Origin of the sequence: Streptomyces sp. SirexAA-E, from assembly GCF_000177195.2 — a bacterium.
Lineage (GTDB): Bacteria > Actinomycetota > Actinomycetes > Streptomycetales > Streptomycetaceae > Streptomyces > Streptomyces flavovirens.
The window spans coordinates 3,438,142-3,551,367 of sequence record NC_015953.1 but is presented as its reverse complement, the minus strand read 5'-3'; the positions used below and the strand labels follow the sequence as shown (position 1 = coordinate 3,551,367).

The window sequence follows — 113,226 nt, the reverse complement described above, 5'->3', positions numbered from 1 at the left end:
GGGGCTGCCGATCTCGGGTCCAGATGCCATGGGGGTGCTCCTCGGATTTCCGTACGGGAACGGGGACGGGACTCGTACAGTGAACGCCATCGGCGACACGGCGTTCCGTGCGACCCATCCGTGGACTGTCCGGCTCCGAACAGGGAACAGAAGGGGCGGGGCGCCGGACCGCGCACCCGGAACGGGAGGTCTGAGTGCGCCAGCGTCCGCCGTCGGCAGCGGTTCTCGTCCTGCACGGCGGCTACGAGACGGGCATGGCACCGCCCCCGCCCGGGATCATGAATCTGCCCGCGCTGCGGATGCTGCCGTTCCTCCGCGTGGTGTCCAGGGCGGTGGTGGCGGGCGACGCCCCGGTCCTGGTCCGCCGCGTCCGCTACACGCACCGCGGCTGGAACGGCACCCGGCAGGACCCGCTGCACGACACGGTCCGGGCGCTGGACCGGCTGCGGAGCGAGGCGGGGGACATCCCGGTGGTCCTGCTCGGCCACTCGATGGGGGCACGCGCCGCGCTCCACGCCGCCGGTCATCCACTGGTCGGCGCGGTGGTGGGACTCGCCCCGTGGTGTCCGCCCGGCGACCCGGTGACGCAGCTCGCGGGACGCGACGTCGTGCTGCTGCACAGCACCCGGGACCGGGTGACCAGCCCGCTCGCCTCCCAGTCCTTCACCGTCCGGGCCCGCAGGGCCGGTGCCCGCACCTGCCTGGTGACGATCCCGGGGAGCGACCACGCGATGCTGCGGCGCGCGTCGGCCTGGCACCACCTGACGCGCACGCTCGTGCCGGGACTGCTCGGCCTGGCACCGGTACCGGACCGGGTCGACGCCGCGTTCGGTCTGCCCCCGGGGGCACCGGCGTCCGAGGGCACGGCGTCCCTGGCCGAGGTGGACACCCGGGGCGAGCGCGGACGTGACGCCGGGACGCGGGCGGACGAGGCCCCCGGGCGGCGGACCGGCGGCGGCACGCGGGGATGCGGGGCGGGACGGCGCGGCAGACGATGAGGGGCGGGAAGGCGGGCGGCCTGGGACCCGTCCGCGCCCCCGCCGCCCGACGCGTCCGGACCCCAGGAGGCTCCGTTGCAGGCCGAACAGCCCGCCGACCCGCCCCCGCCCTTCGACGTGGCGAAGGCGGCCGCGCTGATGCGGGACAGCCCGGCGGGCATGGCCGTGTTCGACACGGAGCTGCGCTACCTCTACGTGAATCCGGCGCTCGAACGGCTCAACGGGATCCCCGCAGCCGCCCACCTGGGGAAGGCCGTCGCCGAGGTGCTGCCCGGCGTGGACGCGGCCGAGGAGGTCATGCGGGCGGTCCTGGCCGACGGGAAACCACGCGAGGCCATGTCCAGCGGCCGTACCTGGGCGAGCGTCCCCGAGGGGGAGCGCTTCTGGCAGGGGGCGTACCACCGTTTGGAGGAGGACGGGGAGGTGCGCGGACTGGTCGGCGTCGTCCTGGAGATCAGCGTCGCCCACCACCAGCAGAGGGAGCTCGAACAGGCGCGGAGCTACCTGTCGCTGCTCGACACCGCGTCCGCCACCATCGGTACGACGCTGGACATGGACACCACCTGCCGGGAGCTCGTGGACTTCGTCGTGCCCGCGCTCGCCGACGTCGCCGTGGTCGAGGTCTTCCCGCCGGAGGTGGGCCACGCCGTCCGCAGACCGCCCGAGGGGGTGGTGCGGCTGCGCCGGGCGGCGATGGCCCTGGGCCCGGGGCTGCGGGACACCGTCAGCCCGTTCGGGGCCGCGGGCGAGTACATCGACTACCAGCAGGACGCCGCCGTGCAGCGCTGCCTGGCCACGAACCGGCCGGTGATCGAGAACCTCTACAGCGACGAGCAGCTCGACCGCTCCGCGCCCACCCGCGGCCGGGTGGCGGGCTACCGGGCCGTCGGACTGCACTCCGCCGTCATCGTGCCGCTCACCGCCCGCGGACGCCCGCTGGGGGTCCTGGCCCTCGCGCGGACCGGCGACTCACCCGTCTTCACCGAGGGCGGCGACGTCGTCATCGCCAGGGAACTGGCGGGCCGGGCCGCCGTCGACCTCGACCACGCCCGCCGCTACGCCCACGAGCACACCATCGCGCGGGAGCTCCAGCGCTCGCTGCTCTCCGAGCCGCGGGGCCCGCACCCGCACGTCCAGGTCGCGAGCCGCTACCGTCCCGCCGACGAGGGGGCGTTGGTGGGCGGTGACTGGTTCGACGTCATCCCGCTTCGCGACGGCCGCCACCTCAAGGCGATGGGCGACGTGATGGGCCACGGGGTCGAGGCGGCCGTCGCGATGAGCCACTACCGGTCGATCCTGCGGGCCGTGGCCGAGGACGACATGGAGCCGCACCGCATCCTGCAACGACTCGACGACGCCGTGGTGCGCTCCGGCGTCGACCGCGCGGCGACCTGTCTGCTCGCGGTGGTCGACCGGTACGGCGGCATCTGCCGGCTGGCCAGCGCCGGACACCTGCCGCCGGTCTTCCTCGACCCGGGCGCCCCGCGCGCCCGGGTGGCCGCCCACATGCCCGTCGGGCCGCCCCTGGGATCCGGCTTCGGCGGCTACGAGACGACGGACGTGCCGTGCGGGCCGGGCACCGTGCTGTTCATGTACACCGACGGCCTGGTGGAGCGGCGCGGGGAGGACATCGACGTGTCGGTGGGGCGGCTGGCGAGCCTCACGCTCCCCGCGAGCGGACGGCTGGAGGACCTGCTGGACGAGGTCCTGGACCGGTTCGCCGAGAACGCGGAGGACGACATCGCGGTCCTCGCGTCGAGGGTCCACGAGGGCGCCTCCTTCAGCCACCACGGCTGACGGCGGCCCGGCCGGGAGCGGCGGGGCCGTTGTCGGTGGCGGGTGAGAGCATCGGTGCCATGGAACCTCTGCTCCTCACCGACATCGAGGCGGCCGTCCGCAGCAGTTGGGACGCGGACACCACCACGCCCGAGTACCGGTCGCGGTGGAATCCGGACAACCCCGCCCGGGACCAGTGCGGCGTCACCGCCCTGGTGGTCCACGACCTGCTGGGCGGCGAGCTGATACGCGGCGAGGTGCTGGTGGACGGTGAGCGCGTCGATCACCACTGGTGGAACCGCCTGGGCATGGGTGTCGAGATCGACCTGACCCGCGAGCAGTTCGGGGCCCACGAGCACGTCGTGGGCGGGGTGGTGATCGAGCGTCCGGCGGAGATCGTGCGCCTGCGCGCGGAGTACGAGCTGCTGCGCGCCCGGGTGCTGGAGCGGCTGCGCGGACGCATACGGGCACGGGGAGCGGTCGGCGCGGGCTGAGCCGCCCCGTCCCGCAGAGGCTCCCCGCCGCGTCGGCGGCCCGGCTTCCCCGCGCCCTCCCGCCGCGCGGTCAGCCGAGTTCGAGACTGGTGATGCCGAAGACGCCCGCCCGGTCGAACTCCGGGACGGGCCCGGTGTACATCCGCGCCGTGTCGAACGACGGTGTCAGGCCCAGCTGTTCGGCGAGACGGACGGCGGACGGGTTGACGTCCGGCACGTCGATCGCGACGGGCACGTCCGGGGCGCCGGCCGCGAGCGCGCTCACCAGCGCGGCGGCCACCTCCGGGGAATCGGCGTGCAGCGGTCCGATGCGGGAGGCCTCGCGGCAGGCGCGCAGCACGGCGAACCCGGCGAGTTCGCCGTCCCGCAACGCGGCCAGCGCCGTGCGGCCGGGCGCGGTGATCCAGGGAGCCAGGAAGCTGTCCCGGGCCTCGGGGAAGAAGCGCCGGTCGTAGGCGGCGAGCCGGACGAAGGGCAGGGTCCGGGCATCGGTGAGGGTGACCCCGGCGGGCGGAGCGATGCCGGCGGGCGCGACCCCCTCGTACCGGGCGTTCCCCCAGGCCGTACGGAAGCCGGACCTGCGGTAGTTGTCCTGCTGCGCGGGTACGCCGTCGAGTCCGACGGTGCGCCCGGCCAGCCGCGCCGTCCCCGCGTGCCAGGTCCGCAGTCCGTACCCCCTGCCCCGCAGGGACGGCCGGGTCAGGTAGAAGCCGAGGAACCCGAAGGAGTCCCCGTAGCGCACCACGGAGACGGAGGTCACCGGCTCGCCGTCGAGGCGGCCGACGAGGAAGCCGCACGGGTCGGCGGTGAAGAACGCCTGCCCGTCGGTGAGCCCGGGATTCCAGCCCTCCTCATGGGCCCAGTCCCCCAGCATGGTGATGTCGTCGGCGCTCGCGGTGGAGATCTCGAAGTTCGGCACGGGACAGCACTACCCCGCGCGGCATCCGTTCATGAGATCGGTGACGTGCGTGAGTTCAGGGACGTTCACCAGGTCAGGACGTCACCAGGTCAGGACGTTCACGAGGTCATCAGTGGCCGGGCTGGGCGGAGCGTCCGCGCAGCCGGCGCAGCACGATCAGGGCCGAGGTGACCAGCGGCAGCAGCCCGGCCACGGTGTTGGCGGCGGTGAGTTTGTCCTGTGTGCCCTTGGCCCGGCGCATCTGCTTGACCGTGCGGACGATGGCGAGCGCGCTGCCACCCAGATTCAGAGCCAGGCCGACCTTTGAGTTCTTCGGTGTCTTGGGCATCTGTCGTACCTCCGGTACGTGCATGTGCCTGCGGGACCCCTCGCTCCACGAAACCGGGTTCCGGGTGGGTGCGCAATCGGGGGACCTGCCGACGGCCGCGCATGAATGTAGCCCTTCACGACGGGGGATGCGCGAAGGGCTACGCGTGCAGTATGGCCCTTCGGCAGGTCGGGCGACAACTGACCGACCGGTCAGCTGTGTTGGGCGCGCAGGGACCGGCCTCCGCGACGGGACGGCCGGGGTGGTCGCGGCCACCCGTGGCGGAGGCGGCGTTTTCCCGCTACCGGAATGCCGCAGACGTGATCTTCCTTTTCCGGGGGTGGCGTCTGCGGGCGCGACTCCGGGGTGATATGGTTTTCGGCTCGGATCTTCGGAAATCGTGCTACTCTTCATCGGAGTTGCAGTTGTGGTTCCCAAGACTTCAGGTGCGCCGATCCTTTTTCACTCGGGTGGGTGCGCTTTTGTATTTCCGGTCCCTGCCGGTCGGGGTAATCATGTGCGGCGACGTAGGGCTCGCACAGTGCGGACCCACGGGCAACGCCCCGAAGGAGAAAAATATGGCAACCGGAACCGTGAAGTGGTTCAACTCGGAAAAGGGTTTCGGCTTCATCGAGCAGGAGGGTGGCGGCGCCGACGTCTTCGCCCACTACTCGAACATCCTCGCCCAGGGCTTCCGCGAGCTGCAGGAAGGCCAGAAGGTGAACTTCGACGTCACGCAGGGTCAGAAGGGCCCGCAGGCGGAGAACATCACCCCCGCCTGATCACATCGGGCGTATGACACGGCTGGGGCCCGCACCTTCGGGTTGCGGGTCCCGGCCCGTTTTTCCGCCCGCCCGGCCGAGGGCCGCGCCGTGTCCACCACGGCGCGTCCGGCGGGGCGGGCTCTGCCATTCGTATGCGTTTATTTCACCGGCCCGTATCCGGCGATTCCCGGCGCCGCGCACCGTGTACCGGTGCGGCCGCCCGGAAGGAATCCCTCGGCACGTGCCATTCGAGGGAAGGTTCTCTGTGAACCGGGATCGCACAGTCCGCACGAACGACCGCTCCACCCGGACGGGGTCCGGTGGATCACCCGCCGGCCGCGTGTCCGGTACCGGACGCGGCACGCCCACCGGAACGGCCGAATTCACCGTTCCGGAATCCGTCGTCCCGGCGCTGCCCGCCGTGGAGGCGTTCGCGGATCTGGATCTGCCCGCGCCGCTGCTGGCGACCCTCGGCGCGGAGGGGGTGACGGAGCCGTTCCCGATCCAGGCGGCGACCCTGCCCAACGCGCTCGTGGGCCGTGACGTGCTGGGCCGCGGGCGCACCGGCTCCGGAAAGACGCTGGCCTTCGGTCTCGCCCTGCTGGCCCGGACCGCCGGACGGCGCGCCGACGCCCGCCGACCGCTGGCCCTGGTCCTCGTCCCCACCCGGGAGCTGGCCCAGCAGGTCACCGACGCGCTCGCCCCGTACGCGCGGTCCCTGAAGCTGCGGACGGCCACGGTCGTCGGCGGTATGTCCATCGGCCGGCAGGCGAGCGCCCTGCGCGCCGGAGCCGACGTGGTCGTCGCCACCCCGGGCCGCCTGGCGGACCTCGTCGGCCGAGGCGACTGCCGGCTCGACCGGGTCGCCGTCACCGTCCTCGACGAGGCGGACCAGATGGCCGACCTGGGCTTCCTGCCCCAGGTCACCGAACTGCTCGACCTGGTGCGCCCCGACGGCCAGCGGATGCTGTTCTCGGCCACCCTGGACCGTGAGGTGGACCAGCTGGTCCGCCGCTACCTGCACGACCCGGTGGTCCACTCCGTCGACCCGGCGGCCGGCACGGTGACGACGATGGAGCACCACGTGCTCCACGTCCAGGGAGCCGACAAGTACGCCACGACCACCGAGATCGCGGCACGCGACGGCCGGGTGATCATGTTCCTGGACACCAAGCACGCCGTGGACCGGCTCACCGCCCATCTGCGCGGCAGCGGTGTCCGGGCGGCCGCGCTGCACGGCGGGAAGTCGCAGCCGCAGCGCACCCGCACCCTGGACCGGTTCCGGACCGGCGACCTCACGGTGCTGGTCGCCACGAACGTCGCCGCCCGGGGCATCCACGTCGACGACCTCGACCTCGTCGTCAACGTCGATCCGCCGACCGACCCCAAGGACTACCTGCACCGCGCCGGCCGTACCGCACGTGCCGGGGAGTCCGGGAAGGTCGTCACGCTCGTGCTGCCCGACCAGCGCCGCGAGCTGACCCGGCTGATGACGGAGGCCGGTGTCCGGCCGCAGGTCACCCAGGTCCGCTCCGGCGAGGCCGAACTGAGCCGCATCACGGGGGCGCGCACCCCCTCGGGCGTCCCCCTGGCGGGCGCCGCGCCGTCGACCGAGCGGTCGGCGAAGGGCAGCGCTCCCGGGCCCCAGCGCCGACGCGGCAGCAAGCCCCCGCAGGGTCGCCGCTCCAACGCCGGCACGGCGACCGCCGCGGCCCGCGCCGCGGCCGCCCAGCGCCGGGCGAACCGGGCGGCCTGACAGGCGGGGCAGCTCCTGGGGTCTCGCGGCCCGATCAGGTCCGGAAGGCCGACCGGAAGGCCGACCGGGCCGCCGACCGGGCCACCACCGCCGACCGGCCCGCCTCAGGACGGTTCCTGGGGCTGGCCCCACCGCAGGCGGCGGGGCCGCCGCATGGGCAACGGACACGGCCCCGACCACCCTTGTCCCATGACTACTTGCACCCGAAGACGCGCCGCACTGACGCTGTCCCTGGCCATCGCCGCATCGGCCCTCACCGCGGTGTCCTTCGCCCCGGCGGCGGGCGCCGCCGGGGCCCCCGCCCTCGCCTGGAAAGCCTGTGAACAACCCGGTGGACCCGCCGGCCAGGAGTGCGCGGAGCTGCCCGTACCGCTCGACTACCGGGACCCGGGCGGCCCCCGGCTGACGCTCGCCGTCACCCGCCTCAGGGCCCAGGGCCCGGCACCCCGTCGCGGGACGCTGGTGGCCCTCCCCGGCGGCCCCGGCGGATCGGGCGTGCAGCGCGTCACGGGACGCGGAGAGGCGCTCCGCGAGGAGACGCGGGGCCGGTACGACATCGTCGGCTTCGATCCGCGCGGCGTCGGCTCGAGCAGCAGGGCCGGGTGCGGGCTGGCCGAGGAGGACCGCCATCTGATCGCCCTGCGGTCGTGGCCGGCCCCGGACGGCGGCATCGAGGAGAACGTCGCCCGCTCCCGACGGATCGCCGAGGCGTGCGCCCGCAACGGGGGCCCGGTGCTGCGGAGCTTCACCTCCGAGAACCAGGTCCGCGACATGGACCTCCTGCGCCGTGCCCTGGGCGAGAAGAAGCTGTCGGCCTGGGGCACGTCGTACGGGTCGTACGTGGCGGCCCTCTACGCCCAGCACCACCCCGACCGCACCGACCGGTTCGTCATGGACAGCACCGCGGACCCCGATCCGGACCGGCTGGAGCACGGCTGGCTGGCCGACATGGCGCGGGGCGCGGACGACCGCTTCCCGGACTTCGCCTCCTGGGCCGCCGACCCGCCGGCCGCCTACCGGCACCTGCGGCTCGCCGAACACGCCGAGGACGTACGGAAGGTGGTCACCGACCTCGCCGCGCGGCTGGACCGGGAACCGCGCCGGACCGTGGGCTCGGACATCCCGCTGACCGGCAACGCCCTGCGCCAGGCACTCCAGACGGCCCTCAACGACGACGGCGCCTTCCCGGACTTCGCCGCCCTGGTCAAGGAGGCCGCGGACCCCGAGGGGCGTCCCGTGCTGCCGCCCGAGCTCTCAGGGCCGCTGCCGGACGCCGACGCCTCCCTGCTGGTGGCGGTGATCTGCAACGACGTGCGCTGGCCGCGTCAGGTCGGCGGGTACCGCCGCGCGGTGGCCGCCGACCGCGCCGCGCATCCGCTCACCGCGGGCATGCCGGCGAACATCACGCCCTGCGCGTTCTGGAAGGACCCCGCCGGGAAGCCCATCCGGATCACCGGCGACGGCGCGTCCCGGATCCTGATGATCCAGAACCTGCGCGACCCCTCGACCCCGTACTCCAGCGGCTTGGAGATGCGCCGCTCCCTCGGGGACACGGCGCGGATGGTCACGGTCGACCGCGGCGGGCACGGCGCCTACGTCCCGGGCCGCGGCGCCTGCGGTGACCGGACCGTCACGGCCTACCTCAACGACGGCCGGCGGCCCGCGCGCGACACGTACTGCGCCGACTGACGGACACCGTCCCGCAGGCCGTCTCAGGGCCGCAGGACCACCTTGCCGACCGTCCGGCGCGCCAGCAGGTCCTCATGCGCGCGCCGGGCCTCGGCCAGTGGGTAACCGGGCCCGGTCACGGGCTTCAGGCGCCCCGCGGCGACCAGCCCGAAGAGCTCACCGAGGGGGCCGCTGACCCCGCCCGGCGCCGCCAGGGCGGGACGCAGCCAGAAGCCGACCACCGAGGCGGGCACACGGCCCAGCCGGGCGGGGTCGACGGGGGTGAAGCCGGTCCGGGCGGCGTTGCCGTACGTCACGAGCCGGCCGAAGGGCGCCAGCGAGTCCAGTGCCCGGTCGAAGAGCTCGCCGCCGACCGCGTCCAGGACGACGTCCGCCTTCTCGGCCAGCGGGTAGTGGGCCACCGCGTCCGCGCCGAGGTCCAGGGCGAGCCGTCCCTTGGCCGGGGTGGACACCTGGGCGAGCACCCGGCCCGCCCCGAACTCCCGCGCCAGCTGCACGGCGAGGCTGCCCACACCGCCCGCCGCGGAGTGCACGACGACCGTCTCGCCGTCGCGCAGCCGTGCGGCGGTGCGCAGCAGGTGCCACGCCGTCAGCCCCTGCATCAGCAGGGCGAGGGCCTCGGCGGCACCGAGACCTTCGGGGACGTCCACCAGCCCGGACTCCTTGGCGGCCACCTGCTCCGCGTAACCGTGCGAGACCCGGGCCAGCACCCGGCGGCCGTCGGGCGTACGGCCCACGACCTCGCTGCCCGGGACGTACGGCAACGCGGAGGCGTCCAGGTAGGAACCGTCCACCTGGTGGGTGTCCGCGAAGTTCACCCCGGCGGCCTCCACGGTGAGCAGCACCTCGCCGTCCCCCGCGGTGGGCGTGGGGAGTTCGACGGGCCGGAGCACTTCGGGACCGCCGAAGCGGTCGAACTGGATGGCGAGCATGCCGCACGGTACCGCGACCCGCACCGGGGGAGCCCGGGGCCGTGCCTCTGTACGGCGCAAGCGTGTACGGGCCATTTTCCGGAAGACGCAAGAAACAATCCATCCGGTTTGTTAGAGTGGTGACTCTGAGTGTCCATCCGGTGTGACGAAATGGGCGGACACCTCTGTAGTCCTCTTATTCCCGTACTCACCGGAGCGGCAGTATGGCCAAGCAGGACCGCGCGGTACGCACCCGGCAGGAGCTGATCCGGTCGGCCGCCACCGCCTTCGACCGGAGCGGCTACGCCCTCTCCTCCCTCACCGAGATCAGCCGTGGCGCGGGGGTCAGCAGCGGCGCACTGCACTTCCACTTCAGCAGCAAGCAGGCGCTGGGTTCCGCCGTCGAGGAGTCCGCTGCGCAGTCGCTCGGGGACATCATCGCCCTGCCGCCCCGCGAACACCCCGCGCCACTGCGTCACTTGGTGGACACCTCGCACGTCCTGGCCCGGCGGCTCGACGAGGACGTGGTGCTGCGGGCCGGCTTCGGCCTCGCCGCGGACGCCACATGGATGGGGGACGTCACGCTGTGGCGGACCTGGCGCAGCTGGGTCCGCACGACGCTGACCCGGGCCCGCCACGAGGCCGCCCTGTCGCCCGACGTCCCGATCGAGGACGCCGTGTCCGCCGTCACCGCGGCGGTGGTCGGGGCGCAGGCGCTCGGCCGGTTCGACGTCGAGTGGTCACCGGAGTACGCGCTCACCCAGTTCTGGAATCTCATGCTCCCGCGCATATCGGCCATGGCCCCGGCCGAATAACGCTGCGAGACTGCGCGCATGAGTGATCTCCTCAACGGCAAAGTCGTCCTCATCACCGGGGCGAGCAGTGGTATCGGCGCGGCGGCGGCACGCGTGTTCACGCAGGAAGGCGCGCGGGTGGTGCTGGCCGCGCGGCGGGAGGACCGACTGGCCGCACTGGTCGGCGAATTGAAGGACAAGGGAGCCGAGGCGGCGTACGTCGTGTGCGACGTCACGGTGGCCGAGGACGCCGCCCGGGCGGTGGACTTCGCGGTCAGCGCCTACGGGCGCCTCGACGGGGCGTTCAACAACGCGGGCCTGGGCGGCGACCGGACTCCGCTGCACCTCATGGGGGACGACGTCTACGACGCCGTCATGGACACCAACGTGCGGGGCGTCTGGAACTGCATACGCCCGGAGATAGCCGCCATGCTCGCGGGCGGCGGCGGTTCCATCGTGAACAACAGCAGTGTGGGAGGCCTGGTGGCCATACCGGCGGCCGCGGCCTACATCGCGGCCAAGCACGCGGTCATCGGCCTCACCCGGGCCGCCGCCGACGAGTACGCGAAGCAGGGCATACGGGTCAACTCGGTCGCTCCCGGGACAACGCGCAGCGAAATCACGGCGGACTGGTTCGGGCGGAACCCCGGTCTGGAGGAGATGGTCAACGGCATGACCCCGCAGGGCCGCACGGCCGACCCCGTCGAGGTCGCGGCCGCCGCCGCCTGGCTGATCAGCGACCGTTGCCCGTTCCTCACGGGTACGGTCCTGCCGGTGGACGGCGGCTTCGTCAATCAGTGATCCGGCACCGCGTGCCTGCCGGTGGGTGAACCGCTCAACCGGCCCCGGAACACCGGAACACCGTCCTGCGTCCCCGTGACCAGTACCGTGGTCCGGCCGGGGCCGGGGGCCGCCTCGGCCGTGATCCAGCAGGGGCGGTCGAACTCGACGTATCGCTCGAAGCTGCTGGCGAAGGCCGTCAACTCGAAGGGGGAGGGATGCAGGAAGGCGTTGGCCGCCTGATGCGCCGCCTCCATCAGGACGAGTCCGGGGACGTGGTCCACCGGGTGGTCGTAGAGCAGGACGTTGCGCACGTCGTTGCGCAACCGCCAGCGGTGAGCCGTGTCTCCGGGCGCCAGGACCACGTCGTGACCGGTGGCGCGGCCGACCGTGCCGGGATCGACCGGTGCGGGCAGCTCCCAGGTGTTCCAGCCGGCCGTCGGGTGTTCACCGCGGAGCCGACGGTAGGCGGCGGGCGACACCCATCCGAAGTCGCAGTCCGCCCGCGCCACCATGGCCTCGCCCTGGAAGATGCGGATGTCCATGGCGAGCGAACTGACGGAACGCCCGCGTCTCTTCGGCTCCGCGAGCGTGATCTCGACGGTGAGCAGAGACGGTTCTGCACCGGAGACGCGCAGGCCCGGGGCCACGGTGAAGTCGAAGGCGTGCAGCAGCGTCTGGTGCGTGAGCGGCACCCCGTACTCGGCGTGCGCGATCACCAGGCCGGTCTGGCGGACGGTCTGGGTCAGTATCCGGGGGTCGTAGGGCAGGGCCCCGTCGGAGGCCGGCCAGCGGACGGTGAGCGAGAACACGCCATCTTCGCGGCGGCTCCAGCCGGTGACGAGGACCGACGAGTCACGGCTGAGGTGGGCGTATTCCTTGGGGACGACGGCACCGCCCCTCGCGTCGGCGTGTGGGGCGGGCGGGAAAACAGGAACCTCGGACACAGTCCCCCCGGACGTGACACAGACCGATAGACAGGGCGCTGGTAGGATACCGGTTCACCGGTATTTTTTGAAGCGCACAACCACGATCAAGGGGAGCGCAGGTTTGGCAAGGCAGCAACGGGCGATCCGGACACGCAGAATCTTCCTGGAGGCCGCCGCCGAGGTTTTCGACGAACACGGGTACGACGCCGCCACCATCGCCGCGATCCTGGAGCGGGCCGGTCTGACCCGGGGTGCGCTGTACTTCCACTTCACCTCCAAGGAGGAACTGGCGCGCGGGGTGCTCGAGGAGGCGGTGACCTCGGACGGGGTCCTCCCGCAGGCCTTGAAACTGCAGGAGTGGGTGGACATAGCGCTGATGCTGGCCTACCGCCTGCCCCGCGAGCCGATGCTCAGCGCCTCGATACGCCTCTCCGTCGACCCGCGGGCGCGCTCCCTGTTCGGCACCCGGTGGCCCGACTGGATCTCCCTCGGCGCGACGCTCCTCGTCGAGGCCAAGGAGCGGGGTGAGCTCCTCCCGCACGTGGACCCCATCGCGACGTCCCGGCTCCTCGTCGGGGCCTGGACAGGGGTACAGCTGGTGACGGAGTCGATGGCCGAGCCGCCGGAGCTGGTGACCGAGATCTCCGCCCTCTTCGAACTCATCCTTCCCACGGCGGTGGTCCCCGGGGTGCTGGCCCGGCTGGACACCTCGCCGCACCGGCCCGAGCGCATCATGGAGGAGAACCGCGTGGCCACCGCCTCCTGACCGCGGAGGGCCCCGCCGGGACCGCCCGTCCCTTCACCCGATCGGCGGGCGCACCCCTGCGAAGGTGCTGGTCAGCGGTCAGGGTGGCCCTATGTGGCTTCGCCGAACAGCCCTGGCCGCCGCGGTCGTGCCGCTGGCACTCCTGGTGTTCCGGGACGCGCCGGTACAGGTCCTCGGGCCCGACCAGGCCGCCGTGCGGCCGGAGACGGTGGGCGGCGCACCGCGGCCCGCGATCGTCAGCCGGGCCCAGTGGCACGCGGACGAGGACCTGGTCAAGGAGCACGCCACCTACACGGGCGCGGTGAACGCGGTCTTCGTGCACCACACCGGCCACCCCAACGACTACGACTGCGCCGATGTCCCCAGGATGCTCCGGGCCATGGAGGAGGACCACGTCCGGGGCGAGGGCTGGGACGACATCGGGTACAACTTCGTGGTCGACCGCTGCGGGACCATCTACGAGGGCCGGGCCGGCGGCATCGGACGTTCCGTGCGAGGCGCCCACACCACGGGGTTCAACGCCCACAGCGTCGGTGTCGCGGCGATCGGGGACTTCGCCCCCGGGGTGCCCGTGCCCCAGGCGCTCATCGACGGGATCGCGAAGGTGGGGGCCTGGAAGCTCCGGCAGGGCATCGACCCGCGGGGCACCGTGCGGATGGTGTCGACGAACGACGACAGCCTGTACGAGCGCGGCCAGGCGGTCCACCTCCATGTGGTGTCCGGTCACCGCGACACGTTCGAGACCAACTGCCCCGGCGATGCCCTGTACGCCCGACTCCCCGCGATACGCGAGGAGATGGCGAAGCTCCGGGTTCCCCGGAAGTAGCGGTTCCCGGTCATTCGGCGGCGCCCCTCCGCCCTTTCCACCGGTCTGCGGACATCTTTCGGACGAGCGCGCTCCGAGGCGCCCACCCGAGTGAAAGAGCCCACTGCGGACGCGTCAAAGCCACATAAAAACCATATCGGCGGCTTATCTGTTCGTGCCCTAGCACACCTTTCGGAGCACAGCGGAGGAATACCGTCATGCCGGCATCACCCCTCGCCAAGCAGCCCGTCGAAGCCGTGTTCGCTCTTCTGCTCGTCCTCCTGAGCGTGCTGGGCCTGGCCGGCCGCAGCGTCGCCGCCACCCCCGCCCAGGCAGCGCCCGCCCAGGCGGCCCCGGCCCGCGCCGCCCTCGTCCACACCGTCACCGCGGGCACCGACTGGGACCGCATCGCCCAGTGCGAGAGCGGCGGACGCTGGGACATCAACACCGGAAACGGCTACCACGGCGGGCTCCAGTTCGCACCCTCGACCTGGCAGGCCTACGGCGGCAAGCAGTACGCCCCCCGCGCCGACCTGGCGACCCGCTCGCAGCAGATCGCCGTCGGTGAACGCGTCGCCCGCTCGCAGGGCATGGGAGCCTGGCCGAACTGCGGACGGCTCGGAGCCGGCGGCACGTCGAACTCCGGCAGCGGCACCCAGGCGGCCCCCGGCAAGCAGTCCGGCGGCGGCGTGAACGGCACCAGCGGCTCGGCCGGCTCCGTCAGCCCGGCGAGCGGTTCCGCGAGCAGCGCGTCCGGCAGCCGCGCCGACGACTCCTCGGACCACGCCACGACCACCCGCTCGCACGACCTCGTCGGCAAGGAGACCCACGTCGTCGAGCCGGGCGACTGCCTGTCCGTGATCGCCGAGCGCGCCGAGGTCCCCGGTGGCACCGACGCCCTGTACGAGCTGAACCGCGCCCTGCTGGACAAGGGCCCGGACCTCATCTACCCCGGTCAGCGTCTCCGCCTGATCGCCTGACCCCGCCCTCGGCCGCCGGGGCCGTACTGCTGACGCTTGGTTCCGGCCATGTTTTTCACCGCGGCCCCATGATGGGGCGCACAGCAACTCTCCGACTTTTCACCCCGGGGGTCCGCTCATGGCAGCCGCAGCATCCCCGGTACCGGGCCTGCGATCCGTACGCGCCGTCGTCTTCGACACCGACGGAGTGATCACCGACTCCGCCCCGATGCACGCGACGGCCTGGAAGAAGGCGTTCGACGCCTGCCTGGCCACACACCCGGACCAGCGCCCCTTCGACGAGACGGACGACTACCGGCGCCACGTGGACGGCCTGCCCCGGCAGGACGGCGCCGAGGCCTTCCTCGCCTCCCGCGGCATCGACCTCCCCCCGGGCAGCCCGGACGACCCGCCGGGAACGGACACGGTCCACGCGGTCACCGCACGCAAGGAAGAGGAGTTCACCCGGATCCTGCACGCCCGTCCGGTCGCCGTATGGCCGGGCACGGTCCGCCTCCTGCACGCACTGCGCGACGAAAGGATGCCCCGCGCGGCGGCCTCCTCGTCCCGGCACGCGACCGAACTGCTCGACGGCGCGGGCCTGCTGGACCTGTTCGACGCCGTGGTCGACGGAAACGAGTCGCACCGGCTGGGACTGCCGGGGAAGCCCGACCCCGCCCTCTTCACCGAGGCGGCCAGGCGGCTGGGCACACCCCCCGGGGACACCGCCGTCGTGGAGGACGCGCTCGCCGGTGTGGAGGCGGGACGCCGGGGCGGCTTCGGCCTGGTGGTGGGCGTGGACCGGACCCAGGGGAGCGGCAGCGCCGACGATCTGCTCCGGCACGGTGCGGACGTCGTCGTGAGCGACCCGGGTGACCTGCTGTCCGGCGGGGAGGACGACTGATGGGACGTCCGGCGTGGATCTGGGCGTACGAGGGCTACGACCCGGAGCAGGAGCGTCTGCGGGAGGCGCTGTGCACGCTGGGCAACGGCTACTTCGCGACCCGGGGCGCCGCGCCCGAGACGCACGCGGCCGAGACGCACTATCCCGGCACCTATGTCGCGGGCTGCTACAACCGGCTGGTCTCCTCCGTCCAGGGCAGGGACGTGGAGAACGAGGACATGGTCAACCTGCCGAACTGGCTGCCGCTGCGCTACCGCCTGCGGCCCGCGAAGGCGCCACCCGGCCCCTGGCTGCACCCGGACCACCCCTACCTCGTCGAGCACCGGCAGTGGCTCGATCTGCGTGGCGGCACCCTGAGCCGCCGCTCCGTCTACGAGGACGACCTGGGCCGGCGGCTCACCGTGGAGCAGGACCGGCTGGTGCACATGGGCGATCCCCATCTCGCGGCGCTGCACACGGTGTTCACCGCCGAGGGCTGGGAGGGCGAGCTGGAGGTGGTGGCCGCCATCGACGGCGACGTACGCAACCGCGGGGTCGCCCGCTACCGGGAGCTGGCCGACCGCCATCTGACCGGGTGGGAGACCGGCACGGAGCACGGCTCCACCGTGTGGCTGCGGTGCCGCACCGTGGAGTCGGACATCCAGGTCGCGCTGGCCGCCAGGACCGTGGCGGCCTGCGGTCCGGGATCGGACGGCGGGGAGCATCCGGCCGAGCCCGAACAGCAGCCCAGGGCGGTCCAGCAGAACCTGCTGCTCCCGCTGGGCCCCGGGTCCCCGGCCGTCGTCGACAAGACCGTCGCGCTGTACACCTCCCGCGACCCGGCCATCGGCAGCCCGCTGCGGGCAGCGGTCCTGGCGGTCGGCCGGGCCCCGGCGTACCCGGCGCTGCTGGCCTCGCACCACCGGGCCTGGGCCGACCTGTGGCAGCAGGCCCGGCTGGAGGTGCCGGGCGAGCCGGGACGCATCCTTCGGCTGCACCTGTTCCATGTGTTGCAGACACTCTCCCCGCACACGGCGGAACTCGACGTCGGGGTCCCGGCCAGGGGACTGCACGGTGAGGCGTACCGGGGGCACGTGTTCTGGGACGAGCTGTTCGTCCTGCCCTTCCTGAACCTCCATCTCCCGGAGGTGTCAAGGGGGTTGCTCGACTACCGGCACCGCCGGCTGCCCGCGGCCTGCCGGGCGGCGCGTGCGGCCGGCCGGGCGGGGGCGATGTTCCCGTGGCAGAGCGCCGACGAGGGCCGCGAGGAGACGCAGCAGGTCCACCTCAACCCCCGCTCGGGCCGCTGGCTGCCGGACCACTCCCACCTCCAGCACCATGTGGGCTCGGCCGTCGCCTACAACGTGTGGCAGTACTGCCAGGCCACCGGCGACACCGACTACCTGTACGGCAACGGCGCGGAGACGCTGCTCCAGGTCGCCCGCTTCTGGGCCGACCGCGCCGAGTGGGACGAATCGCTCGGCCGGTACCGCATCCGGGGGGTGGTCGGGCCCGACGAGTACCACGACGGCTACCCGGGGGCCGAGAGGCCGGGCCTCGACGACAACACGTACACCAACGTGACGGCGGCCTGGGTGCTCTCGCGGGCCGGAGAGCTCTGCCGCGACCTGCCCGGCAGCCGGTGCGGCCAGCTGTTCGAGCAGATCGGGCTGGACCCCGGCGAGCTGTCCCGCTGGGACGACATCGCGCACCGGCTGTACGTGCCCTGGCACCGGGGCGTCGTCAGCCAGTTCGCGGGCTACGGGGAACTGGCCGAGCTCGACTGGGCCGGCTACCGGGCCCGGTACGGGGACATCCGGCGGCTGGACCGGATCCTGGAGGCGGAGGGCGACACCGTCAACCGCTACCAGGCGTCCAAACAGGCCGACGTGCTGATGCTCGGCTACCTCTTCTCCCCCCGGGAGCTCGCGGCCCTCTTCCGGGGCCTGGGCCACGAACTGGACGACGCCACCTGGCACTCCACGGTCGACTACTACGCGGCGCGCACGAGCCACGGCTCCACCCTCAGCTCGCTCGTCCACGCCTGGGTGCTGGCCCGGGTGAACCGGGACGACGCCTGGACGTACGCCGAGGAGGCGCTGACCGGCGACGTCGCGGACGTCCAGGGCGGCACGACGGAGGAGGGCATCCACCTCGGCGCGATGGCCGGCACCCTCGACCTCGTGCAGCGCGGGCTGACCGGTCTGGACACCCGGGACGACGCCCTGTGGCTCAGCCCCGCGTCGCTGCCGCAGCTGTCGAAGTTCCGGGTGCGCCTCCGCTTCAGGCGGCACTGGGACGTCGACCTCCGGCTGCGGGCCGAGCAGCTCAGGATCGCGGTGCCGGACTCCGGCCGTCCGGGCGTCCGGGTCAGGCTGGACGGGCACACCTACGTCGTCGAACCCGGCACCTCCCGGTGGCTGGACCTGCCCCAGGGCGCCTGAGCGGTCGGACGCCGCGCGTCTCAGGAGGGCCTGGAGGCCACCAGCACGCCGATCTTGTCGATGCGGTGCTCCGGGTTGTCGTTGCCGTCGCGCCAGTGGTTCCCGGCCGCGTCGTCCTCCGGAGTGGCGCAGGTCGACACGGTGATCATGGCCCGTGTCGGCTTCTCGCCCGGGGAGCCCGGCACCTTGGCCCGCTGCTCGGCGAGGGACCGCTCGGAGCGGAAGGACGTCGTCCGGGTCTCGGTGATCCGGTACTCGTGGACCGTCCCGTCCGCCGTGACGAAGACGGAGTCGCCCTCGTCCAGCGAGGGCAGGTCCCGCAGCACGCCGCCGGCCTTGATCCGGTGGGCGGTCACCAGGTAGTTGCCCTTCTCGCCCGGGCCGACGCCGCCCCGCTCGCCGTACGGGCTCGCGGCCACCCCCCGGTCCTGGATGCGGGTGCCCGCGCGGTCGTCCGTCGTCCCCTCGTACGGGACGACGCGCAGGTCGCTGATGCCGATCGCCGGGACGGCCATGGTCGCGGTCCCGGTCCGTGGATCGGCGCGGTCGGCGGGGGCGGACGCCGCCGTGGCGGCGACCGCGGGAGGTGGTTCCGGTCCGGCGGTCGCTGCCGCCGGACCGGCTGCCGCCAGCAGGAGGACGGCCGCGGCCGCGAACGTCCGCGGAAGGTTGCTCGGTCCGTGACGTGAGTGCATGGCAGGATCCGGATCCGTAGCCGGTGGGGAAGGGGCTGGCGCCCCGGTGCGGCCGTGGTGCGCGCCGCCTCCTTCCCCAGTACACCACCGGCCTCCCGTCATCCGCTCGTGGTGGGCGCTTCGAGCAGCTGGCGCACCTCCTCGGCGGTGGTCTCCGTGAGCGCCTCCCCGACGTACAGCCACCGGGTGATGCCGACCGACTCCAGGAACGCCAGGTCGTGGCCGGCGATCACCAGCGCGCCCTCGTAGGCCTCCAGCGCGCTCGTCAGCTGCCGGACGCCGGCCAGGTCCAGGTTGTTCGTCGGCTCGTCCAGCAGCAGCAGCTGGGGCGCCGGTTCGGCGAGCATCATCGCGGCGAGCGCGGCCCGGAAACGCTCACCGCCGGACAGGGTCCCCGCGAGCTGCTCGGCCCGCGCCCCCTTGAACAGGAAGCGGGCGAGCTGGGCGCGGATGTGGTTGTCGGTGACCCCGGGTGCCGTACGGGAGACGTTCGCCGCGACGCTCAGGTCCTCGTCCAGCACGTCCAGCCGCTGCGGCAGGAACCGCAGCGGCACGAAGGCCCTCGCCTCGCCCGCCTCCGGCTCCAGCTCACCGGTGACGGTGCGCAGCAGCGTCGTCTTGCCGGCGCCGTTGCGGCCGATCAACGCGATGCGTTCGGGACCCCGCACGTGGAGGGCGCCGTCGCGCAGCGCACCGAAGCGGGGCCGCAGCCCCTCCAGGGTGAGGACCGTACGGCCCGCGGGGACGGCCGTGTGGGGGAGCCGCACGCGGATCTCGGCGTCGTCGCGGACGGCGTCGGACGCCTCGTCCAGCCGCTCCCGCGCTTCCTGGAGGCGGTCCTCGTGCAGCCCCTTGAGCTTGCCCGCCGCCTCCTGGGACGACCGCTTGTGCGCGCCCGCGACGATTCTCGGGGCGCGGTTCTGGGCGTCCATCTTCTTGTTGTGCCGCTGCCGCCGGGCGACCTTGACCTGGGCCTCCTCCAACTCGCGCTTCTGCCGGCGCACGTCCGACTCGGCGGCCCGCAGCATGCGACCGGCGGCTTCCTGCTGGGTGGCCAGCGCCTCCTCGTACGCCGAGTAGCCACCGCCGTACCAGCTGACCGAGCCGGAGCGCAGTTCGGCGATACGGTCGACACGTTCCAGCAGGTCACGGTCGTGGCTGACCACGAGGAGGATGCCGGAACGCCAGGAGTCGACGGCCTCGTAGAGCCTGCGGCGCGCGAAGACGTCGAGGTTGTTGGTCGGCTCGTCGAGCAGCAGGACGTCGGGGCGTTCCAGCAGCAGCGCGGCCAGCCGCAGCAGCACGGTCTCCCCGCCGGACAGCTGCCCGACGGTGCGGTCCAGGCCGATGTCGCCGAGACCGAGCGAGCCCAGCGTCGCCAGGGCCCGTTCCTCGACGTCCCAGTCGTCGCCGATCGTCTCGAAGTGCTCATCGGCGACGTCACCGGACTCGATGGCGCGCAGCGCCGTCCGCCGCCCGGCGATACCGAGGGCGTCCTCGACGCGGAGCCCGGTGTCGAGGGTCAGGTTCTGCGGCAGATGGGCGAGGCGGCCGCCGACGGTCACCGAGCCCTCCGTCGGCCGCAGACTGCCGGCCAGCAGACGCATCAGGGTGGACTTCCCGGAACCGTTGGTGCCGACGAGGCCGGTCCGGCCGCGGCCGACGGTGAGCGACAGCCCGTCGAAGACCTCCGTGCCGTCCGGCCACCGGAAGGACATCGCGGAGCAGGTGAGGGAGGCGGCGGGAGCCAGGGGCTGGGACATGGTGATCCTCGCAGTCGTAAGCGTGTGAACAGGGGCTTCGTATGCGAGCACCACGCGGCGACCAGGCCAGGCACGAAAGGGGGTGATGTCCGGTCCCGGGAAGGCCGGGGACGGCAGGGCACCGAGGTCGCATCCACGCGGGGGCCACGGCGCGGCAGGAAAGCCGACGGCAGCGTGACGGGTGACGGCGAAGGCCGTACCGCGCGATGATCGCGAACCTCAGATGCGCAACGTCCACCTCTATCGGAGACGACAGGACCTCAAGACTGTAGCGCAGCCGCCAGGCCGATGCGGGGACGGAGCCGGTCCCGGCCCGGGTGCCGGGGCCGGCGGGGTGGTGGTCGCCGTCCACGCCGCACAGGACGCGGAGTCCGGGGGCGGGACGGCGAGCGGCGGGGGAAGGACTCAGTCGGAACCGGGGTTCTCTCCGCCCGCGGCTCGCCGGTACTCGGCGTTGATGCGCTGGGCCTCCTCCAACTGGTCCTCGAGGATGATGATGCGGCAGGCCGCGTCGATCGGGGTGCCCTGGTCGACGAGCTCCCGGGCGCGGGCCGCGATCCGCAGCTGATATCGCGAGTAGCGGCGGTGGCCGCCCTCGGAGCGGAGCGGGGTGATGAGGCGGGCCTCCCCGAGCGCGCGGAGGAAGCCGGCCGTGGTGCCGAGCATCTCGACGGCCCTGCCCATCGTGTAGGCGGGGTAGTCGTCGTCTTCGAGCCGGCCGCCGAGCGGACTGTCCGCTGTCATCTGCACCTCTTCGTGGGAACGCGTTTCGGGGCCCTCGTCGCCGTACGGCACCAGGGCCCCGAAAGGAATACAACACCATGCGCCGGTGCCGGTGGCGGGCCGACGTCCCGACGGGCGGTCCGGAGCCGTCACGGGGCGGGTGCGGACGGGACGCCGCCGACGCGACCGGGGAGGCCGGGCGGCCGACGGATAGAATCGGCTTTCATGTCACAGCCTGACGAACTGCTCGTCGACGTCGCCGCCATGGTGGAGTCCGGGCAAAGCACTCAGATGTCCCTGACCGTCGTCACCGGCGGTGCCGTCATCACCGGCCGTCTGGCCCCCGAAGCCGTCTGGCGGCAGCGGGTGTCGGAGGTGCTCAAGGACTCGTCCCACCTGGGCGAGTTCGCCGGTGCCTTCACGGCCGACGGCCCCAAGGACGGTCCGCCCACACATCTGCACTTCCACGTCGCACGCATCCTGCAGGGCACCGTAGGGATCCCGGAGACGGGCGGGATGTACCGCGTCTCGATCGAGGACGTCGGTGCCTGGACCGTGGGCGACTTCAGCTACCACTGACCTGCCGAGACCTGTCCGTGAAAGAGCGCTGAGCCGCCGCCGCACCGTGGTGGACGGCACACGACGAGGGCCCGACCGGTGGTCGGGCCCTCGTCGTGTGCCGGATACCGGCTCGCGCCGGACGGGTTCAGGAGGACACGGGGGTCCCGAGCACCGCGGACGCCCGCTCCAGCGGACTGAGAGCGCGCACCGGCGCCGCCACGGGAACGGTGTGGCAGGTGAAGCCGAGGTGCGCCATGGCCCGCACGACCTCACCGGAGGTGAAGTCCCGGCGGTCCTGACGGGTGATGACCTCGCCCACCTGCTTGGCGGGGTACTGACGGCGTCCGATCGTCACGGACTCACCGGTGATCGGCTCGGGCTTGACGGCCCTCATCGACTCCAGCACGCCGCTCTTGGTCAGGTCGAACGGGAAGCGGGCGATGACACAGCGCATGATGCCTCACAGGGGGTAGAGGAGGGGCGTGGCCGGGAGACCGCGGATCAGCCGGCCACGGCGAGGACGTCCTGGCCGTGCCCGAGTCCGTCGGTGACGGTCAGGACGCCGAACGGGGCGCGGTGCTCCCGGCTCCCGGTCCAGGCCACCGTGGTGGCCGGCACGGTGGCGCCGGTGAGGTCGCGCAGGCGGGTCCGGTCCGTGTAGGCGGAGCCCGCCCGGACCGCCGAGAGCTGGGCCCGTGTGACGCGGCCGGTGCACTGCCCGTCCCCGTCACACACGAGCAGGTACCCGACGCGGGCCCCCGCCATCACGGAGAGGGCCACCTCGACGGTCATGTCGTCCCACACCTCCGGTACGGCGGTGTCCACGCTCCTCGGGGAAGCGGGGCGGGACTGCGTCTGAACCAGGGTCACAAGGAGCCTCCTGCGAGATGGGCCGGTTTCCGGTCGACGGCGAAGGACTCAGGCCGCCGAGTCGTACGCGGGCCGCCGCTGGGCCGTACGCCGGGCGGACTGCGCGGGGCGGCCGCGCCGGGCCCGCGAGGCGCCGCCGCGCTGGGGGCGCTCGGTCACCGGTGCCGCGATCACGACCGGGACGCCCGAAGGCGCCTGCGCGCCGGTGATGCGGCTCAGTTCGGCCTCGCCGGAGCGGACCTGGGTGACCTGCGGACGGATACCGGCGTCCGACATCAGCCGGGTCATGGAACGCCGCTGGTCGGGGGTGACCAGGGTGACCACGCTGCCGGACTCCCCGGCACGGGCGGTACGGCCGCCTCGGTGCAGGTAGTCCTTGTGGTCGGTCGGCGGGTCGACGTTGACGACGAGGTCGAGGTTGTCGACGTGGATGCCCCGGGCGGCGACGTTCGTGGCGACCAGCACCGTGACGTGCCCGGACTTGAACTGGGCCAGGGTGCGGGTGCGCTGCGGCTGCGACTTCCCGCCGTGCAGGGCGGCGGCCCGGACACCGCTGTTGAGCAGGTCCCGGGTCAGCCGGTCCACGGCGTGCTTGGTGTCCAGGAACATGATCACCCGGCCCTCGCGGGCGGCGATCTCCGTGGTGGTGGCCTGCTTGTCCGCGCCGTGCACGTGCAGGACGTGGTGCTCCATCGTCGTGACCGTCGCGGACGACGGGTCGACGGAGTGCACGACCGGGTCGGTCAGGTAGCGGCGCACCAGCAGGTCGACGTTGCGGTCCAGGGTCGCCGAGAACAGCATGCGCTGGCCCCCCGGGCTCACCTGGTCCAGCAGCGCCGTGACCTGCGGCATGAAGCCCATGTCGGCCATCTGGTCGGCCTCGTCGAGGACGGTGATGTCCACCTGGTCCAGCCGGCAGTCACCACGGTCGATGAGGTCCTTGAGCCGTCCGGGGGTGGCGACGACGATCTCGGAACCGCCCCGCAGGGCGCTCGCCTGCCGGCCGATCGACATACCGCCGACGACTGCGGCCAGCCGCAGCCTGACGGAGCGGGCGTACGGCGTGAGCGCGTCGGTGACCTGCTGGGCCAGCTCGCGGGTGGGGACGAGGACCAGGGCCAGCGGCTGACGGGGCTCGGCGCGCCGTCCGGCGGTCCGGGCCAGCAGGGCGAGGCCGAAGGCCAGCGTCTTTCCGGAGCCGGTGCGCCCGCGGCCCAGCACGTCACGGCCCACGAGGGTGTTGGGCAGGGTCGCGGCCTGGATCGGGAACGGGACGCTCATGCCCTCGGCCCCGAGCGCCGCGAGAAGCGGCTCCGGCAGGCCGAGGTCGGCGAACGCCTCGACGGCGGGCAGCGCCGGGGTGACCGTCTTCGGGAGCGCGAACTCACCCTGCACCGAGGAGGGACGACGGCCGCCGCCCGACCGGGAGGAGCCGGCGTAGCCGCCGCCACGGGGGCGGGAGGGGCGGTCGTCCGAGCGGGGGGTGCGGGTCGTGCGTGTGCTGCGGTTCGTACGTGTGCGGTTCATGCGGAACCTTCCTCGACGAGGCACGTATCAAGGTATTCCCGCAGCGAATGAGCAGCACGGCGAATCGCGAGAACGAGCCGGAACGAAAAGTGAAAACAGAAGCGAAAGCGTGGGCGGAGACGGATTCGGCCGGCTGAGAAAACAGCGGGCCGGTCTCCGGAATTCCCGGAACTCCCCGGGCGTGGCCTCGGTTCCGGAGTGACATCTCGTACGGAACACGGGGAGCTGGGGGCCGGGCGGTGGGTCCGCCACGGCTGGAAATACGCGGGCGGTACGAGGGAGAAACCGTACGCCCGAACGAAACGAGCTGGGGCCCGCACCCAAGGTGCGGGCCCCAGCTCGTGCTGCGCGTCAGATCAGGCGGGAACGATGTTCTCGGCCGTCGGGCCCTTCTGGCCCTGCGCGATGTCGAAGTTCACCTTCTGGCCTTCCTGCAGCTCGCGGAAGCCCTGGGCGGCGATGTTCGAGTAGTGGGCGAACACGTCAGCGCCGCCACCGTCCTGCTCGATGAAGCCGAAACCCTTTTCAGCGTTGAACCACTTCACGGTGCCAGATGCCATGTCAAATCTCCTTCGGGGCTGTGCCCGGAATCCACACTGTGCGAACTCCGTGTCGCGTGATGATTGCCCCGACCGGTAGATGACCGGAAATACAGAAATGCTTCCTGGTGGTGGTGACCACCGTGGAAGCACTTGGAGTTTTTTGGGAACCACAACTGCAACTGACTTCGACAGTACCACGGTGAGATCGCCGGTGTGGGGTACGGAATTCCGGCCGTACGCGCTGCCGGAGATATGTTCGCCGCGCCTCGTTCTTATTTCTCATGCGGCCGGCACAGGTATGTATTCGCCCCGGGCGGAGTGTTTCTGTGGAGGCGCCGTCCGTGCCCGTGCGGGGGCTGGCCCGCGCCGTCGGAGCGGTCGTGCGGCGGGGCCGGCCGCGCCGTCGGCGGAGGACCGGCGAAAATCGTCCGTCCCGTTCTTCTCCGGCGCGCCTCCGGGTGCCTCCGGGCCTTCTCCGGCGTGCCTCCGGGTGCCTCCGGGCGCGTCGACGTGTCCGGTGCCCGGGGAACTATAGGCCCCCGGTGGTCGCTCCCCGCCCGATCGGGTGTCGCGGGCCCCACCTGGGAGTTCCAGAATTCCTTCGGCGGTCCGTTGCGCACAGGGTTGTCAGGTACACGATTCGCTCCTACAGTCCGTCTCGAACCGAGTTATGGGAGCGCTCCCATCGGTCGGCCCGTGGACGGCGCGTCCCCAGCTCCACCCGCCACCTCCCCACGACGGCCGGGCTCCCGCACTCGGCACCGCTACGCAACGCCTCCGACGATCCTCGACGACCCCCCTCGCACCACCCTCGGAAAAGGAGACTCCCTCCATGGCTAGACGCAGCAGACTCATCTCCCTGGCAGCGGTGCTGGCCACCCTGCTCGGGGCGCTCGGCCTCACCGCACTCTGGCCGGGCAAGGCGGAGGCGCACGGTGTCGCGATGACCCCCGGATCGCGTACCTATCTGTGCCAGCTCGACGCCCTGTCCGGCACCGGCGCGCTGAACCCCACGAACCCGGCCTGCCGGGACGCGCTGAGCCAGAGCGGCGCGAACGCGCTGTACAACTGGTTCGCCGTGCTCGACTCCAACGCGGGCGGCCGCGGCGCGGGATATGTGCCGGACGGCAGCCTGTGCAGTGCCGGTGACCGCTCCCCGTACGACTTCTCCGCCTACAACGCCGCCCGCGCCGACTGGCCCCGGACACATCTGACCTCCGGTGCGACGCTCAAGGTGCAGTACAGCAACTGGGCCGCCCACCCCGGTGACTTCCGGGTCTACCTGACCAAGCCGGGCTGGGCACCCACGTCCGAACTCGCTTGGGACGACCTTCAGTTGGTACAGACCGTAAGCAACCCGCCGCAGCAGGGCGGGGCGGGCACCAACGGCGGGCACTACTACTGGGACCTGGCGCTGCCGTCGGGCCGTTCCGGTGACGCGCTGATGTTCATCCAGTGGGTGCGTTCGGACAGTCAGGAGAACTTCTTCTCCTGCTCGGACATCGTCTTCGACGGCGGCAACGGCGAGGTGACGGGAATCGGCGGCACGGGCACCCCCACCCCCACTCCGACCCCGACTCCGACCCCGACCCCGACGGACCCGGAGCACTCCGGTTCCTGCATGGCCGTCTACAACGTCGTCAGCTCCTGGGCCGGTGGCTTCCAGGCCTCCGTCGAGGTGATGAACCACGGTACGGAACCGCGCAACGGCTGGGCCGTGCAGTGGAAGCCCGGTTCCGGGACGCAGATCAACAGCGTGTGGAACGGCTCCCTCTCCACCGGGTCCGACGGCACCGTGACGGTGCGCGACGTGGACCACAACCGTGTCATCGCCCCGGACGGCAGTGTGACCTTCGGGTTCACCGCCACCTCCACGGGCAACGACTACCCCGCCGGGACGATCGGGTGTGTGACGTCCTAGGGCTTGTTTCGAAAGTAGCGCCGTCCGCCCGGAGGGCGGGGCCGGCGGCGTCTGGTGCGTGCGATCGCAAGGCGGAGGGTCGCCCCGATACTGGATGTATCGGGGCGATACCGGCAACGCAGCGAGCGTGCGTGCCAGGCGTCGCCGGACAGGCGGGACTTTTGAAACAAGCCCTAGTGGTCCGGCCGTAGCCTCCGCTCCGGCTGCGGTCCCGTGCTCCGGCCGTGTTCCGCGCACGGCCGGAGCACGGGTGCGGACGCCGTCGGCCGCCCCGGCCCGGGGTGACGGCCGGGGCGGTACGGCCCCTCGGGCTCGTCGGGCGACACGTGCCGCAGCGGCCCGCCGGTCCCGGGTCGTCGTGGCAGGATCTCGGCGGCCGGGCGGATCACCGGACCGGATCGAGAACACGGCGCGTGGGGGACAGATGTCGCTTCCGGACCCGGGAAGGGAAGCCGACGCCTCGGCCGCCATCGGCTTCGACCTCGGCGTGTGCGTCCAGGAGCCCATCCACCTCCTGGGCAGGATCCAGTCCCACGGCACCCTCCTCGCGGTGGAGGCCGACACCGGGACCGTGGACACCGCGGCCCTGAACACCGGGTCCCTGCTGGGGATCGCGCCCCACGAACTGGTCGGCGGGCCCGTCACCCGGGTGCTGTCCCCGGAGCACTGGGCCGAGGCGCTGGAGGTGGGCGCCCAGCACGAGGCGGCGAGCCTGGTCCTGCCCGTCTTCGTCGATGTGGCGGGCACCCGCAGGATGTTCGACGTGACGGCGCACCGGCAGGGCCACCTGATGGTCCTGGAGTACGAGCCGCGCACCGTCGCGGCACCGGACTTCGCCCGCTACTACCAGGGCGTCCGCCGGGCCCTGGCACGGCTCCGGTCGTCGGCGACGGCGGCAGACTGCTGTCAGGCGGCCACCGGGGAGGTCCGGGCGCTGACCGGCTTCGACCGGGTGGTCGCCTACCGCTTCGACGGCGAGAACGGCCCGGGCGAGGTCGTCGCGGAGGACCTCTCCGACGACCGCGAGTCCTGGCTGGGGCTCTGGTTCCCCGCAAGCGACATCCCACCCCAGGCGCGGCGGCTCTACCGCGACAACTGGATCCGGGCGATCGCCGACGTGGACGACGCCGGCGTGGGCCTGCACCCGCGGCGCCGCGGGGACTCGGACGTGCCGCTGGACCTGTCGAACTCCGTGCTGCGCACCGTGTCCGGCTTCCATCTGGAGTACCTGCGGAACATCGGGGTGAGGTCGTCCATGTCGGTGAGCGTCCTCCGGGAGGGCGAGCTGTGGGGGCTGATCGCCTGCCACGGCGACGCCCCCGTCACCCTCACCCCGGAACTGCGGGCGGCGTGCGAGTTCTTCGGCGTCGCCTTCTCCCTCCAGCTCGCGGTCATCGAGGAACGGGAGCAGGCCGAGGCGCTCACCGCGTCCCGTGAGCGGCTGGCCCGGATCGTCTCCCGGGCCACGCCCGACCTGGAGGGATCGCTGCTGGCAGGCGACGACGCCCTCAGGGAGCTGCTGGAATCCGACGGCGTGGCGCTCTGCCGCGGCGGCCGAAGCTCCGTCAGCGGGTCGGACGTCCCGGCCGCACTGCTGGAAGCCCTCCAGGAGCGTGCGGCCGAGCTGGCCCCGGGCACGGTCTGGAGCACGGACCGTCTCTCCGAGGAACCGGACCGCCCCGGGGGAGACGACACGGCGGAGCACGGTCCGGCGGGGGTCCTGATGGTGACGCTGAGCCGCTCGGGCGACTTCCTCGCCTGGTTCCGTGGCGCCCGTCCCACCGCCCGCCGCTGGGCCACCGATCCGTCCCGGCCCGTCCAGGTCGGCCCGCGCGGCGAACGGCTCACCCCGCGCGGCTCGGAGGCGGTGTTCCGCGCGGTGGTCCACGGCCAGAGCCTGCCCTGGACACCGACCGACCGCGCCGCCGCCCAGGAACTCTGGCGCACGCTGACCGGGATCGTGCTCCGCCACGAAGCCGAACTGGCGGCGCTGAACGAGCAGTTGCGTATCGCCAATGCCGACCTGGACTCGTTCGCCCATGTGGCGGCCCACGACCTCAAGGAGCCGCTGCGCGGCATCTCCAACGCCGCGACCTTCGTCATCGAGGACGCCGCGGCCGACCTCGACGAGACGACCGTCCGCCGGATGCACACCATGCGGCGACTGGCCGGCCGCATGGACGACCTGCTCAACTCGCTGCTGCACTTCGCCAGGCTGGGCCGCGGCGGCCTGCGCCGCGCCCGGGTCCCTCTGGGCCGGGTGCTGGACTCCGCCCTGGAGGTCGCCGGGGAACGGCTGGCCGAGGCCCGCGTACAGGTGATCGCACCCGACCTGCCCGAGGTGTACGCCGACGAGAACCGGCTCTACGAGGTGCTGGTCAACCTCCTGGTGAACGCGGCCAAGTACGCCGCGGACGAGGGCGACCGCTGGGTCGAGGTGCTGGTGGACACCCTCCGTCCCCCGTCGGGCGGGGCCCCGGAGCAGACCGTCGTGGTCCGCGACAACGGCATCGGCATTCCGGCCGACCGCCAGGACGAGGCTTTCGAGCTGTTCCACCGGCTGCACGGACAGGGCGAGCGCGGAGGCGGTACCGGTGTGGGTCTGGCCGTCGTCAAACGGATCGTCGAACGCCACGGCGGTGAACTGTGGCTGGAGAGCGCACCGGACCGCGGCACCGCCTTCTTCTTCACCTTGGGTCAGGGCCAGGACCAGGACCAGGGGAATGGGCAGGGCCAGGGTCAGGAAGGCGGCTGACCGTCGTCCCCGTCCTCAGCCTTTCGCTGCCAGTAGTCCACGGCCCCCTTCAGCACCGTGCGGAAGAGGTCGAAGTTGACCGGCTTGTAGATGTAGCTGTCGGCGCCCGCCGCGTAGGTGGCGTCGACCTCGGTCGGCTCGGTGGACGACGTGAAGACGACGACGGCCACCTCGTCCAGCTCCGGCCGGCTGCGGATCGCCCGGAGCACCGCGGACCCGCTGAGACCGGGCATGCTCAGATCCAGCAGCACGAGCCCCGGCCGCCGGGCGGTCTCCGTCAACCGCTCGACGACCCCGGTCCCCCGGTCGGTGAACTCCAGCGTCAGATGCGGATGCGTACGGCTCAGGGCCCGCTGAATGGCCTCGGCGTCCTCCGCCGAGTCCTCGATCACCCAGACGAGATCGTGATCGATCCTCGGCTCCCCGGCGGCCCCGCTCACGCCGCCACCTCCGCCTGGGCGACGAGTACGGCGATGTCGTCGGCACCCGCGGCCCGGAACCGCACCACGGCCCGCGCCAGCCGTCCGGCGAACCCGTCGGGCCCACCGGCGCCCTGCCGCGCCACCGCGGTCCGCAGACCGGACTCGAAGAACGTTCCGTCGGCCGCTCTCGCCTCGGTCACCCCGTCGGTGAACAGCACCAGCGCGTCACCCGGCGCGACCCGCACCGCGTCAGATCCGTACTCGATGGTGTCCAGCACCCCCAGAAGGTCCCCGTGGGCCGTGAGCTCCTCCACGGTGCCGTCCGCGCGCCGCAGCAGCGGAGCCGGATGCCCGGCGCTCCAGTAACGCAGGTGGAATCCCGCCCCGCCGGGGACGAGTACCGCCAGGAGCGCGGTCACGAAGCGGGACGTCCCCTCCCTGACCAGCGCCTGGTTCAGGCGTCCCAGCGCCTGTTCGGGCGTGCTGCCGTCCTCGATCAGGGTGCGCAGGGTGTGGCGGGCCAGCCCGGTGAGCGCGGCGGCCTCCGCCCCCCGGCCGCAGACGTCACCGATGAGCAGCGTCACGCCGCCCCGCGCCGTCGGCACGGCGTCGTAGAAGTCACCGCCCACGTCGAGCGAGACGTCGCCCACCTCGTAGGCCGAACTGAGCGTGAGCCCGGGAACGCGCGGCAGTTCCCTCGGGAGCAGGTGCCGCTGGAGGGACACCACGTGGCGGCGACGCTGTTCGTACAGGGTGCTGGTGTCGACGGCCAGCGCGGCGCGGGCGGCGAGGTCCGCGAGGAACCGTGAGGCGTCCTCGGCCATGTCCACCCGGTGGTAGAGAAACGTCAGCGTCCCCAGCGTCCGGCCCCGGGCCATGAGCGGATTCACGCTGAGGGCGCGGACGGCACGCCCCGCGCCGGACGACGCCGGTCCGAAGGGGCCGCCCACCAGTTCCTCGCCCTTCAGCACCGCTCCCTGACCGCCGTCGACGACCCGCTCCAGCACGTCTGTCAGCCAGGGGTCCCCGTCCGCGACCTCGCCCAGCCACTGCTGCTCGCCCGCGTCCATGTGGGCGAAGGCCACCGGTGTCAGCCCGTGGGGCCGACGCAGGTGCAGGACGCACCCCTCGGCGACCGCGGGGACGGCGGTCCGGGCCACCCGCCGCACGGTCTTCTCGACGTCGAGGCTCGAATCCATCTGCAACGACGCCTCGGCGAGGAAGGCGTCGCTCACCTGGCGCATCTCGTTCTGGCGCCGCGCCATGATGCGTCTGTCGGAGACCACGGTGACCTCGGCCACCTGTTTCAACCGGGTCCGCAGCGTCCCGTCGATCGCGGACACGTCTGCCGTGCCGACCATGAACGACGCCCGGCCGCCTTGGCCCAGGGGCACGGTGCACGCGGCCACACCGCGCACACCGGCGGCCGCCAGGAACCGGACATGCGGCAGGTCGCCGTCGAGCTCCGGCATCTCGTGCACCGTGACAGCGGGGTCACCGTCGGGACCGCTGTCGGTACCGCCGGCATGAGCACCGTGACGAGCGCCGGGTGCGGTGGGCTCTCCGTACTCCCGTTCGAGCTCCACGTAGGACGGTGTCGGCTCCGAACGGGTGACCCCACGCAGGTAGTGCAGCAGCCCACCGCTCCATCGGGTGCCCACGACGGCCAGCACGCCGGGCATGCGGAGCAGCATGTCGTAGAGGAGATCGGCCAGCCCCGTGACGTCCTGCGTCCTGTCGGCGACGCTCCACAGCTCGTGCAGGCGGCCGGACCACCAGCCGTCGTCCGCCGGACGGGAGGCATTCCCCTCGTGCTGCTCCACCGCTGTTCCGCCGTTCCGTAGTACCTCCGCCGGCCCCGGCCCGTCACGGAAACGCTATGTCACGCCATGGCGGAGCGCCCCCAGGCGCGGTTCCTCCGGAGGCGCGGACGGACCGCGGACGGACCGCGGACGGACCGCGCCGCGCGGGCCGGGCCGTTCGCCGTCAGCCGGTGCCCTCCGTCCCCCGCGCCGGGTCGTCGGCGGAGGTCGGTGCCGGCGTTGCCTGGAGGTGACGGTGGACTCCCGCTCGCGTGGGCACGAACCGGTGCGAACGGATGCCGTGGAGGGGGACGAATGCGGGAGACGTCGTGACTCCGGCGTCAGGAGGGCCCCGTGGCCGGTGTTTCTCGCTTCCTGACGGGTCGCGTCACCTGTTTCGCCACGCACGACGGCAACCCCGCCACACCGTCGGCCGCCTGGCGCCGGTAGACGCTGGGCGGCACTCCCACCAGCTCCGTGAACCGGGTGCTGAACGTGCCCAGCGACGAGCAGCCGACCGTGAAGCAGACGTCGGTGACGCTGAGGTCGCCTCGGCGCAGCAGCGCCATCGCGCGCTCGATGCGGCGCGTCATGAGATAGGAGTACGGCGACTCGCCGTAAGCCAGCCGGAACTGGCGGCTGAGGTGCCCGGCCGACATGTTCGCGCCACGGGCGAGTGCCTCGACGTCCAGCGGCTGCCGGTACTCCCGGTCGATCCGGTCGCGGACACGGCGCAGCCGCGCGAGATCGCTCAGGCGCTGCGCCGCGGTCAGTGCGCTCATCCACGCAGGATGGCACATGGGGGAACTCCCTTCATCGGCGTCCGGGCACGCGGCACGGCGGCGGGGGTCGACCTCCGCTGCCAGGGCCTGCGGCCACGTGGGGCCGGGAGCCGAGCGGGATACCGGGAGCGGGGAACCGGAGCCGGGAGCCGGCGTCGGGGATCACGACCGGACCGTCCCCCGGGCCCGCGACCGGACCGGCCTCCCCGGCGTTCAGCGGAGCTCTTGGATGCGGATCAGGTTGCCCGCAGGATCACGGAAGGCGCAGTCACGGACGCCGTACGGCTGCTCCGTCGGCTCCTGGACGACCTCCGCGTCCTTGGACTGCACCTCTTCGAAGGTGGCGTCGAGGTCATGGGTGGCCAACAGGATCCAGCCGTAGGTTCCCTTGGCCATCATCTCGGCGATGGTGCGGCGCTCGTCGTCGGTGATCCCCGGGTCGGCGGCCGGCGGGGCCAGCAGGATGGAGGTGTCGGGCCGGCCGACGGGCCCGACCGTGATCCAGCGCATCGCGCCCTTCCCGACATCACTGCGGACCTCGAAGCCGAGGATGTCCCGGTAGAAGGACACGGAGGCGTCCGGGTCGTCATGGGGGAGGGCGGTCGTGTGAATGCTGATGTCCATGGCCGTCACGCTAACCGCGGCCCAGCGCTCGGGCTTCTCGATTCCTGACCGACCCGGCCGTCCGTTCCGGAGCCGCACAGCGGCGCCCGCGCCCGCCGCCCCTCAGGCCGCCGCCTCTCAGGCCGCCGACCCTCAGGCCGACGCGCCGCTGTCGACGACCAGGTCGGTGCCGACCACCGCGCCGGCCGACGGTGATGCCAGATAGAGGACCGCGGCCGCCACCTCCTCGGCCTCCGCGACCCGGCCGAGCGGGTTCTCCGACTTCATCCGCTCGGCGCGGTCCGCCTCGCTCTCGCCGGGCCGCAGCGACATGGGAGCGGCCGAGGCGCCGGGGCTGACCGCGTTGATGCGGATGCCCTGGTGGATGTGGTCGAGGGCGGCGGCACGGGTCAGCGCGGAGACCGCCGCCTTCGAGGTGACGTAGGGCGCGGCGTTCGGGACGCGCAGATGTGCGCCCAGGTTGGAGGAGATGTTGACGATGACCCCGCCGCCGTTCTCCCGCATGTGCGCGATCTCGTGCTTCATGGCCAGCCAGACGCCGGTGACATTGGTCCGCAGCACCGCGTCCCAGTCCTCCTCGCTCACCTCACCGGCAGGTCCGCCGCGGAATATCCCCGCGTTGTTGACCGCGATGTCGAGTCCACCGAACCGGGTGACGCACTCGCCCACGAGCTCCCGGACCCGGCCGGAGTCGGTGACGTCGGCGGTGACCGCGGCCGCCGTGCCCCCCGCCGTCCGGATGAGGCCGACCGTCTCGTCGAGGGTGGCGGCGGTGCGCCCCGCGGCGACCACGGACGCGCCCTCGGCTGCGAAGGCGAGCGCGATCGCGCGCCCGAGACCGGTGCCTGCGCCCGTGACGAGCGCGGTCTTGCCGGTGAAGCGGTTCATTGTGACAACTCCTTCGGTGGGCGGACTATGTGGTGCGGTGGTTCAGGAAGGCGACGCCGGCCAGGGCGGCACCCGTGGCCGCCAGGGACCAGGCGTCGCCGCCGAGCGTGAGCAGGACGGCGAACACAGCGGTGGGGCCGAGCTCCATCGCGGTGTTCAGCACACCGCCCGCGAGCCCGGTCTGCTGCTGCGGGACTCCCTCGGTGGCGAGCACGGCGGCTCCCCCGAAGGCAGCCGCCGCACCGGCCGGAAGCAGCACGAGGCCCGGCAGCAGCCCGTACGCGTACGGGGTGTGCGCGTCGAGCCCGGTGAGAGCGAGGCACGCGAGCCCGGCCGCGCCGGTGCCGAGCCCGGCGGTCGTGACGGCCCGGGCTCCGCACCGGGCGACGAGCGGCCCGGCCGCCCTGCCCGAGGCGATCAGTGCCACGGCGAACGGCACGAAGGCGGCCGAGGTCCGCAGTGGTGACCAGTCCCGTGCTCCCTGGAGATGGAGCGAGAGCACCACGAAGGTCATCCCGGTCCCACAGGCACCGAGCGCGATGGCCGCCAGGGCGAGGGCCCGCCGCCGGTCGCACAGGAAGCGGGGCGGCAGCAACGGGTCACGGGCGCGGCGCTCGGCACACAGGAATACGGTGAGCAGGGCGGCACCGGCGAGCAGCGGTAGGAGCACGCCCGTCGACGACCAGGGAAGGGCGTCCGTGACGACGAGCCCGTAACTGGCGAGGGTGATCCCGGAGGTGGCGAGCAGCGCGCCCGGCACATCGAGCATCCTGCCCCGGCTCGGGGCGGTCCGGGGCAGGGACCGGGGGGCGAGGGCGAGGGCCGTGAGTGCGACCACGAGAGGCACCGCGAACGTCCAACGCCAGGAGAGCAGCGCCAGAATGACGCCGGAGAGCAGATTTCCCGCCGTCGCTCCGAGCACGGAGAGCCCGCCCCAGGTGGCCATCGCCCTGCCGTACGCGGCCGGGGAGGGTAAGACGACGCGCAGCACCGCCATGGCGGCGGGCGCGACGAGTGCCGCGCCGGCGCCCTGCGCGAAGCGGGCCGCGAGCAGCGTCCCGATGCCGGGGGCGAACGGGGCGGCGGCCGAGGCGGTGGCGAAGAGGACGAGCCCTGCGGCGAAGGCGCGCCGACCGCCGTAGCGGTCGGCCAGGCGGCCACCGAAGAGCAGCAGTCCGGCGAAGGCCAGCCCGTATGCGGCGCTGAGCAGGATCAAGTCGGGGCGTCGTAAGCCGAATTCGCGTCCGATGAGTGGCAGCGGTACGGCGATCGCGGCCAGCGTGAAGATCAGCGTGGCCTGGACGGTGCCGAGGAGGGCGAAGGCGTGCCTGTGATGCCCAGGGGCGGTGTCGGTGTCGGTGGCGTGATCGGCTTCGCTGGTGGTCATCACTCCCCCTGACGGACTGATACCTGGTGACTGACAGCAGATACTGGACTGATCGTTCAATTATCGAGGCGGGCGGGACGGGGAGCCCGACGGCTCCGGTGGGTGTGCGCCCGGTTCGGTGTGGGCCGGTTCCGGGTGCGGAAGGGATTCAGTCCAGCAGGGCCAGCGCCTGTTCGGCCGCGTCCCGTACCCGGGCGGGATCGCTGGACGCCTTGCCGACGATGCGTACGCCCTGCAGCAGCACGAGCAGCATGCGGGCCAGTGCGCGCGGATCGCGGTCCTCGGCCAGCTCGCCCTGGGCCTGGGCCCGTACGAGCGCGGAGTGCAGTGGGGTCTCGACGCGATCCCAGCTGATCTCCACCCGTCTGGCCGCCGCGGGGTCGTGCGGGGCCAGTTCGGCGGCGGTGTTGGTGATGAGGCAGCCGTGCAGTCGGTCCTCGGCGGAGGTGGCCTCCGCCGCGAAGCGGCGTATCAGCGCCCGCACCGCCGGCAGCGCGGGCCCCGGCTGGGAGAGCTCCGCGAGGAGCTGCGGGTCGCGCCCCTCGGCGTACCGGTCCATGGCCTTCAGGTACAGCTCGTGCTTGTTGCCGAAGGTCGCGTAGATGCTGGCGCGACCGATGCCGAGGTGCTCGACGAGGTCGGTCATCGACGTCGCTTCGTAGCCGCGCCGCCAGAACAGCTCGAGGGCTGCCTGCAACGCGGCCTCGGGATCGAACTCCTTGGTCCTGGCCACATCGCAGACCCTATGGTTATCCAGAACGATCGGTCAATAACCCTGGGGGGTGAAGGGCCTGAACCCGAAGGTGCCGCAGTCCGGTTGGCCGCCCGTACCCCACGGTGCGAGCCGTCGGCGGCTAGGGCGGGTTGAGCTTGCGGAAGTACGTCCAACTGGTCTCGTTCGGCTCGCTCCACTGCGCCGGAGCGTGGGCGAACTCCGGGTGGCGGTCGGCGATGTAGGCACGGGTCCGTTCCGGTACCTCGGCGTACGAGCCGAGCTTGCGGCCCCGGCAGTGGAAGGTGAGGCCGCCGGGCGCCTGGCCGCGGGCCATCCACGGCAGCTAGGGCGACATCCGGCTCCATGACATGGTCGCCGGGACGCCGGGTGCGTCGCCGGCCAGATCGGCGCGGTCGGCGAAGAACTGGAAGAGTTCCAGGGCCTTGTACGTGTCGCCGGCCGAGTGGACGGGGTACTGGGCCACCGGCAGCGGCGACGGGTAGGCGAGCGGGATCTCCAGGCTGAAGCAGACCTGTCCGCCCAGCTCGGTCGTCGGGACCGGGAAGGGGCGCCACTTCTGGTTCGCCGGGTCGTTCCAGACGTGTATCACCGGCAAATCCTGCCAGGTCTCCAGGATCTCGCGGGTGACCGGGTCGAGGTAGAAGGCGGCCTCGCGGGTGAGCAGTTGGTAGGCGTCCGGCCCGGCGTCGGTGTCCTGGACCAGGCGGGAGACGTTGAGACCTTCGAAGCCGAACACGCGCCGGTAGGGCTCGTCCGGGGCCCAGGAGTACACGTCTCCGGACCACCAGAACGTGACCTCCTCACCGTCGAGCGAGGCGCGGGTGCGGGCGAGGGAGCGGAGCAACTCTGCGGGTGTCGTCATACGGAGTACTCTGCGCGTCCTCCGCCCCGGCCGTGCGGGAAACACCCCGGCCCGGAGGGAAGCGGCCGGAAGGAGCCGTCGCCGCACCGGGAGCCCCGGCCGAGGCGGCGACGCGGCAGGACGTCCCACCGTCCCACGTCCCCAGGCCGGGCACCTGCCGGGCATCTGCCGGACGGCTGCCTGGCGGCAGCCGGACGCGCGGACATCCCTCCCGGACGATGAACCATGGCGGCGTGCCACCGGCGCGACCAGGCTTGCCCCATGACACAGACAGGCGCGACGCGTAAGGACACGACGAGCACCGGGAACACCGTGCTGGTGCTCGGCGGCACCGGCAAGACCGGCCGCAGGACGGTGGCCCGGCTCCGCGAGCGGGGCGTGGAGACCCGGGCGGCCTCGCGGTCCGGGGAGACCCCCTTCGACTGGGCGGACCGGGCCACCTGGCGGGCGGCCCTCGACGGGGTCGACGCCGTCTACATCGTCCCGCTGGACACCTCGCCCTCACCCACGCCCGCCTTCGTCGCGCAGGCCGTCGCGAGCGGGGTGCGACGGCTGGTGCTGCTCTCGGCCCGGGGCGTGGACGTGCCCGGCTACTTCGGCCCCTCCTACGAGGGCGGCGGCCCGCATCTGGAGAGCGAGTCGGCCGTCCGCTCCTCCGGTGTCGCCTGGACGATCCTGCGGCCCGGCTGGTTCGCCCAGAACTTCAGCGAAGGCGTCTTCCTCGACGGGGTGCGCGGCGGCGAACTGGCCCTGCCCACCGGCGACGGGGCCGCCGCGTTCGTCGACGCCGACGACATCGCGGCGGTCGCCGTCGCTGCCCTGACCGAAGAGGGCCACGACGGCGAGGTGTACGAACTCTCCGGCCCCCGGGCGCTCCGCATCGCCGACGCACTCGACGAGATCGCGAAGGTGACCGGCGTGCGCGCCGTGCACGTCCCGGCGCGGAAGTCCGCCTTCCTGGCCGAACTGGTGGCCCAGGGAATGTCCGAGGAGGAGGCCGCGCTCTGGATCGACGCGATGGAGCCGATCCGCACAAGTCGGGAGGCCCCGGTCACGGACGGCGTGCGGAGGGCACTCGGCCGTCCCCCGCGTGACTTCGCCGACTTCGCCCGTGACGCGGCTGCGGCGGGCGCCTGGGGCTGACGGGGGAACGAACCGGTGCGGTGCGGTGCGGACAGGCGGTGCGTGAAGACGGCGACGGACCCGGCACCGCCTGCCCCGGCTCACCGCCGGAAGTGCCGCACCTCTCGCCCCCGCCCGACGCGCTGTCCTCCCGCCCCCGCCGAACGGCCCGGTCCGCCCGGCAGCAGCGGCCCCGGCCCCAGGGGCGACGAGGTCAGCCCGCCGGTACGGCGCGGTCCGGTAGGCCAGGGGCGGCGGCCTTCTGCCGGTACGCGGTCGGGCTCTCGCCCCGGAGCCGTTTGAACGCCGCGCTGAAACCGAACGCGTCCGCGTAACCGACCCGCCGGGCCACCGCAGCCACCGTCAGTTCCGGGCGGGTCAGCAGATCGGCGGCGAGCGTCATCCGCCACTCGGTCAGATACGCCACCGGCCCGTCCCCGACCAGTTCCGTGAACCGCTTCGCCAAGGTCGTCCGGGACACCCCCGCCCGGCCCGCCAGCTCCGCAGTCGTCCACGGGTGCGCCGGATCCTCGTGGATCGCGCGCAGGGCGGGCCCCGCCACCGCGTCGCCGAGCGCGCCGTACCACCCCGGCGGCTCGGCCTCCGGCCGGTCGAACCAGTCCCGCAGCGTGCACACCAGCAGCCAGTCAAGAAGCCGGTCGAGCACGATCTGCTGCCCCGGCCTGCTGCCGCCGATCTGTGCTTCCAGGTAGTCCCGCAACGGCGAGCAGTCATCCTCGTCGGGGACCACCAGGACCGGCGGCAGCGCACGCAGGAGCCGCTGCGGGACCTGCGCCCGTACGTCATAGGTCGCGGCCAGCAACACGGTGGAGCAGTCCAGTTCACCGTCGAGGTCGACGGGGTCCGGCGTGTCCTCGCCCCAGCGCACCTCCCGTACGCCTGTCGCCCGCTCCGCGCCCGTACCGTGCGCCGGGTCGTCGGTGAAGGAGAACGGCGCGGGGCCCCGGACGATCGCGGCCTCGCCGAGCGCCACGTGCCGCGCCTCCCCGGTCTCCGGCACGATCCACCCGGCGCCGCGCAGCGGCAGGCACAGGGTCAGGTACGCGCCGTCGGTGAACCGCAGCGACCACGGAGGCCACAGCACCGAACGCCCGAACACCGCCCCCCTGCCCCGCACGCCCCGCAACAGCTCGTCGAACACGTCCATGACGCCAACGATAGGCAGCGGCACGGGCGTTCCGGACGGTCGCCCATGTACGGCGGACGTACGGCCAGGGGCCCGTGCGATGCCGCGACGCCGGGCACTCAGCGGTAGTACCCCTCGACCACCGCCCGCACCTCGTCGAGCAGGGCCGGGCCGGTCTGCGGCACGGGGGGCAGGCCGCTGCCCGGTCTGATGTCCAGGAGCTGCCGGCCGGACAGGGCGAACACGACCCGCCGCAGCCCCGCCCGCTGGATGACCGCCTGGCACATCTCGCACGGCTGGCAACTCGTGTACATCGTGGTCTCCGCCGCCGTGGCCGCGTCCAGTTCCCTCGCGGCCCACCGGGCGAGCTTCAGCTCCGGGTGCGCGGTGATGTCCCCGTCCGTGAGGGTCGTGTTGCGCTCCTCGGCGAGGACCGTTCCGTCCGGTCCCGACAGCAGCGACCCGAACGGCGGGTCGCCGCCCTCGCGCGCCTCGGCCGCGAGCGCGATGGCCCGCCGGAGGAGGGTGTGGTCGTCGGGTGTGGTCATGACTGCTCCGTTCTGGTGCGGGACGGGGAGAGGTGCGCGGCCACCGTGGCGAGAGCCTGCCGACTCGTCTGCGGGTGGCACGTCTCGCGGGGGTCGCCGTGGTAGGGGTCGAGGACGACGGCCTCGGCGCCCAGCAACCGCAGTTGGTCGAGGTCGTCCATGATCTGGTCGATCGTGCCCTCACCCGCGAGCCGCCGCGGTCCGCCGACCGGCGCCTCGGTGACGTGGAGGGCGATCCGGGGCGCCAGGGCGGGTACGGGGAGCCGTTGCTCGACCGCGTACGCCTCCAGCCTCTCCGCTGCTTCGCGCAGCCACGGCATCGTGCAGCGCAGGGGATGCCAGGCGTCCCCGAGCCGCACGGCCCGGCGCAGTCCCGCGTCGCTGGTGCCGCCGACCCACACCGGGATCCTCCGGTTCCCGTAGGAGGCGGTGTCCGCCCAGGCCGCCCGTATGTCCCGCAGGTGGTCGTCGGTCAGCCGTCCACGCCGTTCGAACGGGACCCCGAGGGCGGCGAACTCCTGCCGCGCCCAGCCCACCCCCACGCCGAGGACCAGCCGGCCTCCGCTCAGGTCATCGAGGTTGGCCGCCATCCGGGCGGTGAGCAGCGGGTGGCGGTAGGGAGCGATGAGGACCGTCGTGCCGAGCCGGACCCGGGTGGTGAGGCCGGCCAGCCACGACAAGGTGGTGAAGGGTTCGTAGAAGGGGGCCGGATAGCGCTCGGCGACATCCGGCGTGATGGCGACGTGGTCCGAGACCATGAGCAGATCGAAGCCGAGGCCCTCGACGGTTCGGGCCCAGCTCCGAAGAACACCCGGATCGGTGCCCGGGCCGAAATTGGGTACATTCACTCCGATTTCCACAACGCTCACCCTAGTCACGCCACCTGGGCGGGCAGAAGTAATTCCCGCCTGTTCAGGGGCGGTTCGGCCGTGGATCCGCCGGTAATCTGGGTGGATGACCGAGAGTCTCGATGTGACGGACTGGGCGATCCTGGCGGAGCTCCAACAGGACGGCCGGGTCGCGTTCACGGAGCTGGCGCGGCGGGTGAACCTCAGCGCGTCGGCGACGAAGGAGCGGGTGCGGCGGCTGGAGGCGGCCGGGGTGATCACGGGGTTCCGGGCGGAGGTGGACCTGGAGCGGACCGGCTACGCGGTACTGGCGGTGGTCCGGCTGAAGTACCCGGGGCCGGGGACCCGGCACGAGCCGCTGCGCCGGCTGATCGAGGAGCGCTCCGAGATCCTGGAGTGCCTGCGCACCACGGGGGACGACTGCTACGTCATGAAGGTGGCGACCACGTCGATGGTCCACCTGGAGGAGATCGTCGACGCGCTGGCCCGGTTCGGGAGCACGACCACCAACCTCGTCCTCAGCCGGACACAGCCGTTCCGCGGACCACGGGAACCAGGGGTGCGTACGGCCGGTCAAGGGCCGCCCCGCAATACCTGGCGGGCGCGCGACGACAGCGTTTCGGCGGACCGAACCCCGTCGTCCTGACCGGAAGGAAATAGCGGGCGCGGCGCCCACTTTCCGGAGGAGAATCATTCCATGCCAGGATACATAATGCCAGAGCCGGACGATATGGGGCCGGATGCCGCCGCATCGGTCGAGCTGCGTGCCGAGGTGCAGTACGACCACGGAAATCATCGGTGGCGCTGGAGTTCGGCGGGGGAGCTTGTGCCCTCCATGCGGGAGGCGGCTCGGACACCGAGAGACCTGCAAGTGATGCTCACGGTCTACGGGAGGATCGCGGCCCGACTTCTTGAAAAGGACAAACTCGTCCTGCGGGCCCGGGTCACGGCCCATTGGCTGCCGACCGGCGGCACGGCCATCGGCAGCTATGACTGGTACCGCTCCGCAGAAACCGGACGGTTGATTCCCGCGCAGGAACCGTGGACCCTCTGGCCTGGCACGATGCGTTAGCGGGGTGGCACACCGCACAGCCGGTGGTGGGCCCGCGACCGTGCGTCGGTCACGTTCCCGAATTTCGCCGCATTTCTCTGCCGGTGCTGTGTTTCGTCGGTGATGTGGGTTCTCGGTGATGTGGGTTCCTCGGTGATGTGGGATAGCTGCCAGTTGTTCTCTCGTGAGGGATTACTGGGATGGCCCGGATGCTTACCCGTTTGTCGGTGAGTGTAGAGGGCAACAGAACAGGAAGTGGCTGATCATTTTCGTGGTAGAGTATTCCTGAATTCACAGGGCGCCACGATTAAAAGGGGAATGGCGTGCACACTGAGAAGGTCACGGCTCGACGTCTGACGGCCGAAGAAATTGCAGAGTTGGGTGTTCAGGACGCCATCTTCGTCTCGGCGGGGATGGACGGCCTTCCTCTCGACTGCTACGCCCCGGCTTTCCTCACGGGACCGGGTAAGAATTTCGAGGGAGGGTCCTTCGCCGCAAGGACGGTGTTCGGCGAGGAGATCCACGTCCTCCCGGGCGACAGCGAGGACGCCGGGATCTGGATCGCGGACAAGACGGGTGAGGAGATCGAGGTCCTGCAGAGCGCCGGCGTCCTGCTGAACCTCGCCCTCTTCGTGCCCGCCGGGAACAAGGAGTCCCTGGACTCGCTCTACTCCTCCGCACGGGACGCGTTCGGCGCAGGGGTCGTTCAGCGGTGGAGCGAGGAAGTCGTCGCGGTGCCGGACGTCAAGGTCGACCTGTACGAGGAGCCGGCCAAGGCCCGGAAGAACAACAGCCAGAACCGCGACCGCCGCGCCCTGGACATCTACCCGACCCGGGTGCGGTTCCTGGAGCCCAGCGAGGGCTGGAAGTTCGTCGTCGAACCGCACAAGGAGATCGTCGACGACACCCCGACGATCTGACCTGACGGCACCCCGGACAGTGTTCCGCGTGGGCGGACACGGGAGCCCGCGTCGAGCGCCTTCGGAACGTGGACGCCTCTGACCGGCATGGCGCACTCCGGGCGACCCGGACACCGACGAAAGCCTCGGGCCGACGGCCCGAGGCTTTTGCTCGCCGCGCGTCCTTTCCCCGCCGGCGCCCCGGGCGGCCCGGGCTGTCGCGAGCCCTCTTCTGTCGCGGAGTTCCCGCGTTTGTCGCCGGTCCCCTGCGGAATCGTCCGGGATCGGTAACCGAGGGATCCTGCCGGGGCTTTCGCGTGTCTTCATGGCTGCACGGCATCGGCGGGGACGGCAAAGGGGCGGGCGGACATGGCGAAGCACAAGGGAAGGGCATGGCACAGCCGGCTTCTCGCGGCGGCTCTCGGGGTGACGGCGATGGCCGCCGCGACCTCGGTGTGGACCGCACAGGCCGACCCCGGCCAGGGAGGCGCTCAAGCACGTGTCTCCGCTCCCGACGCCCAGCCCCAGGTGACCAAGGTGGCGGCGGACATCGCGCACGCCTCGGACCGCGGCGCCCAGGGCGTCAACATCACCATCGACGACGGGCCGGACCCGGTCTGGACACCGCAGGTGCTGCGACTGCTGAAGGACAGCGGGGTCAAGGCCACGTTCTGCATGGTGGGCACGCAGGCGGAGGCCTACCCCGACCTGGTCAAGCAGGTCGTGGCGGACGGGCACCGGCTGTGTGACCACACGGTCTCGCACGACACCGCCATGGACGGCAAGTCCGAGGCCTACCAGTCCCAGCAGATCCTGGACGCCGAACGCATGATCACCAAGGCGTCCGGGGGCGTCCGGCCGCAGTACTACCGGGCCCCGGGCGGCGCCTTCACCCCGTACAGCCGGCAGCTTGCCGCGTCCCGGGGGATGCGGCCGCTCGGCTGGAACGTCGACACCAAGGACTTCGAGCACCCCGGCGTGGACACCATGGTCGCCACCGTCAAGAGCGAGATCTCCAACGGGCCCACCATCCTCTTCCACGACGCGGGAGGGGACCGTGCCCAGACCCTGGCGGCCCTGCGCGAGGTGCTGCCCTGGCTGAAGGAGCAGGGGTACTCCTTCGGCTTCCCCGTGCGGTGACGAGGCCCGCCCGCACCGCGAACCGGTCCGCACCGACCGTGTCGGGCTGAACGCCGTGAGTCCCGGGCCGATCGTGGTCCCCGCAGGGCTCGTCGCACTCGTCGGCCCCCGGCCTCGGGCAACTGCCCGGCCGCCCCTCCGCTCGGCGGCCCCCTCCGGCCGGCTTCGGTCGCCGGAGGGGGCCGAGCCCGTCGAGCGCCGGGCCCCGGTCGGGCGGGCGGCTCAGCGCAGTCCGGCGAAGAGGTCGTTCTCGGGTACGGCGGCGCCGGTGGCGTCCTTCACGCGCACGAAGGTCTCCATGCCCATGAACTCGGCGAACCTCTCCTTGCCCATCCTGAGGAAGAAGATGTTCTCGCCCTGACTGGCGTGCGCGGCCAGCGCGTCGAACTTCTGGCCGCTGAACGCGGTGGCGTCCACCCATGTGGTGATCTCGTCGTCGGGCAGGCCGATCTCAGCCATGGCGGCTGCCTCGGCGGGATCCGGCTCCGGCATGTCCTCCTGGAACTCGCGCATGGTCTCCCCGAAGCGCTGCATCATGGAGCGGGGCATCGTCGTCCAGTACACCTTCGGTGTCAGCGCGGTCATCTCCAGCGCCGCCATCGTGATGCGGTGGGCCTGGATGTGGTCGGGGTGGCCGTAGAAGCCGTTCTCGTCGTAGGTGACGACCACATCGGGCCGGTAGTGCCGCATGAGCTCCGCGAGGCGGGCGGCGCCCTCCTCCACGGGGGTCCGCCAGAAGGATCCGGGGGCGTCGTTGCTCGGCCAGCCGATCATCCCGGAGTCGGCATAGTCGAGCATCTCCAGGTCGCTGATCTTCAGGAGCTCACAACTCGCTTCGAGTTCCCGGCGGCGCATCGAGGCGACGGCTGCCGGATCGTGCCCGGGGTCGCCCGGTTTCACACCCCCCGGTCCGTCACCACATCCGCCGTCGGTACAGGTCACGAGGACCGTGCGGATGCCTTCCGCCGCGTACCGCGCGAGGATCCCTCCGGTTCCGGTGGCCTCGTCGTCGGGGTGGGCGTGCACTGCCATGAGCGTCAAGGGCCGGTCGGTCATGAAAAACGTCCTCCTGCGGAACTACGTCTCGGTCCGAGTGCGCGGCGGGCGTACCGCGATCCGGGGCCCGGGCCGAGCGGGGCGGACGACCATGTCGTCGCCGTGTCCTCCGCGTGCGGCGCCGGTCCCTCGGTGCAACCGTGCCGGCCGGACCGCTTGTTCCCGGCGCGGTTCGACGCGCGCCGGGCTCGGAGGTCCATGGCACGGAACACGTTCGTACGGCTCCTGACCTGCGGGCCCGACTACGAGCGCAGGGCGCCCGACCGGTTCCCTGCGGAGGCCCGCAGGGACGGGTACAGGCCGGCCAGGAGACCCGCCAGGGCTCCGGCGGCCGGGGCTCCGGCGACCCCGGGGCTCCCAGGGCGAGAGGGACGTGCAGGGCGAGACGGACGTCCAGGGCCGGGGTCCACTCCTTGACGGCGGCGACGACCACCACGACGACCATGCCCAAGGCGGCCCCCATGACACCGCCGAGGAGAGCGGAGACGGATGGACCATGGCGCGGTGGGTGGCGGCGACGAGCGGTTACGCGCAGATGGCCGTGTCCACCAGATCCTGTACGTGCTGGTGCGCCCGCAGAATCCCTTCGGGCGCGGCCGCCACCGCGCTCGACAGTGCCGTGACGGCCACCGTCGCCGCGCGGCCGTCGTCCGTGACGCCGCCGAAGGTCTCGTAGCCGTGGATGGAACCGCCGTGGCCCCACAACTCGACACCGCAGGACAAGGGGGTGCGGAAGAGACCCAGGCCGTATTCGGTGTCCGGTGTGACGGAGCCCTCGGCGGCCGGGACCGTGGTCGTCATCTCCTTCAGCTCGGCGGCACCCAGGACCTCACCGCCGAGCAGGGCGGAGAAGAAGCGGTTGAGGTCGCGCGGGGTGGTGACGAGCTGCCCGGCGGCCCATGCCTGCGACGGGTCGAGGCGGGTGATGTCCTCCAGTGGACCGCCGAGTGCCGCGGAGCCGTAGCCCGTGGGGTGGGTGCCCCGGATGCCGCGCTCGCCGGCGTTCGGCCAGTAGGTGTCCTTGAGGCCGAGGGGGCGCACGATCCGGTTCGTGATCTCCTCACCGACGGGCCGGCCCGTGACCTTTTCGACGAGCAGGCCCGCCAGGATGTAATTGGTGTTGCTGTACTGCCACTTCGCGCCGGGCTCGAACACCGCCTTCTCACGCAAGGCGAGGTCGAGCATCTCGCGCGGGTTGTAGTACGTGTCGCGGATCTCGAACGGGTTCGGGGCCAGCGACCGGGTGTAATCGGGAAGGCCACTGGTGTGCTGGAGCAGGTTCCGCACGGTGATCCGTGTCCCGTCGATGCCGTCGCCGCGCACCAGACCCGGCAGGTACGTCTCGATCGGTTCGTCCAGGTCCACCTTGCCCTCACCGACCAACTGGAGCACGACAGCCGCGGTGAAGGACTTGGTGTTGCTGCCGGCCCGGACCTGGCCGTTCACCGGCACGGCCGAGCCGGTCTCCAGGTCACCGGTGCCGGCCGTGTAGTCGCGGACACGTCCGTGGGAGCCCTCGACGGCGGCCAGTACGGCGGGGAAACCGTCCTCACGCACCAGGTTCCTCGCGCCCTCGCTCACCGCGTCGCGGTTACCGGCATGTCCGGGGGCGCCATAGGCCAGGGAGCCGCTCACAGCGAGCCCGCCGCCCAGGACCGCCAACGCGGCGACCACCGACACCCCGCGGCGTCCGCGCTGCTTCTTCGGCTGGTTCCGGGCAGAGGGGTGAAGACGAACCGACACGGTGTTCCTTCCAACAGGGCTGTTCTCGCGACTCGTTGATCATGTCGCCGATCGGCCGCCCGCTCGATGGAGCCAGCCTGCTGAAAGGGGGTGGAGGTAGCACCACCCCGGCTGTGGGGGGTCCCACAGCGTCAGTTGGTGGAGTGGACCGGCCCGGACTTGTGGTGAGCCGCCGCATCGGCACTGCATCGGCCGGTTCGCTGCTCGGCCGGTCCGCGGATGGCGTGGACAAGCGGAGGTATGGCGGTGAACGCGCCGGTCATGCCGGTCATACAGACCTTGCGGCACCGGACGGCGAGCGCCCCTCGGTCTGCCCGGCGTTCACCGGGCGCTCAGCGCCATGACGCGCGCCGAACCGTGCCCACGAGGAGGCCGCATGCCGCACATGGGCCCGGGAACGACATCTCTGCCGGGACGGGACGTACAACTGGCTGCCCTGACGCGTCCGTTGCATCCGTTGAAGGCATGACAAAGCCGTGTGGCCGGGATGTCAGAGGGCCGTCCTAAGGTCTTACGGACAGGCGGCCGGCCTACCGGTCCACAGGGGAGAGCACGTGAACGACGGTATTCAGTGGATGGTCGGAGCGACGACGAGCTCCGGGTGGATGTTGGATGTGTACTTCGCCCGCGGTATCGACACCGATGAGCTGGCATCCCGTATGGGGGCGCCACAGGGGGCGAAAGCGGAACCGATGACCGACGCCGAGACAGCGGACCTTGACGTCGACGCTTCTTCCGACAGCGGACCGGACAGCGCTGTGGTTCGCATCGGCGAGCACGCAGGTTGGGCGTACGCCATCACCTACGGCCCCTTTCGCGAACGACTGGAGGAGGTCTCACGCGACGGTGTGGAAGCCGTTCACTACCACTACAACTCCGAGCACCCGCCCACCATCGTCATGTACGCACGCGACGGCCGCACGATCTGTGGCTACGGACTGTGCGAGGAACGTCACCGCTATGGCCAGGAGAGTGATCTGCTCCTCCCCGACCTTGTGGCCGCCGGCGTCCTGCACCCTGGCGGCGAGACCTACTGCGCTCCCGACGACGACTACGACGAGCGAAGGCGCCGCGGCCTGGCCGTCTTCGAGAAGCGCTTCGGCCTCTCGTTGCCCCGCACTGTACTCACCGAAGACGCCCTCCCCGTATATGCGATCATGGGCTCACCGCACCCCGACTTCGACGAGATCAGTGCGTGGGCCGCAGCCAACGGCAGACCTCGCCCCAACGAACGTCTGCGCCTGATCCCGGTTGGCCTGCGCCGGGAGTACGAGCGGGTCACCGACCCACTGCGCTGAGAACGCCGAAGACACCTTCGAGGCGGCGACGGCCGAGGCATCGCCCCGAGCACGTCACACCAGCGGGGTCCTGGACGCCACGATTGTCCGTAGTACGAAGCGGTGGGCGTCGTACCTGACCGCCGCTGTCCGCTCCGAAGGCACGGATGGGGCCCGTCGACGGCAGGTCATCAACCTGAGGCCTTGTGCTGAAGCGGGTGACAGGAAACGGAAGCCGCCGTGGTGCAGACGCTGCGGTGGTGCGGAGGCCGGGCCCAGAAGGCTTCGGTGACGACGATCTGAGGGTCGGCGTGGCGGCGCATGAAGGTGTAGACGAGCCAGCCGCGTCCGCCGGCCAAGTCCACGATGTGGGGGCCGCCGGGGCTCGTGGAAGCCGGCGGTCGGACGGTCATCCAGTGCGGGAGCGAGGCATCGGCGTCGATTCCCCGGAAGTACGGGTCTTCGGTAGCGATCAGTTCCGCACGGGCGCTCATGTCCAGGTCACTGCCTTCGGCAGGCATGCCCTGGAAGTCGTGCTGCACTTGCTTCGTCTGGGGACCGGCGAGCTCGGAGAGCGCTGCGGGCAGGTGACGGGCGAACTTGGCACGACGAAGATCGGAAAGGCCAGGCTGTAATGCCATACGTCGATTATCCAGGAAGAGTCGGCAGTGAGCTGCTTGGTTCGCAGACAACGCTTCTGTGAGCACGAGGCGGGCTCGACCGGTGACTGCCCTGCCAGCTGCGAAGCCGCCAATAAAGAAGCCCCGGCCCGTTGGCCTGGGGCTTTTTCATGGAGCGGGTGACGAGAATCGAACTCGCGCTCTGAGCTTGGGAATCAGCGGTTCCTGGATAGCTAAAGTGGCTTTGAACTGGACGTTTGCCCCGGGTGGGCGAGGTTGGTGGGGTCTCTGGGCGTCGTACATGACCCCTGTTGCCCGCTCTGCCGGGCACGGATGGGGCACGAGCGGTGGCGTCTGCGGATGTCCGCTGCAGTGCGCACCGGCGTCGGTGTGGACGCCGTGCGCGCTCACGCTCACGACCAGTGGGAGCAGTCCTCCGCGGAGAGCTCCGCGACCGCTGCCTCCGTCCCGCCCTCGAGGTCCGGGATGTATGGGTGGACGTCGGGCAGTGGTGTGCAGAAGGTGACGTTGGAGGTCAGTAGTGCCTCGTCGCTATTGGCGAAGGAGAACGAGACGTGGGGTCTCACCGCGTGCCACCGAGGTGTTTCTGTGCAGGCGTGCAGGCGGGCAGGCGGGCAGCGGGCAGGTAAGGCACTTCTGTACGAGAAGGGTGCGCGTTGGCCGTTGGAGTGAGCAGGCCGACGCCATGGCCCCAAGGACACCGCGTTCGAGTGGTTGCTGCGAGGAAGGGGACTGCGCTGCGGCGTGCGCTCGGTCGTTCCGGGAGGAAGGCTCGCCGAGTAAAGAGCTCCGGGCTCTTGTCCCTGCGGCGAGGGCGGAATGCTGAATTCGGCACTTACTCGGAGGGCTCCTCCTCTACTGTGATCGCATGAGCGAAGGTCGCCCCCTCTCGCTGTCGCCTCTTCGTGCTCTAGTGTCATGCGAGGAGTGGGCAGAACTGACTCGGTACCCGGCGCAGACCTACCTGGCGGGTCGAGCGCTGCTACGTCAGGGTGACAAGGGAACCCACGTACTTGCACTGGTCAGTGGATTGGTGAAGGTCGTCCGCACCGACCGCGACGGGCGGCAGCGGCTTCTCGCCTTCCGTGGACCAGGTGAGATTCTTGGCGAGATGGCGCTGCAAGGTGCAGGCATGCGCATGGCTAGTGTATGGGCAATGAGCAATTGCAAAGCTTCCATTGTCTCTGGGGAGGATTTCCGGCACCTAGTGGACAATCGCCGACTCGCCTATCCGCTCGCGGTGATGTCCTCCCGTCGCCTGTTGGAGCAGGCCGAGATCCATGACGGAGCGGTGCACGAGCGGCTCGCCGTGGCTCTGCTTCGACTGGTCGAGGCGTCTGACGGAGAGCGGTCCTTCGACCTCACCAGGGAGGACCTGGCACTGCACATAGGGGTAGGCCGCAAGGCCGTCAGCAAGGCGCTGGAACAGCTCGGACAGGACCGGGTGGAGGCCGGAAAAGGGCGGATCGACGTGATCGACGTGGACGGGCTGCGAGAGATCGTCGACTCCGGAGCGCGGTGTGCTCCACGTCACTCCTCATCCGGTCCTGCGGCGCAGACCGTTCCAGCGCCCACTGTGAAGCTCGAAACGCGAGCCACCGCACACATGAGTGCCCCGGCCCGATCTCCGAGAGGTCGGGTGGGCTTCACAGAGGAGTGACATATGCGCGAATTCACGAGCGAATTGCCCCGGCGAATCGTCCGCCCCTACACCCACAGTCGGCTACTGCCCGACTATCGAGGCATCCTGGCCGTGGACGCCAAGGGCTTCACGGGACGCCCGGCGATCGAGCACGAAGCCGTCAGCCGGGCCGTGCCCGACCTTCTCAAGGCCGCGCTGTCCAGGGCGGAACTGGGGGACCTCTGGGAGGACCGCGCTTTCCCCGCCTCGACCGGCGACGGCTACGTCTTCGGGTTCGACCCCGCACAGATGCCCTTCGTGATCCACCCGCTGCTGCTCACGCTCCAGGACGTGCTCACCGAGTACAACGTCCTGTCCTGCGGGGCGGTGCCCATCAGGCTCCGCGCCAGTGTGCACGTCGGCCCGCTGCCCGACACCGGCGACGAGTTCAGCGGCAACGGTACGGCGCGCAATGACACGCACCGCCTGCTCGACTCCCGACCCGTCAAGGCGGTGCTCGCCTCTCACAAGGAGAACATCACCCACGTCGCGGCGATCCTCTCCGACCGCTGCTACGAGGACGTCGTCGCCAGCGGGTACACCGGACGCCACCCCGACCACTTCGTGGAGGTGGCGGCGACGGTCGAGGGCAAGCCGTTCTCCCAGCGGGCCTGGGTCTACGTACCCCAGCCGTCGGGGCCGCTTTACGAGGATCCCTCGGATGTCGCCGCCACCGAGGAGTCCGCGGCGGAAGCCGTCGGTCCGTTGCCGTACGAGGACACACCGACTCCACAGGTGGGGAACAGTGCCCCCAGCGGCAACATCAATACCGGCACGGTCCACGGTGGGCAGAGCGTGGCGAACCACCATGTCGCCGGTGATCACGTCGAGGGTAACAAGGCCGGGCGTGTCCGCGGCTTTCAAGGGGACCAGGTCCGCGGCTACAAGTACCAGGGGCGGCAGTGACCCCGGACGAAGAGCCGCGGCCGGCGGAGCCGCCCGGCTTGGCACCGGCTGCCCTGGAGCCGCCGCCTGGCGACGGGCCGTCGCGTACCGACGCCGAGCCCGACATTCCCGAGCTGCTCGACGCCATCGGCGCGGACAGGAGGGGTTCGCTCTCGTTCGTGTACGCCCCACGGGGAAACATCAACTCCGGAGCCGTCCATGGTGGCCAGCGCGTGCACAACGGATCCGAGAACGAAGGGAAGGGACCCGGGGAAGGCAGGGTGCGCGAGGGGCCCGTCCCGGAGTCCGAGGTACAGGCCGCCGCCTTCGGGTTCGCGCGACCCGACTGGTTCGGTGAAGCGCTCAAGGAGTTGAAGGAAGGACCGCTCTTCCTGGCCGGGCGTCCGGGGTCGGGACGCCGGACCGCGGCGCTCAACCTCCTGCGCGAACGCTGCGGGGAAGGGGCCCGGCTGCGGGCGCTGGACAGCGTGACCGAACTGGACCGCTGGCGGCCCACCGATCCCTCGGCCCGGGGATACCTGATGGACGGGCTGTTCCCCTCCCGTCCCCTCGGCCCCGGTGTCCTGGCGCATGTGCGCTCACTGCTCAAGCAGGCCACGGCCCACATGGTGATCACGCTGCCTGATGACGCGGCGCTGCTGCGTCGCCTCGAACAGGAGTTGCACGTCCGGCCCATCCGGTGTGTACCACCACCGCCGGCCATGGTCTTCGGCAGCTATTTCGAGGAAATGGTCCCGGACCAGCGGGAGCGGGAGCGTCTGCTGTCGGCACTGAGCCGGAGCCATGAGCTGAGCGACCTCCTGGTGCCGGAGTTGGTGCCGGCCGAGGTGGTGGAGCTGGTGACGGCCATCGCGGCGGCTGACGGCGACCCGGACGCGCTGGGTGACCTGGGAGGTCGGCTGAGCTATCGAGCAGAACAGGAAGTTCCGGAACTCATGCGGAAGTTACGCGGAGACCCGGACGCGCTGGCGTTTCTCCTGGCCGCCTCCGTCTACGAGGGCCTGGACCACCGGCTCGTCAGGGACGAAGCCACCCGCTTGCTGAAGCTGTCCGAAGGCCGTCTGATGGAGGAGCTGCCGCCGACGGACTCCTCGGGAGCCGAAAGGGGCGGGCGGCCGAACCCGGACTTCGTCTTCCGGCGGTCCCTGACCGACCTGCTGCACAGCGTTCACGCCGTCCGTCAGGACCGCGCCATCAGTACGGAGGGTGCCTACGCGCACAGTGTGCAGGGGGTCGTGTTCGTCAGGCACCGGCAGGCCGAAGCAGTGCTCAGACACGTATGGCGTGAGTACGGACAGTTGTCGGACCTCCTGGTCGAGTGGCTGCGCGAAGTCGAGCGCTCCACCGAACTGACCCGGCCAGTCGGCCAGTTCATGGGCAGGGCGGCGAGGTGGGGAGGTGGACGACGTGCATTGCGGCACATCCAGGCACTCGCCGAGTCGGACCGTACGACCAGCCGACTCATCGCGGCGAACGCGCTGGGCATCGCGGCCGAGGATCCGGTGCTGGTCGCGGAGGTGCGCTATCGCCTCCAGCGCTGGAGCCTGGCAGCCGGCGTCCACCTGAGGACGACAGTGGCGTACACCTGCGGTGCGGGATTCGGGCTCGCACGACCGGACCTGGCCCTGCGGCTTCTTCACGATCTCCTCCTCGGTGCACGGAGCCGTCCTGGCGGGGCGGGTCAGGACGACGACGGAGATGTCCTACTGGCCGTGCGGGTGGCGATCCTGAGTCTTTTCCAGGCCGGCAACGAGGCGAAGGTGTTCGCCCGGCTCGTCGAATGGCTGAACGCAGAGCGATTGGACGTGGAACAGGTGCTTTTGCTGTTCAGCCAGTTGCTTCAGTCCCCGGGATGGTTCATGCGGGGACTCGCGGACGCAACTCCGGAGGCGGGGGCGACAGTCGAATTCGTCCGCCGCGCCTTGAACACGGAGAGTTCGTTCGATGCGACCTGCGCGGCATTGCTGCGTTGGGCTGACTGGGCGCGATGGGACGAAACACAGTTCCGCGCGGTGGAGAACCTGTTTGCCGCATTGGGTCGTGCCATGCAATTCGGTGAATTCCGATTGTTCGTCGAAATGGACGAGGCGGGCGCTGACGGGTGGCCCGGACTGAACACGGCGCGGGCTTCGCTCAGCAGATGGCGCGCCGGTGAGCGAGGAGAGGCAGCGTGAACGACGAGTCGACCGAGCGTCTCTATGCCCGGGTCGCCGGCCCGCCCTGGAAGGCAATCCTCCGTCAGCGCTGGTCCACGACCAGGGACTGGTCCCTGGTGCTCAGGGACGAGGCCGGGGACTACCGATTCCTCGGCCACGGTGGGGATCCTGACGATGCCGGAGCCCACGGGCCCGCGCCGGTGGAGGCGGCTCCGCCCGGTCTGGGCGGACGGTACACCGATGTCTTCCGGGTGGACACGACCGAGCACGTGGACTCGCAGGCAGTCGGCCTCCCCACTGTGTACGGAACGGAATCGGTGGACCTCTGGGTGTCGTGGTGGGTCCATGACCCCGTACGCGTCGTGCGTACGAGGACCGCGCACGGCTGGCATGTCGTGCGTACCCGTCTCACCGGTGCCCTGCATCACCTGGCCGAGGCGCAGGCAGTGGCCGGGAGCGGGCTGGGGGCCCCGGAGATCATGCAGTACCTCGGCGGGCCCCAGCGGCTGGACGAAGCCGGTCTGAGCTACCGGGTGTTCGACGTACGGCTCCGTGAAAACGGTGAGGAACTCCTGATCGGCCAAGACGCGGACGAGGGAGTCCGCTACTCCTGGACGGCCAGCCGTCGTGGGGAGTACGAGTTCTGCCTCCAAGCGCTGCAGGCCGGGCCGGCGTCGCTGGCGGCGCTCTGGCTCCTCAGACATCCTGACCAGGTGCGCCAAGTGCTGGACTGGGCGGTCGACCACCAGAGTCTGCTGAGCCCTCCGCGCAGTGACTGGCAGGAGGAGTTGGCCGTACTGCTGGGCACGCTGACGGATCAGGAACGCAAAGAGATTTCCTACATGCTCCGGGACCGGATCTCCGCGCTCGGGCGTCCCGTTCCGGGCGGGGCCATCTGACGTCAGAGGTTCCGCTCGGCAATCGAATGAATAGGCGAGTGCACTGTCTTCGGGCAGTGCACTCGCTCTTTTTTGTATCGAGGTTCAGATCGTTCCTTTCTGTGACTGCGGTCACCTGATTTCTGGGCCTCGGGAGCGGATGCACGCACCGAGACGCGGGATTCTCGATGCGTCAAGGAAAGGGGTGCCCGATCCGTTTTCCGGGTGTCCAGAGGATTGAGGGGCGACATGCGAGCAGAAGAGAATCGACGCACTGACGAGGTCATCGAGTTCCCCCGGCCGCGAGAGGCCGCTGAGCCGGTGGCCGCCCGCCGTGCGCTCCCCGGCGCCGGCGCCGCGGCTGAGGCCCCTGCGGCGACGGTCCTGAACGCTGAACGCGGGATCATCAACACCGGCACCGTCCACGGCGGCCAGCACGTCACCACCATCGAGCTTTCCGGCCACGTCGACGGTGGAACCGATGGACACAACTGAGATTCCCCGAGGCAGTGACCTCGATGCCGTCGTAGCAGCCCTGGCCGGCCGGGAGATGGTCGTCGTCGCTCCTCACGGCACCGTCAACACCGGACTCGTGACGGGCGGTCAGCGGCACACCGTGTCCCACCCGGCCGAGGGCGGCACGGCAGCAGGGCCGATGCGGCAGGGCCCCGTACGGGCCAAGCACGTGGAGGCCGCAAGACGGCGCTTTGTGCGGCCGCCCGGCTTCCAGGACGCGCTTGCCGCGCTTGACGCAGGCATCACCGTGCTTCTCGGAGACCCGGGGTCGGGACGTGAGACCCATGCCCTCAACCTGCTGGCCCATGGGCATAAGGACCCCGTGCTCGTCCAGGTGGACGGGACCGTCAACTTCTCCCGATGGAGCCCGCGGGCCCAGGGCGTGCACGGATACCTGGTGACAGAGCCCTCGGACCCGTTCGCGCTCCGGGCATGGGATCTCTCCCGCCTGGAGAGCCCCCTGGCCGAGGCCGGGGCGCGTCTGATCATCGTGCTGGCGGATGTCCCGGGGCTGGCCGGTACCTTGGCGGACCACCTGGGCATGCCAGTGGTGCACCACCTGCCACCGGACCCGCGCAAGGTCTTCGGCGCCCACCTCGCCGACGGATCCTCGAACGAGGAAGAACGTACCGGGTGGTTGGGGGCCCTGGAGCCGGGTCAGCTCGACGAGTTGTTGCCCGAAGGGCTTCCGCCCCGCTACGCGGCACGAGCGGCGGAGGCCGTGCTCCGGCTGGGTGTCGCCGGCGGAGCGGGCGGTGCCGAGGTAGTGCGCGACGTGGCCCGGACCGAGGGCGCCGAAGTTGTCGCCCGGGCTCAAACGGATCCCACTCTGCGCGCCGACCTGCTCGCGGTCACCGTCTACGGAGGGCTGCACCGCGGCGTCGTGACGGAGCGGGCCCGGGATCTGCTCCGACTGGCGGGGCTGGGAGGGGAGCAGGAGACCGATGTCAGGATTTCGCCCGGCCACGCGCCGGGCGGGACCCGCCGGTGGCCTGAGACCCTGCGGCTTCTCGGGGCCCACCGTGCCCGGGGCGACGGGGAGGCGAGCACAGACACGGTGTCCTTCTTCTGGCCCGCCGTGAGCGAGGCCGTGTGGGAGGTCCTGTGCCGTGATCACACGGATCTCGTGCCCCTGCTGCACTCCTGGCTCGCCTGCCCCGGCCCCGAGGCGGAGCAGGTCGAACGGGCCGGGCGGGCGGTCGCCGCCATGGCAGTGGCGACCGGCGGCCGGTCCATGGAGCACCTGCGCGACCTGGCGCTGGCCCCGTCACGCCTGGCTCCTCAGGTGGCGGGGTGGGCCCTGGGGACGGCAGTTCAGGACCCGGCAGCGGGAGGGGCAGCGGCTGAGCTGCTCGAACAGTGGAGTGTCACCGCTGAGGCGCCGCTGCGCGAAACGGTGCTTCACGCCTGTCACCCGGACCGCGGCCACGTCACGGAAGAGCAAGCCCTGCGGTTGCTGCATCAGTTCATGACAACCCTGAACGGCGACACGGATGCCCCATCCGTCCTCACCTTCGTCGCGAAGACGCTGGTGCGGCGTTTCGAAGCCGGGGACTCCGACGCCAGGACAACCGCCCTGCGCCGGATGTGTGACTGGTCACGGACGGAGGACGTTCCCAGCCTGCTGACGGCTCTCTGCTTTCCCCTGATGGTGGACACGGACCTCGCGTGGTGGAGCGGCCGGGTGCTCGCCGACGCCGAGTCGGCATCCAGCACAGTTCAGCTGACAGCACATGCCCTCAACGAGGCGGCCGCCTTCGCGGCCATGCGCGATGCCCTCCTCGACTGGTGTGCCGAGGCGGCTTGCGCGGAGCACCCGTCCCGGGCACTGAGCGAACTCCTCGACGGTCTGGTGTCCGCCCGCCAGCCCGGTTTCCTCCGCTGGCTCCTGGCTGTCGAACGGGGCCCGGACGGGCTGCCCGGCAAGGAGCCGGCAGCCCGGGCGCTGGCCGCGTGGCGCGCCGAATCACCTGTCTCGAACTCCGATTGATCAGGAGGACCGATGTCACTTCCCCCACACCCCGGCATCTTCGCCGCCGTTGAGCGTCGCTGCGCCGACAGTGAGCCCACGCCCCCGTTACGTCTCCACGACGGATCGGAACAGGCCGACGTGCCCCTGACCCTGGTACGGGCCCGTCAACTGCTGTACGACCGCTCCGCCCACCCCGAGGCACGCGCGAGCCTGTGGCACCAGATCGCGGAGCGCGTCCGCTCAGACACCGTCGGGACCGACTGGCCGGAGGCCGTCGTGTGGCTGGGACTCCCGGGGCTCCGGCGCACCGCCTACAAGATCACCTGGCGCTTCCGCGCCGAACGGGGCGACGTCGAGGCCGAACTGATCACCTGCTACCTCGAAGCGCTGGCCGGTCTGACGGCGGATGACCCCGACCCTGGCAGTGCGGTGCTGCGTTCGGCCTGCTCACGCGTGTACGGCGTATGGCGCCACGCCCGCCTCGAGGAGCCCGCGGAAGACGTGGAGCGGGCCGGCGGCGCCCCCGTCGAAGCGGAGGCGGCGGACTGCTGGCAGGCGGACTACGACCCGGTCCCACGCCGTCCCGGGCTCTCGGCCACGGTGCGGATCACCGTTCCCGCTCACCGGGTCGAGGGCGTACGCCTAGGCGCCCTGGCCCGGACCTGGGGAGCGGCCGACACCGCCACGAGCGTCGGATTCTCGGGCCGGGGCCGCCAGGTTGCCACTGTCTCCCTGCGCCGCGTACGGAGGAGCGGATGACCGACCGCGTCGTGACACCCCTCACCTTCCGCGAGATCTTCAACCTCCCGGTCAGCGTCAATCTGAGAACGGCGGCCAGCGCCTTCGGAATGTGCCTGGGTACGGCCTACCGGCTGGTCGCCCAGGAGTCCTTCCCGTGCCCCACCGTGCGCGTCGGCCGACGCCACCGCGTGCTCACCGTGGACCTCCTGAGCGCGCTGGGCATCGAGGAACGCCCGGTCTTCGCCGACGAGGTCGCAGACGGAGTGGCGCTCACTCTCTTCGACTGACCTCCCTCTCCACCCGGTCGGTGCCTGGTACGGCCACCGACCGGGCCACCCGACCACTGTGAAGGAGCGTGCCATGCCCACCTGCCTCGCCATCTGCGGGACCACCGCTGCCGTCGACCCTCCTGGTCCATTCCCGCCGGCCAAACAGCCTCGGTACACCGTCCTTTGCGAGGACATCGTGCGTCCCGTATGTGCTCAGCTCGGGATCACCTTCCTACGAGCGGACTGGCTCACGGAGGCCGGCCTGCCCATGGACCAACTGCACCGTATGCTCACCGAAGCAGACGTGGTCGTCGCCGACCTCGGCGGATCGGGGACGGAGCTGTCCTCCGTCCTCGCAGCGCGACAGGCCCTCGGGCGGTGCACCGTCCGTGTCACGGACGGAACCGAACAGCCCCTGGGCTCCGGAACGACGCTTCGGATCCCGTTCCCGTCACCACCTGCCGACACCGCCACCGCCCTGCGGCAACTGACGGGCGCACTAACGCAGGCGCTCGGCCGGGACGGCGTCCTGTCGCTTCCCAAAGAGGCGTCTCCCGGGATCTGTCCGGCACCTGTCGCAGGGGGCGACGATGACTCCCCCGGCTTGTTTGATCTGGTCGTCGAGGCGGAAGCGCAGCTTGAGGCCATCTCCGGTGACATGGCCGACGTGGAGTCCGCCCTGACGGACCTCGGGGAGATGATGGAGCTGATCGGCGAGGAAATGGCCCGTGTCAGCCACCCCGGGGCCTCGATGAACAAGCGGATGGCCGTGATCAACCGCCTGGCCAAAGCCATCGAAGGGCCGGCCGAAGACCTCTTGGCGGCGGCCGAGCGGTTCGCGGCGCGTATGGAGACCAACGTCGAAGCGTTCCGGGCATTCCTCGAATGGGCTGCGAGCACGCCGCGCCGAGAATGGCCTGAGGGCGCGGAGGAGGTGCTGGAGCAGGTCGGCACGGCCGCCGAGGAAGCACAGGGTGCAGCGGGCAACTTCCGTGAGGTCATGGCAGTGATCAGCATGTTTGGCTCCTCCAGCCGTCAGCTGCGCCGCCCCTCCCGGCAGATCAACACGTCCATTCAGACCATTTTCCGAAGCGTTGCCGTGCTGGACGAACTGAGGGGCCGGGCTATGGAGCTGAGGGAGTCCTGAGCCTCTACAGGTCCCGCCGCCCGCGCTTGGGAGCTCGTCGTTCTGGCACGAAAAATGCCGCAGCGTTTTGAAAGGTCTAGATAAGAAAAAGCCCCCGGCCGCTGGCCTGGGGCTTTTTCGTGGAGCGGGTGACGAGAATCGAACTCGCGCTCTGAGCTTGGGAATCAACGGTTCTTACGCTGTTGGAGCAGCCCTGACCTGCGGTTTCGGATTGGGCAGGTGGATGGCTCACGGTCTCTGGGAGCCGTATCTGACCGCTGTTGTCCGCTCTGCTGGGCACGGATGGGGCACGAGAGCTGGCAGTGCGACGCGTGCTCCGGGCGGGCGGGCTGGTCAGAGGGGGATGATGCGGACTCGGCTGCCGCAGAGCTTGGTCATGTCGTCGCTGTCGGACGTCACCAGGGCGACGGGTTTCGGCTGGCGGAGGGCGACCTCGGCGACCGTGGCGTCAATGGCGTACTTGTGCCCGTGTAGCCCGGCGACTTTGAGGAGCTCAGCCGCCGCCTTCGCTGCTTGTTCGGTGACTGGCTCCACCTTGACGCGGGACAGGGTCCAGTTCAGGCGCGGCATGTTGGTGCGGGAGTGGGTGATTTCCACGATGGTGTTGGCCCCGATCATCAGGTCGGCTCCCATCTCGTGGAAGACCTGCAGCATCGCGAGGAACTTGCGGTCCTGGGCGATCCAGGCGGAGAGCCCTTCCGAGTCCAGAACGACTGTCTCGATGCGCTCGCTCACGCGGCGTCCGCGCCCTTGGATGTGCCGGCGGAACCGAAGATCTTCGAGTGGGCCTCGGCGAGCTCCTCGTCGCTGAAGCGTCCGTGCTCTTCTTCATGCCGGCGAAGGTCGTCGCCCAGGAGTTGGTGCCGGATCTGGCGGGCCACGGCTTCCGCTACATAGCCGGAGACGTTGTCCGTGAGCTTGCGGAGCTCCGCCACCTGATCGCTGGGGAGCGTGACGGTGATGCGAGTCGTGGAGGACATATGTCGAGCATACTGAAGTATGCGCGAGAGCGCTTGAGTTTGCGGCACTGACCGTGCCGGTCAAGGTCCCGCGACTGGAGGGACGGCTTCCCGGCGCTGGGGGTACCCGCCCGTGGGCCATGTGCGTATCGGTCAGAAGAGCGGTTCGAGATCGCCACGGCCATCGCTATGGGGCTGCCAGTTCCACAGCTCCCCTAGAAGGGCTCATGGGCGGGGATGTCGTGGCCCCATGCTTCGAGTGCCTTTTGGTTCGATGCAGCTGCATGCCGCTACCGCATCGGGCACGGCATGGTCAAATTCGGCCTCTGGATGTCAGTGCGGTCTGCCATGCTCCCTGTCGGAACGGTGAGGCCTAGGGGGCAGCATGGCGAGGAAGACGCGGCAGCAGACGCGAAAGAAGAAGGCACAGAAAGGGGTCGCGATTTACCATGATATGAAGGTGTATGAGAACTTTGAGCGAAGTGCTCTTCGTATCTTCGAGTGCGTTAAGCAAGCGGAGAAAGCCTCGCCAGGTGCCCCCCGATTTCTCTATATTGATGTCCAAGGCCATAGGAATGGGGCTGGCGGATACGATCATGATGCCTTTGAATTGATTAAAGATTTCGCACTCGGATACTTGGGGGACTATCTCACAGAGATTAGCACTCCCCTCATGTGCGTGCGGAACCCGCGTAAGCAACGCAATGATCTCCCTCATATTCTGCAGATTACGCATCCGGATGATGGTAGTAACTATGGTTATGATGCCAGATCGCTGGCGATTCAACCTCGCGAGAAGGAACCGACTGTTCGGAAGACGGCTCCATCTGTCCGGGCAATCGCTGAATATCTTGGCCTGGACGAGGCTGCCTGCCTCGTCTGTTGGCGGAAGCCCGTAGAGCGTGCACACGTCGTCCCCAGTGCGCTGGGAGGCTCCATGGATGTCAGGAACTTTGCGCTGCTTTGCCCGGGGCATCACGCCGAGGCTCCGGACGTGGCTGATGCGGAGAGCTTCTGGGCTTGGGTCGACTATGCAGAACTGAGGGACAGTCCTGACAAATGGGTAGACGCACCGGAGGAAGTGAAGAAGCTCCTGCGGAGCCATAACGTCCGGATCGGAAAGGAAACCCGCGAACCTTTGTCATTTTTCTCGGACGTAAAGGAGGAGTTGAAATCCCTCTATGGTTGGACAGAGGGCGATTTTGAATCGGTGGCTTGGTCGGATCTGATGGATGAGTTCCATCGCGTCCTGGACGGGGCAACGGGGCGGCACTTCTCCATCGATAAAAAGGTTTCCACTTACGCCTGGGCCTATGATATCGCCCTAAGGAGGGTCAAGGGCGAGGTCGGCCGAGTCATACGGGCCACCCCATAAAGCAGCGGAGTGCGAGCAGAACTTCGTTCTGACCTCGATCGGCTGGGCTATGGATGGTGGCCCATTCCACCGCGAATGAGGATTGCTCTACGGCATGCGTCCGCATCGGAAGCCCCGTGGTTCATATTCATGCTTGCTGCGAGCATGCTCGCTTACATTGTGGTCGCGTACTTCGTGATCGTGCTGGTCTTTTACCGCGATCAGGACCCGCATTGGCGCTGGTTAGTGGCCTGGGCAATCTCGGTCGCGTTGCTCATGAAGCTGTGTGTGAAGACGAGAGGCGCGAGTGTTCCATTCGTCCGTAACCAGCTCACCTTGGAGTGCAAGGCAACGATTCGAGCCTGTGCGGAAGCGTATGGAGCCAGCCACGCTCGGCGTGTGGAGAAGCTGTTCGCGGTTGGGGTCGCGCTGCGTCGTCTTGAAGGGGTCGTGATGCGGGCGCATCGCCGCTCGGGAGCCGTCGCCTTCCTTTCGCCCCGTCGGCGGGAGGTGAAGTGCACGCGGGCCAGGTGGTGGCCAAGTTGCGCGAGGCGGAGGCTGCCCTCGATCACAGTCCCCATGCGGAGGCGCTCAGCGAGATCGCCGGCTTGGCTGCGACGATCGCTGAGCAACACGTGGATGGTCACATCGGAGCACTTCTCCCCAAGCCTTTACTGGAGGGCAAGAAGCCGGTTCGCGACCGAGAGGTGCTCCGGGTAGCCATCGCAGTTGTGCTGATCGCCGGAGGCTTCGTTGGGCTGGCCTTCCTTGGCCTTCCAGACATGGCGACAGTTGCCGCCGAAACCGCTTGGGCTGTGTTGATCCTCATGGCCTTCTTCGGCAGCAACTGGGCGCGCTACCTGCCCGTCTTTGAGCTTTTCAAGCCGGGTCCCTGATAGCCCAGGTGAGATGGACGGGTTTCCGAGTGCTGCTGCCCGGCTCGATGGCACTGGCCTTACTGGGCGACCACAGCGACGCATTATGCACGGGGCGGAGGATCGCGGGGGTGTATATCGCACCGCGCGGTGGACTGTCACGAGACTTCGAGGTTAGAAGGGAGGCGCAGATGCCGTGCCGGTCCTCGGGGGTTCTGCTGCTTCGATCAGCTTGTTGGTGAGTTCGATGGTGGCGAGGTACCACCAGAAGATCCAGTCCAGGAAGGCGTCGTTGTAGTTGGTGAGCTGGCCCGCGCGTCGGTGGCGCAGGTCGAATCCGTTGGCAATCTTGAAAAGGTCCCCGTCGTTGGGTTTCCCGAGTTCATCACGGATCAGGCCGCGCCGTTCCTCCAGGATGCCGACGGCCGCAACGATCGCCGACCGTTTGCTCTCCAGGGATGCGTCGCGGGCGCGGAAGAGTGCGATGGCGTGACGGACGCGGGCGGCGACGGCTGGAGGGCTGTCGTTGAGGACGCGGTGCACTAGCAGGCTGCGTGCGTCGTCGGTGACTGCCACGAGCCGGCCCAGATCCTCCCCCTCAGCGGCGAGTTCGTACCCTGCGTCGACTTCGAGCAGCAGCTCGTTGATCTTCGCGCGATAGAGGACTCGGGCAGGGCCGTTGTGGAACTCCGAGTGGTGCCAGCCACACCCGCTATAGGAATGGAAGCGTCGTAGCCGGGGACGGCTGACGAGGTCATGGAACACCTCGATGAGGCCGTAGAAGATGTCCTCGTCCCAGACTGTCGGGGTGAGCGGCCACAACCCTGGGATGCCCAGGCGCCGGGCGATTACAGCAGAGGCATCGGGCAGGTCGTCCCGTCCGTCGACGCACTCCTCGCCGAACTGTTCAGCCAGGTAGCCCTTCTCCGCGAAGTCTGCGACGATTCGTGCGAACTCACGGCGGGCATCTCGTGGGGTGATCCCGTCCGCCGACAAGCCGCGTCCCCGTCGCTGCGGCCAGTACGGCCGGGGCGCGACCGCGGGCCGGATCTCCGAAGCGCGGCTGATGAGCTCCGAGAACCAGTCCTCTCGGGTTCCTCTCCTGGATCGGCTTTCCCGTGTGGCCCCCCAGGGGTCACGGGGAGCCTCAACCTCCCGGAAGTCCGTCACGGCTGTTGACCCGACCAGTGCCTCAGTCAGGAGCCACTCCGCGCGGTCCTCCCACGGCGCGGTCAGCGTCCTCAGGATGCGTTTTCCTTCCGACGTGAAGAGATCTGTCGGCCACACCAGCTCGTAGTTGCTCAGGTCCACGATCACGGCGTCATCGTCACCCATTCGCACGCACGCGGAGTGCTTCCGGTCGGTAGGTGAGACCCGGATTCGCGAAGCGGAGCCAGATCGATAGCGCATCGACGCACTCTCCCGGTAACTGCCGGAGAGCACTCGCAAGGATTCGGGGTGCGTGGTGAGATGACGTGGTGGCGGAAACGAGGGCGATGAGCCCAATCTCGGAGACATCCGCAACCGATTCGTCTAGGGAGCGGTGATCACTTAAGCCCAAGAAGTTGCTAGTTGTGCGGAAACTCTAAGGCTCGCCCATGAAATCAGCGATCGTAAGCGGAGGATTGTAAGGGAGAGCGGCCGGCAAGCTGCTGAGCTTGTCGAGCAACGCGTCCAGAATAAGGTGTATGCCAGACCAGTCTTGAGACTCGATCATGGAGAGATCATTCTCTGCCGCCTCAAGTTTGGCACGGAAGGCGCTTTGCAATGCAGCCTTATTCGTCACTTCACCTTGGTAGGCGCGGACCTTATTCATGTAGCCCTTCCACTGGACTGGGGCAAGAATCCCATCCGGTGATTCCAATACATCTTTTCCTAGGTAGAGCTCAATCGAGCCAGCCAGTCGGTTTACGTTCATCACCGAGTCCCCTTGCGGCCCTAGTGTGGGGTAGGCGTTTGCCAACGGCAAGTCAGGGTAATGCATAACGCCATAGTGTTCGGGAAGGGAATCGGGCCGCAGGCCAAGCACAGCTTCGTACGCGGCACTGTCATTGTCGAATATTGCTACAATGCGATGAGCGATACCGGCTGCCGCAAAATTCTTCAGCGTCTTCACTGCAGCAGCTGCGCCACCTTCGTTCCCCACGCTGTAGTCCAGGAAGCGGATGTAGGGCGCCAACTCCGGCTTTAGTAGCTTAAGGGCGCTTCGTAGAACTTTTGCGTCGAAGATTCCCTCGGTGATCACGACAGGGGGAGTAGCGTCAAGCTGCCACACCGGTAGCCAGTCGGTGTCAATATCATCCGGCCCGCTGTCGACGACATAATCGGTCAGATCGTAGAAAAGTACATCGTCGTCCCTGAAATTTTGCACCAAGGCCCGCAAGAGTAGTCGCGAGTCCGCCCCGTTGAAAATTGTAAGCGGGTTAAAATCTGGTCTACTCACCTCCTCTTGTTCTATGAAAGTGGCGACTTGCGTCGCCCATGACTCGAAATCCAAACTAAGCCATGTATCCAGCTCATCGCGCTTTTCCTTCGCGTACTCATCATTCAAACCTTGCTCGGCGCAGTAGTCCAAAGCTCTAGTGCAAGACTCGGCTTCCTCCTTCAGTAGTCTGTTCACGCCGCTCCGAAGTAGCCCTTGACCGAACCCCAAGGTATTCAATCGATCCTTGAGGCAAGCCGCCGTTGCGATAAAACCATAAACTTCAAGCTCGTCAACTTCGCAATCGATAACTCCAGCATGCCAGGCCGATGAGTATGGCAGAGCGTCCTCTCCGGAAAGGTACACTGCGTCCGCTGAAGTGAAGAAATCTTCTAGTTCGTGGTGGCGTTCGTTTCGGTAAGTGAAGATCGCATTGCCGTTTACGTAGATCCCTGAATAGTCGGCCATCTGATCATTCTGATGATAGGCGTCTGGCGCGTCAAGCGGTATTGTTCGAATGCAACACTTCGATACCTACGGTGAAGCCGCAGATATGCGGAGATGGGCGCCATGGGGGAGTCCAGGGCTCACCTTGGCGCCGTGGTTCCCCTGCCGGCACAGGTCGGGCCCGGGCCCCTTCCGTTCTGTAGCTCTCTCGCGGGCATCGAAGGCTCGTTCACAGCTTGATCCTGACAGGCGCTTGTGTCTGCCACCCATCCCAACTAAAACAGTGGTTGCTGGTGTCCCCGCGCTTGTAGCCAATCAGCCATCTCTCGGCAACTGCTCACATAGGCGCGTGCGGCTTCCGGGCTTAGGTTGAGCGGCATGTGATGTGCAGCCCGGTTACGCACTTTGCTCAGTTCCAGAATTGAGATCTTGATGTTCTGTGGAAGGTTCAGGCGATCAATTACCCGCGTGATGGGCAAGGGGCGGCGATCGGACACCCCAAGTTCCACTTCTTCTAGCCGTCGAAGCTCTGCCTCGACGAACCACCATGCAGCGACAGCCGCCGCCTCCGGCTGCAGCCGAGCATAGGACAGCAGCCGATCTTCCTCGTCCACCCTCACGACGCGAATCCGAACATCGGCAGCTTCCGTGGGCTCTTCGCCGGGACCTCGTTGATCGGGCACCTCGCCCCCTGCGGACTCGTTGTTGAGGACCGCCACCTCTGCGTCTGTGCTGGCCTCGATGATCTCTCCGGAGAACTCAGCGTCGATACCGGGCGCGCTCAAAGCTTTCACTCTCCGGATCAGGTCGCTTAGTTGGCTCCGAAACCCGTAGACGATCGCGACAGTCGCGGCCGGCCATATGAGGACCTTGAGGTAATCGAGTACCAGTCTGGCAATCTCCACACGCGCATCATGCCGTAGCTCCTGGTGCAGCGCGGGCAGTCGGGAAATCTTGAAGTGACGAACGGCTGCTGCCTCATCACCCCCCTTGCCACCACTCACCTGGGAGCCCACGCCGCTCACCACGCTCCGGGCGCCGTTCGCGAACGGCGCCCCTCCCATCCCGAAGTCTGAGCGCCTCCGCCGGAGGCATGTCTTGAAGCCGCAGGCTTCGTTCTTGTCTCATGCCCTCCGGCCTGTCCACCGAGGCCGCGCGAGCGGGCCGGAGGCAGGAGCGTGGGAGCGGCAAGAGCTGAGTGCCTTGATGAAGTGGGGAAGCTCTACCGCGCTGGGAGCAGGTGCATGCCGCAGGTTGTGTTTCGGACGTGGCCGTCGACTGCGCTCACCTGGAGTGGTGGTCGACGGCCACGTCTGGAGGCCCTCAGGCCACAGCAGCGGCCTCGCGGCCTCTGCGCGTCCTGCGATGAAGGATCTTGTCGAAGGCGGCGCGGGCGCCTGTGGGGTCGATGTAGTGCATGGCCAGGAGTGCGGCGATGACGGCGCCGACGAGGTCGTTCTGGACCTCAGACCAGGTGTGGTCGTCGCTGCAGGTGGTGAGGCCCTTTAGGCCGTGGAGGGCGTGCATGGCCTCGCCGGCTTCCTCGGCGACCTTGCCGACCTGGAGAGCCTTGAGCTCCTCGTCGGGGAGATGGGCGCCGGCCGCTCGGCAGACGGCGGAGAGCTTCTCGATGTTGTCCCACAGGGTGTCCATGGCGGACCTCCGGGTCGATGGGTTCGGCTATTCCTGTGCGGGTCGTCCGAGCTGGCGTACGGTCCATCCGGCCATGCGCCAGGCGTCGGCGTCGATGAGGTTGCGGAGGTCGACGAGGACCGGGGCCGCGACCAGGGGGGCGAGGGCCTTGGGGTCGGCCTCTCGGAAGTGGGGCCACTCGGTGGCCAGGACGATCAGTTGGGCGCCCTGGACGGAATTGTCGAGGGCTTCGGCGTAGTCGAGCTCCGGGTGCCGGCGTAGCGCCGTGGGCACGGCGTGCGGGTCGTGGACGGTGACGGTCGCGCCGCGCTGGTGCATGAGGGCGGCGATCGCCAGGGCCGGGGATTCGCGGACGTCGTCGGTGCCTGCCTTGAAGGAGGCGCCCCAGACGGTGATGCGTACGCCGTCGACGGGGCGGCCGAGCGTCTGCTCGATGAGCTTCAGTGCGGCGGTGGGGCGGGATTCGTTGACCTCCTCCGCCGCGCGCAGCATGGTCGCTGCCTCGGCAGCGCCGAGGGTGCGGGCGGATGCGGTGAAGGCGCGGACGTCCTTCGGGAGGCAGCCGCCTCCGTAGCCGGGGCCGGCGTTGAGGCCGCCGCGGCCGATACGGGGGTCGAGGCCGATGGCCTCGGTGAGCTGCTGGACGTCGGCTCCGGCCGCGGCGCACATGTCGGCGACGCCGTTGATGAATGAGATCTTCATGCCGAGGTAGGCGTTGGCGGCGCCTTTGATGAGTTCGGCGGTGGCGGGGTCGGTGACGAACAGCGGGATCCCGTTCGCCAGGAGAGGTGCGTACACCTGGCGTACGGCGTCCTCCGCGCGGGCCGAGGGGACGCCGACGACGATCCGGTCGGGGCGCAGGGTGTCGTCGATGGCGTGGCCCTCGCGCAGGAACTCCGGGTTCCAGACGACCTCTACGTCTTCACCGGCCGGGGAGAGGCGCGCGAGGAGTGCGCCGAGGTCGCGGGAGGTTCCTACGGTGACCGTGGACTTGCCGATGATCACGGTCGGGCGGGTGAGGTGCGGGGCGAGGGCGCGGGCGGCGCCGAAGACCTGGCCGGTGTCGTAGCTCCGTCCGTCCGCGTCGATGGGCGTGCCCACGGCGAGGAAGTGGACGTCCGCGAACTCGGCCGCCTCTTTGAGGCTGGTGCTGAACCGCAAGCGTCCAGTGGCGGTGTGGGTGGTGAGGAGGTCGGGCAGTCCCTCCTCGTAGATGGGGCACTCGCCGGCGTTGAGGCGGTCGATCTTCGCCTGGTCCAGGTCCACGCCGATGACCTCGTGGCCGATCTCGGCCATGGCAGCGGCGTGGGGGATGCCCAGATGACCGCAGCCGATGACGGATACGCGCATGGGCCGACGCTCCTTTCCTTGCCTTTCGACCGCCCGAGGAGTCCGGGCCGGCCGGGTGCGTCACGCTAGCGCCACAACCCAGCGCGGCCCTCTTCGTGCAGGTGAATCAACCAGCGTGCTGCTTCAGGAGATTGACGAGTGCGGGCAGCGCCTCAGCGGCGGTTGCCCGGCACACCAGGTCGCCGTCCTGGGGCCCCTCCAGCGGGTAAGGCATGAACTGGCCGTCGTGCCAGAAGCCCTCCGGGTCCAGGTAGACGATCTGCATGCCGCGGGCACGGGCGCGAGCCTGGACCTTGCGTCGGTCGGCGTGGAGGCCGACGACGAGGAGTGCCTTGGCGCCGTCGACCCACTCGACGTCGGGTACGGCTTGGTCGTAGCGGCGCATGAAGCATTCGTCGAGCCCGGCACGCGCGGCGAGCACGTCGAAGTTGTTGGTGATGACCGGACCGACGAGGTGCCCGGCGTCCTTCAGTTCCTTCAGTGCCCACATGGCTGGGGTCGGCTCGGCCAGGAAGCAGGCACGGAACATTTCCACGAATTCCGCTGTCTTCTCCTCCGGCTCCGTCAGCACCTCATGGAGGAGTGTGTCCGCTGTCGGGGAGAGGGTGAAGCGGTGCTCCCGCGGCTCGTGGCCCTGGCGGTCGGTGACCCGGTAGATCTCGTGGAGCCGGTGCAGGGGCGGGATGCCCGCCTCGACCGACGTACCGCATCCGATCTCCACCTGGAACGGCCGCATGTCCGCGAGGACGGAGAGGTCCGGCACGCGGGCCGGCGTGCCGGGTCGGTCTTTGAACCTGATTCCGGTGGAGAGCACGTTCCACGGCAGTTGCCGGACAGCGGGCGGCGGCGCGTAGGACACAGAGGCGATCTGCACGTCCAGGCTCCGGTAGCCGGCTGGGAGGACGCGGCCCGCAGCAGCGTCTTGGGGGTGGACGTCGTGCTCGGTGATCCGGCACTTCAGATCCCGTCTGGTCCATAAGAATCCACCGGGAGCCTCCTTCCAGCCGCCAGCGGCGAGCGAATCCCACAGGGCGTCGTGGTGCGCGGCGACCTCGTCGGCCGGGGCAGATGCGGAGTGATAGAGGTACAGGTCAGTCAAGCCGATGGCCGGCGCAGCCGTGGTGGGCACCAGTCCGTACCGGTAGCGGTAGTGGATGATCCGCCGCCGTGCGTCGTCGGAGGCCGCCCAGCCCGACTGGCCGGCGGTGGCCTTCTCCTGGGTGCGGCGCCAGATGCCTTCCTCGATGTAGCGGGGGCGGTCGGCGTCGCCGAAGTACGTCTTCCAGACCTGCTGCTGGTCGGGGACGAGCTGGTCGATGACGATGTACGGGATGTCCATGATCCCTCCCTGGGGAATCACGCGTGGATGTTCCAGATGGCTGACGAGGTGCCGGTCGTCCCGCTCCGGGCAGCCGAAGCCGCGCTGAGCGGGGCGGTTCTTCAGCGCCGCTCGACGAGAGAGCAGCGTGGGAGGCTCCGACGGTCGAGCGCGGGCAGACGGCGGCGGTGCCGGGAGCGGCCTCAGCGGTCGGAGGGCAGACCGGCGTCCGGTGCGACGACGGTGAGCCGCTGGCCTGCTCCTTCAAGGAGGGGGCCAGCGTGCTCACGCAGTGCCCGGGCCGGGCCGACCAGGCTGGCGACGGCCAGAAACGTGAGCGCGATTCGACCTCCGTGGCCGGCCTGTGCGGATGTGGACGCGGCGATTCGGGCATGGCGGCGCCGCGCCCCGGTCACGAGGTGCCGCCGAGGGCGCGTTCATGTGCATCCAAGAGGCGGCTGGTCTGCGCGTACAACCGCTCCAGCTCTGCCGTGGTGAGGATGAGGGCGCCATTGAGGGTCGAGCCGTCATCTAAGTGGAACTCGACGGGGACCGACCCTTGCCGGGCCCTCGGGTCGTAGACCGCATCCCGGCCGGCCAGCAGCGTGGCGTGGGTGGCCTTCACCGGCACGGGCCTGAGCGTCGTCCCGTCGGCGGGCGCGGACCACTGGGTCCCGCCCCCGGGTGGGCGCAGGTGGTAGGTCGTGGCGGAGCCCTCACCGGGGAGAGCGACCACGACCCCCACACGGTCCTCGCGGGCGCTGTCGGTGGCGAGGTCGCCAAGCTGGGGAACGAAGGGAGCTGCGGTACCTAACCCGGATCCTTGCGAGGGAAGGTGGGGAGAACGTCGTCGCGTCATGCCCTGAAGTTAGGGACAGGGCAACCCTCGAATATGAGCCGGAGGAATACGACCCCTATCCGTCCAGGTGAAAGCGGTCGGACATGCGCCGCAGCTTCTCGCGCGTGGCTGCTCGTTCCGCGTAGACGATGCTGCGAAGCGTCGAACGGGCGATGGGGTGGTTCCGTACGAGCTGGGGCGCGATCCGCTCGGCTGTCTCCAACTCGGCCAGGGCCTTGCCCCGGTTCCCGTCCCACAGCCAGGCGCGCGCGACGTCCATGTGGTGGTGTCCCTGACGGGAGTTGGGCAGCGAACCCACCAGTCCCGGGCTGGTACGGCGGTTTATCTCCAGCGCCTTGCCCTGCTTGCCCATCTCCAGGGCCACGCTGATCGCGTGGATCTGCACGTTCCCGGCGGAGAACGTCAGCGAATGCCGGTCGTACACCGGTGCCCCGACATAAGCGTCCATGCGCTCGGCAGCAGCCTTCGCGTGTCCGATCCGGTCCTCGGCCTCCGAGGCGCGGCCGGCTCGGGCGGCAGAGACCGCAGCCCGTAGCTGCAGCGTGCCCCAGGCCCGCACGGCCAGCGGCTCACCACGGTCGTACTCCTGCTCCACCGAGGTGATTGCCTTGTCCGAGAGTGTCAGAGCGTCGGCCCAGTCAGCCGTCGCCCACATGTCCCAGACCCTCATCCAGTCGGCGACGGCGGGCAGCACCGGATCTCCCGACAATCTGGCTGACCAGGCGGCCCGCTCGCAGGCCATGGCGACCAGTTCGGGGTGCCCGAGGGAGTGGGCGGCGGTGTGTGCGAACTTGCAGCACACGGCGTAGATGGCATACGCCTCCTCCCGTTCGTGCCCCTCCGACTCCTCAGCCAGGGCGCGCGCCTCGCGGAACAGATCCGGGAGAACGCGGAGAATCGCCACGTTGGAAGCGGTGTCCCGCAGGCGGTGCAGCCGGGTCACCTCACGCCACAGCTGTGATGCGGGCCGCGGAGCCCCGTCGAAGACGGGGACGAGGTCGTAGCGGCGCAGCTCGCGCAGGATCGACGAGGCGGCAACCTGCCACTGGTTGTCGTCGGGTGAGCTGCTGTACGGGCGTCCGATCAGGTCGTTGGGATGGACGTGCAGCTCCGCGGCCACCTGGTTGAGCAGCCCGACCCGGTCCAGCTCGATCAGGCCACGCTCCATCTTCGAGACCCAGCCCTGCGACTTCCCCAGGGCCGTCGCCAGGTCGGCCTGCGGCATGCCCAACCGCAGCCTCGCCCTGCGGGCACGCTTGCCGATCTCCTCGGCTTCCTCCAGCATCAGGACACCTCCCGGCCGCCGGACGATCCGGCGCGATCGCCGGTCTGTCCGTACAGAGTTCGTCTCCAGCACGGTACCCATGACGCGGCTTGCGCGTGAGTCGAGCTGCCGGGACAGGGGGTGCCACAGCTGTGTTCCCTGCTTCGCCATGAAGGGCCGACACGAGGCAGGGGAACTACTGCCTTATCGGCGCCGGCTCGTCCGAGCCTGGTGCTGAGTTCTCCGTCGCTGCTGCTACGGCAGCGGATCATGTTGATGAGGAACACACCACGTCGCATTTCGCCGGAGGCAGCCAGTGACCGTCGTGACCGTCTTGCACCCGGGATCCATGGGCGCGGCGGTCACCGCCGAGCTTGTCGCCGGCGGCCACGACGTGCTGTGGGTTTCCAAGGGCCGCAGCGAGAACACGTGGCGACGCGCGAGGGAGGCCGGAGCCATGGCCTGCGACTCCCTTGCGGAAGCGCTGTCCCGTAGCACCGTCGTTCTCTCGGTCTGCCCTCCACAGGCGGCGGAGAACGTGGCAGCGGCAGTGGCTGCGCACGCCTTCGCTGGGGCGTACGTCGATGCCAATGCCATCAGCCCGCAGCGCGTGCAGCGCATCGCCGAGGAAATCCGTCCCGGCTCCGAGGTCGTCGACGGCGCCGTCTTCGGTCCGCCGCCAGGTGAAGGGCGTACGGCACGGCTCTATCTCGCTGGGGCCGGCCCCGCCGTCGACCTGGTGGAGCCGCTGTTCGCGAACTCCTCGCTGGATGTGCGCCGGGCAGGCGAGGCCATCGGTTCCGCTTCCGCCCTGAAGATGGCCTTTGCCAGCTACCAGAAGGCCGCTCGTACTCTCGCAGCGGTCTCCCACGCGCTCGCACACGCTCACGGAGTCGGCGACCAGCTCACAGCTGAAGCCGAGGTCATGGTCTCTGCGATCCTCTCCGATCCGGGATACCTGCCGAGCGTGGCTGCCAGGGCCTGGCGCTGGGCGCCCGAGATGGAAGAGGTCGCCGATACCCTCCGGGCGGCCGACCTGCCCGCCGACATGGCCGAGGCCACGGCTCGGGCCCTTTCGTTCTGGGAACAGGACAAGGACCAGTACGAATTGCCGGTCGCGCAGGTCCTCTCTCAGCTCCGGTCAGGAAGAACGACTTGACCTCGCTGCTGCTGAGGGTGCCCACCCAGGGCTGATCACCTCCGCCGAGGCCGAGAGGTAGCGGTGGGTGTGGCCGGTGCCGCAGGCTGCGGGAGAGCTACGGGGCGTAGGACGCTGCTGCGTGCCTGTGCCGCCTGAGCTTGCCGGCTTGGAGCGGGCCTCTGCGAGAGCCGTTGTACGCGCCAGGCCAGTGTGCGTGCTGGGGAGCGGGCGTCGTCGAGGGCGCGTTCGTCCGTTGCCTGCTGCAACAGGCGTCGAGGATCGTGGCCTGTGGTCTCCGCGGCGGCCAAGGCGGCAGTCAGCGCATCGGTGGCGGGGTCGGCGAGGATTTGGTCAGCGTGTGCGGGGGCGGTCTGGTGGATGAGCTGGGCGTACCGGACTGCGACCTTCTGAGGTGGTCGATGCTGGCCGGCGGCAAGCAGGTGCCCGGATGAGGTTCGCTCGTAGGCGGCCCGGAGGTGGAGCAGAGTCTGGTGGGCGGCTGCGGCCTGCTGGTTGTGCTGTTGTTGGTCGTGCCAGCGGGCGGCGGCGATGACGGCCAAGAGCGCGGCATCGAGGAACATCGCCAGGAGAGCTCCGTCCTTGGGTGATGGCTGGCGGAGCATAGATTTCACTGCCCCGCGCAGGGCACGGGCGTGGTGGTGTTCGGAATGGATACGTGAACGGGTTGCCCGTTCGAAGGCAGAGGCTGCCGACCGAAGTTCACTACGGATGTCCGGTGGTGCGGTGAGGGCCACGGCGTCGAGTGCTTCGCCGAGGGCGGCCAGGTGGGCCTGGGCGGCTTCGGCGTCCGGCCGGCCGAGGTGGTGAGGGATGCGCTCCGTGGCTGCGGTGGCTTGGTGCCACGGGTGCGGCCGTAGATGCCCGTTGGGATTGCTGGCAGGGATGTCTGCTGCGGTGAGACGGCTCTGGATCTTGGGGAGGGAGAGGTCCGGTGACAGCGTCGAGCCGGAGAACCACACCGGTTTTCCTTCGGTGTTCGTGTCGTGTTCCAGGGCGACTTTGTAGCCGCGGGGTTCTCCGGAGGGGAAGTGCAGGACCTCGACGAGGACGCCGTTGGTGCGGGTGAGTAGAGCGAGAAACTCCTCGGTGGTGGTGGCAGCAGCCGCTGCTGTGCGGACAAGGCTGCGCAGGCGTACGCGGGCGGGTTTGTCGTGGCCGGTCCGGTGGGCCTTCTCCTGCTCGGCGCGGGTGGGCCGTTTCGCGGCGGTGCGGTCTCCGCGTACGACTTGGAAGAGGCCGTATTCCTTCTCGACGGCTGCGAGTTCGCGGTCGGCGGTGAGGTAGTCGTTCCAGTGGCGTGCGGTGCGCAGGTCGCCTCGGATCTTGGTGGCGGCGATGTGGATGTGGTCGTCGGCATGCCGGACGGCGACCCATCGGCAGCCGTCCGGATCGTCTGTCGGTGCGATGCCGGTCGCTGTGACGACACGGCGGGCGATGTCCGCCCATTCGGCGTCGTCGAGGGTGCGGTCGCCGGGTGCGGCGCGGACGGAGCAGTGCCACATGTGCTGCTTCGGGGCCCGGCCGAGTCGCCTGGCCTGCTGGACGCGTAGGTCGAGGTCGGCCACGAGGAGCTTCTTCGTGGCGGCGGTGTCGTCGGTGCGGCCGGGGTCGGGTGCGAAGCCGTCCCAGGAGGCGACGAGGTGCGGGTCGGTGTGCTCGTTGGCCCGGCCGGGGCCGTAGAGGTAGCGGATGAGGCCGGCTGTGCTCTTGCCGCTGCTGATCTTCGCGATCACCGTGGCCCCTTTGTGGCGGCAACCTGATTGGTGGCTGCTGCGATGTGGCGGACGGCGGTGCCGGCCGTGTCGAGGACGCGTTCCGCATGGTCGAGGAGTGCGGTGTCCCCAGGGTGTGGACGGTCGCCGGAGTTGAGCTTCTTGGCGATCTGGTTGACGTTGTGGCCGATCTTGGCGACTTCACCTCGGAGGGCTGTGAGTTCGTCGATGTAGTCGTCGAGCTGAGTGCGCTGACCAGGCAGCGTGAGGTCTCCCTGGATGTGGGCCATGACTACGGCGCCGACGTAGTGGGCGGCGGCGATGTTCAGCGAGCGGGCCACGGTGAGGATCGCTGTTTTCTCGTCGGTGCTGTAGCGGACGTCCACGCGTTCCTTGCGCTGGGTCTCTTTGCGCTGACGGCGGCGGGCGACTCGGTGCAGTGCGGCGGCTTCGGCGGCACCCTGCGGCAGCACGGTGCGGGTGGTGGTGTCGACGGGCTTGTTCCGGTCGGGCGCCCCCTGGCGCCCGAGCTCCTCCGCCACCCCCGGGGCGGAGGCATCTGCGTTGGACCGGCCCGTGGACGGTCCAATGCCATACCTTGCTCCGCCTGATGCCGGGGTGGAGGTGGTCTGCTGCTGCGCCGACGAGGGCTCGCGGACGGGCCTGTGCATGAGGGCTCCTGCAAGCGGTGGTGGAGGGAGAGGGCCCGTTCCTCCGGTGCTGATTCATGGGAGGAACGGGCTGGGGTGACGTGGGGTGCGAGGTTCAGTCGGTGCTTGTGGTGACGGCGTCGAGTTCGGCCTGCAGCAGGTCCTTGACCTTGTCCAAGCGGGCGCGTGACATGCCGAATCCGTTGTCCCGGATCGCCTTCTCGACGTTGCGGCGGGAAACGCTGTCGCCTCGTCCGAGGGGAGCCGTGCGGCCGATGGCCACGGCCTGCTCCAGGGAAACGCTCGACTGCTTGCCTCCCGGCTTACCGGGCTGCTGCGGCACATCGGTGTCCGTGTCCGTGGCGTGTGGTGGCGCGAGCTTACCGATGGTGTGTTCCGCGCGGGGTTCGTGGCGGTCGCCGCTGTTGTGGCGGTCGGTGGCTGTGGGGCGTCGGGCGACGAGGAGGTAGAAGTGGACGGCTCCGGCCAGGGCGAGCGGGGCGATGGCGGAGATGACTCCGACGGTGATGTCGTCGAGGGCGAGGTTGGTGTGGCGGGTCTGCTGGTTGAGGCGGACGGCGTGCAGGACGTTGGCCCAGATGCTTGTGGCGGTGGCGACGCCGACCAGGGCAGAGACGTAGAGGCGGGCGGACAGGGGTGCGGTCCGCAGGATGAGCAGGGCGCCGATCCCGATGGCGATGAACCCGTCAATGACGAGCGGGAAGGCATAGGTGAGCGCCCGGTGGATGTGGCTGGCGGCGGCCATCTGACGCAGCGCGTCGTAGGACAGGGCGAAGGCGGCCACGGCCAGCAGCGACACGCCCGTGCGGATCGCGGTGGCCAGTGGCAGCGGGGCAGACGGTGCCGTGGTGATGGCGGGGGAGGGCAAGGGAAATGCTCCAGAGTGCGGGTGCGGCTGTGGTGGCCCTGAGGACGGGGGACCCGTCACGACTCGTCGCGTGCCTGGTCAGGACCGGTACGAGTGCGGCGGTAGTGACGAGTCGACTCGTCACCGGACCGCGACTCGTCACTGCGCTGACCAGCGCGGGGACGGGTCGTGACGGGTCGTGCCGGGTCAGGCCCCGGTCGCCGTTTCGGGGGTGGGCTCGGGGCAGTAGCGGGCCCAGGAGTCGGCGAACTGCAGGCGGGTGAAGCCACGGGCCTGGACGTTGCCGTGGAAGCGGCGGGTGACCGAGCTGATGTCGTACTCCTTGAGCAGGAGTTGCAGGCCCCGAGGGGTCAGTCCGTGGGTGGTGTACTCCGCCCAGGGCATCTCGTCGTCCTGGTTGAGGATGTCGAGGAGTCGGCTGGTGCGAAGTGCCGGCGGGTTGCCTTCGGTGGTGAAGGCGCGGCGGATGTCGGCCAGGAGGCGGATGCCCAGGCTGCTGCGGTCCTGGTCGTGCTCGGCTTCGTGCTTGGCCATGATCTGGCAGGCGGTGCGGGCGAGGTCCGGCCATGCTCCGCCGGCGAGGTCGGCGACGCTCACCAGCGGCTGCCATGTGTCGGCCGCCCGGTCTTCGACCGGCATGGCCGGTGTCAGCTCCATCGCCTCGGCGTGCCGGGGAGTCAGCCAGGCGACGAGCCGGTCACGTAGCGCGTGGAGGGGCGGGGTGTCACGGAAGGTGCGGAACTCCGCCACCTTCTCGCCCGGCCTGCGGCGCCGCATCCGGATGACGATCGACCGGTCCATGATCGTGTCCGGCAGGTCGCCGATGCCGGCGAGGGCCGCCATGGCGAAGGTGGGGAACTTCGATACCTCGTGGTTGGGTCCGGAGACCCGCAGGGTGGGGCGGTTGCGCTGGTGCCCCGCGTTGAGCAGGCCACGCATCTCCTCGTTCTTCTCCGCGACCTTCGCGGAGCCGAAGAGCGTGTCGGCCTCGTCGACCAGCAGGGTGGGCGGCGTGGCGGTGATCGACCGGAACACCGCGGCGGCCGACGCGTTGACTGTGATCAGCGGATCGTGAACGCTCTCGGTGATCACGTCCAGCAGCCGCGACTTGCCGCACCGCTTCGCCGGCCCCACGACGGCCAGTCGCGGAGCGTGCTGCCACGCCGTCTGCAAGTGAGTAGCCGCAACCCACAGGGTCACGGCTGTGAATGCCTCCCCGCTCGGCAGTACGACGTAGCGGCGAATCTGCTCCCGCAGTTCCGCGAGCACCGCCTCGCCTTCGGACGGCGGAGCAGGTTCGGACTCCTCCGCCGACGGCTGTACGGGCTCGGTGGGGCGCCCGGGTATGGCCACAGGCGGCCATAGGGCGGCGGTGTTCGGAAGGGATGGCGTGCTCTGGGCGGGATCGTCCATACTGGACACGTAGCTCCTCCGCTTGCGGGCCAATGGGACGGCAATCCCGGCCTCGCAGGTCAGTCGTTCAGGGATGGGCGGCATGAGGTTTGCGCTCTGAGCCCCTCGGTGTTGGGTCACCGGGGGGCTTTTTGTATGTCGGGGGCTGGTTGAAGGCATGCCTCAGCGGATCGGTGCGGTCTGCTGGGGTGATTTACAGTACCACGGACTATGCGGATCGCATAGCGCTATGCGATCCGCAGAACGGATGCTAATCTTGTTCCATGCCGCACAACCGGCGGTACACGCAGCGAACGGGAGGAGGGAGCGATGCCGGATGACGAGGAAAGCCCTGAGGGCGTGCTCCTCAGCGGCGAGGAGAACGCTGCTGTGCGGGTCAAACTGGAGCGCGAGAAACGCGGCTGGAGCACCACCACGCTGTCCGACCGCATGAACGACGTCGGCTTCGACATGAACCCGTCTGCAGTCTGGCGCATCGAGAACCGCAAGCGCCGGATCAACCTCGATGAGGCCATCGGCTTCGCCGAGATCTTCGGCATCCCGCTCAGCAACTTCGTCGGGCCGCCCAGCCTGGCCACCATGGGCCGTGCCATGGAGCTGATCGACAACGTCGTCGCCGCCTACAGAGCCTCCAACCGTGCCAACCACGAGGCGCGGAAGGCTCGCGACCAGCTCGACGCCTATCTCGCAGACCACCCGGACATCCGCGAAGAGGCTGACGTGATGGTCTCCAACGCCATCGCTACCGAACTGATGAAGAGCAACGAAGAGTATGGGCCCGCCTCGGACTCATAGCGGCCCACATCACCTGGCGCAGCGGGAACGCAAACCCCCGCTGTGGCCGTCCTGCCCATCCCATCCCTGAACGACCTGAGGCCAGGCCCGGGGTTGCCGCCCCATCCGCCGGCCAGAACCGGAGCACTCACTTGCGCCCTTCGGCGATACCGCACGCCCCCGTTACGCACCCGCGACCGCAGGGGGAGGTGACCACTACCGACACCCTCCTCACCGTGGAACAGGCTGCCGAACGCCTCGGCACCGGCGTGCGCTTCATCCGGCGACTCATCCAGGAGCGCCGCATCCGCTACGTCAAGCTCGGCAAGCCCGTACGAATCCCCGAGAGCGCCATCGCCGCGTACATCGAGGAGCGCACCGTTCCGACTCTCGGTGACGCGCGTTCCCGCTTCGGGAAGGCAGCCTGATGGCCGTCCGTAAGCCGCAGCGGCGGCGCGAGTTCGGCACCGTTCGTCAGCTCCCGTCGGGGCGGTGGCAGACGCGCTACTGGGCTCCGGACGGCAGCCGTCGCACCGCTCCGGAGACCTTCGAGACGCGTACCGAGGCCCAGACCTGGCTCACGCTCACCCAGGCCGACATCGAGCGCAAGCACTGGGTTGATCCCGACGCCGGCTCGATCAACTTCGAGACGTACGCCATGAAGTGGGTCGAGGAACGCGGGCTCTCCGCCACCACGGAGGAGCTGTACCGAAGGCTCCTGCGTCTGCACCTGCTGCCCGCATTCGCCTCGGTGAATCTGGATGGCATCACGCCGCCGGGCGTGCGCACCTGGCGGGTCGAGCGGCTGGAGGCTACCGGTGCGACGACCGTCGCCAAGTCCTACCGCCTTCTCAAGGCCATCATGGAGACGGCGGCCGACGACGAGCTGATCCGCCGCAACCCCTGCCGGATCAGGGGCGCGGGCAGCGAGAAGGCCAAGGAGCGCCCGACGGCCACCGTCGAACAGGTTGACGCGCTTGCCGACGTCGTGGGGCCGAGGTGGCGGCTGATGGTCTACTTCGGCGCGTACGGGCCTATGCGGCCGGAGGAGCAGGCGGCGCTGCGGCGGCCCGACGTCACGCTCGACCCCCTCTCGGTCAAGGTTCGGGACGCTGCACCCGAGCTGACCACCGGGCGTCGCGTTGAGGGCGACACCAAGTCGGCCGCGGGAAGGCGAACTGTTTTCCTGCCCGCCTTCCTGTACATCGAGGTGAAGCGTCACCTCGACTGGTACGCCGAGAAGGAACCCGACGGGCTCCTGTTCGTCGGTGAGAGGGGCGCCCCCTTCCGACGGTCCACCTTCGGCCGCAAGTGGCGCAGGGCTCGGACCAAGGTCGGCCTGCCGGAAGGTTTCCGCTTCTACGACCTCCGGCACACCGGCCACACCCTGTCCACCCAGTCGGGCGCCACGCTCAAGGACACTATGGTCCGCGCCGGCCAGTCCTCGGAGAAGGCTGCGCTGATTTAGCAGCACTCCGATGGTGAGCGGCAGCGGGAGGTCGCGTCGGGCATCGACGCCTTGGTGAAGGAGGGCCGTCGGAAAATGACGGAAGCGCGCTGCCGCTCGGTTCCACGAAAGAATTAGTTGGACGTGGGCAGGGCCTGCTGGCCCTGCCCACGTAGCGGGGTGACGCTTGGTCTTCAGCCGAGAAGTGCCTCGATCGCACTTCGAAGTGAACCAGCGAGCGCGGTCAGGGACGTGGCGGACCCGAGCGCGAGGCTCAGCATCTCCAGGGTCTCGGTGAGGCGACGCCCGTCCGGCGTCGGCTCCCGTAGCTCCTCGTCAATTCTGGCCACGGCTTGGCGGCAACTGTCGATGCTGTGCACTTCGTCTGCGTATGTGTCGAGGGCAGCTACCAGCTCGGCAAGTCTGGTCTGTGCAGCCAGCAGCCTGGGGTCGTCTGCTGCGGTCCCCGAGACGTGGACTTGGCGCATGTCACCACCGACTCTGCCGGTGTTGACCTGGTTGCCGCTGCCGGTGACGTTGGTGCCACCACCAGCGTTTGCTCGACCGAATCTCATGATCAACCTGCCTTCTCGGTTCTGTTTGCCGGACCGCCAGGCATAGGGCCTTGTTGCATGCCGCCGCCCATATTGCCGGTGTTGACCTGGTTGTTGTCGCCGCTGATGAAGTTCTGTGTGATGGCGATGGCCTGACGTTTGAACTCGCCGGTCGCCAGGCCGTGGTCGGCAAGAAAAGCGCTCACCGTGCTGAACATCCGCGATTGCAGGATCGACACGTAGCGCTGCACGTCCTCGGTCTGGTGCATGTCCTCAGTTGTCTCCCGACCGCAGTGCTCTCTCAGGCTCACCGGCCGGCCGTCGTCTTTCTCGCGGACAGCGGCGGCGGCCATAGTCACAGCCGTCAGCAGCCCGAGTCCGCGTCCGATAGTCGTGTACACCCGGGACGCGAGCGCCACGGTATCTCCGCATGCATGAAGCGGTGTTTCTGCCAGTTTCCTGGCGAGATCCCAGCCCTTGGCGGGCGTTACGTCTGCTGAGGAAAGCAGCGGTGCCAGGACGTGCGGGCGGGTGACGAAGTGCAGTGTGTTGCCTTCCAGGGCTGCGTGCGCGAAGACGGTGACGACGATTTGGCCGTCCCAGGCGACGACTTGCGCGGCGAGGTATCTCCGGGAGAAGTGACCGGTGGGCGCATCCCGAGCTTCGGTGCACATCTCAGTGGCCTCCGGCCACTCCGACTTATCACCGCCGCCTCCACCGTTCTGGCCCAAGCTCTTCCATCGGCCCTCGGGGATGCCGAGGAACTCGGCCACATCACAATTGGGCAGGGCATGGGTTTCGACGAGAGCTCCTCGAAGCTCCTCCAGTTCGTCGCGCACCTTGTCGAGGAGCTCGTCCGCCTCGAATTTCTGACTCGCGTCAAGGTCGGACAAGTCGGCTGTAGCCAGGGGCGGGCCGTCTTCTTCGTCCTCACTGGTGCGGGCTGACGTGAGCTGGATACGGGTAGCTCCTTTCGGCCACGAGTCGAGGCCGGCTCCGACGAAGCGATCCACCCTGCTTTCCCTGCGGTACGCGATGCTTTGCCACCGCTCAGTGACCTCGCACGCCGTGATTCTCTTGGCGGCGAACGGTGCGAGGAAGGGCCGCGTGGCGATGCGTCCGCGGCCAAGGCGCAGCGACTGCACATAGGCGTGACACGCCCAGCGGTCAAGAAGGTGAAGCGCAGTGACGGCGATCAGCAGACGCGGGGCGACCAGTAACCCTTCCAGGGCGGCCTCGCGCAGCAGCGGGAGATGTGGTTTGGCGAAAGTCCAGAGGGCGAACAGCGCCGCAACGAGAAGGACAGCCGGCACGAGTGCGTTGAAGCCCCAGCGCATAATCGCCTGGCCCGACCGCCCGATGAAGAACTGCCACAGCAACACGGTGGCGACAATCGCTGCCAGTCCTCGTGGATGGGTGCCCCCCAGGTAGACCAGCGTTGCCAACAATAGTGCGCCTCGGAGCCGACGCTGCCGTCGTGCTGCAACGCTGTGTGTGAGCACTGGCGCCAGCCCGAATCCGAAGGACGGTGCTGGCCGCTTGCGCGCGTACAGCACGTTCGTCAGGGCCCACTGCGCGAGGGGTTCGCCGGAGCATTCGTCCAGCTCCCGAATAGGCCGTTGGGGCCGCCCCTGCATCTTGTCTTGCCATCGCCCGAGCCAGTCCCGTGCTTGTCCGATCCGGTTGACCCGCTCATGCACGGAGCCAGCGATTCCTCGGATCACGGAGTTCGCGCTCGGCACCGGATCTCGCCGCGCGTACGTGGTCCGGGCGGGACCCTGCCCCGGTACGTAGGCGATTGGCTTCCCGGTCCCGCCGTCCACTGGGACCCCGGGGACAGCGGCCGGCTCCTGCGGACCTGTGCAGTGCGGGCTTCCGGTGGGTGCCACCGTCCTCCATGACAGCAGCGGCATCTGCCACCTCCCCCGCGGACGCTTTTTGTGAGGGCCCCACCCTGTGCCACGTGGCATCAGCTTCGCTGGTGAATGACCGCGTCTGGCTCAGAAGCACCCCAGCGTCGGCCGACACGCTACGAATCCTCATCATCTTGAAAGGCGGGCCGTGGACGTGCTGGCACGTTCAGTCAGCACATACGGGCGGGCGGCGTGACTCAAGTCACCGCGGAGCGGGTGTCGGCGACCCTCCTGTGCGGCCTTTGTTGAGCCTGCCTCCGAAGACCTGTTCTGACCGCTGTTCACCGCCCTGAGGGCACGGTCGGGGCACGGGGGCGGGCGGCCTCCTGAAGTTGAGCACTACGGGCGGTACACCGTCGTTCGCGGCCAAGGCCCGGTGTGCTCGCCGATGCGGTCAGGCTTGTGACGCCTGGTAGCGGTGCTCTCACCGCTGCCGTAGGTTCCAGCGCATGGGCGAGTATCGATCCGTTGTCAATGATCTGAATGGCCACGTCGAGGGGTCCGCCGTGCAGGCGCACTCGGTCAGAGATGTGTTCATGTCGAATCCGTCGAGCACGGTAAACAACGTGATCAAGGAGGTCCGTTCGCTGAATGTCGTGGCGACGCTCTATCGGACGCTGGCCTCTCTCGCGGCGCTCACGACCATCGTCGGAGCCCGTCGCTGGGGGACACCGCTGGAGGGGATGGCCGTCGTCTGCGATGCACTGGCGATTCCGTCAAGTTGGACAGAATCCCCTGTGAGCTGGATCGCCGAGCACGCCGGGCTGGTCGGAGGTGTGGCGCAGATCTTGCTGATGGTGGGATTGCTGGCACTGCCAAGGCCGAAGCACCTGGGGTGGGATCTTGGACAGACGATGGAGTGGCGTGGTCCGTCGACGGTGGTGCTGTCCTTGGCGCTCTCGATGCAGAGCGGCCACATGTGGCCGGCGTTGTTCTTGGTCGGACTCCTTGCTGCTCTCGGCCTCTGGGTGCTGAGCTGGTCGCAGCACCAATACAGTCGATCGGATCATGTGATGGTGGCCGTGGGCAGCATCTTCCTTGCGGTGGTTTACGCCCCGCTCCTCGTGTTCGCTTGGCTTTTCGCCCGGGACGCAGGCAGCAAGCCGTACGTACTCGTTGACTCATGAGTCAGTCGTCGTGTCTCGGCTTGGGAAGGTCTCCCCGCGGTGGTGGGTGCGTGTTGGGGATGCCTGTAGGGCGTGCGCTGTGCGGTGAGGTGAGTCGGCCCGGCGAATCACAGAGTCGTCCGGTGGGTCTGATCAGACAAAGGCAGGCGCAGTCCAATGGTGATCTTTTGAGGCGCTCGCGTATCTTCAGTGGATGAGTGAACAACCCGATGTGCACAACGAGTTGCGTGGGGACGTTGATGGGCCTGTCGTACAGGCGGGCACTGTACGTGGAGACCTCAACGTGAATGTTGCGTCACCTGCCGGGGCGCACGATGCCGACCATGCTGCGTTCCTGGCACGCCTCCGGGGGCGCACGCAGGACCAATGGGCGGCCCAGGATGCGCAGAGGCGCCGGCGTGAGGTTGTAGCTGCTCAGCTCGCCCGTTCGCGGAAGAGGTTCAGGCGTCTGTGCTGGGTTGTCCTCCTCGTCGCGATTCTGTCAGGAGCTCTGTGGGCCAGGACCGAAGACGGCGTCTGGTCAGCCGTTGTTCCGGCCTGCCTCGCGGGAATCGGTTTGCTGTCCACCTACGAGCATTGACTCGTCGTCTGAGGCGGTCGCCTGGGGGATGCCGGCTCTCGCGCACAGGGGTGCAGTGCGTCTGGTGCGGGAGGCGCATCTTTGCGGGGACGTGCCACGGTCATCAGGACCTGTCGTGTGGTGGGGGGAGCGAGCGACCTACGGTAGTCGTCGGTCTGCAATCGTTGAGTGCCACGGGTACGGTGGCTGGCTCGACTGTAAGCAAGGGGGATGCGTGGAAGCCGAGTTGATGGCACTCGCTGCTGCGGGTGCAACGGCATTCGTTCAGCAGATGGCGACTGACTCGTGGGCACAGGCCCGTGATCGGATCGCCTTGTTCTTTGCGCGCCGTGACGGTGGCGAAGGGGTCGCGATTGAAGGCGAGCTGGAGACCTCGCGCGGAGAGCTCACGGCGGCGTTGGAGGCCGGTGACGAGCAGATGGTCTTGGACGTCGAGGCGGGATGGCGCACACGGCTGCGACGTACCCTGATGGCCAATCCGCTTGCTGCGTCTGAACTGCAGTCAGTTCTCGATGAACTTGCACCAAGGCGAGGCGGTCAACAGTTTGCGGATGTGCACAATACGATCAGTGGGGGCGTGCAGCATGGCCCCGTGGTCCAGGTCGGCAGTGTGGGTTCGCTCAGCTTCGGGACGCCTCCCGAAGGAGGTTGGGGCAGTACTCAGGTGTGATTCTGTATTCGCCCTTAACATCCGAGCGTGGACTCATCTCGTAGAGAGCAAGCGGCTGTTCAGCACAAGACGGTTGAAATGGCCAACAGGCTCGATCACTCGACAGTGCATGGGCCTGTGGTGCAGGCGCGAGACATCCAGCAACTGAGGATCACAGCCAGCACCTCAGCGCTACTCTCGGAGCGGTACCAGGCTTACGAGGACTTCTGCACCGTGTGGGAAGAACTCCAAGGGCAGATCCTGCGAGTAGCGACCTCGCTCTGGATCGTGGGGAGTTTCCATGAGTACCGGGACATGGTGCATCGCTCAGATTCCCTGTGTCGCGATCTTGAGCTGCGGCATCGTCGGATCTCGCTTCTGGATGGTGGAGATGCCCCGTCGCTCCCTGTACTTGAAGCCGCCAAACAGGCTGTCCAAGCGGTCGGACCCCACATGTACGCCTGGGGCCGAGGCAACGACGAGGCAGTATCCAATGCTGCGGCCCGCAACTTTGCGTCATTAATGTGCCTTAATGATGCGGAGGCCGCGTTCGAGAGCTTCATGCAACGCGCGAGCGGCAGGCTCGGCGGTGGGAGTGGCGACGGATAGTTCGGCGCGGCAGCGCGCCGGGAGGCGGGCAAGTGACCCGGAGCACGGACCTTGCCTCTCGCCGTCGGACCCGGGTGCCGCCCGAGGTGGTGCAGGGGGGTGCGCCGCGTGCGCTCCGAGCTGGCTATTTCCGGGAGATAGGGCACGTGGAGGGCACGGCAGGTCATGAGAGGTCTAGACAACGACGAACCCCCAGGCCGTTGACCTAGGGGTTCGCAGAAGAGCGGGTGACGAGAATCGAACTCGCGCTCTGAGCTTGGGAAGCTCATGTTCTACCATTAAACTACACCCGCGAAGCGTGCCGTCGAGCGGCAGTGCATCGCCGCACACTCTACCCCATCGCAGGCCCCCGGCGTGATCGCCGTGGGGTCTTCGTCTTGTTCGGGGGGTGGATGCGGTTGTCGGGGGCGGGAGTTGGGGGCGTAGCGTGGGTGGGCGGAGTGCCGCGTGGAGTGGCGTCCTCTTCATCCCCTAATGTGGCGGTCTCGTCCATGGCTGGTTGGGGAAGGGGCTTGATGGAGTCGATGGAGCGCACCGTCGTCCGCTGTGCCGAAGGGCACGTTTTCGCTACCTCGTCGTTCCCGATGCAGCATCTCGGGTCCGGTCGGATCGGGCCCGGGCGGTTGCTGAGGTGCCCGCGTTGTGCCCGGCTGAGGCAGGCCGTGCCCGTGGTGTACGAGCGGCGGTAGCAGGCGGCAGCAGGTGGCGGGGCAGGCGCGCGGGGTGGTCCGGTTGGGGCGGGCTCGCGCGTTCTGCGTATCCTCGGTGCGTGCTTCTCTCAGATAAGGACCTCCGGGCCGAGATCGACGCCGGGCGGGTTCGCATTGACCCGTTCGACGCTTCGATGGTGCAGCCCTCGAGCATCGATGTGCGGCTCGACCGCTACTTCCGGGTGTTCGAGAACCACCGTTATCCGCACATCGACCCCGCGGTCGAGCAGGTCGATCTGACCCGTCTCGTCGAGCCGGACGGCGACGAGGCGTTCATCCTGCACCCCGGGGAATTCGTCCTGGCCTCGACGTACGAGGTCATCTCGCTGCCCGACGACCTTGCCTCGCGGCTGGAGGGCAAGAGTTCGCTGGGGCGGCTCGGGCTGGTGACGCATTCGACGGCCGGGTTCATCGACCCCGGTTTCTCCGGGCACGTGACGCTGGAGCTGTCGAATCTGGCGACCCTGCCCATCAAGCTCTGGCCGGGGATGAAGATCGGGCAGCTGTGCATGTTCCGGCTGACCTCGTCCTCGGAGTTCCCGTACGGCTCCGAGCGGTACGGGTCGCGCTACCAGGGCCAGCGGGGGCCGACCGCCTCGCGTTCGTACATGAACTTCCATCGGACACAGGTGTGATGCGGTATGGCTGGTGAGGAACGGGAGAATCTGACGTACGAGGCCTTCGGCCACGCCGTACGTGAGCTGGCGCAGGCCGTCGCCGACGACGGGTACGTGCCCGACGTCGTGCTGAGCATCGCCCGCGGCGGAGTGTTCGTCGCCGGCGGTCTGGCGTACGCGCTGGACTGCAAGAACATCCACCTGGTGAACGTGGAGTTCTACACGGGTGTCGGGACCACCATGGACATGCCCGTGATGCTGGCGCCGGTCCCCAACGCCATCGACTTCACGCGGAAGAAGGTCCTGATCGCGGACGACGTCGCCGACACCGGCAAGACGCTGAAGCTGGTCCGGGACTTCTGCATCGACCACGTGGCCGAGGTGCGCAGCGCGGTCATCTACGAGAAGCCGCAGTCGCTCGTGAAGTGCGAGTACGTGTGGAAGGCCACCGACCGGTGGATCAACTTCCCGTGGAGCGTGGAGAAGCCCGTCGTGCGCCGTGAGGGCCAGGTCCTCGACTCGTAGGCCCGGGTGCTCGTAGGCCCCGGGCCCCGAGGCGAGGACGAAAGGGCCCCGGTGCCGCCGCCATGAGCGGTGGCACCGGGGCCCTTTCCACGTGCGGGTGGTGGCGACGAGGTCAGATCGTGCCGAGCTTGATGATCGACAGCAGCGCGATCAGCTGGATCGCGGAGGCACCCAGCGCCTTCGGCCACGGCAGGTCGTGCGACTTGCTCACCATCGACGTGAACAGCGCGCCGGCGGCGAGCCAGGTGACCCAGCCGAGGATCTGCACCAGGGAGTTCTCGCCGCCCAGGAACAGGGCGAACACCAGCCGGGGCGCGTCCGTGATCGACATGATCAGCATGGACAGGCCCACGGTCGGCTGCCAGGAGCCGGTTCCGCCGAGCTGGCGGGCCAGGGTGTGCGTGACCGCGCCGAGGACCAGGCCGCCGATGACGAAGCCGACGCCCGTGAAGACGACGTACGGGGCCGCGGTGGAGACCTCCGCGTGGATCGCCTCGTCCCGGGCCTGGTCGAAGCCGAACAGCGCGAGCAGCCCGTAGACGAACGTCACGATGAGCGCGGGACCCCACACGGGGTAGTCGCGCATCTGCCAGAACGTCGGCCCCGGGCGCAGCACGATGCCGCTCAGCAGCTGCTTCCAGCCCAGCCGCGGCCCGGCGGGCTGGGCGGGGGCGCTGCCCGCGTGGTACGTGCTGCCCTCGCCGTACGGGTCCTCGTCGACGCGGAACGCCTGGGTGTGCCCGGGGGCGTTGGCGTACGGGTCGTGCTGCGGAGGCTGGTGGTACGGGTCGCCGAAGTACTCGGGCTCCCCGTGTCCGCCCCCGTGCCCGGCGCCCCCGTGCCCCCCGCCCGCGGGCCCGGCGCCGTACGGTGCGCCCTGGGGGCCGCCGTACGGTGCGCCGCCGCCCCCTGCCGGGGGCCACGCCTGTCCGCCGTACGGCGGCGACGACGGTGCCTGCCCGTACGGCTGTTGCTGCTGCGGGTGTTGTTGCGGTGTGCGGTTGTCCCGGCCGCGTCCGATCCTGAATCCAGCCACCCGTCGAACGTACCTGGTCCGGGCGGCCGGGGTGCGGGGGCCGGGGGAACAGGGGTGCCATTGCGGCCTACCTGTGACATCCCCTAGGGGGACCCTGGAGGGCTTTCTCCACCCCGCTCCGGGGGAGAACCCCCCCCCGGGCGTGCGGAAGCGGCCGGTCCTGCCCCCGAGGCAGGTCCGGCCGCTTCCGGTCGAGGTGCCGGCGCGCCCTACTTCACGGGCTCGGGCTCCGGCTGGTCGGCCGTCTCCGACTCGCCCGCCGGGTCGGCGGGTGTCTTCACCGACTCCAGGAGGAGCTGCGAGACGTCGACGACCTGGATCGACTCCTTCGCCTGGCCGTCGTTCTTCTTGCCGTTGACCGAGTCGGTCAGCATGACGAGGCAGAACGGGCACGCGGTGGAGACGATGTCCGGGTTGAGCGAGAGGGCTTCGTCGACGCGTTCGTTGTTGACGCGCTTGCCGATCCGCTCCTCCATCCACATCCGGGCACCACCGGCGCCGCAGCAGAAGCCGCGCTCCTTGTGACGGTGCATCTCCTCGTTGCGCAGACCCGGGACCTTGGCGATGATCTCGCGCGGAGGCGTGTAGATCTTGTTGTGACGGCCCAGGTAGCACGGGTCGTGGTAGGTGATCAGGCCCTCGACCGGCGTCACCGGGATCAGCTTGCCCTCGTCCACCAGGTGCTGGAGCAGCTGCGTGTGGTGGATGACCTCGTACTCGCCGCCGAGCTGCGGGTACTCGTTCGCGATCGTGTTGAAGCAGTGCGGGCAGGTCGCGACGATCTTCTTCGACGACTTCGGCTTCTTCGTCCCGGGCTCGTCGTCGTCCTCGCCGAACGCCATGTTCAGCATGGCGACGTTCTCCTGGCCGAGCTGCTGGAACAGCGGCTCGTTGCCGAGGCGGCGGGCCGAGTCACCGGTGCACTTCTCGTCGCCGCCCATGATCGCGAACTTGACGCCCGCGATGTGCAGCAGCTCCGCGAAGGCCTTGGTGGTCTTCTTGGCCCGGTCCTCCAGGGCGCCGGCGCAGCCGACCCAGTACAGGTAGTCGACATCGCTGAGGTCCTCGACGGTCTTGCCGACGATCGGGACCTCGAAGTCGACCTCCTTGGTCCACTCGACGCGCTGCTTCTTGGCCAGCCCCCAGGGGTTGCCCTTCTTCTCCAGGTTCTTGAGCATCGTGCCCGCCTCGGACGGGAACGAGGACTCGATCATCACCTGGTAGCGGCGCATGTCGACGATGTGGTCGACGTGCTCGATGTCGACCGGGCACTGCTCCACGCACGCACCGCAGGTGGTGCAGGACCAGAGCACGTCCGGGTCGATGACGCCGTTCTCCTCGGCGGTGCCGATGAGGGGGCGCTCGGCCTCCGCGAGGGCCGACGCCGGGACGTCCTTGAGCTGCTCCTCGGTCGCCTTCTCCTCGCCCTCCATGTCCTTGCCGCCGCCGGCCAGCAGGTACGGCGCCTTGGCGTGCGCGTGGTCGCGCAGGGACATGATCAGGAGCTTGGGGGAGAGCGGCTTGCCGGTGTTCCAGGCGGGGCACTGCGACTGGCAGCGGCCGCACTCGGTGCAGGTGGAGAAGTCGAGGATGCCCTTCCAGGAGAACTGCTCGACCTGGGAGACACCGAAGACGGCGTCCTCGGCCGGGTCCTCCCAGTCGATCTCCTTGCCGCCCGTGGTCATGGGCTGGAGCGCGCCGAGCGCGACCCCGCCGTCGGCGTTCCGCTTGAACCAGATGTTCGGGAAGCCGAGGAAGCGGTGCCAGGCGACACCCATGTTGGTGTTGAGCGACACGGTGATCATCCAGATCAGCGAGGTGCCGATCTTGATCATCGCGACGAAGTAGATGAGGTTCTGGAGCGTGCCGAGGGCCAGGCCCTTGAAGGCGAGCACCAGGGGATACGACACGAAGTACGCGGCCTCGTAGCCCTCGACGTGGTGGATCGCGCCCTCGAGCCCGCGCAGGGTGAGGATCGCCAGGCCGATGACCAGGATGATGTACTCGACGAAGTACGCCTGCCAGGCCTTGGAGCCGGCGAAGCGGGACTTGCGGCCGGCCCGCGAGGGCAGGTTCAGCAGCCGGATGGCCATGAGCGTGACGATGCCGAGCACGGTCATGATGCCGATGAACTCGATGTACAGCTCGAACGGCAGCCAGTCGCCGACGATCGGCAGCACCCAGTCGGCCTGGAAGAGCTGGCCGTACGCCTGGAGCAGCGTCGGCGGCAGGGTCAAAAAGCCGATGGCGACGAACCAGTGCGCGAAGCCGACGATGCCCCACCGGTTCATCCGGGTGTGGCCGAGGAACTCCTTGACCAGGGTGATCGTTCGCTGCTTCGGGTTGTCGGTGCGACTGCCCGCCGGTACCGGCTGACCGATGCGGACGAACCGGTAGATCTGCGCGACGGCTCGGGCGATGAGCGCAACGCCGACGACGGTCAGCACCAGCGACACGATGATCGCGGCGAGTTGCATTGGGGGCTCCTCGGGCCTGCGAGGGTGGGATCCAGCACGTACAAGTCCAGCACGTACACGTGATTACTAAGCAGTAACTTAATCAGTCTGTGCTGACACTATCCATTTAGTCCACCCTGCTGCAGCCGGGCAGGCGGTGATCTGTGTCGCTCAGGGAAGCCTTGCCCCGGCGGGCCCCGCGCAGGGACGTGCGCAGCTGGATGTGCGCGGTCCGCGCGAGGATCGCGAGGTCGAGACCAGTCCCATGATGCTCTGCGTAGTGCGCGTCGAGGAGCGCGGGTTCGTCCCAGGGCATCCGGGAGCGGGCGCGCACCTGCGCCAGGCCGGTCAGGCCGGGGCGCAGTTCCTGCCACCAGGGGTCGGTCAGCGGGTCGCGCAGCGCGGGGTCGTCGGGGTGCGGGGGCGGCGGGCCGACCAGGGAGAGCTCGCCCCGTACGACGTGCGGCAGCCGGGACAGCAGGTCGAGCCGGAACCGCCGGGTGCGCAGCGACCGCAGCTCGAAGGGGCGGCCGCCCAGGCCGACGCGCGGTTCGCGGCGCACCACCCCTTCCCCGTCACCGCCCCGGCGGACGGCCAGGACCAGCGCGGCGAGCGCGAGCGCGGGGGCGGCCAGGAGGAGCAGGGCCGAGCCGAGTCCCAGGTCCAGGGCACGCTTGGCCGTCACGGCCGCCGCCCGGTCGGCCAGCGCGTCGGCGGCGGCGGACAGGGCCTCCCGGAGCGGGGCCCGTGCCGCTCCGGGCGCGGCCGGGCGCCATGTTCCGCGTACCGCTCTCTTCATGGTCACCGCAGTCCGCCTCGCGCTCCGCATCGCACCTGCCCGGGTTCGTGGACGTGCCGTTTATGACCGTCTCGCCGCATTTTGTGACAGAACAATCCCACGGTGCGATGGTGGGTGGGGGGTGTGTGGGTACGAGGTGCCTCCCGGTGTCGCGGAGAGGGCTCTCCGTAGAGGGGAAGCGGGCCCCGGAGTCGGCTCGCGCACCCGCTCTTCCGTGGCGAAACGACTGGTGGAGGCCGGTGCGAGCATTTAAGTTGAGCCCAACCGGCTCAGGTCCTTTGACTCTGTGCCCGGTGTGATGCATCCTTGAGTCAGATCCACTCAAGTAGTCAGTTGGAGGAATCGAAATGGCACGTGCGGTCGGCATCGACCTGGGCACGACTAACTCCGTCGTGAGCGTTCTCGAAGGCGGCGAGCCCACCGTCATCACCAACGCCGAAGGCGCCAGGACCACGCCGTCCGTCGTCGCCTTCGCGAAGAACGGCGAGGTGCTCGTCGGCGAGGTCGCCAAGCGCCAGGCGGTCACCAACGTCGACAGGACGATCCGTTCGGTCAAGCGCCACATGGGCACTGACTGGAAGATCGAGCTCGACGGCAAGAACTTCAACCCGCAGCAGATGAGCGCCTTCATCCTGCAGAAGCTGAAGCGGGACGCGGAGGCGTACCTGGGCGAGAAGGTCACCGACGCGGTGATCACCGTCCCGGCGTACTTCAACGACTCCGAGCGTCAGGCGACGAAGGAGGCCGGCGAGATCGCGGGCCTGAACGTCCTGCGCATCGTCAACGAGCCGACGGCCGCCGCCCTGGCGTACGGGCTCGACAAGGACGACCAGACGATCCTCGTCTTCGACCTCGGTGGCGGCACCTTCGACGTGTCGCTCCTGGAGATCGGTGACGGCGTCGTCGAGGTGAAGGCCACCAACGGTGACAACCACCTCGGTGGTGACGACTGGGACCAGCGCGTCGTCGACTACCTGGTGAAGCAGTTCGCCAACGGGCACGGCGTGGACCTGTCCAAGGACAAGATGGCTCTCCAGCGTCTCCGCGAGGCCGCGGAGAAGGCGAAGATCGAGCTCTCGTCCTCGACCGAGACCACGATCAACCTGCCCTACATCACGGCGTCGGCCGAGGGCCCGCTGCACCTGGACGAGAAGCTCACGCGCTCGCAGTTCCAGCAGCTGACCGCCGACCTGCTGGAGCGGTGCAAGACCCCGTTCCACAACGTCGTCAAGGACGCCGGCATCCAGCTCTCCGAGATCGACCACGTCGTTCTCGTCGGTGGCTCCACCCGTATGCCGGCCGTCGCGGAGCTCGTCAAGGAGCTGACCGCGGGCCAGGAGGCCAACAAGGGCGTCAACCCGGACGAGGTCGTCGCCATCGGCGCCTCGCTCCAGGCCGGTGTCCTCAAGGGCGAGGTCAAGGACGTCCTGCTGCTCGACGTCACCCCGCTGTCCCTCGGTATCGAGACCAAGGGCGGCATCATGACGAAGCTCATCGAGCGCAACACCACGATCCCCACGAAGCGCTCCGAGATCTTCACGACGGCCGAGGACAACCAGCCGTCCGTGCAGATCCAGGTCTACCAGGGCGAGCGCGAGATCGCGGCGTACAACAAGAAGCTCGGGATGTTCGAGCTGACCGGCCTGCCGCCGGCCCCGCGCGGTGTGCCGCAGATCGAGGTCGCCTTCGACATCGACGCCAACGGCATCATGCACGTCGCGGCCAAGGACCTCGGCACCGGCAAGGAGCAGAAGATGACCGTCACCGGTGGCTCCTCGCTGCCGAAGGACGAGGTCAACCGGATGCGTGAGGAAGCCGAGAAGTACGCCGAGGAGGACCACGCGCGCCGCGAGGCCGCCGAGTCGCGCAACCAGGGCGAGCAGCTCGTCTACCAGACGGAGAAGTTCCTCAAGGACAACGAGGACAAGGTCCCCGGTGACGTGAAGACGGAGGTGGAGACCGCGCTCACCGAGCTGAAGGAGAAGCTCAAGGGCGAGGACACCGCCGAGATCCGTACGGCCACCGAGAAGGTCGCGGCCGTCTCCCAGAAGCTGGGTCAGGCGATGTACGCCAACTCCCAGGCCGAAGGTGCCGCGCCCGGCGCGGACGCCGCGGGCGAGGGCCAGACCAAGGCCGACGACGACGTCGTCGACGCCGAGATCGTGGACGACGAGAAGGACACGAAGGGCGGTGCGGCGTGACCGAGGAGACTCCGGACTTCGACGAGAAGCCCGACGTCCCCTCCGGCTCCGACGACGACGCCGAGCCGAAGGCCGCCACCCCCTCCTCCGAGGAGGAGGCGGCGGCCCCGGCCGGGGACGCACAGCAGACAGCGGCCCTGACGGCCCAGCTGGACCAGGTCCGCACGGCGCTCGGTGAGCGCACGGGCGACCTCCAGCGGCTCCAGGCCGAGTACCAGAACTACCGCCGTCGCGTGGAGCGCGACCGGGTGACGGTCAAGGAGGTCGCGGTCGCGGGTCTCCTGAGCGAGCTCCTGCCCGTGCTCGACGACGTCGGCCGGGCACGGGAGCACGGCGAGCTCGTCGGCGGGTTCAAGTCGGTGGCCGAGTCCCTGGAGACGGTGGTCGCGAAGCTGGGCCTCCAGCAGTTCGGCAAGGAGGGCGAGCCCTTCGACCCGACGATCCACGAGGCCCTGATGCACAGCTACGCGCCGGACGTCACCGAGACGACCTGCGTGGCGATCCTGCAGCCTGGGTACCGCATCGGGGAACGCACCATCCGCCCCGCGCGGGTGGCCGTGGCCGAGCCGCAGCCGGGCGCCGCGCCCGCGGCGGCCAAGGAAGAGAAGGCGGACGACGAGGAGAGCGGTGGCACCGAGGAGGTCTGACATCAGGTCCGACCACCACGGTGAACACCGACGGGGCGTGCGGCCGGCCACAGGGCCGGCCGCACGGCCGATCGTCCGGAAGGAGGGACGTCGATGAGCACGAAGGACTTCGTCGAGAAGGACTACTACAAGGTCCTCGGCGTCCCCAAGGACGCCACCGACGCCGAGGTCAAGAAGGCCTACCGGAAGCTCGCCCGCGAGTACCATCCGGACGCCAACAAGGGTGACGCCAAGGCGGAGGAGCGCTTCAAGGAGATCTCCGAGGCCAACGACATCCTCGGTGACCCCAAGAAGCGCAAGGAGTACGACGAGGCGCGCGCCCTCTTCGGCAGCGGAGGCTTCCGGCCCGGTCCCGGCGGCGCCGGCGGCGCGGGCGGCAACTTCAACTTCGACCTGGGGGACCTCTTCGGAGGCGGGGCCCCGGGCGGCGGCGGCCAGGGCGGCGCCGGCGGGTTCGGCGGCGGCGGTCTGGGCGACGTCTTCGGCGGCCTGTTCAACCGCGGCGGCACGGGCACCCGTGTCCAGCCCCGCCGCGGCCAGGACATCGAGTCCGAGGTGACGCTCAGCTTCACCGAGGCCGTCGACGGGGCCACGGTCCCGCTGCGGATGTCCAGCCAGGCGCCCTGCAAGGCATGTTCGGGCACCGGCGACAAGAACGGCACCCCGCGCGTCTGCCCGACCTGTGTCGGCACCGGGCAGGTCTCCCGGGGCACCGGCGGCGGGTTCTCGCTCACCGATCCCTGCGTGGACTGCAAGGGCCGGGGCCTCATCGCCCAGGACCCCTGCGACGTCTGCAAGGGCAGCGGGCGGGCCAAGTCCTCCCGCACCATGCAGGTCAGGATCCCGGCCGGCGTGCTGGACGGCCAGCGGATCCGGCTGCGCGGCAAGGGCAGCCCGGGCGAGCGCGGCGGCCCGGCCGGCGACCTCTACGTCGTCGTCCACGTCGACGCCCACCCGGTCTTCGGCCGCAAGGGCGACAACCTCACGGTCACCGTGCCCGTCACCTTCGTGGAGGCGGCTCTCGGCGGCGAGGTGAAGGTCCCGACGCTGGGCGGCCCTCCGGTCACCCTGAAGCTGCCCGCGGGCACGCCGAACGGGCGTACGATGCGGGCCCGCGGCAAGGGGGCCGTGCGCAAGGACGGCACCCGGGGCGACCTCCTGGTCACCGTGGAGGTGGCCGTCCCCAAGGACCTCGGGGCGGACGCGCAGGACGCGCTGGAGGCCTACCGCAAGGCGACCGCGGGGGAGGACCCGCGGGCGGAGCTGTTCCAGGCGGCGAAGGGAGCTTGAGATGGACGGCCGTCGACGTAATCCGTACCAGCTGACCGACGAATCACCGGTGTACGTGATCTCGATCGCGGCCCAGCTCTCGGGCCTGCACCCGCAGACGCTGCGCCAGTACGACCGCCTCGGCCTGGTCTCGCCCGACCGCACGGCCGGGCGCGGTCGGCGCTACTCGGCCCGTGACATCGAACTGCTGCGCACCGTCCAGCAGTTGTCGCAGGACGAGGGCATCAACCTGGCGGGCATCAAGCGCATCATCGAGCTGGAGAACCAGGTCGCCGCGCTCCAGCAGCGCGTCGCCGAGCTCTCCGCGGCGGTGGACGGCGCGGCCGTGGCCATGCAGCAGCGTGAGGCCCAGGTGCACGCCTCCTACCGCCGCGACCTGGTGCCGTACCAGGACGTGCAGCAGACCGGCGCGCTGGTGGTCTGGCGGCCCAAGAGGCCGAAGGACTGAGGCACGCGCGGTGCCGGCTGTTCGGGCCCGCTCCCGGAGTTCACGCTTCTGGGGCGGGCCTTGGCGTGGGCGGCCCGGCCTCCGTGTCCGCGATGCCCGACCGCACGAGGAGCACGCCCAGGTGGGTGCGGCTGTGGGCGCCGAGCGTCTGCATGAGCTTGGAGATGTGCGAGCGGCAGGTGCGGACGCTGATGCCCAGCTTGCGGGCCACCACGTCGTCGACGTGGCCCTCCGCCAGGAGCCGGGCGACGCTCTGCTGGACGGCGGTGACCGGGGCGCCGGGGGTGATGGGGAGCTGATCGGTGTACGGGGTGGCCTGGGCCCAGAGGACCTCGTAGACCTGGGCGAGGTAGGCCACGAGCGCCGGGTGGCGGATGTGGAGCGCCGAACTGCGGTCGGTGGTGGCGGGGATGAACGCAGCCGTGCGGTCGAAGATGAGCAGCCGTTCCACCGTGAGTTCGGTGGTCCGCACCTGGAGGGACTCCGCGGGGACAAGGTGCAGGTAGTCCCTGACCTGGGTGCTGTAGCGCGCCGGGTGCTGATAGATGTGTCGGAGCCTGGCGCCCTGCGCGATGGCGATCCGGGCGTTGTCCAGGGCGGTGCGCAGGGTGGCGTGGGGGCGGTCGCTCCCCGGCTGCGCCGTGAGGACCTCCGTCGTGGCCTGGGCGGTGGCCTCCCGGATGGCCTCGCGTATCGCCTCCGGCCCTTCCAGCATGGTGATGGCCAGATGGGGGTCGCCGTCGGCTATGCCGGCCATCGGCGCCAGTGACCGGGCCAGCGTGAGCGTCAGCTCGATGCGCTCGTCTATCTCGCGGGTGAGCGGCTGCAGCAGACGGGCCAGGGCCGCGGACGGCGGGACGGGGAGCATCCGGTCCTCGTCCCAGGGATCGGCCTGCACCAGCGCCATGTCGATGAGGCACGGTGCCGTGACGAGGTCGCCACGGGCGATCTTCCCCTGGCGCAACGCCCGTTCGTACAGCTCGAGTCCGGGAGCGCACAGCTCCCTCGGTCCGTGGCGGTGCGGCGGTTGTGCTGGTTCTGTCCCCATCTGGGAGCCCCCCGCTTTGTACGCTGCAACAAGTTGCCGGTGGCGCAAGCCTAGTAGCCGGGTGGAGTGTGGGTGTGTCGTGGTCGCGCGGGGCACCCCCGTACGTCCACGACCGGGCTGCCGCTCCCGGTTTCGGGCGGCGGCACCTGGCAGGACACGGGGGTATTCACGGTCAGGAATCCTGGTCCAGGATTCCTGACCGTGAAATGAGGTATCCGAGCTGGGCCCGGCTGCTGCTGCCGAGTGCGGCGTTCAGCTTCGCGATATGCGCCCGGCAGGTGCGGACGTTCATGCCGAGCCTGCGCGCTATGGAGTCGTCGACATGGCCCTCGACGAGGAGTTGGGCGATGGAGCGCTGGACGCCGCTGATACCGGCCGTCGTCGGGGTGTACGGAATATCCTCCAGCAGGGGAGTGGCGCGTTGCCAGAGCTGCTCGAAGACGTTTATCAAATAGGAGACGAGACCCGGGTGCCTCAGTTCCAGCGCGACCGTCAGGTCGTCCTGAGCGGGAATGAAGGCGACCGTGCGGTCGAAGATGAGCATGCGTTCCACGAGCTCTTCGAGCGTGCGGATCTCCACGCCCTCGGCGAGCCGCTCCGCGTACACGAACGTCCCCTGATGGTGGCGGACCGTGTGCTGGTAGAGGGTGCGGATACCGACGCCCCGGTCCACCACGGCCCTGCCCCGTTCCAGCCCCTTGCTGAGGATGTCCTCGCTCCGGACCCCGCCGGGCTGCACGGTGAGCACTTCCATGCGGCACTCCGCCGTGGCCACGTCGATGGCCGCGTTGATGCGGGTGCTGCCTTCGAGCACGGTGATGGCGTGCGTCGTCGGCGGGTCCTGGGCGCTGATGTCCATGAAGGGTTCGAAGGACTCGGCCAGCTCCAGGGAGTGGCGCCTGCGCTCCTGGATCTCCCTCTCGATGGGGTGCAGCCACTGGGCGAGGGCCGCCGAGGGCGGCACGGGGCGTAGCCAGTCGGCGTCGTCCGGGTCGGGGTGGAGCAGGGCGAAGTCCATCAGGCACGGAGCCGGTTCCACCTCCGCACGCGGTATGCGGCCGGACCGCAGCGCGCTCGCGTAGAGGCGCTGTCCCGCATCGCATAGTTGCGTGATCCCGTGCGGATGTGACGCTTTTGAACCGCTTGTATCCATATCTCCACCCCCCATGTTCCTGAACGTGCAAGAACATGATGCATCGATCCAGTGGTGCTTGCGTGTCCGCGTGAGACATCGTCTTGAGTGCGGGGGAGATGAATCCATCAAGTGAGGACGAAGCCGAAATGTCTAAGCGAATGCTTCGCTCGGTGCTTGCCACTGCTTTCGTGGGGGCCCTGGCCTACGGCGCGTTGGGTGTTCACGACATCACCTGGGGGGCCGCGCCGGCCGAGCAGGCGGCGACCGTGAACGGTGACATCACCTGGGGCGCGGCTCAGGGCGACATCACCTGGGGCGCGGCTCCGCGCGACATCACCTGGGGCGCGACCTCCGGTGACATCACGTGGGGTGCGGCTCCGCGCGACATCACGTGGGGCGCGACCTCCGGTGACATCACGTGGGGCACGGCTCCGGCCGGCGCGGGCGCATGACCACCCCACCGGACGACCGCACCTTTCGACGGGAGATGGCCACGGCCTACCGCTCAGGGTGGCATTTCATCGATCTGCTCACGGCGCTGACCCGCCAGGGCGATTCGTTGATGGTCACCCTGTTCGGAGAGCCGGTCGTCGTCGTGATGGAGGCGGAGGACGACATTCGCGCCTACCGCTGTCTCCGCCGTCCCCGAGGTGCTCCGCAGCCGGTCCGCTGTGCCGTGAGGTACGGCATGATCTTCGTCAATCTCGACCAGCGCGATCACGAGCTGTTCGAACAAGAAGCCATTTCCGCCACCCCCCGCAGCGCCTGAACGATTCCCCCGTCGTTCCATGTCGTTCAGGCGCTTCCCCCACACAGCGGCGCCATCGTGACCTGAACACGATGGCGCCGTTGTGCTGCCCGGGGGCGGTTCAGCCCCTGCCGAGCGCCCGGTCCACGGCGATCTCGATGACCACCCGCTCGGGGTTGTGCGCCGGCGTGCGCTCGTACCGCTCCGTGTAGCGGCGTACCGCGTCCTCGACCTGGCCGGACTCCGTACGGATCACCGCGCGCCCTTCCAGCGTCGCCCAGCGGCGCCCCTGCATCTGGCAGACCGCGACCCGTGCCCCCTCCGGGCCGGCCGCCAGGACGTGGGCGACCTTCCGGCTCCTCCCGCTCGTGATGACCCGTGCGGTCAGGGTGTCCGGGTCGTACGTCACGCCGACGGGCACCACGTGCGGCGTCCCGTCCGGGCGGAGCGTGGTCAGTGTGCAGACATGGCGCTCCCGCCAGAAGGCGAGGTAGTCCGGGCCGGGGTTGCGTACGTCAGGCATGGGTCCAGCCTAGAGAGAAGGGTGCCGGAAGGCCGACGGAGGCGGAGTTTCAGGCTTGAGTGGAATAGACTCAACTTTGTACTCGTTGATGGAGTCATGGTTCCCCGACCCACCCGTTCCCGTACGAGGAGGAGACAGCGCCCGTGGACGCCGAGCTGACCAACAAGAGCCGGGATGCCCTCAACGCGGCCACCAGCAGGGCCGTCAAGGACGGTCACCCCGACCTGACCCCCGCACATCTGCTGCTGGCGCTGCTCGCGGGCGAGGACAACGCGAACATCACCGACCTGCTGGCCGCCGTCGAGGCCGACCAGGTGGCCGTGCGCGAGGAGACCGAACGGCTGCTCGGCTCGCTGCCCAGTGTCACCGGCTCGACCGTCGCCCCGCCCCAGCCCAGCCGTGACCTGCTCGCCGTCCTCGCCGACGCCGACCAGCGGGCGAAGGAGCTCGGCGACGACTACCTCTCCACCGAGCACCTGCTGATCGCCGTCGCGGCGAAGGGCGGCCGTGCCGGTGAGATCCTCCAGGAGCAGGGGGCCGGCGCCGAGAAGCTGCTGGACGCGTTCGAGAAGAGCAGGGGAGGGCGCCGGGTGACCACTCCCGACCCCGAGGGCCAGTACAAGGCCCTGGAGAAGTTCGGCACCGATTTCACCGCCGCCGCACGCGAGGGCAAGCTCGACCCGGTCATCGGCCGGGACCAGGAGATCCGGCGCGTGGTGCAGGTGCTCTCGCGCCGTACGAAGAACAACCCCGTGCTCATCGGTGAGCCCGGCGTCGGCAAGACGGCCGTCGTGGAGGGGCTCGCGCAGCGCATCGTCAAGGGTGACGTGCCGGAGTCCCTGCGGAACAAGAAGCTGGTCTCCCTGGACCTCGGGGCGATGGTCGCGGGTGCCAAGTACCGCGGTGAGTTCGAGGAGCGCCTCAAGACCGTCCTCTCCGAGATCAAGGAGAGCGACGGCCAGATCATCACCTTCATCGACGAGCTGCACACCGTCGTCGGCGCGGGCGCCGGCGGCGACTCCGCGATGGACGCGGGCAACATGCTCAAGCCGATGCTCGCCCGCGGTGAGCTGCGGATGGTCGGTGCCACCACGCTCGACGAGTACCGCGAGCGCATCGAGAAGGACCCCGCCCTGGAGCGCCGCTTCCAGCAGGTCCTCGTCGCCGAGCCGTCCGTCGAGGACACCATCGCGATCCTGCGCGGTCTCAAGGGCCGCTACGAGGCCCACCACAAGGTGCAGATCGCGGACTCCTCGCTGGTCGCGGCCGCGACCCTCTCCGACCGCTACATCACCTCCCGCTTCCTCCCCGACAAGGCCATCGACCTCGTCGACGAGGCGGCGTCGCGGCTCCGGATGGAGATCGACTCCTCACCCCTGGAGATCGACGAGCTCCAGCGTTCCGTCGACCGGCTGCACATGGAGGAGCTGGCGCTCAGGAACGAGACCGACGAGGGATCCAAGCAGCGGCTGGAGAAGATCCGCCGCGACCTCGCCGACAAGGAGGAGGAGCTGCGCGGCCTCACCGCCCGCTGGGAGAAGGAGAAGCAGGGCCTCAACCGGGTCGGTGAGCTCAAGGAACGCCTCGACGACCTGCGGGGCCAGGCCGAACGCGCCCAGCGCGACGGCGACTTCGACACCGCCTCCAAGCTGCTGTACGGGGAGATCCCCAACCTGGAGCGGGAGCTGGCTGAAGCGGCCGAGGCCGAGCAGGAGGCCGCCAAGGACACCATGGTCAAGGAGGAGGTCGGCCCGGACGACATCGCCGACGTCGTCGGTGCCTGGACCGGGATCCCCGCCGGACGCCTCCTGGAGGGCGAGACGCAGAAACTGCTGCGCATGGAGTCGGAGCTCGGCCGGCGGCTGATCGGCCAGACCGAGGCCGTGCGGGCCGTCTCCGACGCGGTGCGCCGCACCCGGGCCGGGATCGCCGACCCGGACCGCCCCACCGGCTCGTTCCTCTTCCTCGGACCGACCGGTGTCGGCAAGACCGAGCTGGCCAAGGCCCTGGCGGACTTCCTGTTCGACGACGAGCGGGCGATGATCCGCATCGACATGAGCGAGTACAGCGAGAAGCACAGCGTCGCCCGTCTCGTCGGTGCCCCGCCCGGATACGTCGGGTACGAGGAGGGCGGCCAGCTCACGGAGGCGGTCCGCCGCCGCCCGTACAGCGTCGTCCTGCTGGACGAGGTGGAGAAGGCCCACCCCGAGGTCTTCGACATCCTGCTCCAGGTGCTCGACGACGGCCGGCTGACCGACGGGCAGGGGCGGACGGTGGACTTCCGCAACACCATCCTGGTCCTGACGTCGAACCTCGGCAGCCAGTTCCTCGTGGACCCGCTGACCGAGCCGGAGGTGAAGAAGGAGCAGGTGCTGGAGGTCGTGAGGGCCTCGTTCAAGCCGGAGTTCCTCAACCGGCTGGACGACCTGGTCGTCTTCTCCGCGCTCTCCGCCGACGAACTGGCCCACATCGCGGGCCTCCAGGTCGACCGCCTCGCCGGCCGGCTGGCCGACCGGCGGATCACCCTGGACGTCACGCCCGAGGCGCTGGCCTGGCTGGCCGAGGAGGGCAACGACCCGGCCTACGGCGCCCGGCCGCTGCGCCGGCTCATCCAGACCGCGATCGGCGACCGGCTCGCCAGGGAGATCCTCGCGGGCGAGATCAAGGACGGCGACACGGTGCGGGTGGACCGCGCCGGGGACGGTCTGATCGTGGGGGCCGCCGCCGCGGCGAAGACGCTGTAGCCGCGCGTCCGTTCCGTGTCCCCGGCCGGTGCCCGCACAGGCACCGGCCGGGGACACGTGTGTGTCCGCACGCATTGTTCCGTGCACCCGACATCCATCGCATGGGCGGCCGGGTGGGAGCGCGCCCGCGAAATCGAGCCGAAAATTTCCATTCGATGGCTGGATGCGAGAGGCGGTACCGAGGGTAAGGGCGTTATTTGTACCGGAGCGATACATATCCGTGTGCTCGCGTACGAGGGCGTCGACTCCCGGGGGGATGAGTGGTATCCACTGAATATCCGGACACTTTGGACTCCCCTTTCCTGTGTGGTGCGGGGGTATAGGCGGAATTCACCAGCCGGTAAGGTGCGCGCATGACGGAACGGAAACCTGATGAGATAAGTCTCGACTCGAAAGATCGCAAACGTGACAATCTCATTCGCCTCAGCGAATTCCGTACCCTGTGGACGGCTTATGCCCAGTCGGTCTTCGGAGACCAGCTGGCCCGTGTGGCACTGTCGCTGCTGGTCTTCGAACGCACCGAGTCGGCGGGCTGGACCGCGGCGACCTACGCACTGACGACCCTGCCCGCCCTGCTGTCCGGGGTACTCCTGTCCGGCCTCGCGGACCGCTTCCCACGGCGCACGGTCATGGTCCGGTGCGACCTGGCGCGCGCCGTCGTCGTCGGCCTGATGGCCCTGCCCGGGACACCGCTGCCCCTGCTCGCCGGACTGCTGGTGCTGGCCCAGCTGGCCGAGGCGCCCTTCGGTGCCGCTCAGGGCGCCCTGCTGCCCACCGTGCTCGGCCCGCGCAGGTACGAGCGCGGCCAGCGCGTCATGCTGATCACCCATCAGGCCGGGCAGCTGATCGGTTTCGCCGGCGGCGGTGTGCTGGTCGTGTGGCTGGGCAGCCACGCCTCCCTGGGCCTGAACGCGGTGACGTTCCTGCTCTCCGCGACCCTCATCCGGTTCGGTGTGAAGGCACGGCCCGTCGAGGGCGGGGCCGCCGAACAGAAGCGGGTGCACCTCCAGGTCGGCAGCGCGGTCGCGCTGATCTGGGCGGACCCGCGGCTCCGGTCGCTGGTCGCGCTCGGGTGGCTGGCCGGGTTCATCGTGCTGCCGGAGGGGCTGGCGGCGCCCTTCGCCCAGGAGGCGGGCGGCGGCGGAGCGGCGGTCGGGCTGCTGCTGGCCGCGCACCCGGCGGGCATGGTGGTGGGCGCGGCCCTGCTGGGCCGGACCGCGGTCGGGGACGACTGGCGGCGCCGGCTCCTCGGTCCCCTGGCGATCGGCGCGAACGTGCCGCTGATCCTGTACTGGGCGGGCCCCGGCGTCGGGGGCGCGGTGCTGCTGCTGGTGCTGTCGGGCGTGTGCTCGGCGTACCAGATCACCGCCGGTGCCACCTTCGTCCTCCTCACGCCCGTGGACCAGCGCGGGCAGGCGCTCGGGCTGGCCAGGTCGGGGCTGATCGCCATGCAGGGCATCGGTGTCGCCTCGGGCGGACTGGCCACGGAGCTCTCCGGGTCCTCGGCGGCCACCATCGCCGGGACCGGTCTGCTGGGGACCCTCTGCGCGGTCCTGGTGGCCGTGGCCTGGGCGAGGGCCCGCGACACCGGCACGGGGACGATTCCCCTGAGGGCGTAGGACTACCCGAGACCGATCGCGGCTAGGGTCGGGAGCAGGAAACCACGAGCGATCCACAGGAGTACCCAGCGATGTCTATCGACCCGTCCTCGATTCCCAGCTTCGGGGGCCAGCCCGAGCCGCAGCCGACAGGACCCGAGGGCCCCGTCGTCCCCGACCAGGACCTTGTCAAGCAGCTTCTCGAGCAGATGGAGCTGAAGTACGTCGTCGACGACGAGGGTGACCTCGCCGCGCCCTGGGAGGAGTTCCGCACGTACTTCATGTTCCGCGGCGAGGCGGAGCAGCAGGTCTTCTCGGTCCGTACGTTCTACGACCGCCCCCACGCGGTCGACCAGCGCGCCGTGCTGCTCGACGCGATCGACGACTGGAACCGCCGCACCCTGTGGCCCAAGGTCTACACGCACTCGCACGAGGGCGAGGAGGGCGCGGCCGCCTCGGTCCGGCTGATCGGTGAGGCGCAGATGCTCATCGGCACCGGCGTCAGCCTGGAGCACTTCGTCTCCTCGACGGTCAGCTGGGTCCGTGCCTCGATCGAGTTCGACAAGTGGCTCGTGGAGCGCCTGGGCCTGGAGCCCTCCGGGAAGGACGCCGAGGGCGGCGGCGCGGCGGCGGAGCAGACCCCGGACGCCTGATCCCGCACCGCGACGCGAGCCCGGCCGGGCGGCGGTGGTCCTCGGGGACCACGGCCCCGGCCGGGCTCGCGTCCGTCCGGGGGCTCAACGCCCGGTGTCGCAACGCCCGGTGTCTCACCGCTTGGTGGCTCACCGTCCGGTGGAGAGGCCCTTCAGCCGTGTGACCGCCTCTTCGAGTACGTCCACCCGCTTGCAGAACGCGAAGCGCACGAAGGGCGCGCCCTGTTCCTGGTGGTCGTAGAAGACGGCGTTCGGGACGGCGACCACCCCGCACCGCTCCGGCAGGGCCCGGCAGAACGCGACACCGTCCCGCTCGCCGCCGAGCGGTCGGATGTCGGCGGTGACGAAGTACGTCCCGGCGGGCCGGTGGACCCCGAAGCCGGCCTTCGCGAGTCCGTCGCTCAGCAGGTCCCGCTTGGCGAGCAGATCGGCACGCAGGTCGTCGAAGTAGCGGTCGGGCAGCCGCAGCGCCTCGGCGACCGCGTACTGGAGGGGGCCGCCGGAGACGAACGTCAGGAACTGCTTGGCGGACCTCACCGCGGTCACCAGCTCCGGGCTCGCGGTGATCCAGCCGATCTTCCAGCCGGTGAACGAGAACGTCTTGCCGGCGCTGCTGATGGTCACCGTGCGCTCGCGCATGCCGGGGAAGGAGGCGAGCGGGATGTGCTCGCCCTCGAACACCAGGTGCTCGTAGACCTCGTCGGTGACCACGAGCAGATCGCGTTCGCAGGCGAGTTCGGCCACGGCGGCCAGCTCGTCGCGGCGGAGCACGGTGCCGGTGGGGTTGTGCGGGGTGTTCAGGAGGATCAGGCGGGTGCGGGGCGTCACGGCGGCGCGCAGCTCGTCCAGGTCGAGCCGGAAGGCGCCGCCGTCGGGCCGGAGCGTGACGGGCACCCTGGTGCCGCCCGCCATGGCGATACAGGCGGCGTAGGAGTCGTAGTACGGCTCCAGGGCGATGACCTCGTCGCCGGGCTCCACGAGGGCCAGCAGGGAGGCGGCGACGGCCTCGGTGGCGCCGGCGGTGACCAGGACCTCGCTGTCGGGGTCGTACGTCAGCGCGTAGCGGCGCAGCTGGTGCTCGGCCACGGCCGTGCGCAGCTCGGGGACGCCCGGGCCGGGCGGGTACTGGTTGCCGTGGCCCGCCCGCAGGGCCCGTACCGCGGCCTCACGGACCTCCTCGGGCCCGTCGGTGTCGGGAAAACCCTGGCCGAGATTGATGGAGCCGGTCCGTACGGCCAGCGCCGACATCTCGGCGAAGATCGTCGTGCCGAACGCGGTGAGGCGGCGGTTGAGCAGCGGTCGTCCCTGTGTCATGGGCGCCATCCTGGGCGTAGCTCTGGAGTTGCTCAAGTCCGCTTTGGCCCGGGCGGGGCGCGGGAATCCCCCGGGCACACAGGAAGCGGGAGACCTCGCTTCGGGGGAGAGGGAGAGGGTGAGGTCGATGGGGATGGTCTTCTTCGTCGTGTTCGTCGTGATCGTGGTGCTGGGGATCACCGCGCTCGCCTCGGGAACGCGTGGCCGGAAGAAGCCGTCGGCCGGATACGGGGGACGGGGCCGCCGCGGGAGCTGGGGCGGCGACGCCGGGGGCTCGGGGGGCTCCGGAGGATCCGACGGCGGCAGCTGGTGGGCCGGTGACGGCGGATCGCACCACGGAGGGCATTCGTGCGGTGGCGGCGGCCACTCCTGCGGGGGCGGCGGTGGCTGCGGCGGCGGGGGCGGCGACTGAGGGCCGGGTGCCGGCCGCGTCCGGCACCCGGAAGACCTCCGTACGTCCATGACGGTGCCCGGCGGATCAACTCCCGCCGGGCACTGCCACGTTGGCATCGGTCTCGGTACATGTGCGGTCCCGTGGCGGCTTCTTCGGGAACACCTGAACCGTCCTGCCCCCGAGGGGATGGAAACAACGGTGAGTTGGGCAAAAAAGCTGCGAGTGTCGCTTACTTCATGATTTCCTCGTTGTAAAGAACATTCAGCCCCCGGAACCCAGTTGGACCGGTTCGGGCGTCCCCCATCCCCCACGTGCGCGACGCCGGGGGCACCCCCTGTCCATGTTCCACATGTGTGTGCGGAGCCGATCCAATGCTCACGACCCTCCAGACCGCCTATTCCGACACCCGTGCCGCCGACCTGGCCTGGGCGCTGGGCCGTGAGCCGCTGCCCGCCCTCGCCGTGCTCGACCTCCGACTGGGGGACGCGACACTGCAGATGAGGCTGCTCGGAGCCTCCCATCAGGTGCTGCTGGAAGAGGAGCGGGGGTCCTGCTCCGAGACCGTGGCCTGCATCCCTGGCAGCAGCACCCCGCTGCCCCTCGGTGTCGCCAAGCGGCTCGGTGACTGGGAGTACGAGTTCGCGGCGCGCGTCGAGACGCTCTCCGAGGGCTCGTTCGCCGGGCGCGCCCAGGAACTGCTCGCCCTGGTCGCCGACCATCCGCACGGCCTCGCGGGGACGTTTCCCGGCAGCCCGCACGCGTTCACCGCGATGCTGGCACAGCGGACGGAGGGGCAGGTGCGCTGGCGGACGTGGCACGCGTACCCGCAGGAAGGGCAGTTGGTCGTGACCCGGACGCGGGTCGGCGTACGGATGGCGGCGCCCGCCCTGTGAGCCGGGGCGGGGGCCGCCGGCGGCCGGAACACGCCGTCCGGGCCGCACTTGCACCCGTGTGGGTGACAAGCAGCAACGGCGCAGTGACGTAGCGTTCCCTTCATGATCGACCAGCAGACGTCGCTGCGAGGGGGCGCGGCGCGGATTTCCGTACGGCCGCGGACCGGCCGTTTCCTGGTGCTGGCCGTGGTGTTCGTCTGTGCCGCGTGCGGCCTGGTGTACGAGCTCGAACTGGTGGCGCTGGCCTCCTACTTGATCGGCGACTCGGTCACCCAGGCCTCTGTCGTGCTCTCCGTGATGGTGTTCGCGATGGGCATCGGGTCGCTCCTCGCGAAACGTTTACGCAGCCGGGCCGCGGTCGGATTCGGTCTGCTGGAGGCCGCCCTCGCACTGATCGGCGGGACCTCGGCGCTCGTGCTGTACGCGTCCTTCGCGTGGCTCGGGGAGTCGCGGTACGCGCTGGTGGGGTTCTCGCTCGCGATCGGCGTCCTCATCGGGGCGGAGATCCCGCTGCTGATGACGCTGATCCAGCGGGTCGACCGGCAGGACGCGGGCGGGGCGGTCGCCGATCTCTTCGCCGCCGACTACGTGGGGGCGCTGGTGGGCGGGCTCGCCTTCCCGTTCCTGCTGCTGCCGCTGATGGGCCAGCTCACCGGCGCGCTGTTCACCGGCGCGATCAACGCGGCGGCGGGCGGGGCACTGGTGCTGTGGGTGTTCCGGCGTGACCTGGACGCGCGGTCCCGCTGGCTGCTGATCACGGTCAACGTCACGGTGATCGCCCTGCTGGCCACGGCGACGGTCCTGGTCGACGACTTCGAGCGGGCGGCGCGGCGCGCGGTGTACGGCGGCGACGTGCGGGTCGCCGAGCAGACCGGGGTGCAGGAGGTCGTCCTCACCGGGGCGGGCCGGGGCTCCCTGGACCTCTACCTGGACGGCCGGCTGCGGGTCAGCTCCCGCGACGAGTACCGCTACCACGAGGCACTGGTGCACCCGGCGATGGCGGGGCGGCACGCACGGGTGCTGATCCTCGGCGGGGGTGACGGACTGGCCGCCCGGGAGGTCCTGCGCCACCCCGGCGTCGAGTCCGTCGTGGTCGTGGAGCTCGATCCGGCCGTCACCCGGTTGGCCCGCACGGACCCGGCACTGTCCGGGCTCAACGCCCACGCGTACGACGATCCGCGGCTGACGGCGGTCACGGGAGACGCCTTCACCTGGCTCCGTTCCCGGCACGGCCGCTACGACGTGGTCATCTCGGACCTGCCGGACCCCGGGATCACGGCCAGCACCAAGCTCTACTCGGCGGAGTTCTACGGTCTGGTCGCGGGCGCCCTGGAGCCGGGCGGCCGACTGGTGGTGCACGCGGGGCCGCTGGACAGCAGGCCCGCCACCTTCTGGACGGTGGAGGCGTCGATGCGCGCGGGCGGACTCTCCACCCGCCCGTACCGCGTCGAGGGGCGGCTCGTCGGCTTCGCCGCGGGACCGGACCGCTCCAGGGACACGTCCAAGGCGCCGCACGACTGGGGGTTCGTGCTGGCCGGCCGGGATCCGTCGGTCCCGCTGAGCCTGGGGGCGGGCGCTCCTGGCCTGAGGTCGCTGGGGGAGCGGGAACTGCTGGCGGCCGGCCGCTCCGCGGAGCGGGTCCGGCCGCCCGAGTCACCGCCGTCGACGCTGGTGCACCCCCGGTACTGGGAGGAGCCGTGAGCGGACACGGGGAGTACACGGGTGTGTACGGGGCCGGGGAAGCGCTGACGGGACGGCCGAGGCTGAGTAGGCTCGGTCGGTATGGAGCATGAGGTGTTCGTCCCGGTTCCGGTCGCGTCCCTTCGGCGGACGCTGGCCGATCCCGTCGCCGTCGCTCGGTGCGTCCCCGGCTTCCAGCAGGACGCCGACGCCGCGGCGGGCCCCTTGGCGGGTCGGCTGAAGGTGCGGGCCGGCGGTCACACGATCACCTACCGGGGGGCGTTGACCCTGCGGCCCGCCGACGGGGGCGAGACGTTCTCCGTGGCGGGGGAGGGCGTGGAGGCCCGGGGCGCGGGCTCCGCGAAGCTGGCCCTGATCGTGAGCCTCGCACCGACGGACGGCGGCACGACCATCGGCTTCGCCGGGGCGGCCAGTGGTGACGGCCGCATCCTGGACCTGGAGGACGCGGCGGCACTCGCCGCGGCCCAGCGACTGCTGGACCGTTTCGTCCAGCAGTTGGTCACGGAGTCCCTGGCGTCGCGGGACGCGGAAGGGGCCGCGGGCGCGGCCGATGCTTCGGGTGTCTCCGGTGCTTCCGGTGCTTCCGGTGCTTCCGGTGTCTCCGGAGCGGAATCCCCGGGTGACGCGTCGGCCGTATCGGAACCTGCCGTATCGGAATCCGCTGCTCCGGAATCTGCCGCTTCGGAGCCCGCCGCTTCGGAGCCCGCCGACTCCGCTCCGACCGGTGAACCGGCCCTCGGCGCTGAGTCGGATGCGGAGCTCGACGCGGAATCCGACATGGCGTCCGACATGGCGTCCGACATGGCGTCCGACATGGATTCCGTGTTCGATGCACCCGTACCGCCGTCGTCCCTCGATGCCTCCCCGGATCTGGAGCTCGGCGTGCCCGACGAGCCGCCGGCCGAGGCCGCGCACGCCCGCCGCACGATGATCGGCCGCAGCACCGAGGAGGTCGACCACGCCCCGCCGCGCGGTCGGTACGCTCCCGTGCCCTCGCCCGAATCGGGCGTCGCGGGGATCACCCTGCGCTGGATCGCTCCGGCCGCCGCGCTGGCGATCGCCTCCGCCGTGGTCGTCGGCCGGGCCCTGCGGCGACGGCGGTGAAGGCGGCGCCGCGCCAGTAGTGTCATAGGCGTGAGCAGAGCTACGAAGAATGTCCGGCTGACCGCCGGCGACGCCGAGTTGACCGTCGACCCCGTCCACGGCTGCCGGATCAGCAGCTTCCGGATCGGCGGTACCGAACTGCTGCGCCAGGGCGAGCGGTACGGCTGCTTCCCGATGGTGCCTTGGTGCGGCCGTACCGAGAACGGGCTGTTCCGCAACGGCGGCGACCTCCACCAGATGCCGTTGAACTCCCCGCCGCACGCCATCCACGGCACCGGGCGCGACACCGCCTGGCAGCTCGCCCGACAGGACGACGCGGAAGCGGCCTTCTTCTACGACCTGGCCGACCCGTGGCCGTACAAGGGGCGGGTGACCCAGTCCTTCGAGCTGACCGAGGACGCGCTGACGCTCCGCCTCGGCGTCGAGACGTACGGGAACTCCTTCCCGGCCCAGGCCGGATGGCACCCCTGGTTCCTCCGCAACACCGGTGGTCAGGACGTGCGCATCGACTTCGAGGCCGCCTGGCAGGAGGAGCGGGGCGACGACCACCTTCCGACCGGTCACCGGATCGACCCCCGGCCCGGCCCCTGGGACGACTGCTTCGGGATGCCGGACGGCGTCGAGGTGAAGCTCACCTGGCCCGAGCAGCTGGAGCTCACCGTCAAGAGTCGCGACGAGTGGGTCGTGATCTACGACGAGCAGGCCGAAGCGGTCTGCGTGGAGCCCCAGTCGGGCCCGCCGAACGGGCTGAACACCACCCCCCGGCTCGTCACCCCGATCGATCCCCTGGAGATCGCCTCGACGTGGAGCTGGACCCGGCTCTGACCGCACCTGGTGCGGGCCGGGGCTGCCGGGGGCGGGTGCGGTGGTGCCAGCGCTTACCCTCGTGGGCATGACTGACGTACGTGCTGAGCTGCTCCAGCAGATCAAGGACAAGGCCGTGGTGCACGGCAAGGTGACCCTCTCCTCGGGGCTGGAAGCCGATTGGTACATCGACCTGCGCCGGATCACGCTGGACGGCGAGGCCGCACCGATGGTCGGCCAGGTGATGCTCGACGCCACCGCCGAGCTGGACTACGACTGTGTCGGCGGCCTGACCCTGGGCGCCGACCCCGTCGCCACGTCGATGCTGCACGCCTCCGCGGCGCGAGGCCGGCGCCTGGACGCCTTCGTCGTCCGCAAGGCGCAGAAGGCCCACGGGATGCAGCGCCGCATCGAGGGCACCGACGTCAGGGGGCGCCGCTGCCTCGTCGTCGAGGACACCTCCACCACCGGCGGATCGCCGCTGACCGCGGTCGAGGCGGTGCGTGAGGCCGGCGGTGAGGTCGTCGCCGTCGCCGTGATCGTGGAGCGGGGCGCCGCACCGGCCATCGCCGAGGCCGGGCTGCCGTACCTCCACGTGTACTCGGTCGCCGACCTCGGCCTGGCCTGACCTGCACGTTTCCCGAGGGGTGGACCGTTTCACGTGAAACGGTCCACCCCTCGGTCCCGTTCGCCCCGCATCTGTGGGCCCGGGCGGGGTGGAGCCGGAGCGGGAGTCTGGAAAGATGGGGGCCGACGATGACGTCGCCCCCCAGGTCAGGGACCAGCACGCACACCCGCACATCCCAAGGAGCGGACAGATGCCCATCGCAACCCCCGAGGTCTACGCCGAGATGCTCGACCGGGCGAAGGCAGGCAAGTTCGCCTACCCGGCCATCAACGTGACGTCGACCCAGACCCTGCACGCTGCGCTGCGCGGCTTCGCGGAGGCGGAGAGCGACGGCATCGTCCAGATCTCCACCGGTGGTGCCGAGTTCCTGGGCGGCCAGTACAACAAGGACATGGTCACGGGCGCGGTCGCCCTGGCCGAGTTCGCGCACGTCGTCGCCGCCAAGTACGACATCACGGTCGCCCTGCACACCGACCACTGCCCCAAGGACAAGCTGGACGGCTACGTCCGCCCGCTGATCGAGGTCTCCGCCGAGCGCGTCGCCAAGGGCCAGAACCCGCTGTTCCAGTCCCACATGTGGGACGGGTCGGCCGAGACCCTCGCCGACAACCTGGCCATCGGTCAGGAGCTGCTCGCCAAGGCCGCCGCCGCCAAGATCATCCTTGAGGTGGAGATCACCCCGACCGGTGGCGAGGAGGACGGCGTCACCCACGAGATCAACGACGAGCTGTACACGACCGTCGACGACGCGCTCCGCACCGCCGAGGCGCTCGGCCTGGGCGAGAAGGGCCGCTACCTGCTGGCCGCGTCCTTCGGCAACGTCCACGGCGTCTACAAGCCGGGCAACGTCGTCCTGCGCCCGGAGCTCCTCAAGGACCTCCAGGAGGGCGTCGGCGCCAAGTACGGCAAGACGTCGCCGTTCGACTTCGTCTTCCACGGCGGCTCCGGCTCCACGGCCGAGGAGATCGCCACCGCGCTGGAGAACGGCGTCGTGAAGATGAACCTCGACACCGACACCCAGTACGCCTTCACCCGCCCGATCGTGGACCACATGTTCCGCAACTACGACGGCGTGCTGAAGGTCGACGGCGAGGTCGGCAACAAGAAGGTCTACGACCCGCGCAGCTGGGGCAAGTCCGCCGAGGCGGGCATGGCCGCGCGCGTCACGGAGGCCTGTGCCAACCTGCGCTCCACGGGCACCAAGCTGAAGTAAGTACGTACGCACGGACGTCCCGGGCCCGGTCCTCCCTTCACGGGGAGCCGGGCCCGTGGCACGTCCGGACGACCCGGAGGAACTGCTGTGAGTACGCGTGCGCGCTACGACTTCGACACCGTCATCGACCGCCGGGGCACCTGGTGCGTCCAGTGGGACGGGGTCGCCGACCGGTTCGGGGTGGACGGGCTGCTGCCCTTCACCATCTCCGACATGGACTTCGAGACCGCGCCGGAGGTGCTGGCCGCGCTGCGGGCCCGGCTCGACCACGGGGTCCTCGGCTACACCACCTGGCAGCAGGACGACTTCCGGTCGGCGATCGCGCACTGGTACGCGACCCGGTACGGCGCCGATGCCGACACCGGCCGGCTGGTCTACGGGCCGTCCGTGCTGAGCCAGCTCTCGCAACTGCTCCAGATGTGGACGGCCGAGGGCGAGGGCGTCGTCGTCCACACCCCCACGTACGACGGTTTCCGCAAGGCGGTCACCGGGCTGGGGCGGGAGCTGCGTGGCGTGCCGGTGGGGGACCGCGAGGCGCTGGAACGGGAGCTGGCGCGGCCGGACGCGAAGGTGCTCGTGCTGTGCTCGCCGCACAATCCGACGGGTCGGGTGTGGACGGAGGACGAGCTGCGGGAGACGGCCGCGCTCGCCCGGCACCACGGGGTCGCGGTCATCAGCGACGAGATCCACGCGGACTTCGTGCACGACGGGTACCGGCACGTGCCGTGGACACGGATCGGGGGCGACGGGGCCGGGGGCGACGGGCGCTGGGCGGTGATCACCTCCGGGTCGAAGTCGTTCAACTTCCCGGCGCTGACGGGGTCGTACGGGTTCATCGGCGACCCGGCGGAGCGGGCGGAGTTCCTGCGCCGCATGGAGACGGCCGAAGGGCTCGCCTCGCCGGCGGTGCTGTCGCTGACCGCGCACATCGCGGCGTACCGGGAGGGGGCGGCGTGGCTGGACGCGGCCCGGGCGTACGTCGCCGGGAACCTGGAGCTGATCGCGGAGCGGCTGAACGGGGCGTTTCCCGAGCTGGCGTGGGAGCCGCCGCAGGCGGGCTATCTGGCGTGGATCGATCTTCGGCCGCTGGGGGTGGGCTGTGCGGGCGGTGTCGACGACGAGGCGTTGCAGCGGGTGCTGATCGAGCGGGAGAAGGTCGCGATCATGCCGGGTGGGGTGTACGGGGCACCGGGGTTCCTGCGGCTGAACGCGGGGTGCCCGCGGAGCAAGGTGGAGGCGGGCGTGGAGGCGTTGGTGCGGGGGCTGGGGGCGGTGCGGTAGAGGGAGCCGGTGGGCGGGCGCCGCGCGGGCTCGTCCCCTCCCCGCCTGTTCCCGAAGCCGGGGGCTCAGCCCCCGGGCCCCTGGTGTCCTCAAGCGCCGGACGGGCTGGGTTGCGGGGCTCCGCCCCGGCCCCGCTCCTCGATCGCCGGAGGGGCTGGGGCGGT

107 protein-coding genes, 1 tRNA gene and 2 pseudogenes (1 of these 110 only partly in view) are annotated in these 113,226 nt (G+C 69.9%); 59 read left to right on the top strand and 51 right to left on the bottom strand.

Translation table 11 applies throughout. The features are described 5' to 3' along the window. Positions 1-30: the beginning of a peroxiredoxin gene (locus SACTE_RS15785; RefSeq protein ID WP_014047033.1), read on the bottom strand. It extends 456 nt beyond the left edge of the window; 30 of the gene's 486 nt are visible here — the first part of the coding sequence; it begins with the start codon at positions 28-30; its stop codon lies off the left edge, out of view. Between the two features lie 164 nt (positions 31-194). Here SACTE_RS15785 and SACTE_RS15780 point away from each other — a divergent pair, with 164 nt between their 5' ends. The 3 genes from SACTE_RS15780 (at position 195) to SACTE_RS15770 (ending at position 3,268) form a co-directional block, all read left to right on the top strand. Continuing rightward, positions 195-998, top strand: a complete 804-nt coding sequence (locus tag SACTE_RS15780) for an alpha/beta hydrolase (protein ID WP_014047032.1) — start codon at positions 195-197, stop codon at positions 996-998. A gap of 75 nt (positions 999-1,073) precedes the next feature. Next, positions 1,074-2,795 carry a SpoIIE family protein phosphatase gene (locus tag SACTE_RS15775; protein ID WP_014047031.1) on the top strand — a complete coding sequence of 574 codons (1,722 nt, stop codon included), beginning with the start codon at positions 1,074-1,076 and terminating at the stop codon, positions 2,793-2,795. A 59-nt stretch (positions 2,796-2,854) separates the two neighbouring features. Then, complete coding sequence (locus tag SACTE_RS15770; protein WP_014047030.1) at positions 2,855-3,268, top strand: hypothetical protein; 414 nt, start codon at positions 2,855-2,857, stop codon at positions 3,266-3,268. 70 nt (positions 3,269-3,338) lie between these two features. Here the strand turns inward: SACTE_RS15770 and SACTE_RS15765 are convergent, their stop codons facing one another. Together SACTE_RS15765 and SACTE_RS15760 are read right to left on the bottom strand one after the other, a co-directional pair. Continuing rightward, positions 3,339-4,187, bottom strand: a complete 849-nt coding sequence (locus tag SACTE_RS15765; protein ID WP_014047029.1) for a GNAT family N-acetyltransferase — start codon at positions 4,185-4,187, stop codon at positions 3,339-3,341. Positions 4,188-4,296: 109 nt separating this feature from the next. Continuing rightward, positions 4,297-4,515, bottom strand: a complete 219-nt coding sequence (locus SACTE_RS15760) for a hypothetical protein (protein ID WP_014047028.1) — start codon at positions 4,513-4,515, stop codon at positions 4,297-4,299. Between the two features lie 557 nt (positions 4,516-5,072). On the opposite strand from SACTE_RS15760, the gene SACTE_RS15755 reads away from it, so the two are divergent. From SACTE_RS15755 to SACTE_RS15745, 3 genes are all read left to right on the top strand, one after another. Beyond that, positions 5,073-5,276: a cold-shock protein gene (locus SACTE_RS15755; RefSeq protein ID WP_014047027.1), complete on the top strand. Its 204-nt coding sequence runs from the start codon at positions 5,073-5,075 to the stop codon at positions 5,274-5,276. Between the two features lie 247 nt (positions 5,277-5,523). Beyond that, complete coding sequence (locus tag SACTE_RS15750; RefSeq protein ID WP_014047026.1) at positions 5,524-7,014, top strand: DEAD/DEAH box helicase; 1,491 nt, start codon at positions 5,524-5,526, stop codon at positions 7,012-7,014. A gap of 189 nt (positions 7,015-7,203) precedes the next feature. Then, positions 7,204-8,703, top strand: coding sequence for an alpha/beta hydrolase (locus tag SACTE_RS15745; RefSeq protein ID WP_019992528.1), 1,500 nt, complete (start codon positions 7,204-7,206; stop codon positions 8,701-8,703). A 23-nt stretch (positions 8,704-8,726) separates the two neighbouring features. Here the strand turns inward: SACTE_RS15745 and SACTE_RS15740 are convergent, their stop codons facing one another. After that, positions 8,727-9,635: a zinc-binding dehydrogenase gene (locus SACTE_RS15740; protein ID WP_014047024.1), complete on the bottom strand. Its 909-nt coding sequence runs from the start codon at positions 9,633-9,635 to the stop codon at positions 8,727-8,729. Positions 9,636-9,838: 203 nt separating this feature from the next. Here SACTE_RS15740 and SACTE_RS15735 point away from each other — a divergent pair, with 203 nt between their 5' ends. Continuing rightward, on the top strand, positions 9,839-10,429 hold the full coding sequence (locus SACTE_RS15735) for a ScbR family autoregulator-binding transcription factor (protein WP_014047023.1): 591 nt from the start codon (positions 9,839-9,841) through the stop codon (positions 10,427-10,429). An 18-nt stretch (positions 10,430-10,447) separates the two neighbouring features. Beyond that, entirely contained in the window at positions 10,448-11,209 is a 762-nt protein-coding gene (locus tag SACTE_RS15730; protein WP_014047022.1) for a glucose 1-dehydrogenase, read from the top strand. On the opposite strand, the gene SACTE_RS15725 is transcribed toward SACTE_RS15730, so the two are convergent. Beyond that, the gene (locus SACTE_RS15725; RefSeq protein ID WP_014047021.1) at positions 11,203-12,135 is read right to left on the bottom strand and encodes a ScbA/BarX family gamma-butyrolactone biosynthesis protein; all 933 of its coding nucleotides are present in this window, start codon (positions 12,133-12,135) and stop codon (positions 11,203-11,205) included. The genes SACTE_RS15730 and SACTE_RS15725 overlap by 7 nt on opposite strands. A gap of 103 nt (positions 12,136-12,238) precedes the next feature. Between SACTE_RS15725 and SACTE_RS15720 the strand changes: the two genes are divergently transcribed. The 5 genes from SACTE_RS15720 (at position 12,239) to SACTE_RS15700 (ending at position 17,974) form a co-directional block, all read left to right on the top strand. Then, positions 12,239-12,883 carry a ScbR family autoregulator-binding transcription factor gene (locus SACTE_RS15720; RefSeq protein WP_014047020.1) on the top strand — a complete coding sequence of 215 codons (645 nt, stop codon included), beginning with the start codon at positions 12,239-12,241 and terminating at the stop codon, positions 12,881-12,883. Positions 12,884-12,974: 91 nt separating this feature from the next. Then, positions 12,975-13,709: a peptidoglycan recognition protein gene (locus SACTE_RS15715; protein WP_014047019.1), complete on the top strand. Its 735-nt coding sequence runs from the start codon at positions 12,975-12,977 to the stop codon at positions 13,707-13,709. Between the two features lie 197 nt (positions 13,710-13,906). Next, positions 13,907-14,668, top strand: coding sequence for a transglycosylase family protein (locus SACTE_RS15710; RefSeq protein ID WP_014047018.1), 762 nt, complete (start codon positions 13,907-13,909; stop codon positions 14,666-14,668). Between the two features lie 118 nt (positions 14,669-14,786). Next, positions 14,787-15,551 carry an HAD-IA family hydrolase gene (locus tag SACTE_RS15705; protein ID WP_014047017.1) on the top strand — a complete coding sequence of 255 codons (765 nt, stop codon included), beginning with the start codon at positions 14,787-14,789 and terminating at the stop codon, positions 15,549-15,551. Continuing rightward, positions 15,551-17,974, top strand: a complete 2,424-nt coding sequence (locus SACTE_RS15700) for a glycosyl hydrolase family 65 protein (protein WP_014047016.1) — start codon at positions 15,551-15,553, stop codon at positions 17,972-17,974. Before SACTE_RS15705 ends, SACTE_RS15700 begins: the two co-directional genes overlap by 1 nt. A gap of 20 nt (positions 17,975-17,994) precedes the next feature. Here SACTE_RS15700 and SACTE_RS15695 read toward each other — a convergent pair whose 3' ends face one another. From SACTE_RS15695 to SACTE_RS15685, 3 genes are all read right to left on the bottom strand, one after another. Continuing rightward, entirely contained in the window at positions 17,995-18,669 is a 675-nt protein-coding gene (locus SACTE_RS15695) for a class E sortase (RefSeq protein ID WP_014047015.1), read from the bottom strand. Positions 18,670-18,767: 98 nt separating this feature from the next. Next, positions 18,768-20,432, bottom strand: coding sequence for an ABC-F family ATP-binding cassette domain-containing protein (locus tag SACTE_RS15690; protein WP_014047014.1), 1,665 nt, complete (start codon positions 20,430-20,432; stop codon positions 18,768-18,770). Between the two features lie 405 nt (positions 20,433-20,837). Continuing rightward, a complete protein-coding gene (locus tag SACTE_RS15685) occupies positions 20,838-21,176 on the bottom strand; it encodes a MerR family transcriptional regulator (protein WP_014047013.1) in 339 nt (112 codons plus the stop codon). Positions 21,177-21,380: 204 nt separating this feature from the next. Here SACTE_RS15685 and SACTE_RS15680 point away from each other — a divergent pair, with 204 nt between their 5' ends. Continuing rightward, on the top strand, positions 21,381-21,734 hold the full coding sequence (locus SACTE_RS15680) for a hypothetical protein (protein WP_014047012.1): 354 nt from the start codon (positions 21,381-21,383) through the stop codon (positions 21,732-21,734). 127 nt (positions 21,735-21,861) lie between these two features. Here SACTE_RS15680 and SACTE_RS15675 read toward each other — a convergent pair whose 3' ends face one another. From SACTE_RS15675 to SACTE_RS15660, 4 genes are all read right to left on the bottom strand, one after another. Beyond that, positions 21,862-22,170: an SCO5918 family protein gene (locus SACTE_RS15675; protein ID WP_014047011.1), complete on the bottom strand. Its 309-nt coding sequence runs from the start codon at positions 22,168-22,170 to the stop codon at positions 21,862-21,864. 47 nt (positions 22,171-22,217) lie between these two features. Then, positions 22,218-22,586, bottom strand: coding sequence for a CBS domain-containing protein (locus SACTE_RS15670; RefSeq protein ID WP_014047010.1), 369 nt, complete (start codon positions 22,584-22,586; stop codon positions 22,218-22,220). A 48-nt stretch (positions 22,587-22,634) separates the two neighbouring features. Then, positions 22,635-24,113, bottom strand: coding sequence for a DEAD/DEAH box helicase (locus tag SACTE_RS15665; protein ID WP_014047009.1), 1,479 nt, complete (start codon positions 24,111-24,113; stop codon positions 22,635-22,637). Positions 24,114-24,469: 356 nt separating this feature from the next. Next, positions 24,470-24,673 (bottom strand): cold-shock protein, encoded by a 204-nt coding sequence (locus SACTE_RS15660; RefSeq protein ID WP_014047008.1) that lies wholly within the window; start codon positions 24,671-24,673, stop codon positions 24,470-24,472. Positions 24,674-25,487: 814 nt separating this feature from the next. Here SACTE_RS15660 and SACTE_RS15655 point away from each other — a divergent pair. Both SACTE_RS15655 and SACTE_RS15650 read left to right on the top strand, forming a co-directional pair. Next, positions 25,488-26,576 carry a lytic polysaccharide monooxygenase gene (locus SACTE_RS15655; protein WP_014047007.1) on the top strand — a complete coding sequence of 363 codons (1,089 nt, stop codon included), beginning with the start codon at positions 25,488-25,490 and terminating at the stop codon, positions 26,574-26,576. 424 nt (positions 26,577-27,000) lie between these two features. Further along, positions 27,001-29,331 (top strand): ATP-binding protein, encoded by a 2,331-nt coding sequence (locus SACTE_RS15650; protein WP_014047006.1) that lies wholly within the window; start codon positions 27,001-27,003, stop codon positions 29,329-29,331. Here SACTE_RS15650 and SACTE_RS15645 read toward each other — a convergent pair. The 8 genes and pseudogenes from SACTE_RS15645 to SACTE_RS15605 all read right to left on the bottom strand — a co-directional run bounded on the left by SACTE_RS15645 (position 29,316) and on the right by SACTE_RS15605 (position 36,834). Further along, the gene (locus SACTE_RS15645) at positions 29,316-29,771 is read right to left on the bottom strand and encodes a response regulator (protein ID WP_014047005.1); all 456 of its coding nucleotides are present in this window, start codon (positions 29,769-29,771) and stop codon (positions 29,316-29,318) included. The two genes, SACTE_RS15650 and SACTE_RS15645, sit on opposite strands and share 16 nt — an antisense overlap. After that, the gene (locus SACTE_RS15640; RefSeq protein WP_014047004.1) at positions 29,768-31,576 is read right to left on the bottom strand and encodes a PP2C family protein-serine/threonine phosphatase; all 1,809 of its coding nucleotides are present in this window, start codon (positions 31,574-31,576) and stop codon (positions 29,768-29,770) included. The genes SACTE_RS15645 and SACTE_RS15640 overlap by 4 nt, the downstream gene beginning before the upstream one ends. Before the next feature lie 320 nt (positions 31,577-31,896). Beyond that, positions 31,897-32,337, bottom strand: a complete 441-nt coding sequence (locus tag SACTE_RS15635; protein ID WP_019992532.1) for a helix-turn-helix transcriptional regulator — start codon at positions 32,335-32,337, stop codon at positions 31,897-31,899. A gap of 213 nt (positions 32,338-32,550) precedes the next feature. Further along, a complete protein-coding gene (locus SACTE_RS15630; protein ID WP_014047002.1) occupies positions 32,551-32,961 on the bottom strand; it encodes a VOC family protein in 411 nt (136 codons plus the stop codon). A 132-nt stretch (positions 32,962-33,093) separates the two neighbouring features. Further along, positions 33,094-33,849, bottom strand: a complete 756-nt coding sequence (locus tag SACTE_RS15620) for an SDR family oxidoreductase (protein WP_014047001.1) — start codon at positions 33,847-33,849, stop codon at positions 33,094-33,096. A gap of 25 nt (positions 33,850-33,874) precedes the next feature. Continuing rightward, complete coding sequence (locus SACTE_RS15615; protein WP_014047000.1) at positions 33,875-35,236, bottom strand: MFS transporter; 1,362 nt, start codon at positions 35,234-35,236, stop codon at positions 33,875-33,877. Positions 35,237-35,384: 148 nt separating this feature from the next. Further along, positions 35,385-35,969: a TetR/AcrR family transcriptional regulator gene (locus tag SACTE_RS15610; protein WP_014046999.1), complete on the bottom strand. Its 585-nt coding sequence runs from the start codon at positions 35,967-35,969 to the stop codon at positions 35,385-35,387. 121 nt (positions 35,970-36,090) lie between these two features. Next, a pseudogene (locus SACTE_RS15605) lies at positions 36,091-36,834 on the bottom strand (DUF1838 family protein). 261 nt (positions 36,835-37,095) lie between these two features. On the opposite strand from SACTE_RS15605, the gene SACTE_RS15600 reads away from it, so the two are divergent. After that, a complete protein-coding gene (locus tag SACTE_RS15600) occupies positions 37,096-37,977 on the top strand; it encodes an NAD(P)H-binding protein (RefSeq protein WP_014046998.1) in 882 nt (293 codons plus the stop codon). Between the two features lie 193 nt (positions 37,978-38,170). On the opposite strand, the gene SACTE_RS15595 is transcribed toward SACTE_RS15600, so the two are convergent. From SACTE_RS15595 to SACTE_RS15585, 3 genes are all read right to left on the bottom strand, one after another. After that, positions 38,171-39,124 (bottom strand): AraC family transcriptional regulator, encoded by a 954-nt coding sequence (locus SACTE_RS15595; protein WP_019992537.1) that lies wholly within the window; start codon positions 39,122-39,124, stop codon positions 38,171-38,173. A gap of 98 nt (positions 39,125-39,222) precedes the next feature. Then, positions 39,223-39,651 carry a nucleoside deaminase gene (locus SACTE_RS15590; RefSeq protein WP_014046996.1) on the bottom strand — a complete coding sequence of 143 codons (429 nt, stop codon included), beginning with the start codon at positions 39,649-39,651 and terminating at the stop codon, positions 39,223-39,225. Continuing rightward, positions 39,648-40,511, bottom strand: a complete 864-nt coding sequence (locus SACTE_RS15585; RefSeq protein ID WP_026358975.1) for an LLM class flavin-dependent oxidoreductase — start codon at positions 40,509-40,511, stop codon at positions 39,648-39,650. The genes SACTE_RS15590 and SACTE_RS15585 overlap by 4 nt, the downstream gene beginning before the upstream one ends. A 94-nt stretch (positions 40,512-40,605) precedes the next feature. On the opposite strand from SACTE_RS15585, the gene SACTE_RS15580 reads away from it, so the two are divergent. From SACTE_RS15580 to SACTE_RS15565, 4 genes are all read left to right on the top strand, one after another. Beyond that, positions 40,606-41,145 carry an Lrp/AsnC family transcriptional regulator gene (locus tag SACTE_RS15580; protein WP_014046994.1) on the top strand — a complete coding sequence of 180 codons (540 nt, stop codon included), beginning with the start codon at positions 40,606-40,608 and terminating at the stop codon, positions 41,143-41,145. A gap of 66 nt (positions 41,146-41,211) precedes the next feature. Then, positions 41,212-41,571: a hypothetical protein gene (locus tag SACTE_RS15575; protein WP_019992539.1), complete on the top strand. Its 360-nt coding sequence runs from the start codon at positions 41,212-41,214 to the stop codon at positions 41,569-41,571. 302 nt (positions 41,572-41,873) lie between these two features. Further along, on the top strand, positions 41,874-42,470 hold the full coding sequence (locus SACTE_RS15570; protein WP_014046992.1) for a hypothetical protein: 597 nt from the start codon (positions 41,874-41,876) through the stop codon (positions 42,468-42,470). 348 nt (positions 42,471-42,818) lie between these two features. After that, a complete protein-coding gene (locus SACTE_RS15565) occupies positions 42,819-43,589 on the top strand; it encodes a polysaccharide deacetylase family protein (protein ID WP_014046991.1) in 771 nt (256 codons plus the stop codon). A gap of 222 nt (positions 43,590-43,811) precedes the next feature. Here the strand turns inward: SACTE_RS15565 and SACTE_RS15560 are convergent, their stop codons facing one another. Further along, a complete protein-coding gene (locus SACTE_RS15560) occupies positions 43,812-44,645 on the bottom strand; it encodes a PIG-L family deacetylase (RefSeq protein ID WP_014046990.1) in 834 nt (277 codons plus the stop codon). Between the two features lie 525 nt (positions 44,646-45,170). Next, the gene (locus SACTE_RS15555) at positions 45,171-46,388 is read right to left on the bottom strand and encodes a serine hydrolase domain-containing protein (RefSeq protein WP_014046989.1); all 1,218 of its coding nucleotides are present in this window, start codon (positions 46,386-46,388) and stop codon (positions 45,171-45,173) included. Between the two features lie 554 nt (positions 46,389-46,942). Here SACTE_RS15555 and SACTE_RS15550 point away from each other — a divergent pair. After that, complete coding sequence (locus tag SACTE_RS15550; RefSeq protein WP_014046988.1) at positions 46,943-47,686, top strand: hypothetical protein; 744 nt, start codon at positions 46,943-46,945, stop codon at positions 47,684-47,686. A 170-nt stretch (positions 47,687-47,856) separates the two neighbouring features. Here SACTE_RS15550 and SACTE_RS15545 read toward each other — a convergent pair whose 3' ends face one another. Beyond that, on the bottom strand, positions 47,857-48,306 hold the full coding sequence (locus SACTE_RS15545) for a hypothetical protein (protein WP_014046987.1): 450 nt from the start codon (positions 48,304-48,306) through the stop codon (positions 47,857-47,859). A gap of 392 nt (positions 48,307-48,698) precedes the next feature. Next, positions 48,699-48,872: a hypothetical protein gene (locus SACTE_RS34605; protein WP_014046986.1), complete on the bottom strand. Its 174-nt coding sequence runs from the start codon at positions 48,870-48,872 to the stop codon at positions 48,699-48,701. Positions 48,873-49,174: 302 nt separating this feature from the next. On the opposite strand from SACTE_RS34605, the gene SACTE_RS33250 reads away from it, so the two are divergent. The 9 genes from SACTE_RS33250 (at position 49,175) to SACTE_RS15500 (ending at position 58,572) form a co-directional block, all read left to right on the top strand. Continuing rightward, entirely contained in the window at positions 49,175-49,966 is a 792-nt protein-coding gene (locus SACTE_RS33250; RefSeq protein WP_078492630.1) for a Crp/Fnr family transcriptional regulator, read from the top strand. 3 nt (positions 49,967-49,969) lie between these two features. After that, positions 49,970-50,893, top strand: a complete 924-nt coding sequence (locus SACTE_RS15535; RefSeq protein ID WP_014046984.1) for a hypothetical protein — start codon at positions 49,970-49,972, stop codon at positions 50,891-50,893. Next, positions 50,890-53,067 (top strand): hypothetical protein, encoded by a 2,178-nt coding sequence (locus SACTE_RS15530; RefSeq protein ID WP_014046983.1) that lies wholly within the window; start codon positions 50,890-50,892, stop codon positions 53,065-53,067. The genes SACTE_RS15535 and SACTE_RS15530 overlap by 4 nt, the downstream gene beginning before the upstream one ends. Next, positions 53,064-53,948 carry a hypothetical protein gene (locus SACTE_RS15525; RefSeq protein ID WP_014046982.1) on the top strand — a complete coding sequence of 295 codons (885 nt, stop codon included), beginning with the start codon at positions 53,064-53,066 and terminating at the stop codon, positions 53,946-53,948. Before SACTE_RS15530 ends, SACTE_RS15525 begins: the two co-directional genes overlap by 4 nt. A gap of 228 nt (positions 53,949-54,176) precedes the next feature. Beyond that, positions 54,177-54,422, top strand: coding sequence for a hypothetical protein (locus SACTE_RS15520; protein WP_014046981.1), 246 nt, complete (start codon positions 54,177-54,179; stop codon positions 54,420-54,422). After that, positions 54,409-56,433 carry a hypothetical protein gene (locus SACTE_RS15515; protein ID WP_014046980.1) on the top strand — a complete coding sequence of 675 codons (2,025 nt, stop codon included), beginning with the start codon at positions 54,409-54,411 and terminating at the stop codon, positions 56,431-56,433. Before SACTE_RS15520 ends, SACTE_RS15515 begins: the two co-directional genes overlap by 14 nt. 12 nt (positions 56,434-56,445) lie before the next feature. Further along, entirely contained in the window at positions 56,446-57,174 is a 729-nt protein-coding gene (locus SACTE_RS15510) for a hypothetical protein (RefSeq protein ID WP_014046979.1), read from the top strand. After that, positions 57,171-57,443 (top strand): hypothetical protein, encoded by a 273-nt coding sequence (locus SACTE_RS15505; protein ID WP_014046978.1) that lies wholly within the window; start codon positions 57,171-57,173, stop codon positions 57,441-57,443. The genes SACTE_RS15510 and SACTE_RS15505 overlap by 4 nt, the downstream gene beginning before the upstream one ends. Positions 57,444-57,693: 250 nt before the next feature. Further along, a complete protein-coding gene (locus tag SACTE_RS15500) occupies positions 57,694-58,572 on the top strand; it encodes a hypothetical protein (protein WP_226995167.1) in 879 nt (292 codons plus the stop codon). Positions 58,573-58,905: 333 nt separating this feature from the next. Here SACTE_RS15500 and SACTE_RS15495 read toward each other — a convergent pair whose 3' ends face one another. Together SACTE_RS15495 and SACTE_RS15490 are read right to left on the bottom strand one after the other, a co-directional pair. Then, on the bottom strand, positions 58,906-59,307 hold the full coding sequence (locus SACTE_RS15495) for a hypothetical protein (RefSeq protein ID WP_014046976.1): 402 nt from the start codon (positions 59,305-59,307) through the stop codon (positions 58,906-58,908). Then, positions 59,304-59,552: a type II toxin-antitoxin system CcdA family antitoxin gene (locus tag SACTE_RS15490; protein ID WP_014046975.1), complete on the bottom strand. Its 249-nt coding sequence runs from the start codon at positions 59,550-59,552 to the stop codon at positions 59,304-59,306. The genes SACTE_RS15495 and SACTE_RS15490 overlap by 4 nt, the downstream gene beginning before the upstream one ends. Positions 59,553-59,916: 364 nt before the next feature. Here SACTE_RS15490 and SACTE_RS35070 point away from each other — a divergent pair, with 364 nt between their 5' ends. Together SACTE_RS35070 and SACTE_RS15480 are read left to right on the top strand one after the other, a co-directional pair. Further along, complete coding sequence (locus SACTE_RS35070; protein WP_226995166.1) at positions 59,917-60,906, top strand: HNH endonuclease; 990 nt, start codon at positions 59,917-59,919, stop codon at positions 60,904-60,906. Positions 60,907-61,400: 494 nt separating this feature from the next. After that, positions 61,401-61,781 (top strand): hypothetical protein, encoded by a 381-nt coding sequence (locus SACTE_RS15480; RefSeq protein ID WP_014046973.1) that lies wholly within the window; start codon positions 61,401-61,403, stop codon positions 61,779-61,781. Between the two features lie 153 nt (positions 61,782-61,934). Here SACTE_RS15480 and SACTE_RS15475 read toward each other — a convergent pair whose 3' ends face one another. The 8 genes from SACTE_RS15475 to SACTE_RS15450 all read right to left on the bottom strand — a co-directional run bounded on the left by SACTE_RS15475 (position 61,935) and on the right by SACTE_RS15450 (position 71,094). Further along, positions 61,935-63,095: a hypothetical protein gene (locus SACTE_RS15475; protein ID WP_019992550.1), complete on the bottom strand. Its 1,161-nt coding sequence runs from the start codon at positions 63,093-63,095 to the stop codon at positions 61,935-61,937. A 250-nt stretch (positions 63,096-63,345) separates the two neighbouring features. Then, positions 63,346-64,650: a hypothetical protein gene (locus tag SACTE_RS34280; protein WP_014046971.1), complete on the bottom strand. Its 1,305-nt coding sequence runs from the start codon at positions 64,648-64,650 to the stop codon at positions 63,346-63,348. A gap of 254 nt (positions 64,651-64,904) precedes the next feature. Beyond that, positions 64,905-65,645 carry a hypothetical protein gene (locus SACTE_RS34275; protein WP_141707994.1) on the bottom strand — a complete coding sequence of 247 codons (741 nt, stop codon included), beginning with the start codon at positions 65,643-65,645 and terminating at the stop codon, positions 64,905-64,907. A gap of 307 nt (positions 65,646-65,952) precedes the next feature. Next, the gene (locus SACTE_RS15470; protein ID WP_014046969.1) at positions 65,953-66,282 is read right to left on the bottom strand and encodes a MazG-like family protein; all 330 of its coding nucleotides are present in this window, start codon (positions 66,280-66,282) and stop codon (positions 65,953-65,955) included. Between the two features lie 27 nt (positions 66,283-66,309). Then, positions 66,310-67,632, bottom strand: a complete 1,323-nt coding sequence (locus SACTE_RS15465) for a UDP-glucose/GDP-mannose dehydrogenase family protein (protein WP_014046968.1) — start codon at positions 67,630-67,632, stop codon at positions 66,310-66,312. Positions 67,633-67,738: 106 nt separating this feature from the next. After that, positions 67,739-68,971 (bottom strand): hypothetical protein, encoded by a 1,233-nt coding sequence (locus tag SACTE_RS15460; protein ID WP_014046967.1) that lies wholly within the window; start codon positions 68,969-68,971, stop codon positions 67,739-67,741. Positions 68,972-69,362: 391 nt separating this feature from the next. Then, a complete protein-coding gene (locus tag SACTE_RS15455; RefSeq protein ID WP_026358976.1) occupies positions 69,363-69,581 on the bottom strand; it encodes a hypothetical protein in 219 nt (72 codons plus the stop codon). Between the two features lie 283 nt (positions 69,582-69,864). After that, on the bottom strand, positions 69,865-71,094 hold the full coding sequence (locus tag SACTE_RS15450) for a helix-turn-helix transcriptional regulator (RefSeq protein ID WP_014046965.1): 1,230 nt from the start codon (positions 71,092-71,094) through the stop codon (positions 69,865-69,867). Positions 71,095-71,389: 295 nt separating this feature from the next. Here SACTE_RS15450 and SACTE_RS15445 point away from each other — a divergent pair, with 295 nt between their 5' ends. Continuing rightward, positions 71,390-72,232: an NAD(P)-dependent oxidoreductase gene (locus SACTE_RS15445; RefSeq protein ID WP_014046964.1), complete on the top strand. Its 843-nt coding sequence runs from the start codon at positions 71,390-71,392 to the stop codon at positions 72,230-72,232. A 35-nt stretch (positions 72,233-72,267) separates the two neighbouring features. On the opposite strand, the gene SACTE_RS15440 is transcribed toward SACTE_RS15445, so the two are convergent. The 4 genes from SACTE_RS15440 to SACTE_RS15425 form a co-directional block, all read right to left on the bottom strand. After that, a complete protein-coding gene (locus SACTE_RS15440) occupies positions 72,268-73,968 on the bottom strand; it encodes a hypothetical protein (protein ID WP_014046963.1) in 1,701 nt (566 codons plus the stop codon). Beyond that, complete coding sequence (mobC, locus tag SACTE_RS15435; RefSeq protein ID WP_019992552.1) at positions 73,965-74,489, bottom strand: plasmid mobilization relaxosome protein MobC; 525 nt, start codon at positions 74,487-74,489, stop codon at positions 73,965-73,967. The genes SACTE_RS15440 and mobC overlap by 4 nt, the downstream gene beginning before the upstream one ends. A gap of 223 nt (positions 74,490-74,712) precedes the next feature. Continuing rightward, positions 74,713-75,486, bottom strand: a complete 774-nt coding sequence (locus tag SACTE_RS15430; protein WP_014046961.1) for a DUF2637 domain-containing protein — start codon at positions 75,484-75,486, stop codon at positions 74,713-74,715. 186 nt (positions 75,487-75,672) lie between these two features. Continuing rightward, positions 75,673-76,899, bottom strand: a complete 1,227-nt coding sequence (locus SACTE_RS15425) for a DUF3631 domain-containing protein (RefSeq protein WP_026358977.1) — start codon at positions 76,897-76,899, stop codon at positions 75,673-75,675. 309 nt (positions 76,900-77,208) lie between these two features. Here SACTE_RS15425 and SACTE_RS15420 point away from each other — a divergent pair, with 309 nt between their 5' ends. The 3 genes and pseudogenes from SACTE_RS15420 to SACTE_RS15410 all read left to right on the top strand — a co-directional run bounded on the left by SACTE_RS15420 (position 77,209) and on the right by SACTE_RS15410 (position 79,258). After that, complete coding sequence (locus SACTE_RS15420; RefSeq protein WP_014046959.1) at positions 77,209-77,694, top strand: helix-turn-helix transcriptional regulator; 486 nt, start codon at positions 77,209-77,211, stop codon at positions 77,692-77,694. A 188-nt stretch (positions 77,695-77,882) separates the two neighbouring features. Beyond that, entirely contained in the window at positions 77,883-78,101 is a 219-nt protein-coding gene (locus SACTE_RS15415) for a helix-turn-helix domain-containing protein (RefSeq protein ID WP_014046958.1), read from the top strand. Further along, positions 78,101-79,258, top strand: a pseudogene (locus SACTE_RS15410) (tyrosine-type recombinase/integrase). The gene SACTE_RS15415 and the pseudogene SACTE_RS15410 overlap by 1 nt, the downstream one beginning before the upstream one ends. Before the next feature lie 56 nt (positions 79,259-79,314). Here the strand turns inward: SACTE_RS15410 and SACTE_RS15405 are convergent. Together SACTE_RS15405 and SACTE_RS15400 are read right to left on the bottom strand one after the other, a co-directional pair. Next, positions 79,315-79,695 carry a hypothetical protein gene (locus SACTE_RS15405; protein ID WP_014046957.1) on the bottom strand — a complete coding sequence of 127 codons (381 nt, stop codon included), beginning with the start codon at positions 79,693-79,695 and terminating at the stop codon, positions 79,315-79,317. 2 nt (positions 79,696-79,697) lie between these two features. Further along, on the bottom strand, positions 79,698-81,374 hold the full coding sequence (locus tag SACTE_RS15400) for a hypothetical protein (protein ID WP_226995164.1): 1,677 nt from the start codon (positions 81,372-81,374) through the stop codon (positions 79,698-79,700). Positions 81,375-82,036: 662 nt separating this feature from the next. Here SACTE_RS15400 and SACTE_RS15395 point away from each other — a divergent pair. The 3 genes from SACTE_RS15395 (at position 82,037) to SACTE_RS34270 (ending at position 84,552) form a co-directional block, all read left to right on the top strand. Continuing rightward, entirely contained in the window at positions 82,037-82,714 is a 678-nt protein-coding gene (locus tag SACTE_RS15395) for a hypothetical protein (protein WP_014046955.1), read from the top strand. 794 nt (positions 82,715-83,508) lie between these two features. Further along, positions 83,509-83,964, top strand: coding sequence for a hypothetical protein (locus SACTE_RS33240; RefSeq protein WP_078492628.1), 456 nt, complete (start codon positions 83,509-83,511; stop codon positions 83,962-83,964). 27 nt (positions 83,965-83,991) lie between these two features. Further along, the gene (locus tag SACTE_RS34270) at positions 83,992-84,552 is read left to right on the top strand and encodes a hypothetical protein (RefSeq protein ID WP_141707993.1); all 561 of its coding nucleotides are present in this window, start codon (positions 83,992-83,994) and stop codon (positions 84,550-84,552) included. Positions 84,553-84,774: 222 nt separating this feature from the next. Here SACTE_RS34270 and SACTE_RS15390 read toward each other — a convergent pair. Then, positions 84,775-84,845 (bottom strand) — tRNA-Gly (locus tag SACTE_RS15390). A 476-nt stretch (positions 84,846-85,321) separates the two neighbouring features. Here SACTE_RS15390 and dcd point away from each other — a divergent pair. Together dcd and SACTE_RS15380 are read left to right on the top strand one after the other, a co-directional pair. Continuing rightward, the gene (gene dcd / locus SACTE_RS15385; protein ID WP_014046952.1) at positions 85,322-85,897 is read left to right on the top strand and encodes a dCTP deaminase; all 576 of its coding nucleotides are present in this window, start codon (positions 85,322-85,324) and stop codon (positions 85,895-85,897) included. A 6-nt stretch (positions 85,898-85,903) separates the two neighbouring features. After that, positions 85,904-86,404 (top strand): phosphoribosyltransferase, encoded by a 501-nt coding sequence (locus SACTE_RS15380; protein WP_014046951.1) that lies wholly within the window; start codon positions 85,904-85,906, stop codon positions 86,402-86,404. 112 nt (positions 86,405-86,516) lie between these two features. Here the strand turns inward: SACTE_RS15380 and SACTE_RS15375 are convergent, their stop codons facing one another. The 3 genes from SACTE_RS15375 to SACTE_RS15365 form a co-directional block, all read right to left on the bottom strand. Beyond that, positions 86,517-87,440, bottom strand: coding sequence for a Yip1 family protein (locus SACTE_RS15375; protein ID WP_014046950.1), 924 nt, complete (start codon positions 87,438-87,440; stop codon positions 86,517-86,519). A gap of 209 nt (positions 87,441-87,649) precedes the next feature. Beyond that, complete coding sequence (locus tag SACTE_RS15370) at positions 87,650-89,917, bottom strand: (Fe-S)-binding protein (protein ID WP_014046949.1); 2,268 nt, start codon at positions 89,915-89,917, stop codon at positions 87,650-87,652. A gap of 106 nt (positions 89,918-90,023) precedes the next feature. Then, a complete protein-coding gene (locus tag SACTE_RS15365; RefSeq protein ID WP_014046948.1) occupies positions 90,024-90,695 on the bottom strand; it encodes a sugar transferase in 672 nt (223 codons plus the stop codon). Positions 90,696-91,042: 347 nt separating this feature from the next. Between SACTE_RS15365 and dnaK the strand changes: the two genes are divergently transcribed. The 4 genes from dnaK to SACTE_RS15345 all read left to right on the top strand — a co-directional run bounded on the left by dnaK (position 91,043) and on the right by SACTE_RS15345 (position 95,281). Beyond that, a complete protein-coding gene (gene dnaK / locus SACTE_RS15360; protein ID WP_014046947.1) occupies positions 91,043-92,896 on the top strand; it encodes a molecular chaperone DnaK in 1,854 nt (617 codons plus the stop codon). Beyond that, on the top strand, positions 92,893-93,543 hold the full coding sequence (gene grpE / locus SACTE_RS15355; RefSeq protein ID WP_014046946.1) for a nucleotide exchange factor GrpE: 651 nt from the start codon (positions 92,893-92,895) through the stop codon (positions 93,541-93,543). The genes dnaK and grpE overlap by 4 nt, the downstream gene beginning before the upstream one ends. 93 nt (positions 93,544-93,636) lie before the next feature. Beyond that, positions 93,637-94,833 (top strand): molecular chaperone DnaJ, encoded by a 1,197-nt coding sequence (gene dnaJ, locus SACTE_RS15350; RefSeq protein ID WP_014046945.1) that lies wholly within the window; start codon positions 93,637-93,639, stop codon positions 94,831-94,833. Between the two features lies 1 nt (position 94,834). Further along, complete coding sequence (locus tag SACTE_RS15345) at positions 94,835-95,281, top strand: helix-turn-helix domain-containing protein (RefSeq protein ID WP_014046944.1); 447 nt, start codon at positions 94,835-94,837, stop codon at positions 95,279-95,281. A 40-nt stretch (positions 95,282-95,321) separates the two neighbouring features. Here SACTE_RS15345 and SACTE_RS15340 read toward each other — a convergent pair whose 3' ends face one another. Both SACTE_RS15340 and SACTE_RS15335 read right to left on the bottom strand, forming a co-directional pair. Then, the gene (locus SACTE_RS15340) at positions 95,322-96,329 is read right to left on the bottom strand and encodes a helix-turn-helix transcriptional regulator (protein ID WP_014046943.1); all 1,008 of its coding nucleotides are present in this window, start codon (positions 96,327-96,329) and stop codon (positions 95,322-95,324) included. A gap of 172 nt (positions 96,330-96,501) precedes the next feature. Then, on the bottom strand, positions 96,502-97,482 hold the full coding sequence (locus SACTE_RS15335) for a regulatory protein (protein ID WP_014046942.1): 981 nt from the start codon (positions 97,480-97,482) through the stop codon (positions 96,502-96,504). A gap of 152 nt (positions 97,483-97,634) precedes the next feature. Here SACTE_RS15335 and SACTE_RS15330 point away from each other — a divergent pair, with 152 nt between their 5' ends. Together SACTE_RS15330 and SACTE_RS15325 are read left to right on the top strand one after the other, a co-directional pair. Beyond that, complete coding sequence (locus tag SACTE_RS15330; protein ID WP_226995163.1) at positions 97,635-97,916, top strand: 5'-nucleotidase; 282 nt, start codon at positions 97,635-97,637, stop codon at positions 97,914-97,916. Further along, positions 97,913-98,233 (top strand): hypothetical protein, encoded by a 321-nt coding sequence (locus tag SACTE_RS15325; protein ID WP_014046940.1) that lies wholly within the window; start codon positions 97,913-97,915, stop codon positions 98,231-98,233. Before SACTE_RS15330 ends, SACTE_RS15325 begins: the two co-directional genes overlap by 4 nt. Positions 98,234-98,333: 100 nt before the next feature. Here the strand turns inward: SACTE_RS15325 and SACTE_RS15320 are convergent, their stop codons facing one another. Further along, on the bottom strand, positions 98,334-98,735 hold the full coding sequence (locus SACTE_RS15320) for a TIGR03618 family F420-dependent PPOX class oxidoreductase (protein ID WP_014046939.1): 402 nt from the start codon (positions 98,733-98,735) through the stop codon (positions 98,334-98,336). Positions 98,736-98,878: 143 nt separating this feature from the next. Here SACTE_RS15320 and clpB point away from each other — a divergent pair, with 143 nt between their 5' ends. The 3 genes from clpB to SACTE_RS15305 all read left to right on the top strand — a co-directional run bounded on the left by clpB (position 98,879) and on the right by SACTE_RS15305 (position 103,730). Beyond that, the gene (clpB, locus tag SACTE_RS15315) at positions 98,879-101,479 is read left to right on the top strand and encodes an ATP-dependent chaperone ClpB (RefSeq protein WP_014046938.1); all 2,601 of its coding nucleotides are present in this window, start codon (positions 98,879-98,881) and stop codon (positions 101,477-101,479) included. A gap of 353 nt (positions 101,480-101,832) precedes the next feature. Then, positions 101,833-103,098 carry an MFS transporter gene (locus tag SACTE_RS15310; protein WP_014046937.1) on the top strand — a complete coding sequence of 422 codons (1,266 nt, stop codon included), beginning with the start codon at positions 101,833-101,835 and terminating at the stop codon, positions 103,096-103,098. Positions 103,099-103,169: 71 nt separating this feature from the next. Next, a complete protein-coding gene (locus tag SACTE_RS15305) occupies positions 103,170-103,730 on the top strand; it encodes a YbjN domain-containing protein (RefSeq protein ID WP_014046936.1) in 561 nt (186 codons plus the stop codon). A gap of 129 nt (positions 103,731-103,859) precedes the next feature. On the opposite strand, the gene SACTE_RS15300 is transcribed toward SACTE_RS15305, so the two are convergent. Further along, positions 103,860-105,044, bottom strand: coding sequence for a pyridoxal phosphate-dependent aminotransferase (locus tag SACTE_RS15300; RefSeq protein WP_014046935.1), 1,185 nt, complete (start codon positions 105,042-105,044; stop codon positions 103,860-103,862). A 127-nt stretch (positions 105,045-105,171) separates the two neighbouring features. Here SACTE_RS15300 and SACTE_RS15295 point away from each other — a divergent pair, with 127 nt between their 5' ends. The 8 genes from SACTE_RS15295 (at position 105,172) to SACTE_RS15260 (ending at position 113,062) form a co-directional block, all read left to right on the top strand. Next, positions 105,172-105,456: a hypothetical protein gene (locus SACTE_RS15295; RefSeq protein WP_014046934.1), complete on the top strand. Its 285-nt coding sequence runs from the start codon at positions 105,172-105,174 to the stop codon at positions 105,454-105,456. A gap of 353 nt (positions 105,457-105,809) precedes the next feature. Beyond that, complete coding sequence (locus SACTE_RS15290; RefSeq protein ID WP_014046933.1) at positions 105,810-106,331, top strand: DUF2617 family protein; 522 nt, start codon at positions 105,810-105,812, stop codon at positions 106,329-106,331. Between the two features lie 102 nt (positions 106,332-106,433). Beyond that, positions 106,434-108,032 carry a polyamine aminopropyltransferase gene (locus SACTE_RS15285; RefSeq protein ID WP_014046932.1) on the top strand — a complete coding sequence of 533 codons (1,599 nt, stop codon included), beginning with the start codon at positions 106,434-106,436 and terminating at the stop codon, positions 108,030-108,032. Positions 108,033-108,113: 81 nt separating this feature from the next. Next, positions 108,114-109,136, top strand: coding sequence for an SRPBCC domain-containing protein (locus SACTE_RS15280; RefSeq protein ID WP_014046931.1), 1,023 nt, complete (start codon positions 108,114-108,116; stop codon positions 109,134-109,136). A gap of 30 nt (positions 109,137-109,166) precedes the next feature. Beyond that, positions 109,167-109,961 (top strand): aldose 1-epimerase, encoded by a 795-nt coding sequence (locus tag SACTE_RS15275; RefSeq protein WP_014046930.1) that lies wholly within the window; start codon positions 109,167-109,169, stop codon positions 109,959-109,961. A gap of 67 nt (positions 109,962-110,028) precedes the next feature. Then, the gene (pyrE, locus tag SACTE_RS15270) at positions 110,029-110,568 is read left to right on the top strand and encodes an orotate phosphoribosyltransferase (protein ID WP_019992566.1); all 540 of its coding nucleotides are present in this window, start codon (positions 110,029-110,031) and stop codon (positions 110,566-110,568) included. A 190-nt stretch (positions 110,569-110,758) separates the two neighbouring features. Next, a complete protein-coding gene (gene fbaA, locus SACTE_RS15265; protein ID WP_014046928.1) occupies positions 110,759-111,781 on the top strand; it encodes a class II fructose-bisphosphate aldolase in 1,023 nt (340 codons plus the stop codon). A gap of 87 nt (positions 111,782-111,868) precedes the next feature. Next, positions 111,869-113,062, top strand: coding sequence for a MalY/PatB family protein (locus SACTE_RS15260; protein ID WP_014046927.1), 1,194 nt, complete (start codon positions 111,869-111,871; stop codon positions 113,060-113,062). Positions 113,063-113,226 lie beyond the last annotated feature (164 nt).

Bases quoted from the DNA above. Each gene is read 5' to 3' on its own strand.
- SACTE_RS15770 (WP_014047030.1), top strand. From the start codon at position 2,855: ATGGAACCTCTGCTCCTCACCGACATCGAGGCGGCCGTCCGCAGCAGT.
- SACTE_RS15760 (WP_014047028.1), bottom strand. From the start codon at position 4,515: ATGCCCAAGACACCGAAGAACTCAAAGGTCGGCCTGGCTCTGAATCTG.
- SACTE_RS15755 (WP_014047027.1), top strand. From the start codon at position 5,073: ATGGCAACCGGAACCGTGAAGTGGTTCAACTCGGAAAAGGGTTTCGGC.
- SACTE_RS15745 (WP_019992528.1), top strand. From the start codon at position 7,204: ATGACTACTTGCACCCGAAGACGCGCCGCACTGACGCTGTCCCTGGCC.
- SACTE_RS15740 (WP_014047024.1), bottom strand. From the start codon at position 9,635: ATGCTCGCCATCCAGTTCGACCGCTTCGGCGGTCCCGAAGTGCTCCGG.
- SACTE_RS15735 (WP_014047023.1), top strand. From the start codon at position 9,839: ATGGCCAAGCAGGACCGCGCGGTACGCACCCGGCAGGAGCTGATCCGG.
- SACTE_RS15730 (WP_014047022.1), top strand. From the start codon at position 10,448: ATGAGTGATCTCCTCAACGGCAAAGTCGTCCTCATCACCGGGGCGAGC.
- SACTE_RS15715 (WP_014047019.1), top strand. From the start codon at position 12,975: ATGTGGCTTCGCCGAACAGCCCTGGCCGCCGCGGTCGTGCCGCTGGCA.
- SACTE_RS15710 (WP_014047018.1), top strand. From the start codon at position 13,907: ATGCCGGCATCACCCCTCGCCAAGCAGCCCGTCGAAGCCGTGTTCGCT.
- SACTE_RS15705 (WP_014047017.1), top strand. From the start codon at position 14,787: ATGGCAGCCGCAGCATCCCCGGTACCGGGCCTGCGATCCGTACGCGCC.
- SACTE_RS15700 (WP_014047016.1), top strand. From the start codon at position 15,551: ATGGGACGTCCGGCGTGGATCTGGGCGTACGAGGGCTACGACCCGGAG.
- SACTE_RS15695 (WP_014047015.1), bottom strand. From the start codon at position 18,669: ATGCACTCACGTCACGGACCGAGCAACCTTCCGCGGACGTTCGCGGCC.
- SACTE_RS15690 (WP_014047014.1), bottom strand. From the start codon at position 20,432: ATGTCCCAGCCCCTGGCTCCCGCCGCCTCCCTCACCTGCTCCGCGATG.
- SACTE_RS15685 (WP_014047013.1), bottom strand. From the start codon at position 21,176: ATGACAGCGGACAGTCCGCTCGGCGGCCGGCTCGAAGACGACGACTAC.
- SACTE_RS15680 (WP_014047012.1), top strand. From the start codon at position 21,381: ATGTCACAGCCTGACGAACTGCTCGTCGACGTCGCCGCCATGGTGGAG.
- SACTE_RS15675 (WP_014047011.1), bottom strand. From the start codon at position 22,170: ATGCGCTGTGTCATCGCCCGCTTCCCGTTCGACCTGACCAAGAGCGGC.
- SACTE_RS15665 (WP_014047009.1), bottom strand. From the start codon at position 24,113: ATGAACCGCACACGTACGAACCGCAGCACACGCACGACCCGCACCCCC.
- SACTE_RS15660 (WP_014047008.1), bottom strand. From the start codon at position 24,673: ATGGCATCTGGCACCGTGAAGTGGTTCAACGCTGAAAAGGGTTTCGGC.
- SACTE_RS15655 (WP_014047007.1), top strand. From the start codon at position 25,488: ATGGCTAGACGCAGCAGACTCATCTCCCTGGCAGCGGTGCTGGCCACC.
- SACTE_RS15650 (WP_014047006.1), top strand. From the start codon at position 27,001: ATGTCGCTTCCGGACCCGGGAAGGGAAGCCGACGCCTCGGCCGCCATC.
- SACTE_RS15635 (WP_019992532.1), bottom strand. From the start codon at position 32,337: ATGAGCGCACTGACCGCGGCGCAGCGCCTGAGCGATCTCGCGCGGCTG.
- SACTE_RS15630 (WP_014047002.1), bottom strand. From the start codon at position 32,961: ATGGACATCAGCATTCACACGACCGCCCTCCCCCATGACGACCCGGAC.
- SACTE_RS15620 (WP_014047001.1), bottom strand. From the start codon at position 33,849: ATGAACCGCTTCACCGGCAAGACCGCGCTCGTCACGGGCGCAGGCACC.
- SACTE_RS15615 (WP_014047000.1), bottom strand. From the start codon at position 35,236: ATGACCACCAGCGAAGCCGATCACGCCACCGACACCGACACCGCCCCT.
- SACTE_RS15600 (WP_014046998.1), top strand. From the start codon at position 37,096: ATGACACAGACAGGCGCGACGCGTAAGGACACGACGAGCACCGGGAAC.
- SACTE_RS15595 (WP_019992537.1), bottom strand. From the start codon at position 39,124: ATGGACGTGTTCGACGAGCTGTTGCGGGGCGTGCGGGGCAGGGGGGCG.
- SACTE_RS15590 (WP_014046996.1), bottom strand. From the start codon at position 39,651: ATGACCACACCCGACGACCACACCCTCCTCCGGCGGGCCATCGCGCTC.
- SACTE_RS15580 (WP_014046994.1), top strand. From the start codon at position 40,606: ATGACCGAGAGTCTCGATGTGACGGACTGGGCGATCCTGGCGGAGCTC.
- SACTE_RS15575 (WP_019992539.1), top strand. From the start codon at position 41,212: ATGCCAGAGCCGGACGATATGGGGCCGGATGCCGCCGCATCGGTCGAG.
- SACTE_RS15565 (WP_014046991.1), top strand. From the start codon at position 42,819: ATGGCGAAGCACAAGGGAAGGGCATGGCACAGCCGGCTTCTCGCGGCG.
- SACTE_RS15560 (WP_014046990.1), bottom strand. From the start codon at position 44,645: ATGACCGACCGGCCCTTGACGCTCATGGCAGTGCACGCCCACCCCGAC.
- SACTE_RS15545 (WP_014046987.1), bottom strand. From the start codon at position 48,306: ATGGCATTACAGCCTGGCCTTTCCGATCTTCGTCGTGCCAAGTTCGCC.
- SACTE_RS33250 (WP_078492630.1), top strand. From the start codon at position 49,175: ATGAGCGAAGGTCGCCCCCTCTCGCTGTCGCCTCTTCGTGCTCTAGTG.
- SACTE_RS15535 (WP_014046984.1), top strand. From the start codon at position 49,970: ATGCGCGAATTCACGAGCGAATTGCCCCGGCGAATCGTCCGCCCCTAC.
- SACTE_RS15520 (WP_014046981.1), top strand. From the start codon at position 54,177: ATGCGAGCAGAAGAGAATCGACGCACTGACGAGGTCATCGAGTTCCCC.
- SACTE_RS15515 (WP_014046980.1), top strand. From the start codon at position 54,409: ATGGACACAACTGAGATTCCCCGAGGCAGTGACCTCGATGCCGTCGTA.
- SACTE_RS15510 (WP_014046979.1), top strand. From the start codon at position 56,446: ATGTCACTTCCCCCACACCCCGGCATCTTCGCCGCCGTTGAGCGTCGC.
- SACTE_RS15505 (WP_014046978.1), top strand. From the start codon at position 57,171: ATGACCGACCGCGTCGTGACACCCCTCACCTTCCGCGAGATCTTCAAC.
- SACTE_RS15500 (WP_226995167.1), top strand. From the start codon at position 57,694: ATGGACCAACTGCACCGTATGCTCACCGAAGCAGACGTGGTCGTCGCC.
- SACTE_RS15490 (WP_014046975.1), bottom strand. From the start codon at position 59,552: ATGTCCTCCACGACTCGCATCACCGTCACGCTCCCCAGCGATCAGGTG.
- SACTE_RS35070 (WP_226995166.1), top strand. From the start codon at position 59,917: ATGGCGAGGAAGACGCGGCAGCAGACGCGAAAGAAGAAGGCACAGAAA.
- SACTE_RS15475 (WP_019992550.1), bottom strand. From the start codon at position 63,095: ATGGGTGACGATGACGCCGTGATCGTGGACCTGAGCAACTACGAGCTG.
- SACTE_RS34280 (WP_014046971.1), bottom strand. From the start codon at position 64,650: ATGGCCGACTATTCAGGGATCTACGTAAACGGCAATGCGATCTTCACT.
- SACTE_RS15470 (WP_014046969.1), bottom strand. From the start codon at position 66,282: ATGGACACCCTGTGGGACAACATCGAGAAGCTCTCCGCCGTCTGCCGA.
- SACTE_RS15465 (WP_014046968.1), bottom strand. From the start codon at position 67,632: ATGCGCGTATCCGTCATCGGCTGCGGTCATCTGGGCATCCCCCACGCC.
- SACTE_RS15460 (WP_014046967.1), bottom strand. From the start codon at position 68,971: ATGGACATCCCGTACATCGTCATCGACCAGCTCGTCCCCGACCAGCAG.
- SACTE_RS15450 (WP_014046965.1), bottom strand. From the start codon at position 71,094: ATGCTGGAGGAAGCCGAGGAGATCGGCAAGCGTGCCCGCAGGGCGAGG.
- SACTE_RS15425 (WP_026358977.1), bottom strand. From the start codon at position 76,899: ATGGACGATCCCGCCCAGAGCACGCCATCCCTTCCGAACACCGCCGCC.
- SACTE_RS15420 (WP_014046959.1), top strand. From the start codon at position 77,209: ATGCCGGATGACGAGGAAAGCCCTGAGGGCGTGCTCCTCAGCGGCGAG.
- SACTE_RS15405 (WP_014046957.1), bottom strand. From the start codon at position 79,695: ATGAGATTCGGTCGAGCAAACGCTGGTGGTGGCACCAACGTCACCGGC.
- SACTE_RS15395 (WP_014046955.1), top strand. From the start codon at position 82,037: ATGGGCGAGTATCGATCCGTTGTCAATGATCTGAATGGCCACGTCGAG.
- SACTE_RS15380 (WP_014046951.1), top strand. From the start codon at position 85,904: ATGGCTGGTGAGGAACGGGAGAATCTGACGTACGAGGCCTTCGGCCAC.
- SACTE_RS15370 (WP_014046949.1), bottom strand. From the start codon at position 89,917: ATGCAACTCGCCGCGATCATCGTGTCGCTGGTGCTGACCGTCGTCGGC.
- SACTE_RS15365 (WP_014046948.1), bottom strand. From the start codon at position 90,695: ATGAAGAGAGCGGTACGCGGAACATGGCGCCCGGCCGCGCCCGGAGCG.
- dnaK (WP_014046947.1), top strand. From the start codon at position 91,043: ATGGCACGTGCGGTCGGCATCGACCTGGGCACGACTAACTCCGTCGTG.
- dnaJ (WP_014046945.1), top strand. From the start codon at position 93,637: ATGAGCACGAAGGACTTCGTCGAGAAGGACTACTACAAGGTCCTCGGC.
- SACTE_RS15345 (WP_014046944.1), top strand. From the start codon at position 94,835: ATGGACGGCCGTCGACGTAATCCGTACCAGCTGACCGACGAATCACCG.
- SACTE_RS15340 (WP_014046943.1), bottom strand. From the start codon at position 96,329: ATGGGGACAGAACCAGCACAACCGCCGCACCGCCACGGACCGAGGGAG.
- SACTE_RS15335 (WP_014046942.1), bottom strand. From the start codon at position 97,482: ATGGATACAAGCGGTTCAAAAGCGTCACATCCGCACGGGATCACGCAA.
- SACTE_RS15325 (WP_014046940.1), top strand. From the start codon at position 97,913: ATGACCACCCCACCGGACGACCGCACCTTTCGACGGGAGATGGCCACG.
- SACTE_RS15320 (WP_014046939.1), bottom strand. From the start codon at position 98,735: ATGCCTGACGTACGCAACCCCGGCCCGGACTACCTCGCCTTCTGGCGG.
- SACTE_RS15310 (WP_014046937.1), top strand. From the start codon at position 101,833: ATGACGGAACGGAAACCTGATGAGATAAGTCTCGACTCGAAAGATCGC.
- SACTE_RS15305 (WP_014046936.1), top strand. From the start codon at position 103,170: ATGTCTATCGACCCGTCCTCGATTCCCAGCTTCGGGGGCCAGCCCGAG.
- SACTE_RS15300 (WP_014046935.1), bottom strand. From the start codon at position 105,044: ATGACACAGGGACGACCGCTGCTCAACCGCCGCCTCACCGCGTTCGGC.
- SACTE_RS15295 (WP_014046934.1), top strand. From the start codon at position 105,172: ATGGGGATGGTCTTCTTCGTCGTGTTCGTCGTGATCGTGGTGCTGGGG.
- SACTE_RS15290 (WP_014046933.1), top strand. From the start codon at position 105,810: ATGCTCACGACCCTCCAGACCGCCTATTCCGACACCCGTGCCGCCGAC.
- SACTE_RS15285 (WP_014046932.1), top strand. From the start codon at position 106,434: ATGATCGACCAGCAGACGTCGCTGCGAGGGGGCGCGGCGCGGATTTCC.
- SACTE_RS15280 (WP_014046931.1), top strand. From the start codon at position 108,114: ATGGAGCATGAGGTGTTCGTCCCGGTTCCGGTCGCGTCCCTTCGGCGG.
- pyrE (WP_019992566.1), top strand. From the start codon at position 110,029: ATGACTGACGTACGTGCTGAGCTGCTCCAGCAGATCAAGGACAAGGCC.
- fbaA (WP_014046928.1), top strand. From the start codon at position 110,759: ATGCCCATCGCAACCCCCGAGGTCTACGCCGAGATGCTCGACCGGGCG.